The sequence below is a fragment of the Pristimantibacillus sp. Z349TD_6 genome (genome assembly GCF_056173205.1).
In genome coordinates, this window is record NZ_CM149662.1 from 4,556,249 (window position 1) to 4,671,591 (window position 115,343).

General features: G+C 43.5%; 91 protein-coding genes (2 of these 91 running past the window's edge). 6 read left to right on the forward strand and 85 right to left on the reverse strand.

The window, feature by feature from the left end; genetic code table 11:
- Positions 1-24, forward strand: partial view of a hypothetical protein gene (locus AC0VYE_RS19875; RefSeq protein WP_475442679.1) — the 3' portion only. It extends 435 nt beyond the left edge of the window; 24 of the gene's 459 nt are visible here — the last part of the coding sequence; its start codon lies off the left edge, out of view; the stop codon is at positions 22-24.
- Between the two features lie 87 nt (positions 25-111).
- Here AC0VYE_RS19875 and AC0VYE_RS19880 read toward each other — a convergent pair whose 3' ends face one another.
- Genes AC0VYE_RS19880 through AC0VYE_RS19900 form a run of 5 tightly spaced genes read right to left on the reverse strand, consistent with a single transcriptional unit; the run spans position 112 to position 6,238 of the window.
- Complete coding sequence (locus AC0VYE_RS19880) at positions 112-1,347, reverse strand: sialidase family protein (protein ID WP_076265537.1); 1,236 nt, start codon at positions 1,345-1,347, stop codon at positions 112-114.
- A gap of 26 nt (positions 1,348-1,373) precedes the next feature.
- Positions 1,374-2,732, reverse strand: a complete 1,359-nt coding sequence (locus AC0VYE_RS19885) for a glycosyltransferase family 4 protein (protein ID WP_475442680.1) — start codon at positions 2,730-2,732, stop codon at positions 1,374-1,376.
- Positions 2,729-3,949: a glycosyltransferase family 4 protein gene (locus AC0VYE_RS19890; protein ID WP_076265535.1), complete on the reverse strand. Its 1,221-nt coding sequence runs from the start codon at positions 3,947-3,949 to the stop codon at positions 2,729-2,731. The genes AC0VYE_RS19885 and AC0VYE_RS19890 overlap by 4 nt, the downstream gene beginning before the upstream one ends.
- Before the next feature lie 34 nt (positions 3,950-3,983).
- Positions 3,984-4,946: an NAD-dependent epimerase/dehydratase family protein gene (locus tag AC0VYE_RS19895; RefSeq protein WP_076265534.1), complete on the reverse strand. Its 963-nt coding sequence runs from the start codon at positions 4,944-4,946 to the stop codon at positions 3,984-3,986.
- A 14-nt stretch (positions 4,947-4,960) separates the two neighbouring features.
- Positions 4,961-6,238 (reverse strand): nucleotide sugar dehydrogenase, encoded by a 1,278-nt coding sequence (locus AC0VYE_RS19900; RefSeq protein ID WP_076265533.1) that lies wholly within the window; start codon positions 6,236-6,238, stop codon positions 4,961-4,963.
- 266 nt (positions 6,239-6,504) lie between these two features.
- Here AC0VYE_RS19900 and AC0VYE_RS19905 point away from each other — a divergent pair, with 266 nt between their 5' ends.
- Entirely contained in the window at positions 6,505-7,941 is a 1,437-nt protein-coding gene (locus tag AC0VYE_RS19905) for a glycosyltransferase family 4 protein (protein ID WP_475442681.1), read from the forward strand.
- Positions 7,942-8,167: 226 nt separating this feature from the next.
- Here AC0VYE_RS19905 and AC0VYE_RS19910 read toward each other — a convergent pair whose 3' ends face one another.
- From AC0VYE_RS19910 to AC0VYE_RS20125, 44 genes are all read right to left on the reverse strand, one after another.
- Entirely contained in the window at positions 8,168-8,413 is a 246-nt protein-coding gene (locus AC0VYE_RS19910; protein WP_475449657.1) for an IS3 family transposase, read from the reverse strand.
- Between the two features lie 206 nt (positions 8,414-8,619).
- On the reverse strand, positions 8,620-9,921 hold the full coding sequence (locus AC0VYE_RS19915; protein ID WP_475442682.1) for an ABC transporter substrate-binding protein: 1,302 nt from the start codon (positions 9,919-9,921) through the stop codon (positions 8,620-8,622).
- A gap of 179 nt (positions 9,922-10,100) precedes the next feature.
- Entirely contained in the window at positions 10,101-11,891 is a 1,791-nt protein-coding gene (locus AC0VYE_RS19920) for a cache domain-containing sensor histidine kinase (protein ID WP_076265529.1), read from the reverse strand.
- Entirely contained in the window at positions 11,888-13,456 is a 1,569-nt protein-coding gene (locus AC0VYE_RS19925; RefSeq protein WP_475442683.1) for a response regulator transcription factor, read from the reverse strand. Before AC0VYE_RS19925 ends, AC0VYE_RS19920 begins: the two co-directional genes overlap by 4 nt.
- Positions 13,457-14,030: 574 nt before the next feature.
- Positions 14,031-18,707 carry an NPCBM/NEW2 domain-containing protein gene (locus AC0VYE_RS19930; protein WP_475442684.1) on the reverse strand — a complete coding sequence of 1,559 codons (4,677 nt, stop codon included), beginning with the start codon at positions 18,705-18,707 and terminating at the stop codon, positions 14,031-14,033.
- A gap of 341 nt (positions 18,708-19,048) precedes the next feature.
- On the reverse strand, positions 19,049-19,219 hold the full coding sequence (locus AC0VYE_RS19935) for a hypothetical protein (protein WP_475442685.1): 171 nt from the start codon (positions 19,217-19,219) through the stop codon (positions 19,049-19,051).
- 120 nt (positions 19,220-19,339) lie between these two features.
- Complete coding sequence (locus tag AC0VYE_RS19940; protein ID WP_475442686.1) at positions 19,340-25,906, reverse strand: InlB B-repeat-containing protein; 6,567 nt, start codon at positions 25,904-25,906, stop codon at positions 19,340-19,342.
- Between the two features lie 419 nt (positions 25,907-26,325).
- Positions 26,326-27,345 carry a galactose/methyl galactoside ABC transporter permease MglC gene (mglC, locus tag AC0VYE_RS19945; protein ID WP_076265525.1) on the reverse strand — a complete coding sequence of 340 codons (1,020 nt, stop codon included), beginning with the start codon at positions 27,343-27,345 and terminating at the stop codon, positions 26,326-26,328.
- Complete coding sequence (locus AC0VYE_RS19950) at positions 27,323-28,879, reverse strand: sugar ABC transporter ATP-binding protein (protein WP_475442687.1); 1,557 nt, start codon at positions 28,877-28,879, stop codon at positions 27,323-27,325. Before AC0VYE_RS19950 ends, mglC begins: the two co-directional genes overlap by 23 nt.
- Positions 28,880-28,957: 78 nt before the next feature.
- The gene (locus AC0VYE_RS19955) at positions 28,958-29,986 is read right to left on the reverse strand and encodes a galactose ABC transporter substrate-binding protein (protein ID WP_475442688.1); all 1,029 of its coding nucleotides are present in this window, start codon (positions 29,984-29,986) and stop codon (positions 28,958-28,960) included.
- A 144-nt stretch (positions 29,987-30,130) separates the two neighbouring features.
- On the reverse strand, positions 30,131-31,450 hold the full coding sequence (locus tag AC0VYE_RS19960) for a helix-turn-helix domain-containing protein (RefSeq protein ID WP_475449659.1): 1,320 nt from the start codon (positions 31,448-31,450) through the stop codon (positions 30,131-30,133).
- Between the two features lie 361 nt (positions 31,451-31,811).
- Positions 31,812-32,678: a malonyl-ACP O-methyltransferase BioC gene (gene bioC / locus AC0VYE_RS19965; RefSeq protein ID WP_475442689.1), complete on the reverse strand. Its 867-nt coding sequence runs from the start codon at positions 32,676-32,678 to the stop codon at positions 31,812-31,814.
- Positions 32,659-33,420 (reverse strand): alpha/beta fold hydrolase, encoded by a 762-nt coding sequence (locus AC0VYE_RS19970; RefSeq protein WP_475442690.1) that lies wholly within the window; start codon positions 33,418-33,420, stop codon positions 32,659-32,661. Before AC0VYE_RS19970 ends, bioC begins: the two co-directional genes overlap by 20 nt.
- A complete protein-coding gene (gene bioF, locus AC0VYE_RS19975; protein WP_475442691.1) occupies positions 33,417-34,595 on the reverse strand; it encodes an 8-amino-7-oxononanoate synthase in 1,179 nt (392 codons plus the stop codon). The genes AC0VYE_RS19970 and bioF overlap by 4 nt, the downstream gene beginning before the upstream one ends.
- Positions 34,596-34,608: 13 nt before the next feature.
- A complete protein-coding gene (gene bioB, locus AC0VYE_RS19980) occupies positions 34,609-35,607 on the reverse strand; it encodes a biotin synthase BioB (RefSeq protein WP_475442692.1) in 999 nt (332 codons plus the stop codon).
- Between the two features lie 5 nt (positions 35,608-35,612).
- Entirely contained in the window at positions 35,613-36,353 is a 741-nt protein-coding gene (gene bioD, locus AC0VYE_RS19985; protein WP_076266076.1) for a dethiobiotin synthase, read from the reverse strand.
- 11 nt (positions 36,354-36,364) lie between these two features.
- Positions 36,365-37,687, reverse strand: a complete 1,323-nt coding sequence (gene bioA / locus AC0VYE_RS19990; RefSeq protein WP_475449661.1) for an adenosylmethionine--8-amino-7-oxononanoate transaminase — start codon at positions 37,685-37,687, stop codon at positions 36,365-36,367.
- Positions 37,688-38,022: 335 nt separating this feature from the next.
- Positions 38,023-39,198, reverse strand: a complete 1,176-nt coding sequence (cntE, locus tag AC0VYE_RS19995; RefSeq protein WP_475442693.1) for a staphylopine family metallophore export MFS transporter CntE — start codon at positions 39,196-39,198, stop codon at positions 38,023-38,025.
- 58 nt (positions 39,199-39,256) lie between these two features.
- Positions 39,257-39,991, reverse strand: coding sequence for an ABC transporter ATP-binding protein (locus tag AC0VYE_RS20000; protein ID WP_475442694.1), 735 nt, complete (start codon positions 39,989-39,991; stop codon positions 39,257-39,259).
- Positions 39,992-39,994: 3 nt separating this feature from the next.
- A complete protein-coding gene (gene cntD, locus AC0VYE_RS20005) occupies positions 39,995-40,801 on the reverse strand; it encodes a staphylopine uptake ABC transporter ATP-binding protein CntD (RefSeq protein ID WP_475442695.1) in 807 nt (268 codons plus the stop codon).
- 4 nt (positions 40,802-40,805) lie between these two features.
- Complete coding sequence (cntC, locus tag AC0VYE_RS20010) at positions 40,806-41,702, reverse strand: staphylopine uptake ABC transporter permease subunit CntC (protein WP_475442696.1); 897 nt, start codon at positions 41,700-41,702, stop codon at positions 40,806-40,808.
- A complete protein-coding gene (gene opp1B / locus AC0VYE_RS20015) occupies positions 41,703-42,635 on the reverse strand; it encodes a nickel/cobalt ABC transporter permease (protein ID WP_475442697.1) in 933 nt (310 codons plus the stop codon).
- Between the two features lie 93 nt (positions 42,636-42,728).
- A complete protein-coding gene (gene cntA / locus AC0VYE_RS20020) occupies positions 42,729-44,345 on the reverse strand; it encodes a staphylopine-dependent metal ABC transporter substrate-binding lipoprotein (protein ID WP_475442698.1) in 1,617 nt (538 codons plus the stop codon).
- A 44-nt stretch (positions 44,346-44,389) separates the two neighbouring features.
- Positions 44,390-45,694: an opine metallophore biosynthesis dehydrogenase gene (locus tag AC0VYE_RS20025; protein ID WP_475442699.1), complete on the reverse strand. Its 1,305-nt coding sequence runs from the start codon at positions 45,692-45,694 to the stop codon at positions 44,390-44,392.
- Between the two features lie 30 nt (positions 45,695-45,724).
- Entirely contained in the window at positions 45,725-46,519 is a 795-nt protein-coding gene (locus AC0VYE_RS20030; RefSeq protein ID WP_475442700.1) for a class I SAM-dependent methyltransferase, read from the reverse strand.
- A gap of 26 nt (positions 46,520-46,545) precedes the next feature.
- The gene (locus AC0VYE_RS20035; RefSeq protein WP_475442701.1) at positions 46,546-47,379 is read right to left on the reverse strand and encodes a histidine racemase CntK family protein; all 834 of its coding nucleotides are present in this window, start codon (positions 47,377-47,379) and stop codon (positions 46,546-46,548) included.
- 453 nt (positions 47,380-47,832) lie between these two features.
- Positions 47,833-48,732, reverse strand: a complete 900-nt coding sequence (locus tag AC0VYE_RS20040) for an NAD-dependent epimerase/dehydratase family protein (RefSeq protein ID WP_475442702.1) — start codon at positions 48,730-48,732, stop codon at positions 47,833-47,835.
- 35 nt (positions 48,733-48,767) lie between these two features.
- A complete protein-coding gene (locus AC0VYE_RS20045; protein WP_475442703.1) occupies positions 48,768-49,427 on the reverse strand; it encodes a type 1 glutamine amidotransferase domain-containing protein in 660 nt (219 codons plus the stop codon).
- A gap of 109 nt (positions 49,428-49,536) precedes the next feature.
- Positions 49,537-50,424: a LysR family transcriptional regulator gene (locus AC0VYE_RS20050; RefSeq protein WP_475442704.1), complete on the reverse strand. Its 888-nt coding sequence runs from the start codon at positions 50,422-50,424 to the stop codon at positions 49,537-49,539.
- A 273-nt stretch (positions 50,425-50,697) separates the two neighbouring features.
- The gene (locus AC0VYE_RS20055) at positions 50,698-51,237 is read right to left on the reverse strand and encodes a GNAT family N-acetyltransferase (RefSeq protein WP_076265504.1); all 540 of its coding nucleotides are present in this window, start codon (positions 51,235-51,237) and stop codon (positions 50,698-50,700) included.
- Positions 51,238-51,611: 374 nt separating this feature from the next.
- Positions 51,612-52,505 (reverse strand): nicotianamine synthase family protein, encoded by an 894-nt coding sequence (locus AC0VYE_RS20060; protein WP_475442705.1) that lies wholly within the window; start codon positions 52,503-52,505, stop codon positions 51,612-51,614.
- Positions 52,506-52,682: 177 nt separating this feature from the next.
- Positions 52,683-53,732: an NAD(P)/FAD-dependent oxidoreductase gene (locus AC0VYE_RS20065; RefSeq protein WP_475442706.1), complete on the reverse strand. Its 1,050-nt coding sequence runs from the start codon at positions 53,730-53,732 to the stop codon at positions 52,683-52,685.
- A 19-nt stretch (positions 53,733-53,751) separates the two neighbouring features.
- A complete protein-coding gene (locus AC0VYE_RS20070) occupies positions 53,752-54,777 on the reverse strand; it encodes a FecCD family ABC transporter permease (RefSeq protein WP_475442707.1) in 1,026 nt (341 codons plus the stop codon).
- Complete coding sequence (locus AC0VYE_RS20075; protein ID WP_475449663.1) at positions 54,774-55,778, reverse strand: FecCD family ABC transporter permease; 1,005 nt, start codon at positions 55,776-55,778, stop codon at positions 54,774-54,776. The genes AC0VYE_RS20070 and AC0VYE_RS20075 overlap by 4 nt, the downstream gene beginning before the upstream one ends.
- Positions 55,779-55,797: 19 nt before the next feature.
- A complete protein-coding gene (locus AC0VYE_RS20080; protein WP_475442708.1) occupies positions 55,798-56,805 on the reverse strand; it encodes an ABC transporter substrate-binding protein in 1,008 nt (335 codons plus the stop codon).
- A gap of 56 nt (positions 56,806-56,861) precedes the next feature.
- Positions 56,862-58,169, reverse strand: a complete 1,308-nt coding sequence (locus tag AC0VYE_RS20085) for an NtaA/DmoA family FMN-dependent monooxygenase (RefSeq protein WP_475442709.1) — start codon at positions 58,167-58,169, stop codon at positions 56,862-56,864.
- Positions 58,170-58,489: 320 nt separating this feature from the next.
- The gene (locus tag AC0VYE_RS20090) at positions 58,490-59,320 is read right to left on the reverse strand and encodes a helix-turn-helix domain-containing protein (RefSeq protein WP_475442710.1); all 831 of its coding nucleotides are present in this window, start codon (positions 59,318-59,320) and stop codon (positions 58,490-58,492) included.
- A gap of 266 nt (positions 59,321-59,586) precedes the next feature.
- Entirely contained in the window at positions 59,587-60,453 is an 867-nt protein-coding gene (locus AC0VYE_RS20095; RefSeq protein ID WP_475442711.1) for an SDR family oxidoreductase, read from the reverse strand.
- On the reverse strand, positions 60,450-60,959 hold the full coding sequence (locus tag AC0VYE_RS20100; protein ID WP_475442712.1) for a hypothetical protein: 510 nt from the start codon (positions 60,957-60,959) through the stop codon (positions 60,450-60,452). The genes AC0VYE_RS20095 and AC0VYE_RS20100 overlap by 4 nt, the downstream gene beginning before the upstream one ends.
- Positions 60,960-61,064: 105 nt before the next feature.
- Positions 61,065-61,634 (reverse strand): MarR family winged helix-turn-helix transcriptional regulator, encoded by a 570-nt coding sequence (locus AC0VYE_RS20105; RefSeq protein ID WP_475449665.1) that lies wholly within the window; start codon positions 61,632-61,634, stop codon positions 61,065-61,067.
- Positions 61,635-62,062: 428 nt separating this feature from the next.
- Positions 62,063-62,788 carry a glycerophosphodiester phosphodiesterase gene (locus AC0VYE_RS20110; RefSeq protein ID WP_475442713.1) on the reverse strand — a complete coding sequence of 242 codons (726 nt, stop codon included), beginning with the start codon at positions 62,786-62,788 and terminating at the stop codon, positions 62,063-62,065.
- 169 nt (positions 62,789-62,957) lie between these two features.
- Positions 62,958-63,788, reverse strand: a complete 831-nt coding sequence (locus tag AC0VYE_RS20115) for a metallophosphoesterase family protein (RefSeq protein WP_475442714.1) — start codon at positions 63,786-63,788, stop codon at positions 62,958-62,960.
- Between the two features lie 36 nt (positions 63,789-63,824).
- Positions 63,825-64,772 carry a glycoside hydrolase family 43 protein gene (locus AC0VYE_RS20120; protein ID WP_475442715.1) on the reverse strand — a complete coding sequence of 316 codons (948 nt, stop codon included), beginning with the start codon at positions 64,770-64,772 and terminating at the stop codon, positions 63,825-63,827.
- Positions 64,773-64,797: 25 nt separating this feature from the next.
- Positions 64,798-65,022 (reverse strand): hypothetical protein, encoded by a 225-nt coding sequence (locus AC0VYE_RS20125; RefSeq protein ID WP_475442716.1) that lies wholly within the window; start codon positions 65,020-65,022, stop codon positions 64,798-64,800.
- Between the two features lie 567 nt (positions 65,023-65,589).
- Between AC0VYE_RS20125 and AC0VYE_RS20130 the strand changes: the two genes are divergently transcribed.
- The gene (locus tag AC0VYE_RS20130) at positions 65,590-66,039 is read left to right on the forward strand and encodes an N-acetyltransferase family protein (RefSeq protein WP_475442717.1); all 450 of its coding nucleotides are present in this window, start codon (positions 65,590-65,592) and stop codon (positions 66,037-66,039) included.
- 53 nt (positions 66,040-66,092) lie between these two features.
- On the opposite strand, the gene AC0VYE_RS20135 is transcribed toward AC0VYE_RS20130, so the two are convergent.
- A complete protein-coding gene (locus tag AC0VYE_RS20135; protein ID WP_475442718.1) occupies positions 66,093-66,845 on the reverse strand; it encodes a class I SAM-dependent methyltransferase in 753 nt (250 codons plus the stop codon).
- Between the two features lie 324 nt (positions 66,846-67,169).
- Positions 67,170-68,051: a DMT family transporter gene (locus tag AC0VYE_RS20140; protein ID WP_475442719.1), complete on the reverse strand. Its 882-nt coding sequence runs from the start codon at positions 68,049-68,051 to the stop codon at positions 67,170-67,172.
- 129 nt (positions 68,052-68,180) lie between these two features.
- Between AC0VYE_RS20140 and AC0VYE_RS20145 the strand changes: the two genes are divergently transcribed.
- Positions 68,181-69,062, forward strand: a complete 882-nt coding sequence (locus tag AC0VYE_RS20145; protein ID WP_475442720.1) for an AraC family transcriptional regulator — start codon at positions 68,181-68,183, stop codon at positions 69,060-69,062.
- A 636-nt stretch (positions 69,063-69,698) separates the two neighbouring features.
- Here the strand turns inward: AC0VYE_RS20145 and AC0VYE_RS20150 are convergent.
- The 19 genes from AC0VYE_RS20150 to AC0VYE_RS20240 form a co-directional block, all read right to left on the reverse strand.
- The gene (locus tag AC0VYE_RS20150; RefSeq protein ID WP_475442721.1) at positions 69,699-70,580 is read right to left on the reverse strand and encodes a carbohydrate ABC transporter permease; all 882 of its coding nucleotides are present in this window, start codon (positions 70,578-70,580) and stop codon (positions 69,699-69,701) included.
- 24 nt (positions 70,581-70,604) lie between these two features.
- A complete protein-coding gene (locus AC0VYE_RS20155; RefSeq protein WP_475442722.1) occupies positions 70,605-71,537 on the reverse strand; it encodes an ABC transporter permease in 933 nt (310 codons plus the stop codon).
- 1 nt (position 71,538) lies between these two features.
- Positions 71,539-74,226 (reverse strand): glycosylhydrolase-like jelly roll fold domain-containing protein, encoded by a 2,688-nt coding sequence (locus AC0VYE_RS20160; protein ID WP_475442723.1) that lies wholly within the window; start codon positions 74,224-74,226, stop codon positions 71,539-71,541.
- Entirely contained in the window at positions 74,223-75,755 is a 1,533-nt protein-coding gene (locus tag AC0VYE_RS20165) for an ABC transporter substrate-binding protein (protein ID WP_475442724.1), read from the reverse strand. Before AC0VYE_RS20165 ends, AC0VYE_RS20160 begins: the two co-directional genes overlap by 4 nt.
- A 96-nt stretch (positions 75,756-75,851) precedes the next feature.
- Complete coding sequence (locus tag AC0VYE_RS20170; RefSeq protein WP_475442725.1) at positions 75,852-77,459, reverse strand: response regulator transcription factor; 1,608 nt, start codon at positions 77,457-77,459, stop codon at positions 75,852-75,854.
- On the reverse strand, positions 77,453-79,219 hold the full coding sequence (locus tag AC0VYE_RS20175) for a sensor histidine kinase (protein WP_475442726.1): 1,767 nt from the start codon (positions 79,217-79,219) through the stop codon (positions 77,453-77,455). The genes AC0VYE_RS20170 and AC0VYE_RS20175 overlap by 7 nt, the downstream gene beginning before the upstream one ends.
- Complete coding sequence (locus tag AC0VYE_RS20180; RefSeq protein ID WP_339203163.1) at positions 79,216-79,848, reverse strand: TetR/AcrR family transcriptional regulator; 633 nt, start codon at positions 79,846-79,848, stop codon at positions 79,216-79,218. The genes AC0VYE_RS20175 and AC0VYE_RS20180 overlap by 4 nt, the downstream gene beginning before the upstream one ends.
- 8 nt (positions 79,849-79,856) lie before the next feature.
- Complete coding sequence (locus AC0VYE_RS20185) at positions 79,857-81,062, reverse strand: pectin acetylesterase-family hydrolase (RefSeq protein ID WP_475442727.1); 1,206 nt, start codon at positions 81,060-81,062, stop codon at positions 79,857-79,859.
- Positions 81,050-81,985 carry a poly(ethylene terephthalate) hydrolase family protein gene (locus AC0VYE_RS20190; protein ID WP_076265481.1) on the reverse strand — a complete coding sequence of 312 codons (936 nt, stop codon included), beginning with the start codon at positions 81,983-81,985 and terminating at the stop codon, positions 81,050-81,052. Before AC0VYE_RS20190 ends, AC0VYE_RS20185 begins: the two co-directional genes overlap by 13 nt.
- Positions 81,986-83,331: 1,346 nt before the next feature.
- Positions 83,332-84,471 (reverse strand): zinc-dependent alcohol dehydrogenase, encoded by a 1,140-nt coding sequence (locus AC0VYE_RS20195; protein ID WP_076265480.1) that lies wholly within the window; start codon positions 84,469-84,471, stop codon positions 83,332-83,334.
- Between the two features lie 803 nt (positions 84,472-85,274).
- Positions 85,275-86,129, reverse strand: a complete 855-nt coding sequence (locus AC0VYE_RS20200) for a sugar phosphate isomerase/epimerase family protein (protein WP_076265479.1) — start codon at positions 86,127-86,129, stop codon at positions 85,275-85,277.
- 47 nt (positions 86,130-86,176) lie between these two features.
- On the reverse strand, positions 86,177-87,214 hold the full coding sequence (locus tag AC0VYE_RS20205) for a zinc-dependent alcohol dehydrogenase family protein (RefSeq protein ID WP_083681443.1): 1,038 nt from the start codon (positions 87,212-87,214) through the stop codon (positions 86,177-86,179).
- Between the two features lie 14 nt (positions 87,215-87,228).
- The gene (locus tag AC0VYE_RS20210) at positions 87,229-88,395 is read right to left on the reverse strand and encodes a Gfo/Idh/MocA family protein (protein ID WP_076265478.1); all 1,167 of its coding nucleotides are present in this window, start codon (positions 88,393-88,395) and stop codon (positions 87,229-87,231) included.
- Positions 88,392-89,375, reverse strand: coding sequence for an ABC transporter permease (locus AC0VYE_RS20215; RefSeq protein WP_076265477.1), 984 nt, complete (start codon positions 89,373-89,375; stop codon positions 88,392-88,394). The genes AC0VYE_RS20210 and AC0VYE_RS20215 overlap by 4 nt, the downstream gene beginning before the upstream one ends.
- Positions 89,356-90,855, reverse strand: a complete 1,500-nt coding sequence (locus AC0VYE_RS20220; RefSeq protein ID WP_179089711.1) for a sugar ABC transporter ATP-binding protein — start codon at positions 90,853-90,855, stop codon at positions 89,356-89,358. The genes AC0VYE_RS20215 and AC0VYE_RS20220 overlap by 20 nt, the downstream gene beginning before the upstream one ends.
- Positions 90,856-90,913: 58 nt before the next feature.
- On the reverse strand, positions 90,914-92,077 hold the full coding sequence (locus tag AC0VYE_RS20225; RefSeq protein ID WP_076265476.1) for a substrate-binding domain-containing protein: 1,164 nt from the start codon (positions 92,075-92,077) through the stop codon (positions 90,914-90,916).
- Positions 92,078-92,302: 225 nt separating this feature from the next.
- Complete coding sequence (locus AC0VYE_RS20230) at positions 92,303-92,686, reverse strand: hypothetical protein (RefSeq protein WP_475442728.1); 384 nt, start codon at positions 92,684-92,686, stop codon at positions 92,303-92,305.
- The gene (locus AC0VYE_RS20235) at positions 92,628-93,722 is read right to left on the reverse strand and encodes an ABC transporter substrate-binding protein (protein WP_475442729.1); all 1,095 of its coding nucleotides are present in this window, start codon (positions 93,720-93,722) and stop codon (positions 92,628-92,630) included. The genes AC0VYE_RS20230 and AC0VYE_RS20235 overlap by 59 nt, the downstream gene beginning before the upstream one ends.
- A 23-nt stretch (positions 93,723-93,745) precedes the next feature.
- Positions 93,746-95,173 (reverse strand): response regulator, encoded by a 1,428-nt coding sequence (locus tag AC0VYE_RS20240; RefSeq protein WP_076265474.1) that lies wholly within the window; start codon positions 95,171-95,173, stop codon positions 93,746-93,748.
- A gap of 77 nt (positions 95,174-95,250) precedes the next feature.
- Here AC0VYE_RS20240 and AC0VYE_RS20245 point away from each other — a divergent pair, with 77 nt between their 5' ends.
- Complete coding sequence (locus AC0VYE_RS20245; protein WP_475442730.1) at positions 95,251-97,068, forward strand: cache domain-containing sensor histidine kinase; 1,818 nt, start codon at positions 95,251-95,253, stop codon at positions 97,066-97,068.
- A gap of 115 nt (positions 97,069-97,183) precedes the next feature.
- Here the strand turns inward: AC0VYE_RS20245 and AC0VYE_RS20250 are convergent, their stop codons facing one another.
- The 5 genes from AC0VYE_RS20250 to AC0VYE_RS20270 form a co-directional block, all read right to left on the reverse strand.
- On the reverse strand, positions 97,184-98,359 hold the full coding sequence (locus AC0VYE_RS20250; RefSeq protein ID WP_475442731.1) for a levoglucosan dehydrogenase: 1,176 nt from the start codon (positions 98,357-98,359) through the stop codon (positions 97,184-97,186).
- 71 nt (positions 98,360-98,430) lie between these two features.
- Positions 98,431-99,639 (reverse strand): substrate-binding domain-containing protein, encoded by a 1,209-nt coding sequence (locus AC0VYE_RS20255; RefSeq protein WP_475442732.1) that lies wholly within the window; start codon positions 99,637-99,639, stop codon positions 98,431-98,433.
- Between the two features lie 826 nt (positions 99,640-100,465).
- Positions 100,466-101,605 (reverse strand): Ger(x)C family spore germination protein, encoded by a 1,140-nt coding sequence (locus AC0VYE_RS20260; protein WP_475442733.1) that lies wholly within the window; start codon positions 101,603-101,605, stop codon positions 100,466-100,468.
- On the reverse strand, positions 101,602-103,050 hold the full coding sequence (locus AC0VYE_RS20265) for a spore germination protein (RefSeq protein ID WP_475442734.1): 1,449 nt from the start codon (positions 103,048-103,050) through the stop codon (positions 101,602-101,604). The genes AC0VYE_RS20260 and AC0VYE_RS20265 overlap by 4 nt, the downstream gene beginning before the upstream one ends.
- Positions 103,034-104,155, reverse strand: coding sequence for a GerAB/ArcD/ProY family transporter (locus tag AC0VYE_RS20270; protein ID WP_475442735.1), 1,122 nt, complete (start codon positions 104,153-104,155; stop codon positions 103,034-103,036). The genes AC0VYE_RS20265 and AC0VYE_RS20270 overlap by 17 nt, the downstream gene beginning before the upstream one ends.
- Positions 104,156-104,263: 108 nt before the next feature.
- Here AC0VYE_RS20270 and AC0VYE_RS20275 point away from each other — a divergent pair, with 108 nt between their 5' ends.
- Complete coding sequence (locus AC0VYE_RS20275) at positions 104,264-104,473, forward strand: hypothetical protein (protein ID WP_076265468.1); 210 nt, start codon at positions 104,264-104,266, stop codon at positions 104,471-104,473.
- Between the two features lie 254 nt (positions 104,474-104,727).
- Here the strand turns inward: AC0VYE_RS20275 and AC0VYE_RS20280 are convergent, their stop codons facing one another.
- From AC0VYE_RS20280 to AC0VYE_RS20325, 10 genes are all read right to left on the reverse strand, one after another.
- Complete coding sequence (locus AC0VYE_RS20280; RefSeq protein ID WP_475442736.1) at positions 104,728-105,333, reverse strand: DUF1349 domain-containing protein; 606 nt, start codon at positions 105,331-105,333, stop codon at positions 104,728-104,730.
- A 481-nt stretch (positions 105,334-105,814) separates the two neighbouring features.
- Positions 105,815-107,113, reverse strand: a complete 1,299-nt coding sequence (locus AC0VYE_RS20285) for an MFS transporter (RefSeq protein WP_475442737.1) — start codon at positions 107,111-107,113, stop codon at positions 105,815-105,817.
- A 292-nt stretch (positions 107,114-107,405) separates the two neighbouring features.
- Positions 107,406-108,299, reverse strand: coding sequence for a LysR family transcriptional regulator (locus tag AC0VYE_RS20290; protein WP_475442738.1), 894 nt, complete (start codon positions 108,297-108,299; stop codon positions 107,406-107,408).
- A gap of 173 nt (positions 108,300-108,472) precedes the next feature.
- The gene (locus tag AC0VYE_RS20295) at positions 108,473-109,111 is read right to left on the reverse strand and encodes an HD domain-containing protein (RefSeq protein WP_475442739.1); all 639 of its coding nucleotides are present in this window, start codon (positions 109,109-109,111) and stop codon (positions 108,473-108,475) included.
- A 449-nt stretch (positions 109,112-109,560) separates the two neighbouring features.
- A complete protein-coding gene (locus tag AC0VYE_RS20300) occupies positions 109,561-110,559 on the reverse strand; it encodes a phytanoyl-CoA dioxygenase family protein (protein WP_475442740.1) in 999 nt (332 codons plus the stop codon).
- A 93-nt stretch (positions 110,560-110,652) separates the two neighbouring features.
- Positions 110,653-111,561 carry an AraC family transcriptional regulator gene (locus tag AC0VYE_RS20305; RefSeq protein WP_076265462.1) on the reverse strand — a complete coding sequence of 303 codons (909 nt, stop codon included), beginning with the start codon at positions 111,559-111,561 and terminating at the stop codon, positions 110,653-110,655.
- Between the two features lie 329 nt (positions 111,562-111,890).
- Positions 111,891-112,724 carry a carbohydrate ABC transporter permease gene (locus AC0VYE_RS20310; protein ID WP_475442741.1) on the reverse strand — a complete coding sequence of 278 codons (834 nt, stop codon included), beginning with the start codon at positions 112,722-112,724 and terminating at the stop codon, positions 111,891-111,893.
- Between the two features lie 24 nt (positions 112,725-112,748).
- Entirely contained in the window at positions 112,749-113,627 is an 879-nt protein-coding gene (locus AC0VYE_RS20315; protein WP_076266068.1) for a carbohydrate ABC transporter permease, read from the reverse strand.
- Between the two features lie 166 nt (positions 113,628-113,793).
- Positions 113,794-115,134 carry an ABC transporter substrate-binding protein gene (locus tag AC0VYE_RS20320; protein ID WP_076265460.1) on the reverse strand — a complete coding sequence of 447 codons (1,341 nt, stop codon included), beginning with the start codon at positions 115,132-115,134 and terminating at the stop codon, positions 113,794-113,796.
- Positions 115,135-115,272: 138 nt separating this feature from the next.
- Positions 115,273-115,343, reverse strand: partial view of a response regulator transcription factor gene (locus AC0VYE_RS20325; RefSeq protein ID WP_475442742.1) — the end only. It continues 1,486 nt past the right edge of the window; 71 of the gene's 1,557 nt are visible here — the last part of the coding sequence; its start codon lies off the right edge, out of view; its stop codon occupies positions 115,273-115,275.

The following is a 115,343-nucleotide window of genomic DNA, read 5'->3' on the forward strand; positions in this document are numbered from 1 at the left end:
TTGGACGGTACCGTTCTTCTATAACACAATAGTCCGATACCTTTACCGTTTCTATACTAAGCAGTATGGCGAATTGATTTCCGTTAGGCTGGAAATCAATTCGCTCTTTGTTTAGATATCCTCGAAGATGTTCTGTGATCCCGTCCGTGTGTCCATCCAGACAATGAGTGCTGCGCCAGTTGCTTTTACAATTAGGTCGTTATAATCACCAATCGATGGTGTTGGAGTGCCTAATGACGGGTCCGCATTTGGATCGAAGGAGACGCTTGTCACACGAAGATTTGGCGCAAACGACGAACCGGCATTGTTTGATTCAGCTAAAAACACATCGATTAACGAGTTGCTTACACGGTTCGTATAGTACATCACCTTCACCCCGCCATTATCACGCGATACCGTTAAATTGGGCAAAATATTTTGCGATCCTGCCGGGCTATCATCTACTTGAATTGGCGTTGACCATGAAATACCTTTGTCAGTCGACCGTGAGAGAAATATATGTGCAGAACCTGTACGGTTGTCTTGCCAAGCAGCATAGACGATGCCTTCTCCGTTAAATGGCGAGATATCTACGGCTAAATAAGCAATCGTCAAGACGCGAAAACCAAAGGTTGGTACAGGAAGAGGGGTTGGAACTAGTGAGACTGTCGATATGGTAATAATAGGACCATAAGTCACTCCCCCATCATCTGATCTGCGCATAAGAAATTGCGGCGTTCCTGGACCATATTGCATCCATCCGACATAAATTTCACCTGCGGGACCAATTGCGATACTCGATCCAAAATTCGAAACATCTTGAACTTGGTTTGTTAATAGAAAGGGAGTAGACCAGGTTATCCCTTGGTCTAGTGATCGCGAAATCAAAGTTTCCGAGCTTTGAAAATTGTTGAAATAACGTGTAAACGCAATATACGCTTGACCAAGATACGGACTGCCATTCGACGTATCTATGCGGATTGACGGCTTGTCGTTATATACCGCGGTGCCAAACCCCTGGTTTACAATGATTGGGGTTGAAAAGGAGGCGCCATTGTTCGTTGAGCGGTACACGATAATGGACGAGTCCCTTACAGGGTTCACATTCAAAGCTGTCGCTGCAACTAGGAACAGATTAGGATAACCGTACGCAGCTACACCATCACCTGATGCCGCGAACCCCGCTGGAGGGGGATTCAGCATCTCGGTGTATGATGCACCGCCATTGATTGACCGGTAGATCGTCGTCATATTATTCCCCGAACGCAGATCATTCGTTGTTACAATGACAGTAGATTGATCCAGTGAATTTAGAGCGATGGATGGTTCTTGTTGAGGACCTGATGGGGTGATTTGTATGTTGGCCATGAAATCTTTCCTTTCAAGTAGTTTTTTTATTTTCCTTGATACAGAATGGAACCAACAATATGATCATCAACAATTGAATAGGATTGAGGGATGTACATATTGTACATTTCTCTTAGTGAAGAGCTTATCCATCCCCCATGTCTTCCAGCATGTTTCGGAGGATGTGTTACTTTTCGTATACGCTGTTTATTCAAGAGCTGTTCATAAAGATGTGTGGTTAGCTGCTCCATTGTCGTTAGTGACCATCGTTTCACGCCCCATTTGTAACCATTTGCTGCAAGCTTATTGCGAAGCTTATGATCATCCAGCAGTGCATTCAAGCAGTGTGACAATTCGTCACTGTCCCCGGCTTTTGCAACCAATCCCGTATGATTGTGTTTCACCATTTCCGGAATACCGCCAGCATTGGAAACAACGAGTGGCTTATGTGCAATCTGCGCTTCCATGACAGTAAACGGATGATTGTCATTTAAGCTTGCGAGCACGACGATATCAGACTGCTTAATCAATGATGGAACATCATTTCTGCTGCCCGTAAAAATGACGTGACTAGCTAAGCCCAAGCGGTTTGCTTTCGACTCTAACTCTGACCGAAGATTTCCATCACCAACGAGTAGACATATCCAATCATTTCTTATTTGTTTGAGAGTATACAGAGCATCTAGTAAACAGCTGTGCCCTTTTACTTTGTCAAATCGCGCAGGACAGATGATGACATTCGCTGCATCCGGTATCGTAAAGGTAGAGCGTTCATTCATCCGTTGCAAATATAGCTCCACGTTCATCCCATATGGGATAACCTCCATATGCTGGGAAGGCACCATATATCCAACGAGCGTATCATGCAGCCATTTCGTCGGAACAATAGTCAAATCGCTTGAGGTTGCGCCATAATACTCCCGAGCACATGCATACTTCCAAATCGTATCGGACGGCAATTTCCCTTCGAGCGATACCCAGTAGTCGGTTGAGAGACATCCATGGATTGTACTTATTAATGGTATCTCTTCCGGTTTAATTTGCCATAGAGCTCGGGATGAAATGACGTCCTGAGTATGAATCAAATCATATTTTCCAAGTCCAAAATAAGATGCTGCAAGGGCATAAGAGCAGAACTCAATTTCCTGTTCAACAATCCATGGATCAATTAGCGACTGGTATGGAGCGTAGATCGCTCGTATTTCGCCTTCGACGAGCCGTTTAAATCTCTCTTTCTCTACCCGCTCACCAGTATTAGCCATATAATAGCTATTTTCATCCGGATGCCTAGCGTACACATCCACCTCATGACCTAGTCGTTCCAAGCTTGCTTTTAAATCTTGAATATAGACCCAAACCCCTCCAACATGGGGGATCAGCCAGTACGTTGCAAGTAAAATTTTCAATTTACTTCACCTCGCTTGACTTGAAGCGCCTTTTCGTACAGCTGTAAAGTTCGATCGCACATCGTATCCAATGACCATTTTTTGAGTCCATAAGATCTGGCTTTATTGGCCAGACGTTTTCGAAGAGAGTCATCATTGAATAGTTTATGAATTTGGCTGCATAACAAATCTGCTCGACCGGCTGGCACTAATAAACCATTCTCGCCATGAGTTATCATCTCTGGAATACCTCCTACTGCTGAAGCAATGATCGGTTTCCCCATTGCTTGCGATTCCATGACCACGAACGGAAAATTATCATGAATGCTTGGCACTACAACGTAATCCGCTTCCTTTAATAGAGCTGCCATATCGTTTCGATGTCCAAGAAACTTGACATGGCCCTCCAGATTATACTGGTACATCACTTGTTCAAGACTCTCCCGCAGCGGTCCGTCTCCGATTAACCAACATATCCAATCCGAACGGTTCTTTAACAGCAATGAAAGTGCATGGAATAAAACATCATGGCCTTTCACCTGATCTAGACGCGCGGGACAGACCAACAGCTTCACCCCTTCTGGTTTAGTCGTTATTATTCCATTAGTAGATTTATGGAGGAAAGATAACGTATCGAATCCATATGGAATAACATCCATTTGTATATCATTCATGAGCCCAGTTGATTCATATTGTTGTTTAAGCCATTTGGAAGGGTAAATATTCCAATCACCAACCATGCTTCCATAATGATCGAGCGCATTTCCCCATTGTTCAGATAGGGTATCATCAGCAATATAACCTTGAAGCCTCCATTCGGCTTCTAGTTTCCCGTGAAGGGTTACAATAAGAGGTGTAGTTCGCGGCTTAACTTCAGATACTCCAATCGCAGAGATCACATCTTGCGCATGAATCAGGTCATATTCCTTTAAGGAAAATTCGGATAATGCTTGACGGAAAGCGATTCGTTCCCCGTCCATTGCTGCCAACCAAGAATCATAATTCAATGATTTCTCATTGAACCGAAGACCCATATACTGCATGATCGGAGTTAATACAGCTTGCTTATCAATCGACTTACCTTTATCGACAACGTGGTAATGCTGCCCAGTTTCGTTATGAGAGAGGATATCGACCTCATGCCCCCTATCTTCAAGTCCTTTCCTGAGTGCCAATACATAAGTGGATACTCCACCTGTATATGGAACACACCAATATGAAACAAGTGCAATTTTCATCCGTCACCCCTCTTTCAGCCAAAAGGAACAAAAATCATATATGATTTCGATACCAGTCTATTGTTCTCATAAGTCCTTCTTCCAACTTCACGGAAGGTCTATAGCCAAGCAAAGTTTGTGATCTTGTTAAGTCCGGCTCTCGTGCCGGTATATCCTCATAACCCGCGCCATAAGCTTCATCATACGTTTTGGACACGATAGAAGATGTCGAATTGCTAAGAGAAACAATCAAGTTTGCAAGTTCCCTAATCGAGATAGAGCGGTTCGTACCGATATTGAATGCAAGTCCGTTAGCTTCCGGCTTGAGTGCTGCTAAAGTACCAGAGATCGTATCCTCTACATAAGTGAAACAACGTTTTTGAAACCCATCTCCATAAACCTCAAGTAGCTCTCCCTTCAAGGCTGCCTTAATGAATTGTGCTACAACACCGCCATATTGCGAATTTGTTTGCCTAGGTCCGTATGCGTTGAAATAGCGAAGCACGGTAACTGGAAGTCCCTTTTGGGCATAAGCAAAGCACATATGCTCATCCAGCGACTTCGCCGTTGCATAGCACCAACGATGAACAGAGGGGGCACCATAGATACGTCCGGACATTTCGTGAAAAGGCAGCTCCTCATTTTTTCCATATATTTCGGATGTTGAAGCAAAAATGACTTTGACATGGCGCGGATATGCTAATTCAAGTACATTGCGTGTACCGTCAATGTTGCCTTCTATAACTTTAATGGGATCATCTACCGTATTTTTAACGCCTAGAACAGCCGCTAAGTGGTAAACAACATCAGCTTTGGCAATCAATTTCTTCATCACCACTCGATCCATTACTGAGCCTTGGATAAGTGTGTGACGTTTATGGTTTTGGAGATGAGATAAAAATTCCGGCCGCCCATTCGAGAAATCATCTATTGTCCAAACGGTGTGGCCTTCCTCCAGCAAACACTCAACTAAATGTGAGCCGATAAAACCTGCGCCACCAGTTACTACTATTTTCATTGAACTCCCCCCTTTTAAAGTAAGATGACGTTTTTACGGTCTGCGACTTTGCTTGTAGCATTGCGTGTATCTATGACAACAGGTGTGTGTTTCACAAATAGCTCGTAAGGAATATTCGAATGATCCGTTAAAATTAATGTACAATCAATATTTCTCATATTTCGTGCCGTAAGCGGGACTGCATGAAGCACAGTTTCGCCAATTTTCAATTCATTTACATATGGGTCAAAATAATCTACCTTAACTCCGGATTCTAGCAGTTGCTCTATAATGTGCAGCGCGATGGACTCTCGCAGATCATTTATATCTTTCTTATACGTAACCCCGATGACAAGTACATTGCATTCCTTTAGCTCTTTAGGACGCAAAGTCTTTGCAACCCGTTCTACTATTAAACTAGGCATATCCTCATTTACCTGACGGCAAAGCTCAATAAAAGGCAAATCAATATGGTGTTCCCTCGACTTCCACAACAAATATAATGGGTCAACCGGTATACAATGTCCGCCAACACCAGGACCTGGATAATATTTCATAAAACCATATGGCTTTGTACCTGCTGCCTCGATCACTTCCCACAGGCTTATATCCAGCTCCTCGCATATCTTCAACAGACTGTTCATAAAGGAGATATTCAAATAACGCTGACTGTTCTCGAGCAGCTTCGTCATTTCGGCAACGCGCGGTGAAGACACGACGACCATGCGTTTAAACACTGCTTCATATACTTCCTTGGCATAGGATGTGCATGATGGCGTTACGCCTCCGACAACTTTGGGGATATGCTCCAATTCCCATTTCGAACCGGGATCAATTCGTTCTGGTGAATATGCGAGCGAAATTTCTTTGCCTACTAGGAGACCAGTGGACTCCAAAATCGGCTTAAGCAGCTCCTCACAAGTTCCCGGGTACGTAGAACTTTCCAATACAATGAGTTGACCTCTTCGCAAATGTGGAAGCAAATTTTGTGCAGCTCCAATCACATATTTCAAATCAGGTTGATCATGATCATCTAGCGGCGTAGGCACACAAATGATTATGACATCGACTTTCTCGATGACATTGAAGGTAGTCCCAACATGAAAACTATTTTTACTGAAAAGATCTCGAATCTCGTTTTTCTTATAGTCAGATAAATAGGATTGACGCTTGTTTAACATATTGATTTTTCGTTCATCAGTATCAATGCCATAAACCGTATTTCCTTTCTCAAGGAACAACTCAGCCAATGGCAATCCAACGTACCCTAGCCCAATAATACCAATTTTATAATTAGTAGCATGCTCTTTCACTCTCTCAACTCCTTTGACTAATCTTCTAGCATCATACGAAAATTAATCAAACTCGCATTAGATAAAAGTCTATATTTTACAGAAATAGTAGAATGTCACGAAGTTTATAAGATTTTGAGGATATTGAATTATACCGACTGGATGCAATTGTTGTTTGACAATCGCCTGTAATGATACGAGAGAAAAATAGGTGGATGTACGTTAACATTATTGTAATAGACTCATATGATAGTGGAATGACAGACAAATTGACCGGAGGGGAACAAATGCGAATACTAATCGCCTGCAGCTGGTCTCTACCTCATGCAGGTGGCGTAAATACGTATGTCAATCAGTTGTCAAAAGGATTACAGCTCGCAGGGCATCACGTAGATATATTCTCCCCGACGCCGGATGGACAGGGATTCCATGTCCCAGGAAAAAGCTTATTCATTGATAAAAGCAAACTAACATCTCTTATTGCCGATCAGGCTAGTCTCTATATGAATCACTATTTGCCCGGAACTGATCCATGGATAACTAGCACCGAAATTGAGCGGTATTGTATTGAAGCAGCTGCCCTGTACTTCGACTTATCCGATTATGATATTATCCATGCACAGGACATTGTTAGCGCACATGCGTTGTCACGTGTTAAATCTCCTAGAACTCCTTTAGTAACAACAATTCATGGCTGTCTCACCAAAGAGTGGTTTGTTAAGTTGAAAGAAATGGGATTACTGGAACAAGACACAAATACCCCGCTTTGGCACTATTCGGCCATACGTGAAAATTTGGGTGCAACCGTCAGTGATGTAACAATCTCGCCCTCGCAGTGGTTAAAAGATGTTTTAGTAAATGAATTTTCTGTTCCAGAACATAGTATTACAGTCAGCCATTATGGTTTTGACATTGACGAGTTTCTTCAAAACATGAATCGAGAATCAAATGTTACAAGACCTGCTGAGAAGAAAGTATTTATGTGCCCTGCACGCTTTGATGTTGTGAAAGGTCAAATCCATCTCATCTATGCACTAGCCAAACTAAAGGAAGAACGTACGGATTGGATTTGTTGGTTCGTAGGAGATGGTTTTCTTCGTGAAGAAATAACGCAAACTGCCAATAATCTCGGTCTTACTGATCACGTTATCTTTATGGGAAACCGCGAGGATGTTCCTGAATTGCTTCGACAAGCTGATTTTGTCGTCCTGCCCAGCATGCAGGATAACCAGCCATTTGTCATTATCGAAGCACAAATTGCAGGCAAGCCAGTCATCACTTCAGACGCTGGTGGTATTCCAGAAATGGTAACCCACTCATCGACTGGACTTGTATTTCATGCTGGAGATAGAGATCAGCTGTTTCATTGCTTAAGATCAGCCTTAGATGAAGATGATTCAACATCACTGATTGAGCTGGCAAATCATGCAAAGAGATGGGGAGAGGAACATTGGTCATTGCATGCGATGACTGAACGTGTCGTCGATTTGTATAATCTCGCGAAAAGCAAGCATCCAGAAATCGATAACGGAATAAGTTTGCAACCTATACAACCTATACAACCTACACAAATTATACAACCTGTTCAACCTGTTCAACCTGTTCAACGGAAGAAAAAGAAAGGAAGAAGTAAATGGCGCATCTTACGAAGAAGAAGATATCAAATCGCATTAAAAATAAGAAAACGAAAAAACAGAAAAAGAAGACTCGCAAAAAGAAGATAATTAAACGAGTGCTTAAAAAAGCACGTCGAAGATCAATACTTTTTAACCTGAGAAAACCAGAATTGCTAACTGCTCATAATTTACAGCAGATGATCGATTCCAAATTCTCATCAGCCCATGATATTGAACAAAAAAACATCTGGAATCGTATTCTTCAATTAATGCCTATTGGATACACAATTCCCGATATGAGCATTGTGCAACCGCTTATGAATAAGCGTATAAATTAAGATTCTATATATAAGTAATTTCTTATTAGAATTAAGAATAGTTGGTGATAGATCGTTTGAGCAGGCTGCCCTGTATGCTTTCGTTTCTTGACTCTGACTCGACATTGAAGCTGCTCACATTGCATGATTCGTTGTACGCGCTTGTGATTAATCTTGTACTTTTTTCGAAGCAGTGCTGTAATCTTTCGGTATCCGTAACGGAATTTATGCTCTGTGCAGAGTTCTCGAATCTCTTCAACCATGCTGTCCAATGGCCGAGTTTCGTTTTTTGCTCTCCATCGGTAATAGGTAGCACGTGGCACACCCAGTCATGCGCAAGCTTGGTGATCGTAACTTCCCCGTGAATCAACTTTAGACCTGATCATAGAAAAACTGCCCCCTAATTGTTAGATGGTGTCTAACAATTGGGGGGCAGTGGAGAGAAACTATGATATACAGTTGTGTGTATTCAGCTAATTTGAGTATCAGCTTGCATCTGCGCATCCTTCAGAACGGTATCCACATCTTTCCCTCCAAAATAAGCTTGCAGTGCAACAACGATAATATCCTCTATGGCGTAAGTGTTCATGCCATAGTTGACGGTCGGAATCTTAGCAGTCCATTTTGCGAAATCAGATACGATTTTTTGGCCTTGAAAATATTCATCTGCTGCAGAATAAGCTTCTCCACTTGCCGCAGCCTTTAGGGTACCAATGACTCCAATCTTTGTATTTAGAGACTGATAGAGTTCAGCATCGGAAGCAAATGTCTTTATGAGAAACTCGGCAGCAGCTTCTTTTCCCTCCACATTCATTACATACCAAGAGCTGCCGCCAAGACTTGATGCATGGACGGAACCTTTTGTTACTGCAAGCTTAGGAAGCGGAGCTACTGCCCATTTTTGTGACTGGGAAGCTTCAGCTTTAATTGAAGGGGTAATCCAGTTACCGGTAGGTACGCTGGCGACTTCACCATGATTGAATGCACTAACAAATTGGCTCCAGTCCGATATCACCTTCGCAATGCCGGAATCCAGCATTTCTTTATACAATTCAATCGCCTCTTTTAAAGCGGCGTTGTCTGCAATGATCGGAGTCTTGCCATCCTCTGCCGTATACCATTGCCCCGCAGATTGCATCATCATGCGAATAAGTCCAAGATCGTTCGGGTCAAGGGTTAGCATGCTTTTGCCGGTCTTCTCTTTTACAGCTTTACCGATCTCGATATACTGCTTCCAGTCGATTTCCTCCATGTCAGCTAAGCTATAGCCCGCTTGCTCCAAATAATCTGTCCGTACATACATTCCGGTTACACCTGAATCAAATGGTACGCCGTACTGTTTACCATCAACACTGGTTGGATCAATCTTATAATCAGCGAAATTTTCGACTTTTACGGCGTCTGTCAATTCATAAAACGAATTCGGATACGCTTGCAAAAAGCTCTGTGCTCGATAATCCTCGATCAATACGATGTTAGGCAAACCTTTCGTAGAACCTGAATTCAACACGGTGTTCAGCTTTTGAACGATATCAGCCTGCGCGTTTTCCACGATGTTGATCATGACATCCGAATGAACTCGTGAATATGCTTCTTTTGCTACACCCATGGCGGCAATGTTAAACGCCGGGTCCCACGCCCAAACTGTAATCTCTTTCGAATTGGGAGTGCCTTCATCGCCCGAGCTTGTTAGGCTGCCTTTCGTTCCACCAGACGAACATGCCGTCAAGAGAATAACGCCAGCAAGCAAAGCGAAAACTAATTTCTTCAATAAATAATCCCCCTTGTAAAATAAAAAAAGATGAAAGCGTTTTCCAATAACGCATCCATCTTAACACTTTGTGTTCATGTTCTTTTGTATTTTCTTTGTTAGCTTTGGTGCTATTATTGGATCGTTTATTCACTTTTCATGACGTCTCTAGCACATTCTTTAGTTGTTTAGCACATTCTTTATTTATTAATTAATGGAATGTTAATTTTGATATTAGTACCTTCTCCCCGTTTGCTTGTTATGTTAATCCCATAATTCTCCCCGTACATTAATTTAATTCTGTCGTCAACATTACGTATGCCGATGCCGGAGAAAAATTGGCGTTTCCTCTTCGGCGTACGTATCTGCTCCACTTTCAGCTGCTTTTGCTCCATATCCATGCCGTCTCCGTTATCCACGACCTCGCATACTAGTTGGTCCTCCTGCACGGCTATCATGATCAAAATACTTCCCTGTTCTTTAATATTGAATCCGTGAAAGAATGCGTTTTCGATAAAAGGCTGGAGAATGAGCTTCGGTATGTGGTAATCCAAGCTGTCAGGCTCCACAAAATAATTCACGCGTATCTTCTCACTGTACCGTACATGATTGATATAGACATAATGCTTCATTATCTCCAGTTCTTGACAAACAGGAATAGTGGACTCTACATCACTAACTGTATTTTGCAGGAGAGAGATAAGTGCATTAATTGTACCTGCTGCTTTTTCCTTATTACCCTGGAGCACCAAAAACTTTATTGATGCCAGCGTATTGTATAGGAAGTGCGGATTGATTTGCATTTGAAGTGCGGCCAGCTCTGCGTTACGCACTTGCTTTTGGGTCTCCAACAGCCGATCTACATAATCATGCAGTGCATCAAGCATATAATTAAAAGCGTTGCCCAGCTCTTTAACTTCATAACTGCTAGTAGCGATATCTATATGATTATCGAATCCACTTGTTGGAATATTTGACATCTGTTTAACGAGTACACGCAGGGACTTCGTCATTTTTCGGGTAATTAAAAATACGATAATAAGGGAAATCGCTACGATGACCATGATTGTCAACGTCACTGCTTCTGCATTCACCATCTGCCCGGTCACGGCTTTCTTGTCGATTAGATTTACCAGATAAAAATCAAACTCCGGCAAATACTCAGAAAACACGATTCGTTCATTACCCATGACGTAGGCAGATCCTTCATCTTCTTCTCCAAGCTGCTGAGCTGCTACTTCTGTATATAACGGCTTATCCATCATACCAATCCGCTCGCTCCGATTGCTGGACACAATTAATCCATTATCATCTATCAACAGCACGTCATTGCCTTCACTCGTAAAGTTAGCATAAAAAGATCTGAAATTGCGATCACGAATCGCGACGTACAAGGTGCCGTAAAAACTATTTGTCTGTTGATCAAATAAAGCTTTGGAAGCCACAAGCACTTGCTCTTTCGCTATGCCTTTGCTATCACCAGCTGGATAGAGCTGATACAGGGTTTGCGCAGATTGCTCATTTGTTGCTTTCATAACGGTGTGATTTTTCATTTCCTCGGCGAAAGTGGACCAATAATAAGCATCTGTTGAATAACTCCGACCATTTACGCCTATGATCATAATCCCAACGTCATAAGCGCTAAAGTTGGACCGAATCGCCTTCATGCCTTCTGTCATATGGTATGTTTCGGTGGCAAGTGATACTGCATCCGTCTCTTCGCCAGATAAATAGTTTCGGATGGAGGCATTTTGAGCTATCATCGCTGCGCCAGTAGCTACCGTGTAGTTGTAGGACTCAAGGTTGGTCTTCATCTGGTTCAGCAGCTTGCTGTTAGTAATGCTGAACGTTTGAAAAAATAATTTTTCCGACATGCTGATCGTAATTGCTAGAGTTATTAGCGATACGGTAACGATGCTAATGAGCGTGACGAGAAACAACTTGAGGAACAAGCCCTGCTTTTTCAGCTTTAATGCAGCATTTCTTATCATGACTCCTTTATCTCCTCCGAGTATTGTTTCCGATACTGGCTTGGCGAGATGCCGGTATGCTTTTTAAACACCTTCGTGAAATAACTCTGGTCCGAATAGCCTACATTTGCACTGATTTCGGATATCGATTCTCCCGTCGTCAAGAGAACCTCCATCGCTTTTTCCAGCCGCACTTTGTTCAGGTATTCACTGAAACCTTCCTCATTATGAGTAGCGAAAAAACTAGACAGATACGAAGCGTTGAAATGAAACTGCCTCGCCACTCCGGTCAGCGTGATTGGATCAGCGTAATGCTCATGAATATATTCAAGTAGATTAGATATATTTGGATTAAATAGTGAATTCGCCTTGCGAATCACATGTTCTGCCTCATGTATGAATGCTTCAGCAATAGCAATTGCGTCCTTGGCATACCTAGCTTCATCAATTTTCCGGAAGTAGTCGTATTTAGCGTCTTCCCCACCCGGGGTCTCATACTTCATTTTTCCAAGTGTTGTCGTCACATTAAATATGAAGTTACCCAAAAACGATTTGAATTCGAAAATTTCGGTACGATAGTCCTTCGACCACAATTGCACAAATTCCAGAAAGCTCATAAACGCCTTCTGGAATTGCTTACGTCGCAGCTGTTCTGATAATTCGGCCATGTCATATTCTTGATACGCATCCGAGAGCCCCGGTAAATGATCATTTTCAATCAGGCTTCGTGTCGGTAGGTAAAAGCTATATCTTGTAAGCTTCAAATAATTGCTCCGATAAATCTCACCAAGACGGCTAAAATCCTCGAAGCTTTGACTAAGAACGAATTGGGTACCGCTCTTAATTTCTGTCATTTCTGCGACGAGGCACCTGAGCTCCATGACCATTTCGACCCATTGCTCTGGATTCACATTGATTAAGAAAAGAATAGAATCGTTGTCAAACTTCAGCTGCATATAGGCTGCTTTGTCCTTGCTGAGATTACGCAGCCCTCTATCTATTTGGCTTGCAAAAGTCACCTTATCGTCATATTCTTTAATATGGTTCATGTCCGTTCCGAAAAATGCATAGCGTCTATATGGAAATTTCGAATGCACCAACCCAGGCTCTTGCGAAGCCTCGTAACCGCTCATTAGCTTCTCGATTATTCGTGTAAGCTGTTTTTCTTCCATATCAATTCCATGATCACCCATCTGCGTCCCAATCATTTTGGCAGTTGTTTTATTTAAGATCGATAACAGGTATTCGGCTTCTAACTTCGGCTTTAGGATATAGTCCGCTACACCGCTCTGAAATGTGGAGCGAACGTAGCCGTACTCACTGAAGCTGCTTAAGACGATTACCTCAATATGAGGGTACTTCTCCTTCACCCGCTTAACAAATTCCTCACCGTCCATAACTGGCATTACGATGTCTGTTAGAATGACATGAGGGTTGACCTGCTCAACCAAATCCAAAGCTTCAAGACCATTTGAAGCCTCAGCGACAATTCGGTATCCCTCCTGTTCCCAATCTAGAAGGTGCTTGATTCCTTGTCTAACAAGCATCTCGTCATCTACAATCATAATCTTATATATTGGTTTCATTTCTGCCCCCTTGCAGCTTTTCAACCTATAATTAATACGCTACGATTTGATTTCAATCTAAAAAGCCCTGAAAATTGCTAGAGTGTAAAGCGTATATTTGTCTATAAATCTAAAGAAAACAAAATGATTCCTAGAGAAGAGACCATACAATATCGATTCAGCTTTGGCCTTTCAATTAAATACCCTCCTCCACTCTTGGCAATTGTAATAATTGTAGAGGAATTTCACATATTCATCCATGTATGCATGTATTCGCTTCATGTATAATTGTCCAGATCAGACGTGAGATTTAATGAAAATAATGGTAATTTAATGTATATAAGTACAATTGCTAGGAGTGTCTAAAGTTGTAGGCAGACACAATCTTTATCGTTCTGGAGGTTATTTCCAAAATCAGCTTCATTTTCTTGGATGCAACTTTTGATACGGTTTACAATCAGGGTTGTGAGAATAACTACTTGATTAGCAATATATCCTAATCAGTTTGTAAATTGAAATGTCTCATCTAATCCGTTTGGTTAAAAACACATAGTCAGCTCAAATGGTGAGCTGACTATATGTCATGTTTTATTAATTACGGATTAATCAGCTGAAGAAAACTCAATGCCCTCTTCAGCATGACTGCCGTCTGAGCACGGCTTGCTGTATCTTTAGGCGCAATCGCGGTTTCCGATTTGCCATTCATAATACCTGCATTTATTACGGCTTGAACCGCTTCACGGGCAAAGCCCGATAGCTGGTCTTGATCAGCAAATGCAGCTAACGAATTGTTTGATGAATTCGATTCAGCGCTTGTATCACCTTGAACAAGCTGAACAGCTTTCATAATCATAACAGCCATTTGCTCTCTAGTGATGAATGCGTCAGGGTTGAACTTGTTGTTGCCTACTCCTTGTACTAACCCGTGTTGTACCGCTGCGTTTACATCTGCTGCATACCAGCTGCTTGCTGCTACGTCAGTAAATGCTTGATCCGATCCTTTGCTCGACAGACCTAAGCTTCTCACGAGCAAGGACGCAAATTCTGCACGCGTCACTTGACCATTAGGATCAAATGCCGTTTCTGTTTTCCCTTTCACAATCAGCTTAGATGCCAGTGCTTCTACCGCCTGCTGCGCCCAGTGACCCTGCATATCTGCGAAGGTCTTCTTGCCTTCCAAAATTACATACAGGCCGTTTTCGTTATGTTGGATCGTTGCTCTCGTCTTACCATCCTTCACCGTAAATAAGGCTGGAACAAAGCGAAGCTCGCCTGTTGCCGGATCGTATTTCACTACCGTTGCTTCATTCGGATTGCTTACTGCACCATCTGCGATCAGTGTGCGCTCTACATAACCTGTTGGTTTCAGCTCCGTTGTCGCTCCCTTTTCTTTCAGTCCCGCTTCATAGCCAACAACTGCACCTCGTATCCTTGTATCGCTGCCAGCAAGCTTTTCTTCCAAAACTTTCTGCACTGCCGGGTCTGTTTGTCCAATGCGTACAATCACTTGTCCGTTTGGATCAAGGCCTTTCCCTGTCAGCTCAGAAACCTGCCATGCATAGCTTCCTAATGAACTAGTCACTTTAATGACAGCATTAGGCTTGCTTCCCGCCAAACGATTCACTGCTTCTGCTGGAATCGCTACCTCGTAACCTGCGTATGATCCAGAAACCTTAATGCTCAGTACTGAGCCTGCGTTGTCTCCTGCTTGTTCGAATGCTTGAACTTTCTTCATAAAGGCTTCTGCATCTAGCTCCGCCTTCACTGTGTTGTCAGCTATATCAACCGAAACCTCGCTACCTTTGGATTCATATACTGCTGGATCTCCGACACTCGACTCTGTCGTGCTGCCGCCTCCACCATTATTGCCTCCGCCATTGCCGCCATCACTTTTGCTTTGACCGCTAATTGAAATGACCTTGTTTCCGGTTACTGCTGATCCATCTGCTGCAGTCGCTACAATTTTCACCGCACCATCCTTCACAGCTGTTAGCAAACCGCTTGCGCTTATTGTTGCTTTATCTGTTACAGTCGTTCCATCTGCCTCATACACCGCCCATGTGACTACTTTGTTCGTGGCGTCAGCTGGCAATACTGCAGCGCTTAATTGCAGTGTGCCTCCCTTGGTGCCAAGGCTGTCCGATGCACTCGAAACCGTGATCGATTGTGTTAATATTGGCACTGACGCTCCAACAGTCAGTTTCGCATCCGCCCAATCCCCATGATCCTCGCTATTTCCATTGCCGGAATCGGTCACTTCCAGTATCAGCTGCTTATAACCTCTAACATTCACCTTTACAAATTGCGCGTTTTGCGACTCACGCATCACGTCTCCGGAGTAAAGCGATTCGATCGTGTCATCGTTCTTCACTACCGACACTTTAAACTGTATCGAGCCGTTGTTGCTTCCGCCGTTCACTTCCTTATCTACGCCGATAAAGGCGGAGAAGGTCTCATAATCAGCTCCAGTAAGATCATACTTAATCGATGAATTGGCATGAGTCCCAAGGCCTTTGCCAAAGGAGAGATCTTGGTCCCCATTCTTCAATACGATCGCATTGCCCTCGATGCTCTTGTCACGCTTAACCGTACTCCAGCCGGACTCAGCACTTACCCAATCCAAGTCGCTCAAATAGTCCACTTCAGGCAATTCGTCCTTCAGTTCGGATTTGCCTTCCGCAATTCTAAACATCGCATTGGCCCAGCTTGCATGATCCTCGCTATTATCGCTATCGCTCTGAGTAACAACCAGCTCCACGATGCTTGAACCGACTACATTGACATCGACCGGTTTAGCTACATCAGTAAGCTTCATCTGGCCGCTTGCGAATTTTTCTGCACCGTCTACAAGCACCTTGAATTCCACGTCGGCGTAAGACGGCGATTTGGTCATTTCTTGGTCGACCCCGACAAGAGCATTGAAAGACTCATAGTTTTTATCGGAAATATCAAATATAATTCTCGACTCGGCATGCACACCAAAACCTTTCTCGTACGTTATTGCTCCGTTGCTGCCCATTAGTCTAATCGCATTTCCGTCTAGACTCTTGTCCTTCTTCACGGTTGACCAGCCTGAGGATGCATTTAACCACTCCAAGTCGCTCGCATATCGATCCACCAGTTCGAAGTTCAGTGTGTAGACTTCCTGTGTCGCCCCTCCGTCGGCAGTGGCTGTAATGGTCGTCGCGCCTGGCAAGCTGTCGGCTGGGTCAATTACAAGCTGTACATCTTCTGATGCTTTGTCCACTGTAACTGTTGGAACTTCCAGGTTTTTCTCTCTCAAAACGGTCAGTGTCGCCGAACGATTCTCAGCATTAAGGCCTTTGACCAGCATTCCGTTCACTTTCACATTTTTAATCAGAGATGGCAGTCTTTCCACTTTCCATAACTGCCTGTCGCTGCCAGTATACATGTTTTGAAGAACCGGATTTCCCTCAGCGTCAGAACCATTGCTATTTTCCAATGCCAAACCGCTGTTTAAGCTAGTAATTTTGAAGTAGCCATTGCCAACATTAGAGATGGCCCACTGCTGGTTTATGACTGTAGGATCTGCAGCAGTTTCAGAATCTGTCCATTGAATAACTGGATTTCCAGGTGATTTACTGGCGCCTGGGACATCCATAACTTGTCCGCTATGCTTATTGACAATCTTATATTTGCCCAGACCCAAATCATCAATAACCCATTGCTGATCCAGCGCATCTGATTGGGTTCGCCCAGCAACAGCCGCTCCATTCGTCAACGAATTCCCAACTCCTAATACTTTGCCAGTCGCTTTATTGACGAAGCGATACAACGTGTTAACATCAAAGGAGTCAATTCCCGTCCGAGTTGGAACTTCATTGGTGTAGGAGCCGACTGCCAGCTCACCTGCAGCAGCGAAGCCGCCAACGGCCGAGTTCACTTCCAGTTTGAAATAGCGTGCTGTGTGCGATGGGAAGGTCACACGTTTCATCGTATTGTCCCCATCCCATGTGCCGCTTTTAATTGAAGCGAAGTTCGTTCCGTCTTCGCTCACATATAACGTATAGGAAGTAATCATACCTTGTGATACACTTTGCGAAGGCAAGTAATTCAACATATTAATGTTGTTGTACGTGTAGCCCAAATCCAGTGTAATGGATTGAGGCAGAGTTGTGTTTGATTGCCAAACGCTCTCAACGGTAGTGCCTACATAATCCATAAGTCCATCAATAGCACCACTCGCATTCCCGCTTGTAGCCGTTGCTGAATTAGCTGTGATCGTATGCTCCATCACGATTGGCTGTTGCGGCAGTGGAGGACGAGATTCATTCGGCGACCATGCTTGTCCGATCTCTGCCAATCGTTTTACTACGTTATCATCCAGCTCTCCGTCCGGGTTCGGTGAAATATTGAGCAAAAAGTTTGTATAACGCGGTTCCAAATAACCTAGATGATCCTCCACAATATTCTCTACGCTTGCCGGCTCTGTATTAGTCATCCAATCGTGCCAGAACCATTGATTGGAAACTAGCGGCATGCCCTGGTTTGCAGCAATCGTATTGTTGAAAGGTGCCCAAACGCCCTTAGGTTCTTCAAAATAAATGATGTCCTCTTCCCATGGCTGCGTTTGTCCATTGTGATCCACTATAAGAATGTTAGGCTGTAAGCGCTTTACTAATTCGCGAATTTCTTGGTATGGAACTTCGTTATGACCCATTTCCCAAGCCCAGCCGTCGATAATCAAAACCGGAATTTCACCGTAATTAGTCAGCAACTCCGTTAGTTGCCCTTTAATAAATTCGATATCCGCTCTGCTGACAGAACCTTTAGCGATACCTTCTTGACGATCCCAGATAGAGAAATAGATTCCCGGCAAAATTCCTTGAGCGCGCATAGAATCTACATATTGCCTTACGATATCTTTCTTGTAGGAGCTGTTCATTACGTTATAATCGCCATATTTGGTTGGCCACAGGGCAAACCCGTCATGGTGCTTAGTTGTTAGAACGGAATATTTTATGCCTGCAGATTTGGCGGCTTGCGCCCATTGGTCCGTATTCACATGCTCAGGATTAAATGAAAGAGGATTTTGTCCCGGTGTTACCCATTCCTGATCGTGATAGGTTCCCATGTTATAGTGGATAAACATGCCAAATCTGAGATCCACATAATTTTTTTGATTCGTGTAAATATCATTTACAACTGGGGCTCCTGTGTTTCCATCGTTAGTATCTGCAAAAACGGGAGACACCGTTATAAAAAGAAGGACAAAGATGAGTCCTATACACGTTGAAATCTTCTTACTCAATTGATTTCCCTCCAGTAGACTAGTTATTTAAATATTTACTTCTAATCATAATCTTCTCTCGCAATCTACTTACCAATTTTCAGGTCGCATGATCCTCAATATCGATTGGAGAATAACACTAGAAAGCAGAACAATTAATAATTTCTTCAATAAATAATCCCCCTTGAATACTAAAAAAAAGATGAAAGCGTTTTCTATATACGCATCCATCTTATCACTTTGTATTCGTTTCCTTTTGTATTATATTTGCTAGCTTTGGTGCTATTATTGGATCATTTTTTCACTTTTCATGACTTGCCTAGTACAATCTTTGGTTAATTAGCATATTCTTTATTTGTTAATTAATGGAATGTTAATTTTAGTATCTTCTCCCCGTACATTAATTTAATTCTGTCGTCATTGCCGGAGAAAAATGGGCGATTCCTCTTTAGCGCAAGTAGCTGCTCCATATCCATGCCATCTCCGTTATCGACAACCTCGCATACAAATTGGTCCTCCTGCACAGCTATCATGATCACAATACTTCCGTGTTCTATAATGTTGAAAGTGCATACTCGCATTTATAATAATTGCTAACAAAAAACTTATAGCCGGCCCAACTTGTGGGCCGGCTATAAGTCATTCTACATCCTTTAGGAATTAATCAGCTTAAGAAAGCTCAATGCTCGTTTCAGCATAACTGCTGTCTGAGCACGGCTTGCTGTATCTTTAGGCGCAATCGTGCTTTCCGATTTGCCATTCATAATGCCTGCATCTATTACCGATTGAACCGCTTCACGGGCAAAGCCCGATAGCTGGTCTTGATCAGCAAATGCAGCTAACGAAGTGCTTGATGAATTCGATCCAGCACTTGCATCACCTTGAACGAGCTGAACAGCTTTCATAATCATAACAGCCATTTGCTCTCTTGTGATGAATGCATCAGGGTTGAACTTGTTGTTGCCCACTCCTTGCACCAAGCCGTACTGAACCGCAATACTTACATCTGCGGCATACCATTTCGCAGCTGCTACATCGTCAAATGCCTGCTCAGCGCCAATATTATTTAAGCCCAAGCTTCTTACAAGCAGCGATGCAAATTCTGCACGTGTCACTTTCTCTTCCGGATCATAAACATGATTCGTTTTCCCATTTACGATCAGCTTAGAAGCGAGTGCTTCTACATCCTTCTGTGCCCAGTGTCCGCGCATATCTTCGAATGTTTTATTGCCTTCAATGATGACATACATGCCATTCGAGTAATGCTTGATTGTTGCTACAGTTTTGCCATCCATAACGGTAAACACCGCCGGTACAAATCGAATGGCTCCCGTTTCAGGGTCATACGACACGACTGTTGCTTCATTGAAATTGCGAATTACTTTGTCTACGGTTAAAGTACGCTCGGTATAACCGATGGAATGATTATCGTATTCCGCATCTTTCGTTTTAAGCGTTGCTTTATAGTCGATAATGTCGCTTATACGCTTCATTCCATTGCCGGATAGGGCTGCATCCAATTGCTGCAACTTATCCTCGTTCGCTTTTACCATGCTTACAATTAACACAGCTTCGGCATCTACTTTGCCTTTCATATCCTTGCTGTTTAACATAGACACCGGCCATTCGTAGCTTCCAAACTTGCTGCGGATCGATAGGATCGTATTCGGCTTGCTTGCGGCTAATCCACTCAAAACGTCCAATGGAATTCTCACTTCGTAACGCGTGTGATTTCCAGGAACATCAATCGTTAGAATGGAGCCCGCTTGTTCCGCTTTTAAAAACTCCGTTGCCTTTTTGGCAAGTTGATTGCGATCAAGCGAAGCCGTCAAGCTATTTAGTGCGGAATCAATCGTTAGCTCATATTTCTTCGGCTCGTATAAAGCTGGGTTTTCGAGTGCTGGTTCTGTAATACCGCCGCCGCTACCTCCGTTGTTTCCTCCGCTGGAAGTTTGATTAATGATATCAATCGCTTTTTCACCTCGAACCTCTGATCCGTCCGTTGCAGTTGCGACTACTTTTACAGCGCCGTCCTTCACGGCAGTCAACAATCCGTTTTGATCGATCGTCGCTTTGTCCGTTATCGTTACGCCATCTGACTCATAGACAGTCCAAGCTACCTTCTTATTGGAAGCGTTGACTGGGAACAACTCTGCCGTCAACTTCAGGCTGCCGCCCTTCACATCTATTGCCGCTTTGCCACTTGCGCTAGTCAGGTTGATCGATTCTACCCTTACATTTGTAGATTCAGATTCCCACTTCGCATATAAGGTGATATCTTGTTCTGCTGCTTTATCCGTTGCAAAATTCCATTGTTCCTTCAAAGCTTCGTCTTTATACCAGCCAATGAACACGTAGTCTGCTCTTGTTGGTGCTGTTGGCTCCGTAAGTACGGTGCCCGGTTTGGCTTTAGTCGTTTTCACTTCGCTGCCGCCGTTACTATTAAACGTAACTGAAATATCTTCGACATCAGATTGATTCGTGATGACAATCACGATCTCACCTTGAACCTTTGAACCGTCCGCTGCTGTAGCGATTACTTTTACAGCGCCATCCTTCACGGCTGTCAACAACCCGTTTTGATCGATCGTTGCTTTGTCCGTTGCCGTTACGCCATCTGTCTCATAGACAGTCCAAGCTACCTTCTTGTTGGAAGCGTTCGTTGGCAATAGCTCAGCCGTCAACTTCAGGCTTCCGCCTTTCACTTCTATTGCTGCTTTGCCACTTGTGCTAGTCAGATTGATCGATTCTACCAATACATTCGTAGATTCAGATTCCCACTTCGCATATAACGTGATATCTTGTTCTGCTACTTTATCCGTTGCAAAATTCCATTGCTCCTTCAATGTTTCATCCTTGTACCAACCGATGAAAATGTAACCTTCCTTGTTCGGTGCTGCTGGTTCAGAAATCGGTGAATCTGAGTTTGCTTTAATGCTAGCTACACCACTACCACCATTACTATTGAATGTTACTGTGTACTTTTCTATTTGCGCATCTCCAAATTGTGAATAATCCCATTCCGATAGCCAATTCATTGAAATGCGTTTATTCTCACTATCCAAGTGTATTGGGGTCCAAATATATCTGGAGTCACTCAAGTTTCCAGGATTCCAACGATCCGCCATAAAGATAAATTTATCTTTTACAATATTTCCATTTTTGTCTCTGTATGGCAGCACAAAAGTGCTTTGACTCTCATGAGTCGTTCCTTTGTAGTCATCCCAGAATGGATCGCCTTTATCTTCCCACCACCACGTTAATGGATGTCCTGTAATATGATATTTAGCAGGATTTGGGTTCCAGCCTGTTAAACCAGATGTTATCGAATAATACGTATTATCTTGTTTAAATAATGTTGGCGCTTCTCTACCGTTGCTATGAGCTTTCGCCCAAATCGCATTTTCATTTTCATCACGAGCTGGTTGTGTATAAGTATCATCCAGCTTTAGAACGATGGTAGTCCCATTTCCTTCGGATGAATAGACCAAATATGCTGTTTTATCCTTATCATCATCTACATAAAGGGTCATATCACGGAGCATGCCATCTCCTTCACCCTTTTTGTCAGGATCCCATCCATCATTTGGCATTCTTTCGATATCAAGTACTTTAAACGGACCTATAGGAGATTTACTTACAGCTACACCACCTGATGCTGTCCAATATTTACCCGACATTGGACCGTCATGATGCCACCACATTACATAATTATCATATTTCTCGTTGTAAACAACTTTTGGTCGTTCCACAACTTTATCCCAATTGAACAGCCCGTATAATCTTTGTTTTTCTTCGATAGAAGTATCTTTATAAAGTGCATTCAAGTCGGCAATTTGTTCCCGTGTATTATGTTTTTTAAGTGTTTGAACTGGTGATTTCATGTTACCAGCGAAATTATAAAAACGTTTTTCCACTCCATTTTCCGGAACGAAATTCCAATCATCAAGCTTCCCATAATTTTGTTCTTGTCGCCAAGATTCGAATCCTACTCCCGATTCCTTATACAATTCATCATCTTCATGAATATACATTGGAATGTTAGAAGCATCCGTCAATCCATCGTATGTTCTATCACCAAGAGACGGATTATTAAATACTGGCAATACAACACCTTCATTTTTCCAATTATAAAGATCAGTAGATGAGTAAGCATGTACACCTGTCATCGGAACATAACCAGCACCCATGTTCGATTCCGTTTTATCTTCTCCGTACCAATAGTATTTTTTAGTGTTTTCGTCATATATAATACCTCCGCCATGCGCTTGAATCGGCACACCGTCAGTATCTAGCCACACTTCACCATTTTTGATGGAGCTTACATGACCAAGATTAGAATAGAAATTATAATATTCATTAAGCCAATAATTATAATGTTCTAATGATTCTAAAGTTAGATTTTCTGTATCTTCAAGTTCATTTAAATAATTGTCCATAATATTTTTTACATATGGAACCATATCTTCGTAAAGTGTAGCCAACTTTTCTTTTGCAGTTTGAACCGTACTCGTATCGATATCCCCTACATCCTTTTGAAATACAGCCAAATCGCCTATCGATAAAGTAGCGCTGTTGCCGCCTGTTTTGATAACTTGAATAGCTACATAACGTGCGGTTTTTGAGGTGAAAGTAGCGGATTGATCATAATCTTTTCCTGTATCAAGGCCGCCTACTGCTGCCAACTCAAAGTGTTGATCCAACTCATTTTGCGTACCTGTCAATTCAACGTTTGACAGGTCTTTATCGCTTGTATAAATTTTGAATTGTCTAATACGACCGTTTTCTTTATCTTTACCTTGTCTTGGTGTGTAGAGGATTTGACTAATATCTTTTCTACTTTTATTCAGGTCAAGAACGATAAAGTCGCCAGTTTGGTATTTGCGGCCCCAGTCTTCCCAATTCGTTTCATAAAATGTATCTCGATTACCATCTAACATGCTTTCTACAGGTGTGCTCCAGTGTGCTTCTGGGGCGTACTTTACTGTGATTCCTTCAACTTGGAAACTATCTCTCTGCAAATTAATCATTTCATCATTAATTTGATTAGCAGCACGATTCATTTCTTCTTGCGTGGATGAATCCGATTTCAATAATGCATTGCCAGCATCAACATACTGCTTCAATAGCTCTAATAGATTTTCATCTTTATTCGAAGCTGCAATAAATTGTTCAGCATCCGTTATTGCTTTAGCCAGTTGCTCTGAATTTAGTTTGAAATTTGAATCCCTGTACAAATTAATTTCAGCAGCAGATGCAAACTGTTTTCCAACATCACTTTGCGATGCTAATGCCGTGAATTTAATATGAGTCGCATCGACGGGATTAAAGGTTGCTGTTTTTATTGCTTTGTCAGCATCCCATGTTCCTTCTGCAATTTTGTTATAATTCACACCGTCAATACTTGCTTCAATTTCAAACTTAGTAACTGTACCATTCGTACTTTCGTCTTGTCTTGGCGTATACTCCAGTTTGTTTATGCCTTTGTACAGCTTGTCTAATTCATACGTAACGGAGTGCGGCGCTTCTTGGTAATCATCTCCCCATGGCGTATGCCATTTTGTGTTTACATCACCGTCAATGGTAAGCTCCGGGCCTTCTCCAGATTGTGAGCTGGTCGCCGAAGCCCTCATCATTTGTTGTGGTATAACACCTGTAACACCTTCAGACAATAAAGCCTTGAATTTTAGGCTAATTTCAACAATTGCATCAGATATTTGTTCATTGCTGCCAGATTGTAGCGCGTCGTCAGCTTTTGTAATTAGCGCTTCCAACTCTGCAATATCCGGGTCATCTTCATTCAAGGCTGCTTTATGCTGTTCAATACTTACCTTTAAATCATTTAATATCTGTGCAACGTCTGCATCTTGGCCTTCGACGTACTGAGCATTTTTGATTACAAAAGTAGTAATTGATTTTCCTTCTACATTTGCATAAAGCTTAGTTCCTAAAACTTCTAATTTACCTTCCTGTAAATCTTTTTCTGAAGTTGTCACATAAGTGGATACTTCGCTTCCCGGCTTTGCAAACTTGGAAAGATCAAATGACATTTGTCTGCTGCCTTGATCCGGGTTGCGGTAAACGATAACCGTTTCCCCAGTCGCTTCGTTATAAGCCGTTAATGACCTTCCATCACCGTCGCTATTCTCAAAAAATTTCGAGCCTTGCGGAATGAATTTACTAAATTGCGCCATCGCGTAATATTTTTTCGTATACCACCATTGTTCTGTATCAAAATCTGCGTGAATCAGACCCCAGTTCATATTCTCTTTGTCTGATTGCATATTTTGCTCGCTTTCAATAGCTTGCCATATTACCCATGCCTGAGGTTCAAACCATTTAATATCTACCATAATTTGATCAGCCAGCGCTAATGCCGGTTCGATATCATCATGATTATGAGCAATACCGCTTGGTCCTAAATCAACTTCTGACATCCATAGCTTTTTATTTTCCTTTTCAGCAAGCTGACGCACTTCAAATCTTTTTGAACCTCCATAAGCATGAACGTTCATTTGAGAAATGCTGTTTTTTGCATCATCATTATAATGGCTCCAATTTTCCAGGAAAGTATCGATTACGGATTCTTCCATTGCTGAAATGCCAACATTATTCAAACCTTTTTCATTCAGCTTTTGTCGAGCTTCCCAAATAATCCATGACTGTGCCCAAGGATCCCAATGCGAACCTTCCTGACGATTGAATGCCCCCCAGTAATTTGTATTGGGCTCGTTAATTGGTGAAAGAGTATTAAACTCTATTCCAAAATCATCTTTATAGTGCTTAACTACCTCTGCTAAATATTCCGCGAAATCATCATAATAATCTTCTTTTAAGTTATTCTCCCAAGCATTATGATTACCAGCAGTACAACCGCTGTGGGTCATATAGTATGGCGCAGAATTGGAAAATGCCTCCATAATTAATTCAGGTTTACGTTTCAATGCTTCCTGCAACCACCAACGCTGTTTTTCATCGCGGTTAATATCAAAATGACCCTCTTCGGTTGAAAAGCCTTGAACATCGGCCCCTTCGCGCATATGATTATGAGTCGGATCATCGCCACCGCCAATGTTGTAGCGGGCAATATTATAATTAAGTCCCTCTTTGCCATATAATGCATCCACCAAATCATTTTTCGCTTGCTCGTTTTCCCAGCCGCCAGTTGCATTAGCAAACCATACTAATGACGTTCCCCAGCCATCCCATGATTTCTTCATCTTGTCTGGACTTAACTTAATTTCAGTTAGTTGCACTTGGTGCTGCCGAGACAGCATTCGGCAAGCCAGCGAACATCGATCCTACTAGCGAAAATGCCAAGCAGGACACCATCATTTTTTTTGCGTGTTTTTTAATACCCAATTTCAACCCTCCCAAAAATAGTAACATCCTCAAGTAACACATTTTTTTATAAATCCTCTATTACCTTGCCCCACACGATTCACAAAGCTGGTTACCTCAAAATGATTGCGCTGTCAATTTTTACGAAACGCAATCACCAATCAATTAAGGAATGTATGCCTTTAATAGCCATGGCAATCGCCAAGGCTGTGAGTGATAAACATTCCTTTGATTCATCGTGTACTTGCTATTAAGCAATACATTCATCACCCCCTTTTTAATACGCTGAATATATAAATTATTTTTTCGCCATATATTTTCGAATATCAAAAGCTACGGCTGCAACTATAATGAGTCCTTTAATAATTAACTGATAATAGGGACTAACACCGATATACGTTAATCCGTAGTTGATTACACCAAAGATTAATACTCCTGCCGCTACGCCTTGGATTTTGCCCACCCCGCCGGCAGTTGACACCCCGCCAACTACGCATGCCGCAATGGCATCTAATTCATACATGTTTCCGTAGTTATTCGTAGCTCCGCCTGTTCGAGCTGCTTCAAGTACACCAGCAAGACCATACAACGCTCCCGAAATAGCATAAATATAAATGAGATTTCGAGCGACATTAATGCCGGAAACATGTGCCGCATGGACGTTTCCTCCAATTGCATACATGTTTTTGCCGAGTCGAGTCTTATTAAATACAACCCAACAGATAAGTGCTACAGCGAGGGCAATAAGCACAATATACGGGATCGTATAGCCGCCTCCAAGATCGATATATCCCGAACCCCACGCTTTAAAATCATCTCTAAGACCGCCAATCGGCTGCGATTGATTCGGCTTCATATCAAAGTAAAGGCTATTGATACCGTAGATTCCTACCATTGTTCCTAGCGTTGCAATAAAGGGTGGAACATGAAGTTTTGCTACGATAAAACCGTTTATTAATCCAACAAGCAAACCAACTGCAATGCCTATTAAAATCGGAGCTACCACCCAAAGCTGCGGCAAGTCCGGGTAAAATCGGTTGGCGTACGTATCAATCTGCAGCATCGATGCCGAAATAACTGCCGTCAGTCCAACAACTCGACCAGATGACAAATCTGTGCCGCCAGTTATTAGAATAAATGCCGCGCCAATTGCAATAATTAGCTTAGTCGAAGACTGCTGCAATATATCTCTAAGCGTAGAAAAGGCTAAAAAGTTAGGATCTGCCACTGCGATGCCAATAACAATCATAATCAACACCACAAAAATCGCTCGTTGCATTAAATAGTCTTTCACTTTAAACAGTAATTGCGTGTTCATTACGTTTACCCCCTGATACGACCGAACGTTGCTGCGCAGCTAGGCGCATAATTTCTTGCTCTGTTACTGACTTACCCTCTACAATGCCTGTCAATTTGCCTTCGCTCATGACCATAATTCTGTCAGACATCCCAAGCAGCTCGGGCATTTCCGAGGAGATCATAATAATGCTTTTCCCTTGCTTTGCAAGCTCGGTAATAATCGTATAAATTTCAAATTTAGCGCCAACATCAATACCACGAGTAGGCTCATCCAGCAGCAATATATCTGGTTCTGTAAGCAGCCATCTTGCCAAGAGTACTTTTTGCTGATTTCCTCCTGATAAATAACGAATTTGTTGATGAACAGACGGTGTTTTTGTTCCAAACTTTTCAACATTATACGCTGCATCAACTCGTCCTTTTCTTTCATTCAACAGCCCAAACCTATTTTGGTAACGAGATAAATTCGCGATAATCGTGTTCTCATAAACCGATAACACAGGAAAAATCCCCGTTACTCGCCTTTCTTCGGTCAGAAGGGCAATTTTATTCTTTTTCGCTTCAGATGGTGTTTTTAAATTCACTGGCTTCCCGTTTATGGAGATTTTGCCGGAGACAACGCTCCGAAGTCCAAACAAGGCTTCAATCAGCTCTGTTCGTTGAGCGCCAACCAAGCCACCTAAGCCGAGAATTTCCCCTTTCCTAAGCTCAAAGCTAATATTCTGAAACGACTTGGAATTAGAGGACGATAGACCTTCTACCTTCATCATTGTGCCGCCAGGCACATTCGTTCGTTCAGGAAAGCGTTCTTTCAAATCACGACCGACCATTCTCGTAATAATGAGGTCTGTCGTTAGCTCACTTGAAGGCCATGTACCAATATAATGACCATCACGCATGATCGTCACTTCATCAGAGATGCGCAAGATTTCTTCCATTTTGTGAGAAATATAAATAATAGATACACCGCGTTTCCGCAAACTATTGATAATGTTGAATAGCTGTTCAACCTCATTGCCAGTCAAAGAGGAAGTCGGCTCATCCATTACAATAAGCTTCGAATGAAAAGAAACCGCTTTCGCAATTTCCAGCGTTTGAATTTTTGAAACAGACAGCGTCCCCGTGCGCACTCGAGGATCTATATCGACCTCAAGATCTTTGAATAAATGCAATGTGTCTTCGTACATTTTCTTTTCATGAATAAACTTAATTGGACCAAAACCTATTTCCGGAAACCGGCCAAGCCAAATATTTTCCATTACATTACGATGCGGTACAGGATGAAGCTCCTGATGAATCATGGAAATACCGCTTTTTAGAGCCTCATTCGAGTTATGAATCGTTGTTTTACGACCGTTTATAAAAATCTCACCTTCATCCGGCCTATAAATGCCGAATAAGCACTTCATTAGCGTTGATTTACCTGCCCCGTTTTCACCCATAAGGGCATGTACAGTTCCAGGCTTCACTTTTAGCGTAACATTGCTGAGCGCTTGTACCCCTGGAAAGCCTTTTGAAATTCCTCGCATATCCAGAACATATTGCTGCTCCATTTCATATCCTCCTGTCAAGAACCAACGAATAAGTTAAGAGGAAACAGCGGGATACCGCTGTCCCTCATCTTTATTTCATTATTCCGCGTCTGCTATGTTCGCATTTGTAATTTTCTTATAAGCAATCCATACATATTTATTATCTGTAATTTCAAAACCAATATTTTCTTTTGTTGGCGTCTCGCCTTTGGAAAGCGCTGTAGCAATCGCAACAGATGCTGCTCCTTGGTTTTTCGCGTCATTCAGTACCGTACCCAGCATCGTTCCGTCCTTCAAGGCTTGAATAGCCGGAGCTGTTGCATCTACACCAACAACCGGAATGTACTTATCACCTTTGAAGTAACCCGATGCTTTCAACGCTTCAATCGCGCCAAGCGCCATATCATCATTATTAGAAAGAACTGCTTCGATTTTATCTCCATTTGATGCTAGAAATGCTTGCATTTTTTCTTGTCCTTTGACTCGGTCCCACATCGCTGTATCTTTAGCAAGCTCTTCAACCTCTACGCCTGCGTCCACAATAGCCTCAACAGAATACTTTGTACGAAGCTCCGCGTCTTGATGCCCAGGCTCACCAGTTAACATCACGTATTGCAGCTTGCCGTCACCGTTCTTATCCGCGCTTGGGTTTGCTTTCCAATAATCGCTAATTAATTGCCCCGAAATCGTTCCTGAATCCTCTGCTTTAGCACCGACGTAGTACACCTTATCCCATTTTTCCATGTCTTCTGCAATCGGCTCGCGATTCAAGAATACGACTGGCATATTGGCGTCTTTCGCTTTATCGATTATGACGCCCGCAGCTGTACGATCAACTGGATTAATAATAAGCGCATCGTACTTTTTCGAAATAAATAAATCCACCTTCTCATTTTGCGTCGGTTGCGAGTTTTGGCTGTCCACAACATCTAATTTCGCTTCATTCTTCGCTGACTCCAGCATTGCATTGCGCACACCCGTCATAAAGGTATCATCAAATTTGTAAATAGCTGCTCCGATCTGTATGCTTTCCTTTTTTTCTCCATCAGTATTTCCTCCATCGTTGCTGCATGCTGCAGCCGTCAACATCATACCTGTCAGTAACGCAAGAACCCATTTCTTTTTCATCCAAAATTCCCCCAAATTCATTTTTTAACTTCTCGACCTATTATGTAGAAGAATGATTGTTATTCGAACCCACAATTCTCACGTCTTGTCTGGAAATTCTAATCTATTGTTATAAAACGGATATGGTGTGCAACGATGAATCACTCATGTTTCACTAGGGATTTCCGTAATTCTACTTCGATACTCCGTTAGCGAAATTCCGACATGCTTCTTGAAGCAAAAACCTAAATATTTGGGATCGGTTATCCCGACGCGATCTGCAATCTCAGAAGCTTTAAGCTCTGTTAAACGAAGCATTTGCTTAACAGCCTCTATCCGGATGTGCATGACATATTGTCCATAGGTTAGTTTTACTTCTTTTTTAAATACACGACTGAAATAGCCTGTACTAATGTGCAGGAATGAGCAAACCTCTTGAATGGATAAAGCTGGATTCATAAAATGATCTTTCGTGTACTGAATGGCTTCTTCGACAATATCTTTATATACATGCTTCCGCTGGCTGGAAATCTTCATCTTCATTTCAATGCATATATCATAAATCCACCGTTTTGCCTCTCTTAAACCCGGCAATCTATACATTTCCGCATGCAGTTGAATACTTGTACCTAACAGACCGTCAAGATCAATATCAGCCTCTTTCGCTGTACGCAATATTACCGTCAATACCTCAAATAAATAGATTTGAACATCCTGCAAAGCAAATTTACTTTCAAACAGTTCATCGAATATCGTATCAACTGCTTCAGATAGCTCTTCGGCCGTCCCCACTTTCAAACTGTTCCTTAAAGCTTGCCCCTTCAGATCGTCGAATCGAAGTTGTTCGCTGTCATAATCTTCAATATTGTGAATATAGATAACCTTCCTGGACCCCATAACAAGACGATAGTCTAGTGCAATAAGCGTCTCCCGGTAAGAATGATGTACATCGGCAATATCTGTAACACGCGAGCCAACGCCAATCGTGATATTCAGCTTCAACTCTTGCACAATCCGCTCAAGAATTTCCGCAAGCGCTGCTTGCATAATCGAAAACCAATGCTCCTTGTGCTGCCCATTATCGATGGCCAGCAAAGCAATGCTTTCTTGATAAATGAACACTTTCCCAAGCGAATTCATTTCCCATACTTCTCGCGTTCTATTCAAAACAGCTTGAATCAAATAATCCACACCACGTGAGTGTCTTAACAAGGAAGAGGAGTATCCTTTTGCTTCTTCTGTAGGATAAAGAGCGATGATAGCTACAACATACTGAGAGCCGCGCAGCTGAATATCATAATTCATTGATTTTTCTTCAATTTGCTGGCTTGTCAGTTTTCGGGTAAGCAGCGATGCTAGAAATGATTCCTGAAGCACAGGCATACTTGTTCGATAATGCTCTAGCAAAATTCGAACGTATTCATAATGCTCTACATTCATCTTCATTTCTTTTGCTATGTCTGACTCTTCATCCACAAGAAGCATATTATTCAAACGAATCCCCTCCAATTTAAACAAGATGCGCCATGAATTTTTTACAATTTCATCATATCACCCTATAAAATCAGGCCTTATGACAAACTTTATACATTTTTGTCCTTTTCATTGCCTATCCGAAAATGCTTACATTTTGTGTTGGTATTATTTTTAGATTTTGTTTTTTCATTGGTTATCAGCTATGTTCAGCTATCCAATGAGCAGTGTTTTGCTCGGATGGCTTTATTGAAAAATAAATAATAAATATGGTTTTAAACCTAAAGCTCATAAAAAAGCAGCCCCGTCTATAACATGGAATACCATGCTCTAAACGGGGCTGCTTTTACTGAGCTAATGTGATTTTACTTATTTACTCATTTGCTAATGCTTGAATCAATAGAAGTTCATAACTGGCAGCAACGCCTCCCTGTATGCTGAACTTCTCCTCGTATTCCTTATACATGTTGGCAAACAACCGCCTCGAACTGAGACCTCGCATCGTATTAGCCTCTGAAGTGCTAGCTCCCATCGCTTTTACCGAATGAAGAAAATCCCTTGCTGAAGCATACTTTTCCGTCTGGATGGAGGTTTCGGATTGGATACTAGAAAAACCTAATTGCTTGAGCAAGCTGCTCCATTCATTTGTCGATAGAAACCAAAGTCCGTGCCGCTGCGGCTCGACTGCACTCGCCCGATAAGCTTCGTTAAAAGCATGATGCATCTCGCAAAATGTAGCAGGCCCGAATGTCGTGAATATGAGCAAACCTCCAGGCCGAAGCATACGCCGAAGGTGAGTAAGTGTTTGCCTTGGTTTGCTCAGCCACTGAAAACAGGCGTTGGAGACGATGAGATCATAAGAGGATGCCTGAGCGTCAGCTGCCCATAATTCAACATCCGCCTGTATAAAGCTTATACGATCTGAAGTATTTTTTAGGATGCCATCACGGTTCGCTTCATTTGATAAGACACGTTGTTCAGCCAGCTTGATCATGGCGGGAGCTATATCAAGTGCTTTAATACTTGCACTAGGCCATTCATTAACTAGAATCTTAGTCAATGTCCCCGTACCGCAGCCGATTTCAAGAATGTTGGGCGCGGCTATGCTGCGCTTGTTCTTCCACCCTATGAATGCTTTCGCAAGCTGATCTGACATCATGCGCTGAACATGAGCATGAGCGTCATACGAATTTGCACTACGGTTAAATTGACGCTGGATATCATTTATCCTGCTGCTCATGCCACCATCTCCTCAGTTCATTAGCTATTAGGTCTTCCCTTCCCAAGAAAGAGGCATGCCCGCAGGCTGACATTGTGAATAACTTTGCTTTCGGCAACTGTGTCATAAGCTCCACTGCAGCGCCGTAAGGACAAATACGATCATCCGTTCCGTGCACAATAAATACCGGGCAAGTGATGCTCTTCAGTTGAGACAAACAATCCTCGCTTCGTAAAATTTGAAGTCCTGCGATTAACGCTGGGGTTGTCCAGCTGCCAATCGGGGGGAGGCTTTCGTCTAGCTTGTCTTCCCTTTCTGCATCCGAAAACATGAGCTCTCGGAATCTTGATTCAATCCCTTGCCGGTCCTGTTTGAGCCCAGTAATCATCTTCCTAACATATATATCTGCAAAGCCGAGCTCAGACTCACCTTTTGTTCGAGTAAATCGAGCAGTTGCTCCAAATAACACAAGACCATCAGCGAATCCTTTGGCCGCGAGTCTCAGTGCGAGTAAACCGCCAAGAGACCAACCTCCGATTAATAACGGGCTATGGGAAGCCATCGCGTTGTCTACTGCCATTTCAGTCAGGAGCAGCATTTTATCTGAAGAACCGGCATCACTGTAATCAACAGAAACATGATGAAAATCCGGAAGAAACTCACGAATCCGGTCGAAAACCGCATCTGGCATACTCCATCCGCATAACCATAAAATAGTGCCGCTTGTCTGTCGCTTAAGTTTCACTGGATCGTTACTTATCATAGACTCAACACCCCTAGTCGAAGCCCGATCGAGTGAATGCGTGCGGCTGCTTTTAACAACTCCTTATCTGAATGAACAGCTGACAAGGAAAAGCGAATACGTGCTGTTCCATCAGGTACAGTAGGTGGACGGATGGCAACTGCTGTGATTCCCTCTTCTTCAAGAGCTCCGCTGAAGCGTAAAGCCATATCGTTAGAGCCTACGATTAAGGGTACAATTTGGGAATTTCCGGAACCGATGTTAAACCCCGCATCACTAAGCGAGGAACGAAATAATCTGCTTGCTGCATAAAGCCTTTCTCGACGCCAGTGTTCCTCTTTTACCAAAACTAACGTCTTTGAAATACCAGCAACGATAGAAGGAGGCAGCGCAGTGGAATATAGGAGCTGTCTAGCCTTGTTCACCAGCCATCGTATTAGCAAACGGCTGCCACAAATATAAGCGCCATAAATACCGAACGATTTACTGAATGTTCCCATATGAACATCAATGTCATGCTGCAATCCAAGTTCATGGCACAATCCTTCGCCTTTCCCCCCGTAAATCCCCCCACTATGTGCCTCATCCACCATAAGCATTGCTCCGTACTCCTGTTTGAGCGCAACAAGTTCACGCAATGGGGCCTTGTCGCCATCCATAGAGAAAATAGCGTCTGTAACGATCAGCTTACGCCGTTTATCACGATACTTATTTAATAGCGTTCGTAAATGTTCCATGTCGTTATGGCGATACCGGGCGTGCTCCGCACGGCTGAGTACAATGCCGTCCACAATACTCGCGTGGTTCAACCGATCGCTAAAAACAACATCTCCTCGCCCTACAAGTGCGCTAATCACACCAGAATTAGCCATATAACCATTTGCAAAAACTAAAGCTGCTTCACAGTTTTGCCAATCTGCTAGTTCTTCTTCTAGACAACCATAAGGTAATCGGTTGCCTGTCACATGGCGTGAAGCACCTGAACCAGCTCCTTCAGTAAGCAGGGTCTCACGCATCACTTCAAGTATGGCAGGATGCTGGGCGAGTCCGAGGTAGTCATTAGAGGACAAATTGAGCAGCGTTTGTTCTCCGCGCATCGTATAACCAGGTGATCCGAGGACGGAGCCGCTTGCACGCAAAGATCGCTCCAACGAAGCATTAGCCAATAATTCTAGTTCATTTTCCATCCAATTCATTGTCGGCACCGCCTTATAGGGCATTTAATTCAATCTCAAAGCCCAAATCCTCAATAATTTGATGATCAGCCGATATGTCTTGGCCTGCTGTCGTTAAATAATCCCCTACAAAAAGTGAATTCGCGGCGTACAGAGATAAAGGCTGCAGCGTACGAAGGTTGACCTCTCGGCCGCCTGCCACACGGATTTCTTTAGAAGGACATATAAAACGAAACAGCGCTAGTACCTTCAACGCTTTCATCGATGTCGTGCGGCCTGCGTGTTCTAGTGGTGTTCCCGGTATAGCATTCAGAAAATTGATCGGAATTGAATCCGCATCTAGTTCGCGCAGAGCATATGCCATTTCGACAATTTCCTGATTTGTCTCACCCATGCCGATAATGACGCCAGAGCAGGGGGACATTCCGTATGTCTTTACCTTCTCCACCGTTTCAACGCGTTGATCGTAAGTATGGGTCGTCGTAATGGAGGGGTAGTTGGCTTTACTGGTGTTCAAGTTGTGGTTGTATCGATGTACGCCAGCTTCTGCAAGTCGCCTAGCTTGATCATCCCCAAGAATACCCAAACATGCGCAAATTTTTAGAGGCATCGTTTGACGAATTTCTTTTACTGCAGCCACCACTTGGTCTAACTCCCTGTTTGTTGGGCCTTTCCCGGACGCAACAATACAATAGGTTCCAGCTTTACGTGCCATCGCTTCACGTGCACCTGAAAGCAATGTGTCTTTATCAAGCAGGGAGTATTTTTTAACTGGGGCCGTCGAAACAATCGATTGCGAGCAATAGCCGCAATCCTCGGGGCAAAGGCCGCTTTTGGCGTTAATGATCATATTCAGCTTCACTTTTTTGCCGTAAAAATGTTTTCTCACCGTAAACGCTGCTTGCATGAGCAGTAGCAGCTCATCATCAGCAGCTTCAAGCACAGCGAGCCCCTCATCTATTGTTAAACATTCTCCATGCAATGCTTTTTGGGCAAGCGATTGCCAATCCATCTCTACTTTAATTGTTTTCATCTCTATCATCCTCCCATAGGTTTAACTGCAAGTGCCTCTCTAATAGGCGCGAATTGTATCGATTTTTGTAAGGTATGTATCAGCATCTGTGTAGTCTCTTCGGTATGCAAACGAGGAAACCGACCGAGAACCTTAAGGCCGCTGTATTGTTCAATTAGTTGTGCATTCGTAGCAACACTCGGATCGTCATCTGTTTCCACTAATTCACCATCGTTCAGTATGACGCCAACAATAGGCACTCCCCGATGTTGAAGGAATGAAGCGGTCAGAAGGGTATGGTTAATTGTCCCGAGGCTGGAACGGGCTACTATTAGAGCAGGAATTCGGAGTTCCGCAATGAGATCCACCATGAGGTTGCCATCGGTCAGTGGCACGGCAACGCCGCCAGCACCTTCAATGAGCAGTGCTTCGTATTGTTTTGTGAGCGGTAAACCAGCGGCAATTAGCTCCTTCATCGTAAGTATCTTACCTGCCTGCTTAGCTGCGAGCATTGGCGTAAGTGGAGCTTCAAATGTAAATGGCGCAACTGCTTCAGGTCGTTCATTGATTCCCGTGCTTCTAATCAGCCGCTCAGCATCGGTAAGTCCGCTGCCAAGACGCGCACCGGTTTGAATCGGCTTCCAGACCCCAACATTCATTCCTTCAGCACGAAGCATAGCGGTAATGGCTGCCGTTATTACCGTCTTCCCGACGGCTGTATCTGTACCTGTCACAAATAATCCGCGTATCGTATCCTCGTTAAACATGTTCAAAGTACTCACACCCCTTCCGTGATGTGAAGTATCGATTCCATCAAAATATTTGTCATGGCATCCAGTTCAGCAACATTACTCGAGAGGGGAGGAATAAAGACGATCACATTGCCAAGCGGCCTTGTTAGCATTCCGAGCTCTCTTGCCCGCAAGGTTGTGCGAACTCCAATTCGATCTGCCCAGTCATACGGCTCTCGTGAAACCTTGTCGCGAACGAGCTCTATTCCAATCATTAGACCCTTTTGCCGGATTTCACCGACATGCTGGCAATCCTTTAGCGCTGCAAGCTTTTGCTGGACAAATGACGCCTTTGCTCTAACTCCTTCGATCATATTACGCTCTTCAAACAGCTTTAAGCTTGCTAAAGCAACGGCACAGCCAAGCGGGTTGCCAGTATAGGAATGACCGTGGAAAAATGTTTTCTGCTCTTCGTAATCAGCATAAAACGCTTCATACACCTCGTCAGTTGCAAGTGTCGCTGCTACAGGCAAATACCCACCGGTCAGCCCTTTGCCAATCACCATCAAATCAGGCGAAACATCTTCAAGATCACAAGCGAACATCGCGCCTGTCCGACCGAAACCAGTCGCCACCTCGTCAGCGATGAGCAGTACGCCATACTCACGGCACAGCGCAGCCATCTGGCGTAAACAGCCTGTAGGCATAACGATGATCCCCCCAGCCCCTTGCACAATCGGCTCCACAATAAGTGCCGCAATCTCATCCGACTTGGTCTCAAGCAAATGACGCAATGCCGCTAACGTATCTTCCAGTGCCTGCATCTCACCGCCTGCATGACGATAAGTATAGGGATATGGGATAGTGTAAGAAGAAAACAACATGGGGCGAAAAGTATCATGATACAGAGGAATGGCACCGACGCTCACCGCGCCAATTGTATCGCCGTGGTACGCTTGGTTCATCGTTACAAACTTCGTTTTACCTCGTATCCCCTTGTTATGCCAGTATTGAAACGCCATTTTGATCGCGATCTCGACACCGGTTGCTCCTGAATCGGAGTAAAACACTTTGTTTAGTCCTTCCGGAGTAATTTCCACCAATTTTTCTGCAAGCTCAATTGCCGGAACATTAGCCATACCGAGAAGGGTGGAATGGGCCACTTGCCCTAACTGTTCTGTAATCGCCTGATTTAGCTCCGGCACATTGTGTCCATGTACATTGAGCCAAACGGATGAGAAACCATCATAATAAGCGCGTCCTTGGACGTCATATAGCATGATGCCTTCTCCGCGTTCAATGATGAGTGGATCAGCGTTATTGTAATCTTTCATTTGAGTAAAAGGATGCCATAGGTGGTTCTTATTCATGGCAGCAAGCCGTTCGAAATCTGTTATCACAAATGATCACCATCCATTATTTTTAATTGTTAACCTTAAATTTATAAATTAGGTTAACAATCGGATTTTGCTATTCTAGCAGACCTGCACTCCCCTGTAAAGAGAATACAAAATGAAAGATTGAAGATTAACACCGCGAGGAAGCAACCGAAAGCCTCATGAATAATAACAAAATATAGAATTTTACTATTGTTCAGATACCAGTAAGAAACGAAAAAAAAACGCGGAATCGACGCGAAAAAATACTAAAATAAAACACAACAAAAACCCTTCTGCTTGGATCACAAAAGGGTCAATCTTTTAATTTATGACACTTTCCCTCGATCATATGCAAGGATGATCATCGTCGCACCTAAGCCAGAACAAATCATATACATCATAGAATATGAGGTGAAATCAGCTATTGGCCCCATAATAACGCCGCCCAGCGAAATTCCTAAATCAGCCATAGCAATAAAAATTCCGATTAACACATTGCGGCTCTTCTGCGGCAAAACAAATGTTAAATAGGTTGTTAATGTAGGATAGATGAGCGCCTGAGCCGTTCCCATTAAAATCGAACCCAAATAGAAAAAAATTGCTCCTCCCGTTATAGAAAAGCTCACGCAATGCGCCGCCAATGTCAAAAGGAGCATATTCCCCATCATAAACGATGAATGCCATTTACCGCCTGACGGAATCTTTTTTCTTAAAGCAAAACGAGCCAAAACAACGGTACCTGCTTGAAGCATTAGATAGATTCCAGCATTGCCGTTTTTTAATTCCGAAGCGTATAAAGGAATAAAGGTGGTAACTGCTCCAAATACCATTGAAGCTACTAACATCAACATGCTGCACTTAAACAAGATTGGGTTAGTTACTAACTGACCGAAGGATTTAAACATACTTTCTGACTGCTCGGTCTGATTTGCAGCAGTCTGGTCGCTTCCTTGATCCATTTTGGTACCATAGCCGAACACCCCGGTAAAGATCGCAATCGCAATCATGACCATCGTAAAATAATTCATATCCCCTGTTTGCCAAATGCCCAAAGCCAGAACAGGACCAAGGATACCCGGCATATACGTAAATAAAGAATAAAGTGAAATGCCTTGGGAGCGATCCTTCTCTGGCAGTGAATCAATGATGCCAATCTGCAATGCCATTGAGAAAAAAGCGGTTGAAACACCTTGTAAAATACGGGCAATTAAATAACCCTCTAAACCCGTAATCGTATAGAGGATTAAAGCAAAACCATTGACGATAAGAATAATGCGCAGCACTTTTATCGGACCGTGCATTTGAATAATTCGGCCTGCCCACGGTCGAAAGAACATGGTTGTGAACAAATACGCACCCATAATTAAACCGATTGTTGTGTTGCTGGCTCCGAGCGACTCTCCGCGCAAAGGTATCATGACATTTAATATGGAATTTCCGCTGAAATAAAGAAGAGCCAACATATACAATCGTATAAATGGCCAAGATAATGCTCCACTCACAACTTCCCTTCCTCCTAACTTCTGTATGCAAATATCCTATTCTCCAAAACTCATTCAGCTAAAAAGTGATATGCATCTGTAACAATTTTTTCGCATAATCCGACTTGGCGTCTTTTAATTGTTCGATTCTCACTATTTCTTCAACTTGACCATTTCTAAAAATAAGGACTCTATCGCAAATATAGGCCGCAGCCTGTATATCATGTGTGATAAATACATAACTCATGTTGTACATTTTTTTTAAATCTTTTAATAAATCAAGCACTTGGGTTTGAACTGATACGTCCAATGAGCTGATTGCTTCATCTAACACAATGCATTTTGGTTCTGTGGAGATGGCTCTTGCAATACATACCCTCTGTACCTCTCCACCTGATAGTTCATGTGGATACTTTTTTTTATAGGATGGATGTAATCCAACTTGATTTAACAGCGCATCAACCATACTATGTTTTTTTTTATAACTTTTTATTGGCTCCATAATGGCTTCTTCAACCGTAAAAAAAGGGTTAATGGACGACTTATAATCTTGAAATACCGCGCTAATGTTGCCAAAGCGCACTTTTCTATCTGCTACACTCTTGCCATCAAATAAAACGCTGCCTCGATCAGGCTTTTCAATGCCTAATAACAAACGCCCTAATGTTGATTTTCCGCTGCCGCTTTCTCCAATAATACCGAGACATTCACCCGCTCCACATTCAAAACTAATATCATTCAACACTTTTTGTTTCTTTTTCGAAAAAAAACCGCCTTTTACATATGATTTATCCACATGATCAATTTTTAGCATGGTTCAACCCTCCCCCATAATCAGCTTAAAATGTTTACTCAGCGCCAATCTAGTAGACAACAAATGTCTAGTATATTCATGCGCTGGTTCTGAAAAAACAGCTCGGATGCTCCCTTGTTCGACGATCTCTCCATCCTTCATGACCAAAACGTCATCAGCCATTTTTTTTACAACAGCGAGGTCATGAGAAATAAAGATCATCGAGCAGCCCATTCGCTCACGCAATTGCATAAATTGTTCAATCACTTCAAATTGTGAAATGGTATCCAGACCCGTTGTTGGCTCATCTGCAATAATAATGTCGGGCTCCAGTACTAATGCGAGCGCAATCATAACTCGCTGCAGCATGCCCCCCGATAGCTGATGTGGATACTTATTCATCATTTCAATCGGATTGTTTAACATCACACTTGCCATAGCTTTTTTCATTTGTTCAACGATTTCGTTCGTACTCCATCCAAAATGTTCATAGAGGGTTTCCTTCAAATGAACGCCAATTACACACGATGGATCGAATGCGCTCATCCCATTTTGCATAATCATACCTAGTTGCTTTCCCCTTTTTTTTCTCATTTCATGTTCAGAAAGATGATTTAGATGTTCACCTTTAAATACGATATCTCCAGATTGGCGCAGCCAGGCTTTATTCAACCCCATAATCGACCTGCAGGTGACAGACTTTCCGCTCCCGCTTTCCCCTACAATAGCGAGGCAGCTGCCTTGCTTTAACTGGAATGAGCTGTTATGAATGATGACTTTATCCGTTTTCATATCCCATACTTTTAAGTTTTTCACCTCTAATACAATCATGGCGTTAATCTGTCACCTCTTTTTCGCGAAATCTGTTTTTAGTCACGATTCGTTTCTCTTGAAGCTTAGCATTAGAGGTCATTAACTGAGGATTGAGTGCAACCTGAAGGGCATCCGACAAGAAATTAAATGCCGAAACGATAATAATAATAGCTATGCCTGGGGCTAACATGAGCTCAGGTCTTGTAAACATAACTTCCCTTGCTTCATTCAGCATCATTCCCCATTCCGCGTTGGGCGCTTGAATGCCTAATCCTAGAAACGAAAACCCTGATATTTGCAAAATCATCGAACCAATCGCGCTGCTCGAAATGACTGTTATGTCCGCAAATGTAACCGGAATCATGTGCTTATAAATAATTTTCGCATTGCTGATGCCAGATGCTTTGGAAAATTTGACATAATTAAGTTCGGAATACTGCATCACAGACGTTCTGATTACCCGAGCAAACCATGCCCATTTCATGACTACAAACGCTATCAAAATGTTTTCAAGACCTACGCCTAGAATGCCGACTATCGCCAATGTCATAACGTATAGCGGGAAAGAAAGCATGATATCACAAATTCGCATAATAAAGGCATCTACTTTTCCTCTAAAGTAGCCCGCGATAAAACCTAATAAAGCGCCTATCCCTATCGATATCGCTAATGCAGCCAATACCCACAAGACACTGGGACGAATCCCATAAATTAATCGGGATAGAATACATCTCCCCAAGTGATCGTTCCCGAGCAGGTATTCCCAGGACGAGGTCGCATATCTTACGCTCATCTTGACTTCGTTAGGATCGTGCGGGGCAAAAAAAGAAGGAAATAATCCGACAATAAGCGTTGCTGCAATAACGATTAAGGATAAGCTGCCTATTTTATCTTTGCTTATGTTTTTTAATCGTTTCATCTAGATCTCCTTCCTCATTTTAGGATTCAAAGCGGCATTTACGATGTCTGAAACGGTATTAAACAATACAAATGCGACTGCCAATATGAGAACATAGGCTTGAATCACAGGGAAATCTCTGCTTAGAATCGATCGTATACTTAAACTTCCTAATCCTGGCCATGCAAAAACATTTTCAATAACGACGGTGCCTCCTAATATAATCGGGATAGCCATACCGAATATCGAAATGGCAACCTGCAAGGAATTTCTTAATATATGCATCGTAATTTTTTTCTCCGACAAGCCGGATGCCCTGCCATATAGAACATAGTCTTCATTTAGATTGCTTATCATCGAGCTTCTGACGTTTCGAAAATAAATCCCCGCATAACTTATCGCAATCACAGTGACCGGCAAAATATAGCTTTTATACGAATCCATTCCGCTCGTAGGCAGCAAATCCAATTTAACGGATATATACCAAATTAAAATAGCTGCAAGCCAGTATGACGGCATGGATGTTAATAAAAATGAGATGCCCCTTACTGATTTATCTATCATTTTCCCTTCATTTATTGCACTAACCACCCCCAATAGGATCGACAAAACAATAACAACAATAGATGAAACTAGCGTTAGCTTTAACGTATTCAGTAAAGCTGGACCTACCAATGACCAAATCGGTTTTCCTGTGACATACGAATCTCCAAAGTCTAGTTGCATGCAGGCAACGACCCAATGCATATAGCGAATGATAAATGGCTGGTTCAAGCCAAGTTCTTCTTTCGTTTGAGCAATTAAATCATCTGTTATATTAGGTATGCCTTGCGCTTGCAATACCAATTCTGCCGGGTCTTGTGGGGATAGATTAATTAATACAAACGTTATAAACGAAATAATTAAAAGAAGAGGGATTGTTAATAATAGCCTTCTAATGATGTATCTTGCCATATAAAAATCTCCTTTCCATAGAAAATATCAAGTTAATTTCCTTCTTTACTCAAAATAAAAAAGGGAGAAATCCCCCCTTTTCATTTTTGAGTTCTACTCAAAGCTCATTCGCTCGAATGGCAGTTCAAATTGTGTTTGTTTAAACGAGATATCTTTTAGCTCTTTTGGCGCCACGATAGTAACACTGCCATTCGAGATTGGAATAAAGACAGCTTCGTCATGAACGACTTTCATAATATCAGCATATAACGATTGCCGTGCAGCCTCATCCGTGGATACCAAGACCTCATCAATTTTCTTGTAAAGCTCACTTGCTTTCGCAATTCCGCTTGTTGTATGCAAATAAGCATTTTCAGAAGTAAAAGCAGAGATAGTGCTTTGCGGATCATATGCTAGTCCCCATGTTTGATTGAATAATAAATCATAATCACCGGTTGATCTTCTCTTGGCGATTGAGGTTGATTCCTCACCGATAATCTCCAATTGAACACCTATCTCCTTCAAAGAGCTTTGAATAAATTCAGCCTGCGTTTTTTGGGAAGAAGAATTGCTGTCATAATATAATTGGATTGCTAATGTTTTGTTTTCCTTCACTCTAGCAGCAGCGCCTTTCTCCAGTTTCCATCCTGCACCTTCCAATAGCTGCTTCGCTGCTTCCAAATCATAGTCTCGTTTCTTCAAATCGACATTCGCATAATTGACGTTAGCTGAAAATAGGGAATGGGCTGCTGATTCAGTCCCGTTAAAAATATCCTTACTAATCGTATCTCTATCAATAGAGTGCCAGATGGCTTCACGAACAGCTTTTTCACTTACGGGATGATCGGATTTGCTGCTATTGGCCACGATCATTTTTGTGTTCATCGCTTCACTTCTAATAAGCTGATAGTTGCCTGTTTCGATTAGTTGTTCCATCGCTTCAACATCGATACTGTCTGCACCACGATCGTCAGTGAATACAAAATTCACTTCACCCTTTTGCAAAGCTAGGAATGTCGTCTCTCCAGCTGGGAGAACTTTAGAAGTAATTTTTTTAATTTCAGGTACGCCGTCCCAGTATGCGTCATTTGCTTCAAACGAAGCATACTCATCGGTTTTATGGTCCGTAAGCTTATATGGTCCTGTACCGTTGTAGCCGTTAACGCCATTTTTCGTTTCTCCATCAATAAAGTTTTTAGGGGAGATGAATACGTACGGCCTAGTCATGGATAATTCAACTAAGGTTGGATAATAGGAGTCAGAAAGTGTGAGTTCAACTGTATATTCATCTAGCGCTTTAACGCTTACTATTTTTGTCGACAGCTTGATCCAAGTATGCTTTTCTTTATTATGTTGTACCGCTTCAATATTTTGCTTTACAGCCTCTGCGTTAAAAGGTTCACCATCATGAAACTTCACATCTTTCCTCAAATGAAAGGTATATATTTTGCCATCTTTAGAAATTTCCCATGATTCAGCCAGTAAAGGCATGATTCCCTCCTTTGTGTTTTCGACTAAAGATTCGTACACCAATCCTTGTGCTGGCATTGAACCTGCATACAGATGCGGATTCATATCATTAATGTCTTTGGCAGATGCATACACGAGTTCTGTTTTCTTTTCTTTATTCGTTGAATCCGATTTCGCATCTTTGGCGCCGCTGCAGCCTGCCACCACAATTAAAAGCATCAGCATGGCTAAAACTACAACAAGAAAATATCCTTTTTTCACAATATTGCCTCCTAAAATATATAAGTTCATTATGCTATCAACATTTACGCTTTTAAATATTTCCCAATTTCATTGCAAATTCTGTTCAAGTCCTCTTCAAAGCTTTGAACAGCAAATGCAGCAGATAACCTAATTTCCTTATGGGACTCGGCAACTTCTTCCAATTTATTCTCATAGGTATGTATGAATTTATCGATGGTAGGGCAGCTCGAATCTATAAATTTTGCAATTCCCTGAATGATTTTCAGACGATAATAATCCTCATTCGGCATTCTTGGAATATCCAAATCACCTTCCCTATTGATGAACATCTTTCTGATAGGGACTGCAGAAAAGTCGAAATATTTCCCATCCTTATCTGGTTCAGAAAAAGGATCAATCAATAGCGAGGTATAACGGATATACAACAAATACTCTTGATGAATCGTTTCGAACGTGGGGAAATTATCTATATCGTGACGTGATAAACTTTCGAGTCTTACCGGATAATTGTCATCCGTCATAAATTTAAGTAAATTAATACCTTTTAGATGTAACTTATTAATAATATTCATAATTTCTTTCCAATGGGCCAACATCTCACGAATGAGTAATGGTGTAATTGGCCCTTCAGGATAAATTTTATAAACATACTTTACGGTTTCTTGATCCCCGAATATAGTGCTTAAAGAAACGTCATTCATAAAGAGCGGCGGATGAACGTATAACGAAATATTTCTTGTTTCTGCTTCAATCGGCGATTCCATGATGTCTATCGCAATACCTAATTGTTTGTATGCTTTACAAAGTTCTTCAACATTAGTAGATGGGTACTTTGTAGAGCCTATAAAAACTTTTTTCTTGACCGCTGTCGTTAGAACATGATTTGTGGGTCTACCGTCCATCCATCTTGTGTCACCAAAGTAGGTGGAAAAACTAATAACTTCCGTACTCGGATTATAATCATTCATATAATGACGAATTAAACTATTCGAGCCTAACGTCGGTGAAATTAATAGCATACACTTTACTTTCCTTAGAAGCTTAGGATCAATTTGTTTCAACACTTCGATATAGGCATCCGTTGTGACAGCAAATATAAGGGTATCCCATTCACCTGTAATCGTTTCGTATCCTTTAAATACGTGATCAACAAAACATTCACCCTCCATAGCACGATGCTTCTCATTCTGAATGCTTACACGTATAAGTTGCTTGCTCTGTTTAAGCGAATCAAAAAATGACTCAGAACGTACGGATTCTCTCCCTACAATCGCTATACGGCAATCCCAACATTTTTTTAGATTCACAGCGAGTTGAATCGTAGCTGGTCCCGTGCCTAACAGCAAAACATGTTTGAAATCACTCATAAAGGTCATCCTTCCCGTCAAAAATGCACACTATGCTTTTTGGTACAATGCAATATCAAACAAATGATCTAGACGCCTTACCTGTTCAACCAACTTCCATTTTTGAGCATTCACCTCTTTCAATGGAAAATTGAATAATGATTTTATTTGTTCTCCATATCTCATTGCCACAACGACATGCTTATTGGTCAATGAATATAGTTGATCCAATATGTCATATTTATTTTCAACGGTTGAGCTAAAAATGATATGGGTCGCCTCTTTCGTAAAGTCAAGATTTTCCACCAGCCTATTCTCTAATCGAATATTCAAGCCACTGCTAAGTTTCTCCACAACGCTCCTTCCAAGTTCAATAGCTTCATCATCAATATCTAAGCCAACGACCTCCGCTCCAGTGCGCTTCGCAATCAAAATAGGTGTCATCGGAAATGCACCTGAGCCTATTAATAACACTTTTGAATTCGTGGATAGTTGGAAGCTCCCAAATTCTTCTTCAATGCACGATTCTATGTTTTTGAAATAATCGGTTATCTCAGCACTTCCTTCTTGAAGCTTTAATGCACGATATTTTTCCATAATCGCAACGCAAAATGCTGATTTTCTTCTCAAATCCACCACAAGTTGAAGATTATCATTGGATTCATGATGTCCAAGTAGATCCCAAGCTTCATGGTTTCTGCTGTTTGTTACGAATTTCGAATATTCATCTATTAAAATTTCCATCTCCAAGCTATTGTTAATCGTATGGTCATATCGACCTGCTAAACGATCGAATTCATCTGAAAATTCAATCAATTTATTTTGAAAACTCTCCACCTTATTCATTCTTTTCCCCCTGCTAAAAAGATTCACTACACTCCTATAAAAGCTTTGCCTTGCGCAACAATTCCAACAGATCCTTCAATTTTAAGACTAACAAGTACTTCTTTATAACAATCTGCCATTACTTTAATCGTGCCACCGGGTTGTTTTATTTGTGCAACAACTCCTCTCTTATTTTTCCATGCTAGATAAGCGCCCAATGAAGCAGTACCTGAACCGCATCCCCTTTCCCAGATCATACTGTCTAGATGCGGAACATAAATCAGCGGAGCTAATTCAGCAGATTGTGATTTATACAATAAAATACCAACCAAGTTTGCTTCTAAAGTTGATCCAAATAATTTAGCTAATTTTTGCGCTTTATCTCTATTCCATTTATCAAATTGCTCTACTTCTATCACAATATGAGTAAACTTCTGGTAACTCACTAGAATAACATTTAGATCGCAACCGTCATGTTTAATCGTTCTCTGTTCTATCATGTTAGGAACAGGCATAGCAACTTGACATAAATATTCATCTGCCATTTCTCTTACCTGGCACATGATTAATTTATCTGTTCCTGATACCTCTAATCGTATTTCCGCCAAGGCATGCTGATCCAACCCTTTTTCTGATGCAATAAAAGCTGCCAATGACATGCAAGCATTCCCGCAAAACTCACCTCCAGCCATAATCAAATGTGCATCCGCTTCTTTTTTATTTGATTTTTCGATAAAACCTACTTGCTCTGCATTCACGTTGTCATAGGACATCATTTTAGTCGCAATATGCTTATACTCCTCAATAGGATGATTCGATTTAACTAAAATCGTCATATTTTGTGTTGGATTAAACTTAATAAAATCTATTTCCTGTTTCATCACAACTACCCTCAACCCTCCGATTTTTTATTGGTATTCCTTTTAATATGTAGAGTTTCCCAAAGCATAAAATGTAATGATTACGATATACGATCAATTTAAATGTAATGATTACGATTATCACTCACAGGATTGATTATAGCATGATGTTGAACCGTGTCAATATTGATTTTGGTTTTTTTTGGTTTTTCAATACTATTTGACGCTACTAAACAGCGGTTGCGCAGAATTTTATGTTTTTCAAAAAGAAAAAGCCACCTAAAAAGGTGGCTTACCATCAAAAGAGTGCAAAAGAATATTTTCCATTCCCGCTTCCAGCTTTAAATCCAACAACAATGGAACAATTCCCTCCCATTAACCTTTTTCTTCTGTCCTCGAATGGATGGAAGTGTAGTGTTCTGATTAACGGGAGCTCTTCTCTTGTTCCTGCTCTTAAAACTCTCTACTGAGTTACTATTGTAAATTGTTTTTTATCCAGCTAAGCAGTGACTCTTCCTTGGGGACCCATCCAAGTAAATTTCTTGCGTGAGCCGCACGTACACGGCTGTTCGAAGCGATGGCAAAACGCGCCCAATCCCCAAGCTCTGCAATTGCCTCGTCTGCGGACCAGCTTATCGTCTTGCCGCCATAGCCTAGCGCCTCACTGACCGATTTGGCAATGTCCCCGTACGATTCCTCCCCATTTTCGGCAAAGAAATACGATGCGGAAGGTGCTTTTTCAAGTGCCAACACATACAGCTGAACCAAATCCTTGATGTGTACATTGGACCAGCGGTTTACGCCTTTACCAACGTGAACGCCACCTTTCAGCTCACGCGACTTGCGAATTATTTGCGGCAATTGATCGCTTTCCACAGGCAATGCTAATGCATCACCATAGATCATCGACGGGACAATCACGATGCCTCTCACCCAATCCTCAATCCCAGACCTGCGCACAAGGTTGTTGATCGCTACGCGATTTTCCCTAATATCCATAGGAACAAACGGCGTTTCCTCGTCAAAAATATGTTCGCTCGCTGTATCGCCGCGGGCATCATCCCCAACCACACTTGAACCCGAAGTATGCAAAAATGGTTTCCCACTTCCGCGCAGCGCAGAAATAAAAGTCTCAACTGCCACTAAATGATCAGAATCGGCTGTATGAATAACCGCGTCGCTGAGTTTGGCATACTTCGTTAAAGTATCTGTATCATCCAACGTTCCGAGTATAGGCTCTATACCGATTTCCCTTAATGCTTCTACCTTATCGGGATTACGAACCAGACCGTAGACGGTATGCCCCGTTTCAAGCAAAGCTTTGGCCACCGATCCACCAATATAGCCTGAAGCTCCTGTAACAAACACTTTCATAACTATCCCTCCTCAATCACGTTGTATCACTTAAATTAAGATAACTTTTCAATAACGGCTTTCGTTACAGCAAGCGTAGATTGCGGGTTTTGGCCTGTAATTAGGTTGCCGTCCACTTCGTAATGAGTAGACCAGTTCGGTGCTGCTACGAATATTGCTCCCAGATCACGAAGCTTGCTCTCCAGCAAAAAAGGCAGATGTTTGTCCAGCGTCGTTTGGGCTTCCTCCCGATCTGTAAATGCGTTGACTCTTTTACCCGCTACAAGCGGTTGTCCATTCGTCAAAGTTACACCAACCAGCCCCGCAGGACCGTGACATACAGCAGCCACAATTTTATTTAGTTCATAAAAATCACGTACCAGCCTCTTCAGGTTTTCGTCATGCGGTAGATCGTACATCGTTCCATGACCGCCAGGCAAAAATATAGCATCGAACCCTTCAGTGGATACTTCATCCAGTTTTATAGTGTTCTCCAAATATTTCTTTGCATCCAAAATTTCTTGCGGTGTGTTAGCATCAACACTACCAGGATCAATTGGGCCTTTTCCTCCAAGCGGGCTTGCGACCGTTACTTTATATCCTTGAGCCGTAAACTCCATATATGCTTCGGCAAACTCTGAAAGCCATATGCCGGTCTTTTTTCCTTCATGAATATCGGAATGGTTCGTGACAACGATCAGCACTTCTTTTGACATGATTTTTAGCCTCCGTTATTTTTTATTTTGCTGCTTCTTTATTTTAAGGCTCAGTTCATATATAAAACAAATTACGAAATAACTGTTCATTAATAATTATTTTTATAAATTAAACGGGCTGATCTTTCATATTTTCCTTAAGGGCTGACATGATTTCATTAATCAGAGGCAAATGCTTATTCTTTAACTGATAAGCGAAATATAGCTCGTTTTTTACTTTTAAATGTTTAAAAATAACTTTTGTTTTATCTGCTGTTAACGAATCTTGCAAGAGGTATGTAGGGATGACACTTAAGCCCATTCCAAGCTCAACCGCATTCAGGATCATATGTAAATTAGGAATGACATGAATAGGTCTAATTTGAGGACGCATCTTAAAATGCTCTCTCCAAATTCTTCTTATGATTGGCAGTTCCAAGCCATAACTGATCCATTTCTGTTCTGAGAGCCATTGCTCTTCAAACTTCAAATTATCGAATGCAACAATTTCATAATCGCTTGGAGCGACGATAACAAACTCCTCATCCATCAATTTCAAATACTCGATACCAGGCGTTTGAAACCTTTTGGACATAATGAGGATATCTAGCTTATCTTCCTTCAGCAGCTCCAGCAATTGCTCAGCAGTTCCAAAATGCGAAATGGTACAAACATTGTAGTTAGGAAGCTGGGGCAGTATTTTTTCACTAAAAAACTCATGCGCCGCTCCGATTTTAATTACGCTCAGCGTAGGCAAAGAAGTTGATTTAAAGTTCATCGTCGTATTCTCTAACGATTCAATGAGCGGAGCGAGCTGGGAATACAGCTCCTTCCCCCGCTCTGTCGGGGTGATTTTTCTAGTCGATCGAACAAATAAAGTTTCTCCAACCTCCGCTTCCAAAGCAGCTAAGTGCTGACTCATGGCCGGCTGCGTCATCATTCGAGTTTTTGCTGCTTCGGAAACGGATTGATGCTTATAAATCGTGCAAAAGCTTCTATACCATTCAAAATCAACCATGCAGAATCCACCTTTGTACTAACATAAATAACACTATATTATCACACCTTGCCAGTGGGAACATGCATTTAAAACACATGGGAATGCAGTTCTTTAAAATATTGTTAATATCAATAAAAGTAGTACAGAGCCGGTTTAGTCAAATAAAACAATTACACAGAAGAAAAACCTTCCAGCAATCGCTTAGAAGGTTCTTTTTGTTGCTTTTAGTGAAACTTTTCGTCGTACAAAATACGGTCCAAAATCATTCTTGAATACATTTTTCAATATTTGTTACGTAGCAATATCATGTTGCATGACTTTATTGCAATCTAAAAAGTCTAACCGCTCCACTTTATATAAATCATAGATCTGTTGCGCTTTATTTATCGATTTATATATTTGATGGTTTATATCATTTGCTAATTTGGCATACGGTAGTTTTTCTATCGCCTTCCTTGATCGAATATTTTGTTTACGGACTTTCAAAAATACCGTTTCGATATTATGCTCAAGAAATAGTTCAGTAAAAAAAGATTCCTTCGCTCGTTGGTTATAACCTTTTCCAAAATAAGGAGTTCCAATCCATGTGGCTAAGAAGCCTGTTTTATTAACAATATCATATAAATCAATGATACCAATGGGATGTCCATTCTCATTTATTATTGTTCTAGAAATACATGTCTCCTGTTCTTCTTCAACGATCAACTGTTTGGTTATGAATAAAAATTGTTCATAAAATTGGCAATTATAACGAACGTAAGGAAAAACCGCAGGATCCATCATTAAGTCATACAGTGAATGGCATTCCTGCAAATCACGTTTTTTTAACATTAAATCTACCACCTAGTCCTTTTATTTCGCTATTTCTAACCATTAAAGTATATAAAAGAACTTCGATGTTTTAATTAATTCTATATGGTCTTTATGTAAATTCAGCGAATAAATTACTTACGCTTTAACTGCGGCAGAGAATAATGTGAGCTGATCGTATCAGCTTGTCCACCATCCCTCATCTATAGCGTAGCCTTTAGCCGATAGGTCACTAAATGAGCAATAAAAATAGCCACCTCGAAGGGTGGCTCACACTCAAAAAGTCTGTAAAAGTATAGACTGCTCGACTTATCCCAAACTCCTCATGCAAATCAGATCCTCAAAATCTTCGCCAATAATGTCAATTGCTTTGACGTTATGTACACGATACGATGTCAACCAGGTATGGCAGGAGTAGTCATTCTTTCAAGAAACAAGGTCGAATTAATGACTAGCGTTTCTTCAGGCCAAGTTCGCGTCAGAATCCGCCACCCTTGCTTTTTCAACTGCGATTCATCAACCGCTTCATACATGATTCGCTTCATTCCCTCAGCTGTTCGAACAGCTACTAGAGAATCTGGGGATGTACGTTTAATTTGATTCAGCACGCCAAGCTTATCTCTAACGAGACTAGCCACGAATACTCTACTATAAGAGCTATAATCAAAATCTGATCCATTCTCTAATACAACAGTCACTTTATTCCCTATTCCCATTCGCTCGAGCAAAAAACATGATGCATCATAGGCCACAGGATCAATTTCTAGGCAGAGAACCTCAACATCCCCGATTAGATGCAAAATAATAGGACTTAGCGGCATCGGCCCACTTCCAACAAAGACAATACGCGACTTTTCTTTCTGATCATCCGCTCGAGTAATCCTGCGAAGAGTGGACAGCTCCTCACTAACTAAGGCCATATAAATGTTCCAGTAAGACAGCCTACGAACGTTATCCAAGACAGAATCCTCTGATTTGCTGATGTGAAGAGAATCGCCTAACTCTACTAAAAATTCGGCTTCTGACAACTTATCCTGCAAATTTCGTTGGTTCATTCGAATATATTCGTTGCTAAGAACGGCCTGTACCTCCTCCGGTAAGTAGTGGGAACGTAATTGAAGTGAAAGGCGTCTAATCATGTTCGTAACTAATTGATTATCAGGAGACAGATCAACTTCTTTTTGTAGAAGTTCATTTACTTCACGGATGAAAGCGATAAAGCCGTCAACCATTTGTATTCTTGTTGTGTTGCCTGTAAGTAAAATAGAACCAGATGAATAAACCTCCATTTACCCATTTCCTCCTTCATTCTCGATCCAATTTCTTACTACAAAATATATTCATATGGTCAAGTTTGTATACGAATATAGGAATGTGGATGGAATAAAGTAAGGGGACGCGAATGTTCGCGTCCCCTACTCACTCAAATACTTACTATGAACCAAATACACTTCACAAAATGACTTTTATTTCGTATATAAGCTCTTCATCAGTTCACGGTTTTTTTTCCTAAACAGGTCATTGTGCGAGGATACCATTCCATTCGCGTTTGCATCCGGAGTCACGTATTGCTTCGCTTTATTAACTGCGTTCGCAGCGTCCTGGAACGCCCCCGCAATGAGATGCAGCTTTCCATCATGGTGTAAAATATCGCCTGCTGCATAGATGCCTGGCATCGATGTTTCGCTCATCGGAGATCCAGAAATCCAATGTTCATGGAGCTCAATTTTAACATCGCTGTTCGCAAGCAATTCCTTATCTCGCTCATAACCGTAGTTGATGATTACCTCATCTACTTCCAGTTCAAGCAACTCACCATGCTCATTCCAATTCAGCACGACGGTCTCGATCCTTTCATGATCTGCGGCGGCGATTAGCTTTTCAATCGATGTGTTTAGCAAACACTCGACGGAGCTGTTCTCAAGACGCGATATTTCGGCTTCATGCCCTTTTAGCGTATCTTTCCGATAGATCAAATACACCTGCTTGGCAATCGGCGCCAACTCGTTCGCCCAGTCAATGGCAGCATTACCTCCGCCTGATATAAGAACCGTCTTTCCTTTAAAACGCTCTAGCGATTTGACAGTATAATGCAGATTCGTGACCTCGAATCGTTCTGCACCCTCGATTTCCAATTTGATCGGCTTCAGAATTCCTCCACCAATAGCCAAAATCACTGTCTTAGAGCAATGCGTCTGGTTAGAGGCCGTGTGGATAACGAAATGACCCCCTTCATCTTTGGCAATCGACGTGACCTTTTCCCCAAGAACTACCTCCGGCTGAAAAGTCAGTCCTTGAGCGATCATTTGATCAATCAGCTGCGAGCCAGGAACAGGCGTTAATCCTCCAACGTCCCAGATCATTTTTTCCGGATAGACATGCACCTTCCCGCCAAGAAAGGGCTGAAATTCAATGATTTTCGTTTTCAATTCTCGCAAGCCGCTATAAAATGCTGCAAACAAACCAGCTGGACCGCCGCCAATAATCGTTACATCAAACAATTCCTCTTCATGCATCGTTCAATCGCCTCACATATTAATGTCTTTTTTTATATAGCAGATAAACGAAATAAGGTACACCGATAATAGAGATCACAATTCCTGCAGGCAGTTCAGCTGGCGAAAAAATCGTCTTCCCGATAAAATCTCCAACTAATACCATCAACATGCCAATTACCCCGCAGATAGGTACAACATATTTATAGCGAAGGCCAACCAACCTTCTAGCGATATGAGGAGCAATTAAGCCAACAAAGCCAATACTCCCTGATACAGATACAGATGCGCTCACCAACCCGACACAGCATAGAAGAAATATCATTCTTTCCCGATTTTTATTCAAACCTATTCCAGAGACGGTATTCTCATCCAGATGCAATAAGTTAAGTGTGTGCGATCTCCACCAAACGATTGGAATTAGAATAATGATCCAAGGCAATAACGCTACAATTTGCATCCAAGTTGCATTATAAATGCTGCCAGCTAACCAAACCGTGGCCATTTCAAAATCTTTAGGATCCATCTTTAACGAAATATACAGCGTGACGGCTCCAAATCCAGAACTTAACGCAATTCCCACTAAAATTAATCTTTGCGGATCAAGCACACCTCGATGCCGAGCAAAAAGCAATAATAGCAGTGCCGCAGCCATACCGCCAAACCAACCAATAAGCGGCATCGACATAACGGAAAGCCAGCCAGCGCCCCTCACCGTTCCTTGGATAAAAAACATAAACAGAACAATCGCCATTCCAGCAGCTGAATGAATACCAAGAATGCCCGGGTCTGCCAGATGGTTTCTTGTAATCCCTTGAAGGACAGCTCCAGCAACTCCTAACGCAAATCCAACTAATGCTCCAATCACAATCCGCGGCAGGCGAAAATCAAAAATGACTAGGTCGTAATCTCTGTCAGTCTGAACGCGAAGTATTGTCTTAAAAATATCCATTACTGAGATATCAAACGTTCCATTCGTTAAGTTTATGTACATCACCGCGATGGAAAGTGCCAAAGCCGATAACAACACAAACAAAAATCGAGCTTGCTGACCGTGCTTACTCAAGTGCTCCTTCCCCCTCTCGTCTTAACTAAGTACAGAAAGTAAGGAACACCAAACAAGGCGGTGACTACACCAATTGGCGTCTCAAAGGGATGATTTAGAAAGCGGCTGATGATATCAGACCAGGCTAAAAAGAAAGCACCCAACACGGCTGTCAAAGGAATTATTTTTCTATAATCCTGCCCGACAATAATTCTCGTAATATGAGGGATAATTAATCCGATAAAAGCGATTGACCCAGCCATAGCAACCGAGATTCCTGTTAAAATCACTACGCTTAACATCGTCAAAGCTTTCATAACAATGAGATTAATGCCCAATCCTTGTGCAACATCATCCCCAAGAGAAATCGCCGTAATGGAACGAGTGACGACAAAAGCAAGCACCAGCCCAACAATCGCAAATGGTATCGACCATTTTATAATCGTCGGATCCATTTGGTGCAATCTTGCGTTATACCAAAAGCTAATGTTTTGCGAGACTTGATAATACGTTGATAACGCTTGTGATATTCCACTCAAGAAAGTACCTATAATTGTTCCTAAAATAGCCAAAGATAAAGGCGACATCCCGCTGGGCATCAATCTAGCTATTGAAAAAACTAGAGTGGCACCAAGCGCTGAGCCGATCAACGAGAACATAATCAGGGTCATAGAAGAAGCCCCCGGTAAAAAAATCATACATAATGTTATGAGAAATACCGAGCCATCAGCCACCCCCATAATGGAAGGAGAGGCAAGATAGTTTCTAGTCATTCCCTGCATTAAAGCCCCTGAAACCGCCATGAATGCGCCAATCAACAGTGCACCAACCACACGCGGGAAACGCGAGGTTTGAACGATTAGGTGATCCATATTTCCGGAATCGAAATGAAAGAGCGCGTTCCACACTGTTCCATAACTAATAGATTTCGAACCATAAGTAATAGATACTTCGATGGTCACACTTATAAATATGAAAAATAGGACAATCTGAACAATTCTTCGGCTTAATAACGAGCGCATTCCGTTCTGCTCCATTCCATTACTTATCCAGATGCTCCTGCACACTTTCTAGGAATTTAATGCGGCTGTAAGCAGGTCCTCCTTCCATAAGCGGGTCCACCACATTGACATATACATGATTGTTTTTAAAGGCATTAATATTTTGAATAATAGGATTCTTTTTCAAGTCTTCAAAAGCCTTTTGCGCATCTTCATTTTCACTCATAGAAAATTGCATGAACAAATAATCCGGATTCATTTCTGCAAGCTGCTCGACAGAGATCGTTTCCTGCGTTTTCGCTAAGCTCACTTGCTCCGGAACCTCTAGACCAATTTCTGTGTACAAGACAGGATTAAGGAATACATCTTTGGGATAAACGTAAACTTGTGCCCCGCGAATACGTAGAGCAGCTACTTTTTTACCTTGAAGCTTTTCCTTCAACGATGCTTTGATGGCTTCCGTATCTGTTTGGTATTTAGACAATACCGCTTCTGCCTCTGCTTGCTTGCCAGTCAGTTCTGCCATTAACTTAAGATTGGACTCCCAATTGGTTGAAATGTGCGAGACTAAAATAGTAGGAGCAATTTTTTGCAGTTTTACCAGCACATCATCCTGAAACTTGGTTGAACCTAAAATAACGTCTGGCTTCAATTGTAATATCTTCTCAAAATTCGGCTGTATCTTTTCACCTATGGATTCCGATTGGCCTGTTACCGAAGCAAACATCTCCGGGAACTTTCCTCCGATCGAGATTGCCCCTACAGGATGCACGTCAAGTACTACCGCATCTTCCATTGCTTCCATCGCGCCGGTAATCACAATTCGTTCTACATGTTGTGGGACAACATATTTTTCACCGAGATACTCAATCGTTCTTGTATCGCTTTCGCCCGTATTTTCCACCTTATTTTCCTTACTAGGTTGTGCCGTTTTTTCGATATTCGCAGGTGGAGGTGATTCCTGTTCATTCTTTTTATCTCCTCCACATGCATTCAAAACAAGAAGCAATAATGCAAATAAACCAATTAACATAAACTTTTTATTCATTTTTCTCCTGAACCCCTTCCGAAAATGGTATTCCTGTATTAATGATTGATAATGCCTTATGAAATCCCTAAATGTTCACGCAAAGTGAACCCCATATATTCACTTTTAAACAAACCTCTTTCAACCAACTCCGGCATCAGCTTTTCAAAAAATATGTTCATAGATTTTTCTGAACCGCCTGGAAGGGCGATAAATCCATCAATAGCTCCACCCTCAAACCTCTCAATAATATCGTTCAGCACATCCTCCACCGTACCAACAGATACCCAATGGGCAGATCCTACAACCTCCGGTCTTGCCAATACCTCTTTCACTGTAGGCTGATACTTTGTAATAAACCGGCGCAGCAGCTCGGCATGTGTCCGACTGCGGACGGGCTGATTAGGATTAGGAAGCATAGCTGCAGTTACGCATGAATCCAATGGAAGACCGCTTACATCTAAACCCAGCACCGATTTGAGAGAGGCATGTCTGCGCTCCATACTTAAATGTGCATGCGCAGCCTTATGCAATTCAAGCGCTTCTTCGCGAGAGTCTGCCAGAAAAAAATATAACCCAGGCAAAACTTTGATGGCGTTCGGATCACGCCCATGTTCAGTGGCTCTTCTTCTCAGATCATTGCGCAGTTCTATTCCCGATTCAATATCCGGCATTGCCGCAAAAATAGCATCGGCTACGGAAGAGGCAAAATTTCTTCCAATATCTGAAGCGCCCGCTTGGAACAAAGGAATGGAACCAGATTCATGAGAAGGTAGAGTAAGCGGTCCTTTTACACTGAAAAAATCACCATTATGATGAATAGCGGTCACTTTATCCTTATCCGAAAATACGCCTGATTCGCGGTCAATAACAATGGCTTCACTCGGGAAACTGTCCCAGAGCTTCCTTACGACATCTGTAAATTCCCCTGCCTTCGCATATCTTTCTTGCGGTGACGGCATTGGAGAATCGCCGAAGTTTTCAGCACCTTCAATAGAAGTGACAATATTCCAGCCGGCTCGTCCATTGCTCAGCCAGTGCAACGACTGAAGCTGCCTTGCAACAACATAAGGCGGATTAAAAGTCGTTGAAATCGTTGTAACCAGTCCGATCCTCTCCGTCTCATGGGCAATTGCAGCAAACATCATAGTAGGGTCAGGACTTCCGTAATTAGCAGAATCGCCGATCATCTGCGGGCTAACATAAAGATAATCCGCCTTAAACAGAAAATCGAGCTTTGACTTCTCCGCCATCTTTGCCAAGTCAATGTAATAGTCAATTGAATTCATTTTTTCTATTCCACTATCTGCACGCCGCCAACTGTCCCCTTTCATCCAAGTTGCAGACAAGGACAATCCAATCAATAATTGTTTATTTGCAGTCATTTCTACCAACCTTTCTTATGGAATTAGATTTGCTTCGAGACAACACTTCGATCAAATGTAGTCTCTTCAGAACAAATAATTAATAATGATTCTCATTGTCAAAACATAGTTTAGCAAGGACTGAACCAATTTCAAATACACAAATCACAAATTCCATATGCATAATTGTCTAAACCAAACTGATGCTGGATGAATAATGATGAAGTGATAGCAAAAAAGGGCTGCAGTGGGAACTATAAGGAAAGAATGAGGAAAAATGACAAAAAGCCTGCACTTCAGGCTCATCACCATCCGTTGCAGGCTTAATCTATATCCGAAAATCAATATATATGATTATCTAATTTATGTGTGTATGCTGATGGAGACACACCAAATTTCTTTTTAAATAATCGGCTGAAATATAAAGGATTCGTATAACCTACGCTAACGGCAATATCGTGGATGGAGAAATTGCCTGCTTTGAGTAGGTCACTCGCTCTTTCCATACGATAATTAATAACATAGTCGATTGGACGGAACCCGGTATATTTGTGAAAGAAGTATGAGAAGCTTTTTGCACTCATTGCATGCAGTTCAGCTAACTCGTCGAGTGCAAGTGGATTCATATAATGTCCGTTAATGTATGCAATGGCTTCCTCTACTACCCTTTTACTAGGAGAACTGGCATTCTCTCGATTCCTGCAACCAATTAGAATTTGATGTAAGATGCTTAAGAATAACTCCTTGACACGAAGTTTTTCAATCCCTCCAGATGCATGGACATTCTGATGAAGCATGATTAGTAATTCCATCACTCTTGGATTTGCACCCGGTTCCAGCCTGAAATGAGAGTCGCATTCATGAGTCCAATTTACATCATCTAACTTATCTATTTTATAAAAAAGCGAATAATACACGAACTCTGATTGTCCTATAACTTTGGAGGTCATTTGCATACCTGGAGCCGCATGAAAAACTGATCCGGGAAGTAATTGATATTCCTTTCCGTTCACACATAATCTACCTTCTCCACGGATGATAAAAAGAAACCCATGCCTAACGGTAGTAAATTCACGCAATATACTTTTCGGCTGGATGACTAAACGATAGACATCTTCTATTTCATAGGTACCAGCAGCAAAGATCTCTGCTAATTTATCTAGATTTATCATTGTTCTCTACCTGCTCCCTAGCATCAAGTCGTTTTTAATGTAAACTTCGAGAATGTTGTATTTATAATTCTCTCATATATTTCTTCGACAATAAATGATGCCCTTATAATATTATCAGCATCGATTACATCAATAGAGCGGCGTAAGAGGTTTTTCTATTTCAAGCAGAACCTTTCCCTGGAATAACTTTAATCACAAAAACCGCCTGAAGGCTGTGACAGCCGGTTCAGACGGTTTGGTTTGGAGAACGCTCTATTTACAGATGTCTACCGAAATATTTCCACATTCTCTTGCAGAAACCCGTCCAGCGTTCGGGGCTGTCTGCCGAGCAAACGCGTGACATCGTCCGTTGGCCTTTCCGGCACCAACGTAGACATCGTCTGAATTTCTACAACGTGGTTTGCGAGCCAAGGGGGCATGCGCCCTTGCTCAGTCAGATTGCGATGCATCGCTTGAGGCTCCACATTTATGTAGCGAATCGTCTTGCCTAGCAAATCGGATAGCTTATCCGCGATCTGCGGATAGCTGTAGATCTCGGGTCCGGTAAGCGTATAAATACGTCCGGCGGCTTCCTGGTTGGTCAGAACTTCTGCTGCAACGTCCGCTATATCCCGGCAATCGATGAAATTGCAAGGCGCATCGCCCATGACGCCGAAGAAAGCACCTTGAGCTGTAATCGTCGGAACATGGCGCAGCAAATTTTGCATGAACGCATAGGGACGCAATACCGTGCGAGTCATACCGGATTCGTCCAAAAACGACTCGATATCGCGATGCCAGCCGGCGACTGCCACGGGCGAGAGCTCTTCGAAGGCTGGACTGGATATTTTAACGATATGCTCGATTCCGGCTTCGGCAGCGAGGCGAATGATCGACATTTCCAACTCGACCTGTCTCGGGCTGTTGGATATGGTCAAGAAGAGCTGCTTCACTCCGGCAAACGCGCGGCGAAGCGATTCGGGATCGGCGGCATCTGCCCCTGCCACCTCGATTGTGGATTTACCTGCATCTCCGAGCCGGTTGCGCAGCTTCTCCGGTTCCCTGCTAAGCGCCCGAGCGGGCACTCCAAGATCAGCCAAACGTTTCAAAAGTTCGCTCCCTATCGTACCTGTTGCTCCAATAATCGCTATCATCTTCTATCTCCTCCGTTTAACGTATCATTTTTTTCCAACGCCTTGCGCCAACGCCATGTTATGATCGTACTTGCAATCGTGCCGGATAACGGAAAATCGATCCATATGCGATCAAACCAAATCGAATAGTCGATCAAACGAACTGTATCCGGCATTTTGTTCGTCAACCATGCGGCGTAAAAGGCGAGCGAAGCGCAGATTATCGCGAACATGACAACGACTAGCAAACGAGGCGGTCTAACAACCCATCGTATACTTCTCCCCCATTTGCGCAGCCAAAGCCCCAATAGCCATGCAATCAGCGCAGACGTTCCTCCAATTGTGGTTAACGCAGCAATCTGAAGGCTCTTGTCGCCTGTGATCAGTCCCCCGATGCCTGCCATGACGGCGGGCGAAACATAGGCCATCAGTACTTCGCGCCATAGCACAAAACCTTTCAATTCGGAGCCCTTCGATGCAAGGCTATAAGCAGGATCAGTTTTGTGCGAATGCTTCACATTGCTCATGTTGTCACACCTTTCTTCCATGATTTGCTCCAACTGTTTATATCGCCATATAATTAGGCGCCTAACTATATGGCGGTAAATAAGGGCTAGCATGACTAGCCCGTTTTACCCTTTCTGTATGCTACCATTTTCCTTAGATGCTCCCGGCTCGTCGGTCAATGCCGACATGCCTTGCGTCACCCGACCTAACAAATCGAGAAAGACACTGCGCTCCTCGACCGTAAGCAAGCGGACCATCGCTTCCAGTCTCTCGAAGTGCTCTGAAGCCATGTCGCGAAGCTTACTTGCTCCATACTCAGTTAAAACAACTGATTTCTGACGCCCATCCGCCGAACTGGTTCGGCGGGATATGTACCCGTCCCGTTCGAGATTGTCTATAAGCCCCGTGACGGTAGCACGCGTTACGCCAAGATGCTCTGCTAATTGCGAGGGCAGCTCTTCACCCTGGTGATCTTCAAGATCCGCCAATAAACGATACCGGCCTGTGGACAAACCGAATCTGGAAAAATGAAATTCCGCGGCATGTTCAAGCTTGGCACCAGCGGCCATCAGCCTAGACGCGACGAGTACAGCTTGCGCATCGACGTTCAACCCGTAGCGCTCAATCTGACGTTTCGTTTGGACAAGCGAAGGAACAGCGTTACTATCCATCAATACTTTTTTATCGTTCGTCATATATATAGTATGGCACCTAATCACTTTTGGGTCAACAATTTTTTTCGCTGTCATCTCCGCTCCTCTCCCCTTCGTGATTGTCCAGTAACACAAATGGGCTAATGCGCATAGACTAGCGTTGATTATCATGATTCTTTGGCATTGGAGATGTGAGAATTGAGCAATACAAAAACAACTAAGGATAGAGGTCTTTGCAAATTGGGCTGCAGAGGTTAGAGGCAACTATTTACTTAGAACGGAACCCTTGTTCAATAATCAACATTAATTAAGATTCCACAGCCTTAATGGCTGTGAATTTTTAAGAATGAAAGTGAACCAGTGAATAGAGCGTGTGCAAGTTATTAATCCTAAAAAAAAAGACAACCTTCATCAAAAAGGTTATCCTTTACACAGTTAAAGTTGTTATTCATGTACTTCTAAATGACTTATTAAGAAATATGTAATTCGGGATGTTTGCGGTAAAAATCCGCCCAAAGCTCCAGATTGTCAGTTGTGATCAGAGATGTCGGATAATTTTTTGCGATTAACTCCATATCCTCAATCGAATCAATCGGCCAAGGGCCGGATTCAATGCCGTGCTCCGCAATCATCTCCGCATATTTTGGCGTCATAAATTGTTTATGCACCCCGAGATACGTACAGCGGATCTCCTTCATAAACGGGAAAACGTAAGGCATACTGCCACCGCAAATCATTCCTAATTCAATATTAGGATCAAGTTCTCTAGTACGTGCTATGGAAAAATGGTCGAAGCTGATAATCCGCGATTGGTCCAATGTATCCGTACGGCGAATAACATCCAGCACCGCTTCTTCCAGCCCCGGATACCGGTCTCCGGTTTGCTTTAATTCGATAAGCACAGAAATGTTGCCCTTAAGCAACTTCATCGCTTCCTCCAGCGTCGGGATCGTTTCTATTTCCTTCACACGGAACCTTTTCAATTCCTCCAACGTATAATCGCGGATCAAACCTTGCCCGTCCGTCATACGGTCAATGGCAAAATCATGCATCAGCACGGGCACACCGTCCTTAGACAAATGGACGTCCAGCTCCAAGTGGGTAAAGGACAAGTTAATAGCCGCCTGAAACGAAGATAATGTGTTTTCCGGCAATTTCACCGGATAACCCCTATGCGCTACACCTCTGATTTTCAAAGTCTTTTCCTCCGTTATTATGAATTTATGAATAGGCGTCCGGTTGATAAAATAAACAGCAGAATCTGCAAGCAAATTCTAGTATTTCTTAACTGGCAGATTCGAATCCGCGCCTGCCAGAGCATCATTCATTGCCTCCACTACAGAGCGATCTTTTTAGTTTGTGCCACTAAAACAACATGATTTGATCCCGATCTGCGTTTTGCCCATATGCATTTAATGGCCGATGATACAGAGGTAATTTTTCATATAAAACCTGCGCAGCTCTTACTAATTCTTCATCCTCGATGGCTACGATTCGGGTGCGAACTTCAGACTTATCGATTTCCACGATGCGTATGGAAGGATGACACAAGCCTGCAGCAGTTTGAATAAAGTTCCATTGTCCTTCCTTTACAATGGAGTGTACGTGATTATGGCCGTTGAAGTAAAAACAGTTTCCTTGTCTTTTTTGTAATACGGCTCGCATATCAATCGTAGGATCAATATGCATCTTCTCATCCAGTGACCCAGTTGTCGTGTTATATAGGGGATGATGGGCAAATACCAAGATTGGCTTAGATGGAGAAACGAGCATTTGTGCCTCCAACCATTCCAATTGTTCCGGATTAAGATGACCGCTATAATCCTGCGGGTCCATTTCTCTAGTCGAATCAACAAACACGAACAAGGCATCACTTGTTTCAAATACATCGTTTAATGGTTGATCAATCAAAGATTGAAGTTTAGTTTTAGGTAATTCATATGCATCGTGATTCCCTAGTACTTGTCGAAACGACACACCGGAGCTACGAATATACTGATATACGCTTTCAAATTCTTCCTCCGTTCCCAAGTGAGTCAAATCGCCAAGGGAGATGTGTAAATCTGCCTCGATTTCGAATAGCTTTTGCAAATATTTTTCATAGAAACATTCTTTAGCCCTTAACAGTTCTTCATTTCCTTGCACAAATTTGTTTTCAAAAAAATGCAAATCTCCAAATAGCGCCAAACGCATCATTTTATCTCTCCCCTATCTAAATTTGAGTCGATTTCATTATTCGCCAGAAGGCACATTAATTCGCTGATCGATAGGGACCGGAATTCCGAAATCGGGATTACCCTGTTCATCCCATCCGAATTTTTGTGCTCTAGTACTTCGATGCGCACTTCCTGCGCCTGATACTGAAATAGCGTGGTAGATTATCCAATCCTCCTTGCCATCAGGTGACTTAACAAAACTATTATGCCCTGGCCCGAACACTTCGTTTTCCAAGCTCTTTTGGAATACTGGACTTTCGGTTTTTATCCAAGATTTTGGATTCATCAAATCATCCTGTTCAGAGCACGTCAGCAAACCTAGTGAATAGTCATCAGACCAACAAGTGCTAGCCGAGAACACAAGAAAAATCTTCCCGTTATTTTTCAAAATGACAGGGCCCTCATTAATCGCCATACCACCTTGCATTTCCCAAGCGTCCGTTGGTGCACTTAGCAGGACGTTTTCTCCTTCTATTGACCAAGGATTGATCATTTTTGCCATATAAATCGCAGACCCATACTCCGGAAAATGGCCATATCCCGCATATAGGAAAAAAAGACGGCCCATATGTTCGAATACCGTACCGTCCAAGCCTGCATATTCTGTATTAATAAATCCTTTATCCGTCCAGGTTCCTTCAAAAGGGTCATCTTCCTCATTCTCAAGGACGAATATTTTACGAGTACTGTCCCCGCCCCCATCATTCGCCGTATAATATACATACCACTTTTTATTAATATAATGAATTTCAGGAGCCCAAAGATTATTACTGTTAATTCCGGTCTCTTCCGGGATCCAGATTGTTTTTTTGTCACCGTTGGCGATATTCGTAATATTGTCTGATCTCCATAGATCTAGACGATTCCTTCTTGTAACCATGAAATAATAGGTTCCATCTACGTGTTTATACATCCAAGGATCCGCGCCATGTACTAGTAATGGATTCACAAAAGTTTTGCTCATACGATTCCCCACTCTTCTGTATTATTTAAAGTTTGACTACACTTTTTCCATTGATTTGAGAAATTAAAGAATGCACAACATGTCTGCCCATTTCTTTATAATTTTGTTTAATGAAATGAACATCTGGTAGACCGATTTCGTCAAAGGTTATCATTTCTACTTTGCTTAATAAAGATAACTGGTTCAAAGCATTGTAGGTTATTTTTTCCATTCCAACATCCGCAGTAATCAAAGCATTTTTTGCCATCATACTGCTCACATGATACTGATTCATTATGCTTAGGATAGAAAACGCTTTCTCAAAAGTCCAAAGAAACTCTCATCCTTTTTGTTTTACTGCGGAATTGAACCTCTGCTCCACATGCCCTAAAATCCGAATATCAATATGCAGTTCTATTTGTAATACCTCCTTTTTCTATTTTTTTAATACCAAGACTTTATATTTGTGTTTATTATACTTAGGATATTTTTAAAGTTATATATTAAATTTAGTACATAATATATAAGTTATAATAAAGAATATGAGCTGTTAGCTTAAAAGAAGGAATCCTCGCAAATTTTCCATTTTCAGTGAATACCTCTTACTAGCCTCCCTGTATTCCGAGAATGCAAAAAAGACACCTGACAAGGTGTCTCCTCTTATTTTTTAGCATCAGCCATTCTAGAACCTCAAACAAAATAACCTTATTATTATTGAAATAATAATGTACAACCATTTAGCTCAATTTTGGTCACTCTCAACATCCATTATTAAGTTTGTATAAATATACTTTTCACTGTATTATTATTAAATGCATTTAAAAAAGGAGCTTATCTAATGTCATTTCTAATTCGAAACGCTGAACCTAATGATTTACACAATTTGACCGTGTTAATGTATGAATACATCGTCGGTTTTTATCAAAATCCTAAACCACCTGTCGAAAAAATTCATAATCTTATACAAACTCTTTTTGACCAGCAAAATGGCGTGCAGTTTGTAGCCGAGCAAAATGGAGAGTTAGTGGGTTTTGCTACATTATTCTTTACTTTCAGCACGATGAAAGCTGATAAAATCACCGTTATGAACGACCTCTTTGTGATTGAACAATTTAGAGATACTGATCTAGAATCACAGCTTTTTTCAGCATGTCAAAACTACTCACATAATCATGGTTATGCTTCCATGACTTGGATAACTTCTTCTGAAAATAAACGCGCTCAGATCTTTTTTGAAAAAATGAATGCTGTTAAAGGAAAAGATTGGGTTCACTATTCCATAAGCTAAGTGGTTGTAACCCTTTCATAATAAAAACCCTACCGGTCATTGAGCTTGAACTCTTATAGTTTTCTTGCCTTGATTACAAAAGTTAAAGGAAGCATCTTTGCTTTTTTTGTAAATTCACTGCTTTTATCGTTCCGCGATTGCATTATTTCATCATCAGTTTGCTCAATCATTTGCTCAATGACAAATCCTGCTTTTGCCAACGCATTCACATAGGTTGATAGTTTACGGTCCGACAATGTTAACATACCTTCTCCGGCTAAATTAAGAGGTACCGAGTACCAGGATTCATCGAAATAACACTTATTAAAAGCAAGTGTGTTATTTTCTGCAACAACACATTTATGTATAGGATGAGACCAACTGAAAATAAATACGCCGTCTTTTTTTAAGTAAGATGCGATCCGGCAAAAAGTACCCTCAAGGTCGGTGGTCCAGCCTATGGCATAAATCGAATAAACATAGTCAAAATAATCCTCTGGTATGCCACATTCTTCTTCCATGGGAGAACAGATCAATTTTGCTGAAAGACCGCATGACGTCAAATGCTGCATTGCCTTTTCAATTTGTTTTTCTGATATATCCATACCCCACAGTTCAGATGCTTTGCGTTCCCCCTGATACTGCAAGGATTGTCCATTTCCACAGCCTATTTCCAAAATCTTTTTTCCAGAGACATCACCAAAAAGTTGGCATTTTTCTTCCGACACAAATGCTCCATAAAGGGGAAGCACGATTGCCCCTAAAAAGTCATTTCCTTTGGTATCCCAATAGAAGCTGTTTGTTTTATAAACTGCATTCTTGTCCATTCGGGCGCCCTCCCCCAATATACATTTACCGTACTTGTGCACTCTCCGATTACAGTTTATTATATCATAATTCATTCATGATAAAGGCATATATGAACCATTAGCATATAGGATGTCGACGTCCTGAATCGGCTTCACAGCCGTTTAAAGTTACTGATTTCATAAGCAACGCAGCTCGCAATCAAAAACACTCAAGAGATGTTTAGTTTACAAATCGATAATGAACGACCACTTCTTTTATCCAACGGTCAGATTAATGTGGTGATAGAATCAGAAGGTAGCCAATTACCTTGTTACCTTCTGTTTATTAAAATATATAGGTGATCATTTATACTTAGCCCAAAAATAAAATCCCATTCCCGCTATTGTAAATAATCCTCCGAGGATTTGAAAAAAACTTACAGCTTCTCCTAAGATAATGTATGCAAGTATTATGGCAAGCACAGGTTCACCGATAACACCGACAGAAACAGTAGTCGCACCGATTGATTTTAGTAACAGATTAAATATAAAATGGCCGAAAATAGTTGGAATTAAGGCAAGTAAAAAGAAATACATCCAGTCAGAGGAACTATAAGCTATTAAAGAAAAATGGTTCATCAGGCTGTAAATCAACAAGACGCTACCACCAATAAAAAAAACAATAATGCTATATAGATTAGCGGGTATTTTATGGCTAACTTTTTGTCCTGCTAGCATATAAGCAGAAATGGCGATAGTCCCGAATAATGAAAGCGCATCTCCGAATAGTGCTTCTCTTGAGGCGCCAATATCTCCCCACGCAATAATAATAGAACCCAAAACTGCAGTTATCATGCATAAAACCATTAGTTTATTTACTCGTTCTTTAAACATGAAGTAAGATCCAATCATTACAAATAGAGGTTGTAAAGTTAAAATAACCATCGAGCTTGCTACTGAAGTATAAGATAAAGACTCCATCCAAAAAAGAAAGTGTAATCCGAGAAAAAAACCCGCACTTAAAACAAGAAGCCAATCATATTTCGTTAATCGTAGTAATTTAAGCTTTTTCCAAGACACGAAAGGAAGCATGATCAATACAGATACAAATAACCTGTACATTCCTGCAACGGACGGGGGAGTATTTGAGGATTTAATCATAATTGATGATATGGCAATAGCAAGAATACTGATACATAGCAAAAAATACGGATTGAATGCAGCATTTGATTTATTTCGTTTCATCGGTACCTCCACTTGTAGAATTGAAAAGATCTAACGGTATATAATAATATCATCATAATTAAAGGTAATCTGTAACTATATCGCTAAAAAATATAGATATATCGTCATTTTCGAAAGGGAGAACTATAGTTGGATAACAAATTACATGAGATCAATCAATATCCCGATACTTCTTTTCCGTATGCTATGTATACCGTAACTTCTTTAAGCTGTATTCCTAAGGGACGAGGCTTTAATGAACTACACTGGCATGAAGAACTTCAGTTTACATTGGTAACTGAAGGAAAGATTTTAATGCAAGTCAATGGCGAAACTCATGAGCTGAAAGCTGGACATGGAATTTTTATAAATAAGGGAGTATTACACGTATCTACTCAAGTTGATAAAAATAGTGAGTACGTAAGCTTCAATTTCCCAGAGAAATTACTTGCTTTTTATTCTGATAGCCAAATGGAACAAAAATATGTACTCCCTTATACAAACTCATTATTTTTATCGCTAGTAATAAGACCTGAAACAGATTGGCGAAGCACTATGTTGGAGATACTCTGGAGATTAAAAGATAAATTTAACGAAAAAGGATGCTGGGGCTGGGAATACGAGGCTTCTATTATGACTGTACAGTTATGGTTAACCATGATAACAAATATTTCTATGGCTAGCGTTGAATCAAATAAACACGTAAAACAGCAGCAAGAACGAATTCAATTGATGATTAGTTATATCCATCAGAACTATGTTAATAGCCCATCTCTACAAGAAATAGCTGATTCTGCACACCTTAGTGTTTCAGAGTGCACTCGAAGTTTTAAGAAAACACTTCATACGACTCCTTATGATTATTTAATTAAGTATCGAATCAAAAAAAGTGCTGAGTTATTAATCTCCACAGAATACACAATAACCGAAGTAGCTAGTAAAGTGGGTTTCAATCATGTTAATCACTACATTCAGTCTTTTAAAAAACAATATAATAAGACACCAAAAAAGTATCGGAGTTTAAAGGAATGATCGAAAAAAATAGCAATAAAAACATAGAAGCAGCTAACCATAATGATCTGCTGCTTTATTATCCTAATAAATTTAGACTAAACCTTTCTTAATACCCCAATTTAATAACTGCCTCCCTTCACTTGCACAATGCATAATTGATTAGCCAAAAAAACAGATCAACCAAAAGGATGATCTGTTTTGAGAGGCATTACCTTTTGAGCATAACACCAACTTTCCTATTTATCTCAAAAAGCATGTTATCTCTCGCTTGACAGGCGTTGCGGGAGCATATGCCTACTTCTTGAAACTTATGGGTAACATCGGAATTTCTAAAGCAGTAAGAGAATATTAGATTTGTACTAGAAAAACACACCGATGATTAACGTGTCTCATTGCTCCACCTTATTTCTAACATAATTACTGGAGAGAGCATAGCTATTGTTACAGCTCCACTATTTTTCTCAAAAAAAACCACCCTGAAGGGTGGTCCGTAATGATGTGCGCACTATAAGATTTGAATAAGAGTGGAGTATCCTGTGCTGAACTTGTAGGTTTTGCTCTTATAAAAATTATCAAATTCCACCATAATGAGAGGAAACCATTCCTTTATTTTCACTTGTTCCATTCATTCATCCACCTTAACCCTACTTACCCTTACCCCTTCACTGCACCAATCGTAATCCCCTTGATAAGATACTTTTGGAAAAAGGGATACATCACCATAATCGGCAGAACACCGATCACAGCAATCGCCATCTTCACCGTCGTACTCGGCAAGTTAGCTCCAGCCTCACCTAGCTGAGCACTAAACTTGCTCTCCGTCAGAAACTGGATGTCGGTTAGCATTCGATTCAATATGTTCTGTACGCTGAACAGCCTGGAATCGGTCACGTAGATCATCCCATTAAACCAATCGTTCCAGTAAATAATCGTCTGAATCAAACCTACTGTAGCTACGATCGGCATTGATAGCGGCACAATGATTTTCCAGAATATTTTGAATTCTCCTGATCCGTCGATTTGCGCAGCCTCGATTAGTGCCGGGGGGATCGTCGTCATGAAGAATGTCCGCATTAGGAGAACATTAAAGCCATTCATGAGCAAGCCTGGTACGATCAAGGCCAAAATGGTGTTTTTAATATCAAAGTATTGGACATAGACCAAGTAGGTTGGTGTAAGTCCGCCGTTGAATAGCAGCGTGAAAAATACAAAAAATGCAATTCCGTTACGTAAAGGCACTCCCTGTCTGGACATCGGGTAAGCAAGCATCGAGGTCATCAGCAGACTTGCTGCCGTGCCGAAGATTGTAATAAACACCGTGACCCCATAAGCACGAGCGAGCTGCTCCGAGTGATTCCACAGATAGTTATAAGCGCCTAATCCCAATTGATCCGGAAAGAAGGTATATCCCTGCCGCAGAATTGAGCTCTCATCGGAGATCGATGAGATAACAAGCAGCAGGAACGGCAGCACGCAGGCCACCGCCAGGGCCATCATCGGAAGATGAAGCCATATTCCCTTGTTGATCGTTTTCATGCTTCTACACTCCAGTCCCAAGCCTTAGAACAGTGCGCTGTCCTTGTTGAATTTGCGCACCGCGTAATTCGATAACAGTACAAGTATAAAGCCGACTACGGACTGATATAGCCCCGCTGCCGAAGACATTCCAATATCGCCTAAATTCATTAGTGCCCTGTACACATAGGTATCGATAACCTGTGTCGTATCATTCAGAGCGCCAGAGCCGAGTGGAACTTGATAAAATAGACCGAAATCAGAATAGAAAATTTTGCCGATGGCAAGCAAGGTCATCATGATGATAATCGGATACAATAATGGGAGAGTAATATAGAGAATTTGCTGCCATTTGGAAGCCCCGTCTAGTTTTGCTGCCTCATAGTATTCCGGATCAATCCCGATGATCGCAGCCAGATAGATGACGCATAAGAAACCGGCGCCTTTCCATAAGCTGATAATCGTCAATATGAAAGGCCAATATTGCGATTCGCTATACCATGAAATACCCTCTATCCCCAGACTGGAAAGAACGGTTTTGTTAATAAAACCAGTCTCCATGCTGAGTAGGGAATAAGCCAAATAACTTACGATAACCATCGAAATCAAATGGGGCAACAGTAACACACTCTGGTAAAACCGCGACATAAAGCGGCTGTGAATTTCATTCAGTGCGATTGCAATTCCCAGTGCAAAAGCAGTATTTAAGATAATGAAACAAAAATTGTACAATATCGTGTTGCGTGTAATGATATAGGCATCCTGCGTTTTGAATAAATACTCAAAATTTCTCAGGCCAACCCAGTCACTGCCGAGTAGTCCCTTTGCAAAATTGTAATCCTTGAAGGCGATAATTAGCCCGAACATCGGCAAATAATTGTTGATGAGCAAGTAGACAAGCCCCGGTATCATCATAAGCAGCAATACGTAGTACTTTCGCACACTGCTCTTCCGGCGGGGCCGATAGGTTTGTTCCATATTACTCCCTGCTTCCCTGGCTGATCACGGATGAACCAATAATGCTAACTGGACCCAGCAAGCCAGAGGGCTCCTGCTGGACGAACTTGGAGAACCAGTCCTGCTGATTCTTCGCTAGTGTATTGGTCACCTCGATAGTCACTTCATTCTCTCCTTGCTTCCAATAGCGAGCGATATTCCATACATAAGGCGCACACAGCTTCACACCCACATCCTGACCATTGACCCACACCTGTGCAGTCTCATAAACCTGCCCCAGATCCAGCCATATCGGGTCAGTTAATTCACCAGTTACGACACACTCATACTTCAGCGTACCAGAAAATCTCGGCAACAGGTCGCGTGAGCTCATATTACGCAGCTCCTTTATGGTCCCCCAAGGTGTGAACGTTGGATATTCTTTGGCTGTAGCGAGGGAAATGTTCCACTGGACATGCTCAATCAAACGTCTGGATAAAGCACGATCCGCACTGGCATGCAGGCTCAGATCTGTCCCTAGTGGAGCACGCTGCCACTCTCCTATTGGAGCCGGTAGAGTCCCCTCTTCTCCAAACGGTACACGAAGCAAGATTAGTGATTCATAAGCGCTCAATCGCAAATCAAGCTGATAGTTTTCTCCTGCCCCTACGCGATCCACCTTGTTAGTGAATGCGTCATAACGAAGCCATACACCAGAGCCTGGGAGCGTAATGCCAGTCTCAATCGGCTGATCTGGATTCTCATTGAACAGCATGAGAACTTCTAATTGATCATGACGGTATTGGTAGGCTCGTAGATAAGGCTGTTTGTCCCTGAGTACTAGCTCATTCATCCCTCGGTCGATAAGCGTCTCTGCCAGAAGCTTCAATGGTGTTATCGTAACCTGCGGGTAAGCCGCCAGCTTCTTAAGCACTTCCTCGCATGGTACAGATTGACTCGCTCTTACTGGCAATGCGTCAATGAAGATAATAGACAAACCGGATGATGCGAGCTCAGTAAGCTTACCCAGCCATTCTATTGGCAGCGCTTCGGCATAAGGTACAACTAGACAGCGGTAGCGTTCTTTGTGCACCGCTAGCTCCCCATCGATAACTTCCGAAGAAACCAGGATATCGATCGGCAGCACATCGCAGTCGATTTGGCTCTGCATCAACTGCTTCACCGGCTCTTGGAACAGCATGTATTCCCCGGACCATTCAGCCTCAGCATGATATAGCACAGCAGCACTCGCAATATGCTCCCCGTCATTCAACAAGTGGCATACCCGGTTCGTATAGTCATTAAGCAGTCGGTAATACCTGAACTGCGGATTATACCCTCTGGCATAGAAGTGCGGCGGGCAATCCCAGTCAGGAAACTCCTTCTGAGAAAAAGCATGCGGCACAAAATGATTGACGCCTCTAACCAGCATATGGTCGGTCAGCCACTTCATCAGCTTCAGCCCTTCCGCCCAGCCGTAAGCGCCGAAGATTTCACAAAAAGTTCTGCCTTGCTTCCTAGGGTCGATATGTCCCAGTGAAGCAGCTAGTTTAGTCATCCCGTAATGGAAAAAGACACTGTCTGTCTTCCCGCCCATCCATGAGAATGACATTTCATCAAAACCGGGTACAATTTGCCATAGCACGACATCCAGACCAGACATGTCCTGCCCCTCCAGCGCACGGAAGAAATGCCCTGCTCCGCAGCCCAGTCTGGCGTGTACATTATTGTCCTCCATTAGATGGCCGATATAGGCTACGCCCCGTTCTCGGCACCAATCTCCAATCCGCCTGCTGAAGTGCTCTGCGTACAGCTTGCTCACTACGTTCATGTAGGCGTAGCGCACAGCAAACGTCTGAGGTCCTCCCTCATGCCAGAGCAGAGGCAGATGCTGCCGCAGGTTCGGACCGTATTCTGCCTCCAGCAGCTCCAGCAAATCTGAACGCCACGGCAAAGCCATCTTGGCATCGCCAAGACCCGAAGCATAATCGTACGATGCTTTGCTGTTATAGAAGCCAGGCTCATCCGAGAAGAAACCTGCGAATGCGACGCCAAAATCATCCTTGTATCGTGCGTAATAGGCTTCGTAAATTGTATCGATCAGAATCTGCGTCGATTCCGGAACGATCGGGTTCAAATAATCTTTGCGGCGATCATCCCCGCCTTCCCGGGTGACAACGAACAAGCAGATCGTCCAGTAGCCTTCCGGCACGGGCCAATAAAGAACCCCGTCTTGCACAGAAGCTTCGAGATCTATTGCAATAAAATCCCCATCCAGCTCGCCCGTAACTGGATCACGCCTAGCTGCAGCAGCACCGACAGGTCTTGCACCATCTAGTACCGACCAGGGTCGCAGCAAGAATGAAGCTTCAGGATCGGGACCGCGTGCATCCATTCGACGCTCTGAGAGGAACTGCCGCTGGTGTTCCAGCGGCGCCTCCTTCACCTTTCCTGCTGCGTGTCCTGTCGGAAAGTGATCATCGTCGAAGACCCAAATTTGCATGCCATGCTTCCGGGCTTCATCCATAATGGTATCCATATCCTTCCACCACTGTGGACCAAGCATATCAGGGTGGGGACGGGACTCCACACATACGGCATGGATGCCCGCTTCCCGTATACGAGCCAGCTCCTCACGAATGACCGCCTCTTCTTCTCCGCGCTGCCAGAAGAACGGAAGAATATAATTCCGTTCCTCACCACTTATCAATTCATGAAGTTTACGACTCATTGTACACCCTCTGCTTTCGCCCATTCATCCAGCTGGCGCTGCTTATCCGCAATAACCTTATCGATTCCTGCAGCCTTCAGCTTCTCAATAAATTGCGGCAAAACCTTATCCGGGTCCACAGAGCCTGTTTCAAGAACAAGATAATATTGCGCGATGACGTTGGATACTGCCGCTATTTCTGTTTTTACGGACTCTGGATTCATCGTAAAGCCCATCGCCTTGGATTTAACCGCCTGCTCATTGAAATCCTTCATCTTCTGCCAAATATCCGGGTCTTCACCCTCAAATACATAAGAGAGGAACTGGTTGCCAAACAGCCAGCTCATATTTAAATTGTAGCCGTTCGTCAGCATCGTGACGCCTTCTGGGTATTTGATGACATTATCGGACACTTTGACATAATGCTTGCCTTCAATACCCCAATCCAGCAGATTAACAAGCTCAGCATCCCCATACATCAGATCCAGAAACTTCATAGATGCCACCGGATTCTTAGCTTGACGCGGAATCCCCCACATAATGTTCAGCACATGATCTGTCATGGATACAGGATTAGACAAGGTTGCACTAATCATTTCCTTGCCAATGGATCTGGACTCCTGCGCATCAAATCCCGGTTTCAGCTTAGAGAGATAACCAAAAGCTCTATCAGCCTTCATTAATTCGATTTGACTCGACTTGTTGGTTGCTGAATCTTTCAACGTATATCCTGCTTCATACCAGTTCCTCATCCGTTTCAGGAGCGCAGCATATTCAGGAGATTCGATGCTATTAACAAGCTTCAGACCATTATCGTAGCCTGGTAGCACGCCCATCCCGTTGCTAAGACCATCATGCCAGCTGTAGCTGGTCAGAAAGGAGAAGCCTGCTCCGCTAGGAATTAGTGGCGTAATGTCTGGTTCATTATCTTTAATGATTTTGAGCGCTGCTTCTACATCATCCAGTGTTTTAATCGCACTCGCGTCGATTCCATGCTTATCTGCAAGATCCTTGCGCATTGTAAATCCGTTGGCTGTTGCCAAGTCTCTCACAGGCGTGACGCCGTAAACCTTTCCATCTACCTTACTGGCGTTCAAGTAGTCCGGGTCAAGCACCTTGCGAATATTTTCCCCATTCTTCTCCAGCAGCTCATCGAGCGGCAACAACTGTCCTCTGGACACTTGGGAGCTAAATCCAAACGGTGATCCGACGACAATCAGATCTAACTTCTCATTGCTCGTCAGCATTAAGTTAACCTGCTGGGCATAAGCGCCGTAATTGATTGGCATTAGATTAACCGCTACATTGATTTTTTCCTTTGTAATCTTGTTAATCTCATCTTCTACTGCCTTCATATCCGGTGGCGTGCCGGTTACACTGAGAAATGCGACATTCAATTCATCGATCTTTTGCGATGCTTCCTCGCCTGTTGTTCCGGGGCTGTTAACCGGATCTTTCGCCAATCCGCCTGAATTTCCGTTCGAACCACATGCGGATATGAGCAGCGATAGACTCACTAGACTTGCGAATAACCATGTCTTCTTGCGCATTTTGTTTTCCCCCTGGCTTGATCATTTGGCTTTCTCTTGCCATTATAGCGGGAAGAGGACCGCATCCTCTGCTTCAGATTCGACCTTTAACTGACGTCATTTCGACTTTGCAAGGGAGGCACCTCGTCCGTGCTGGCGAAACTCGATTGGGCTTAAGCCTGACTGATTCTTGAACAACTTTGCAAAATGAGAAAAGTTTGAATAGCCCGTAGCCATCGCCACGGCGCTTACAGGAAGCTCAGAATGAATAAGCAGCTGACTAGCCAACTTAATTCTCTCCTGCAAAATATACTCTGGAATCGTACAGCACAGCTCTTTTTTAAATAAGCGGGTCAAATAGTCCGGGTGCAAGTATACGTGGTTCGCTGTCGTTTCTCTGGACAGATTCTGATCCAGATTGGATACAATATAGCGTGTCGCCCGTTCAATCACATCGCTAATCGAGGACGGATGTGTGGTATTCATAGCCTTCATAATGACATGGGCAAGCCAGCGCTCCAGATCGGTAAGCGAGCGGGATGCTGCTTCTGCCAGACGCAAGCTTTCCCCATCACAGAACATGAGATGTGCCTGAACCCCTTGCTGCTGCAGGACTGCATGGGCCATTTGCAAAAAATTCTCCTTCAGCGCACGCAAATAATCGCCATCTATTCCCGTATGATCCCGCAGTCCATGGATGCAAGCTCTCGCTTCTTCCAGCAGTCTCTCCTTCACGCCTTGCCTCATCATCGCTGCCCAGCCACTCATATCTGGCAGAGCTGGAGGCGCTGCTGCAAGACACTTTGCCTCATTCAGAGCTACATATTGGATTCCGGTCACATTGTCTCTGTCTAAATTGTGTAATTGAGCCAGCAGAGCAGGGAGTTCATGTCCTTGTACTGGCCGCCCCCCATAGCAATACAATTCACAGTATAAATGGACACGACAAAACTCAACCAAGCGGCTACACATGATGGCAAGTCCGTTCTCTAGCTGTTCCTGTTCCACAGGCATAATAAGCAACCAAGCGTCATTCCCGGCAGGTACAACGACACTGCCTAACGTAAGCCTTCCCAGCATCTCTTTGCCTGCGTTCTTGAGTCCATATTCCAGCAGCTTCCGATCTCTGACCAAGAAGTCCTGCTGCCAACCACGTATGATCATTAACACTGGCAGAACCAATGAGTCCGCAGGGAGAGATACTTGCCTTGTCGCCGCTTCCTCTGCAAAAATCTCACTCACTGCCGGAATGGTTTCATTCAGAACATCCAGCCAGAAGCGCTCGCGATTTATATCCTGCTGCCGCGACCACCAGTTCTTTACCCGCTGCGCATCCGCCAGTTCTTGCTCGCGCTTCACAGCGTCTGCCGCCTTGCAAAGTGCTGCTTCCAGCTCCTCCTTGGTCAGCGGCTTCAACAAATAATTGGAGCAGCCCAGACGCACGGCTTCTTGGGCGTAATGAAAATCCGCATGGCAGGTCATCAGCACAGGAACGGTGCGAATTCCCTTCTCCCGCATCCACTTCAGCAGCTCTAGTCCGCTCCGCTGCGGCATTTCAATATCGCATAGCAGAATATGAATCTCCTGTACCTCAAAAATCCGCTCCGCCGCAGTCGGGTTGTAAGCGACATAAACGTTGGAAATACCAAGCTGCAGCCAGTCCACCATTTTTTTAACCGCTTTCACAAAATGAATCTCATCATCTACGATTAGCACGTTCAGCATGGCGTGCCCTCCTCTCCTTCCGGGAATGACTTCATGGGTAAACGAACTTCGACTCGAGCCCCGCCTGAATGAAGATTATGAAAGGTAAGGTCGGCTTTTCCGCCATACAATAGCTCCAGTCTGCGCCATGCATTCCAGATGCCATGCCTGCTCCCGTCCTCCCGCTCCAAGTTCCTCTTCTCATTTAAGAGCTGCAGCAGCTCTGGGGTAAATCCTTCTCCGGTATCTTCAATAACTAGTAGAATGCGAGGCAGCTGACCATCTGATTCCAGCTTTCCATGAATCGAGAGCCGGAATGGCGCTTCCAGCGTAAAGGCGTGCTTGATGGCATTCTCCACAAAGGTTTGAATCACAAGCGGGGGTATAGCGAAGTTCAGCAGATAAGATGGCACCTCAATTTCACTGCTCAGCTGATCTGGAAACCGCAGCTCCTGAATACGTATATAATTGCGCATATGCATCAGTTCATCCCCGAGTGAGACGAGTGAGACATGACTACGGAAAATGTAACGGAAATAGTCCGAGAGACAACGCGACATCTCCTGGATTAATTCATAATTGCGTACAGCAGCCAAACTGTGCAGCATGTTGAGGGAGTTCAAATAAAAATGTGGATTAATCGTTGTCTGCAGCTGCCTAAGCTCCGCCTGCTGTTTGCTTAATTGTTCCTCATAGACATGGATTTTCAGCTCTCTAATGTGGGAAAGCATTTGGTTAAAATGATCGTTAACGACGCGAAATTCTTCGGTTGAGGCTTTAGCTTCTGGAATCCCTTGCATATGCCCTTCACCGATTCGATTCATGGCAGATAGCAGTCTTCTGATCGGGAGCAAAATCATCTTGCGAAGCAGCACCAAACTCAAGGGAATAAGCAATATAGAACCCACAGAGACAAATCTATTCCAGCTCCAGAGATTGAAAAAACCTTTCAAAATATCTTGCTCCGGTATAAGCGCAACCAGTCGGAAACCACCATGCCGAGATCGTTCACCTACCGTGAGATAACGTTCCGGACCACCTGATAAGCTATATCCACCAGAGGCAAAGCTTAAATCAATTTGTTTTTCGCGAACCACTTCAGCATGCAGCATAGGCTCTCCAGCTTCAGTAGAAAATAGCGAAAAACCGCTCTCGCCTAAATTAATCAGGTTAAACGGAATGAGAAGTGTGTCCGCCTTGACCCAGGCACCAACATAAGTATTGGGAGCTGCCTGAAGCAAGCGGAGAATATAGTAGCTGCCATCGATCTGTTGTACAAGCCAGTCACGCCCCCCAAGCTCAGACTGTGTGGGGGACGCATTCAGCTTACGGGTAACCTCATCGGATACGGCTACTCTTTCCATATAGGATGGGCGTGGACTGAATGCTTCTATGAAGCTTGCATCTAGTGTGCTATAAATAAAAAAACCGTCCACTGCTCCATTACGGGAGTTTTCGTTCCATAGCTGCTTGGACAGTTGTACCTTTAGCAGTGCCGTCTCTGCTTCTGGCTGCCTTCGGTCGAGCAGCAGCAGGTTTGGATCAGAAGCCACCATGTTAATTAAGAAGCTGTCGATTTCATCGAGCAGCCCATCAATTTGATTCATATAGAGGGTGATAAAGCTCTGATTGCTCTCAGCGACTTGCTTACGTACTACTTGAGCGGCATAATATTGGTTGAAATTGAGCAGCACAATGAGCGGAACCAAAATAGCGGCTACGCCCACAATGAGTTTGAATCGCATCGTATTTCGAAGCTTGCTTCTGCGCTGTGTATTCATTGCTTTTCCCATAGGCTAAGCAGAAAATCCTTATAACGCGCATTCTGCTCCAGCTCTTCTGCCTTGGTTGCGTCACCGTTCTGCCGGCAAATCAAGACAGACTTTTGTAAATAAATGAAGTACAAATGTGTAATCATTCGCGTCCGTTCGATCCAAGCCAACTTCTCATCATTAGGAATTTCGGCTGCGCGCTCAGTGGCAAAAGCACTCATCGACAAGCGTGTCTCCTCGCTGATCAGCTCCTTGAATGCCTCCAGTTCCGCCGGATTCTTGCCCATACTCGCGTAATACACACTAAAGAGCGAATCATAATAGAGAAGATCTGGCTGGTGCTCTCTTAACCACAAATACTTGTCGAGAATAGCTTCAATTGAAGCACGCGGTGATTTAAAATCGAACTCCACCAGCAAGCGTCCGAACATGCGCTTCAGATTATCTACATACACTTCTGTGGCCAGTTCCTCCTTATCCTTAAAATGATGGTACAAGGTACGTCTGGACGCGCCTGAGCGGGTAGCAACGAGTACCAAATCCGCACCCTCAATCCCCTTCTCGCAAAAGGCGGCCAGCGCCGCCTCTTTAATCATTTCTCTGGTAAGCTGCAGTTGTTTCTCTCTAAGCTTCATCATGTGCTCCCCTATCCTGTAGTGCTAAGCTCTTCGGCAGCACTCGGGCTCGCTTCTGCATCGTTATGCAGGAAGCGTGTGCCTCGAGAGCTGCGTTCTTGCTTGTGAATAATGCTATCCATCCATGCCACTAATTTCTGCCCTTCCTCCTCTGCCTCATAGAAAGCTTGCATCGGCAGCAGCGTATGCGGAGTCGTGTGATTCTCCTTATCATAGCCGTATTCTGTAAGAAAATAATAAAAATTAGGCAGTTGTTCGTCAAGCTGGCGGGTAGCCGCTCGAAACTGCTGGCTCCATGCCTCCAAACTTTGCGGGTCAATATCGTCTCCTTTGCCATTAAGACGGTTCTGGAATGAGGTGAGCACCTTGTCATTAATCGTACAAGCATGCATGAGCACAGCATGAGCAGGCATGGCCTTCGCATTGTGGCGGAACGCCGCCCCAATCATATCTGTCTCCATCGGAAATGCGAACTGGCGTGTGAAATCAGTATTCCACTGCTTGTTTACAATACTCGGCCATTGCTCGGTAGCAAGAAAGGAGCTGTCAGAGAGATGATAGATTTCTGCATCCGCATAATGGCTCGCAATGTCACTGGCATAGAAGGCTGAACCAAACCCACCAGCACTGGAGCCTGTAATCAGAAGCTTTTCCGGTGTGTCGAAATTAGCATACACCCATTGCAGCGCTTCCTCCACATTATTCCTGCCATTATGACGGATATGCCGCACCTTCTTTCCCTTCTCATCGCTGTAAGTAACTGCAGCGTTGCCGGTATGAAAGTCAGCTGAGACATAAGGAATGAAGACGACATTCCACTCGGAGAACGGGTTGTCTGGACGTTGATCGAAGATCCCACGGTGCATATTAAAGATATAGAACGGAATTCTGGCAAAATAATAGCCAAATTGCCCGTGTTTGAGATAAGAACGCAGGGACAACGGGATCTTCGCTGTCTCTGCATCCCAGCAGGCCCCGCCCCCGCAGAAATAGACCATCAAATTTCGGCTGCTGCCTTTGCGGGTATACAAGCAAAACGTTGAACCATCCGCGGCCATTGTCTGCTTGCTAAGCTTTACCTTGTTCCACTTGCCCGGTTTCGTATCACGGAAGCTATTCTTTTGGCTTGGTCTTTTGAAAACCTTACGGCTGACAAAGACAATGGAAAGGACTGCCACTGCAACAATAAAAAAGAATGTTCGCTTCAGCCTTTGCATGCTAATTCCCCTCTTCTCTCATAATTAACAGCCTTCAGTCCTTGTGAATGGACACCGCTCCAGCCTTTATTGCGGTACAGCTCCGGATGCTCTCCAGAAAAAGCTGCCGCTGCATCTGAATCATCAGCCAACCGATAACGCAGCCATGCGGTCAAATAACCTCTATGCATGCCGCCCTGCCCCATGCTCTCTAGATGATGTGCCGCCCTCGTCATCGCCATAACAGCTGCTTGGCCTGATCGAACCGCAGCGTAGGCACTCCGATTGGAGGATTTTGGCGAGATCATAAAGTCATGCGTTCCCGCCATGAAAAATAATGCAGCAGTTTGCGTTTCGATCTCATAAATATCCTTGGGTTCACACCACATCTGAGCAGGCAGCGCAATCGTAACCACCGTCTGAAGCGGCTCATCCAGATAATTCCCTGCATTCAGAACCCCTGTGGCGCCTTGGGAATGACCCACTGCACCAATGCGATCGATCAGCAGCTTGCGATAAAAAGGGCTTGCAGGATTAGCATTCTCCTGCAGGGTATAACGCACCGTATCTGCAACTTCCCGGCCTGTACCCGTATGACGGCAATAGCTGTCGATTACAACAAAGCCCCACGTCGCCAAATGAAGCAGCAGCGCATCATAATTCTCAGGCTGAGCATCCGAGCCATTGCCCCAAACAATAACAGGACAAGCTTCGTCCATCTCCTCCGGGCAATAGATTTTGTATTGCGGATTCCCATCCTCTGCCTTAATTACCACACTTCTGCTACGATGCAGCCCTGGTTCGCCATAACGCTGCTCCACAGGTTCTGGCTGATAGCGGTAAAGCCACCTTCGTAATTTAAGCGGATATATCATTAGCAGATAGACCGGAATTAAAATCCACTTTACCCAGGGGCGGGAAGCTGGCTTCTGTGATGTTATCATCCGTGCTTGCCATCCTCTCATTTTCATTTCGCATTACACCAAGATCACTTACTGCACACCGTGTGTAATGAAAGTATAATAAAGGACCCCATCACTGTCAATGCTGGATTTGTGAATTTGTGTATTGTAGTGGCTAGGGACGAAAATAAGGGCAGAAAAGTGCAGCACATTAAGGCTTTTGTGTGGGTAAGAATCGTGTAGGAGGCTACCCATTAGTTGAGTAGCCGACCTTTTTTACAAAGGCGGTTTTTATCTGGTCGGATTCAACATTTGGATTTAACATAGCTTTTTTATAAGGAGTAAAACATAGTCATCACCGTAATGTACTGTTTTGTCGACGATTCCAGTTCGATAGAATGTTTCTCCATTTATTTTAAAATTCCAATAGTGTGGCTAGTAAATAGCATCTGTTTTAGCTTCTGTTTTTCCCAGTTTGAAATCGGCTGCATTAAGAGTAAATATTAATGAACTTTCGATATGCCTTCATAATAACAAGGCTGTTATGAGTTCTTTATCACAAAAAAACCACCCCGAAGGGTGGTCCGCATTACAATCATCATTCTATTAACATTTTCAGACTCTAACATTGGAGATGGGAGACAGCTTGTTGAAATGCATGTTTAGAGTCTGTGTATTTCTTCAAAGACTGTTTGAGGAAATATCGATACATCTATATGGATTGAGTAAAAACTTTTATAAAAAAATAAGCCACATAGAGTTGTTATACTCACATGCGCACAAAATGATTTAATTGCACTAAAAAATATAGATTATATCTCTTGGTAGGTAAAAAACAAATGGCCGTCATCAAAAGGATTTTCATTTTGGCTCCAGTGCCTATTTAACCTTCCAATAGCTTCCTCTTCAGATAAAGATAACACTTTAATCATTTCTCCAGCTTATAACACCCATCCTGTTTAGAATTACTTTACATTTACGAAAGTAAGCAATATTAGACCCTCAATTATTGTATCGATAAGAGTTTGATTATGCACCGATAATTGAAATCCTGTCCCCTTGTAATAGTCTCTAGACATAGCTTGTCCATTATTGTTGAAATAAGGATTCGCCCAAATTGGTCCATTAACAAAATCATACTAGTAATGTTGTCCACCGTTACGTTGATTATAAATAAACGTTTTTCTCAATCTAATTTTTCATTTTTCTTGAACATTATCTTATCAGCTTTGATGGACAAGTACATATATCCTTAAAATAAAAAATTCATACAGCACGCGGATCTTATTATTCATGTTAAATCAAGATTAACGATTTAAAAAAATCACCGATCAATTACATCGATCGGTGATTTTTTAAACAATCGAAATACTAATTACACACAATAATTATGGTTTTAGTACCACCTTGATGCACTCATCCTCACGGTCATTGAATATTTTATATGCATCGCTTGCCTTATCTAGAGGAATACGATGTGAAATGATCTCCGTGGGATCAAATTCTCCTGCTGTAATCTTTTCAAAAAGAAGCGGCATATAGTGGATAACTGGTGCTTGCCCCATTTTCAACGTAATGTTTCGTTCAAAAATATTGCCGAGTGGGAACATGTTATATAATGAACCGTAAACCCCAGTAAGCTGGATCGTACCGAATTTCCTGACTGCCTTGAGAGCGATTTGAATTGCGCTGAGTGTGCCGCCTTGCAGCTTCAACTTCTGTTCAATGGCTTCTATAACGGACTTTTTGCCGTCCATGCCAACAGCATCAATGACAACTTCCGCTCCGCCTTGTGTGATTTCTTTGATATAATCACCTATATCATCATGCTCTTCAAAGTTATACGTTTCAACATTGTTCATTTGTTTGGCACGATTTAAACGATAAGTAAGATTATCTATCGCAATTACTCTTTTAGCACCCTTCATCCATGCAAATTTCTGCGTCATTAAGCCGATTGGACCGCAACCGAGAACGACAACGGTATCCCCTTTCTTTACGCCAGAATTTTCCACGCTCCAATAAGCCGTCGGCAGAACATCTGACATGAAGAGCAAAGCTTCATCTTCAAGCTCACAGGACTCAGGAATTACGAACGGCATGAAATTCCCGTAAGGTACATGAAGGTACTCTGCTTGTCCACCAGGATAATTTCCGTATCGTTCGGTAAAACCAAAATAACCACCTGTGTCTATAGCAGGATTTAAATTAGAGTTATCACACTGGCTTTCTTGATCATGTAAACAATATTGACAAGTCCCACATGAAATGTTAAACGGCAAGACGACGCGGTCGCCCTTTTTCACTTTAGTCACTTCCGAACCAACTTCTTCTACTATACCCATAGGCTCATGACCGATTACATAATCTTTGTGAGTGGGTAACGCACCCTGATATATATGTAGATCAGACCCACAAATAGCAGTGGAAGTGATACGGACAATAATATCATCCTTCTTCTTGATTGTCGGATCCTCAACCTGCTTCACCTGGATATCTTTTACTCCCTGAAATGTAACTGCCTTCATAAATCACTCTCCTAGTTATGACTGTATTGGACATACTCCATTTTTACCCATTCGTAAGAAAGTTACTCTTGTTTTCATAATTTCAGGAAAGAAATCTCGCTGTGTAACTATGCTCCCTGTTTTACTCTTGAATAATCTAATCATTAAAAAAAGAACCCGCAATAAATGCGGATTCTATAAGGTGGTACTGAAGTATCGTTACCCATCCCTAAATTTTATGGGTATATCTCACATATACTCACTCATTCGCAGGATTTCGTTACCTTGGATCAAATCCATCTCAGGTAGCGACGCTGTTGATGCCGGTTAAAGTGGTATGCTGGGCATGCGGAAATAGAGGAACACTCAGGAAATATTTCCAAGACTGTCTCTACTGCACGCATACTCCACATGATCCATGAAGGTTCACCCTCCCACAACTTAACGGGTCAATGCCCATACATTCCTTCGTTTTACACTTCCAAGGTGTATTCTGTTTTCCCGGTGGTTACGAAGATATCGAATTCCGTTAGCTTATAGCTATTATAAATATGTCGTGTTTGGGGACTCCATATATGGTAACTTTTTAGATACAATATTTTTTTAAATAATTGATTTTATCCATCTTAACTAATCTACAATTGGGAACAAGAGGGCTTATTTTAATCTGCATGTCCAGTTTATTCAATAGTGGCGCTAAACGATCTCGTTCCTTTTCATAGATAGTAAACTCTAAACCATATTGATAGATTTCATTTTCTATTTCTTGTTGCCAAACATTACATCCAATTACAAGTGGTATTTCGGCAACTGGCTGGCATGGCTTATTGCTCTTTCTTCCAATCCAGTTCGACCAGTTTGGACTGCAAGAAGGCAATGTTCTGCTTCGCGTACCAGTCTGGATCGGATTGACGCGAATGGAACCCGATTTCCGACGTAAGATAGCCTTTGTAGCCGACGTCCTTCAATGCGCGGAGTACGCCATCGAAGTCGCAGCGTCCATGACCTGGCGGAAGCCGGTCGCTATCGGAGAGATGAATATGATGAAGCTTATCGGCCATCCGGTACACATAATCGCTCGCAACTTCATTGCGGTACAATGCATGGAACGTATCAAACATGAGCTTAACGTTATCCTGACCAGACTGCTCGCTAAGGAGAAGTGCGTCATCCGCAGATTCGATGAGGTTGCTGTCAGTCGGCGTCGGTTCAACGACTATAGTAATGCCAAGCTCCTTCGCGTATTGCGCCACATCGACGAGCGCTTCTAGACTGTAGTCCCATGCCTGCTTCTTCGAGGTTCCGTATACGGCCCAACCCGCCAAGTAAATGACGGTCGGACATTCCCAATCATGAGCCAAACGCAGCACTTCTTTGTAGTGATTAACCGTATACGCTCTTTCTTCAGCAATCGGCGAGCTTGGATTATGGCCAGGACCGCCTCCCGGAGCTGGCAGCAGCGATGAAACACTCAGCTTTTCCTTCTTCAGCAGCTGGAGAATCTCTTTGCGGCGCTGTACGGACACATGATCGGGCCATGCATGCGGGCTAGCGCAGCCGATTTCGATGCCGTCGTAGCCAAATGAAGCAAGACGATGAATGACTTCTTCTAACGGGTAAGAAGGTACCCAAACCGGAAAGCTGCTGTACACCCATGTATTAAACGAAATCCCTTTCACACTGAACACAACCTCTCGATTTTATATCATACATGGACGGATTAGTATTAGTCCCAGATAAACACGGCCTTCTCCGTTAATCTCTCATCGAACATCCGGAATGCGGTCGCAGCTTCATCCAGCTTAAACGTATGCGAAACGAGTTTCTCGACAGGCAGATTACGCTCGATAATGAAGCGTGTAATTTCGTCGTACTCGAAAATCGGGAAGTACCAAGAGCCCATTACCGTGATTTGCTTGCGGATCAGCTGATTGCTTGGATTGATCGTCAGCTCCCGGCCTTCGCCGATAAAAGCTGCACGTCCGTGCGCACGCAGACAGTTCAATGCTGTGTTTTGAGCAAGCGGACTGCCGGAGCAATCTATCGCCGCATCCGCCCCGCGGCCTTTCGTAATTTCCATAATGCGTTCGAGCACATTTTCTTTGCTATTAATGACGTGATCCGCCCCCAGCTCCTTGGCCAATTCAAGACGTTCATCCAGCATGTCGATCGCTATGACAGTTGCGCCTAAGCCCTTAGCAATCATGACACCCGCTCCACCCATCGGCCCTAGACCGAAAATAACGAGTGTGTCTCTGCCGTTAATGTTCATTCGCTTCTGTGCGTGGTAAAGCGTACCGACCGCATCGGTGGAAACCGCCGCGACGAGGTAGCTCATCTCATCCGGAATACGCATGCAGTTCTCTTCTGGAACTACGACGTAATCCGCATCACCGCCATGTGTATCGAAGCCGATGCATTTCCATTCCGGACAAAACATCTTATAGCCGCTCTTGCAATGCTCGCACTCGCCGCAGCCGATCGCCAAGTAAACGGCAACGCGATCGCCGATCTTGAAGCGTGTAACCCCGTCTCCCGTCTGTGTAATTTCTCCGGCTGGCTCGTGACCAGGATGGATGCAGCCAGATTTCGTTGATTCTCCGCCTACGACGGGGTTGCTGCCGTAGTAGAGGCTCATGTCGCTGCGGCAAATTGCCGATGCCTTCATCTTAATGAGAACCTCGCCGCTGCCCGGAATTGGAATTGGCACTTCTTTCACTTCCACTTGCTTATCACCTGGAAAAACAACCGCTTTCATCGTCATCTCTGTTCCCTCCGTTATTGTTGAACTTGAACCCAGCACTCGTCTTTATGGCTCTTAAGAATCGCTTCCATAATACACATTGATAGATGTCCGTCTTCGAAGGTCGCGAAGTTCGCCTTGTCCTTTAGCGGGTCTTTGCCTTCCCGAATAAATGTGTAATATTGCAGCATCATGTTCTTCACCGAATCGGGCCAGCCTTCCGTATGCCCGCCAGGGTGATGAATGGAAGGTCTGGCTTCTTCGAGGAACAAAGCCGGATCTGCCATCAGCACCTCGTTGAAGCGATCACGATGGCCTATCCATAAACTAGCCGGCTCCTCCTGCTTCCAATAGGCGGATTTGCGGCTGCCATTCAATTCAAAGCTAAGCGCATTCTTCCGACCGGCGCTAACCTGGGATACTGTAAAGGCTCCCTTGCTTCCATCATCAAAGCGAATAAGGACCGATGCATAATCCTCCGTATGGACAGAAATATCTTCGTATTTCGAAATCTGCTCTCCCTTGTTTACGCCGAAAGTGATCGCTTGGGATACGGGCTTCTTACGTATTGGATGCACCGTCCATAGATCGGCGAATACTTGCTTGATTTTCTTGCCTGTCACATATTGAACGGTGTCGCACCAATGGGAACCGATATCCGCGATAGCCCGCGACCTGCCGCCAGTTTTGTCATCTAACCGCCAATTGTAATCCGTTTCATATAGCAGCCAGTCCTGCAGATAGCTGCCGTGTACCGCATTGATCCTGCCGAATTCCTCCTGCTTCACCATTTCGGCCAGCTGCTTCATCATTGGATATTGCCGGTAGTTAAAATTAACGCCGTGAACGACCCCATGCTTACGTGCCAGTGCCAGCAGTTCCGCAGATTCGGAGCTCGACATGGCTAGTGGCTTCTCGGACAGTACATGCTTGCCTGCCTCTATGATTTCCCGATTGATCTGATTATGCAGATGATTTGGCGTACAGTTGTGTACGACTTCAATGTCAGGATTGCGGAGCAAATCCTTGTAATCACCGTAGGCAAGCGGCACGCCAAGCTGCTCCGCTTTGATCCTGGCGCTCTCTTCACCGTTCTGGGCCAAAGCTATAACTTCTACGAATTCCAGCCTGCGTACGGCTTCGATGTGGGCCGGTCCAATAAAACCGGTACCGATAATACCTGCTTTGATTTTAATTTTCATTTTTTGACCGCTTTCTTGCCGAATACGACGGCCAAGATGATAATGAGACCCTTGATCATCATTTGTTGACTGACATCCAGGCCCATGATAATGAGACCGTTGTTAATTGTACCGATCATAAGCGCACCTACTACGGTCCCGATAATCGTTCCGACACCTCCGAACAAGCTGGTGCCGCCGAGAATGACGGCTGCGATGACGGACAGCTCATCGCCTTCGCCGAAAGAGAAGCGGCCAGCATTCATACGTCCGGCATAGAGAAGTCCTGCCAAACCAGCCATCACACCCGTGCCAAGGAACACCAGAAGCTTGATGCGCGCAGTCTTCACGCCGGAGAACTTAGCCGCATTCTCATTACCGCCGGTTGCGAGCGTCTGTCTGCCGAACGAAGTTTTGCGCAAGAGTACATGCGAGAAGATGGTGAACACAACGACCCATAATAGCAGCACTGGAATTGGGCCGATATCGCCTGAGCCGAATATGAAATTAAAATGATTATTAATGATCGGAATCGGCGCCGTGTCCGTGATCCACATCGCCATGCCCTTTACGGCACCCATCGAACCTAACGTTACTAAAAAGGAAGGAATAGCCGCCTTTGTTATGAGCATGCCGTTTATAAGACCGATCGCAAGCCCCGTGCCGACGCCGGCAACAAGTGCGCCGATAATTCCGAAGCCTGATTGAAGGGCAAGCGCGCCCGTTAGTGAGGATAAAGCGGCGATCGAGCCCACCGACAGATCGATTTCACCCGTACTAATAACAAAAGTCATCGCAAGGCCCATCAATGAAATAGTCGCCGTTTGCCGCACGATATTGAGCAAATTACCCGATGTCAGAAATCCGTCATCGAACAACGTAGCTGAGAAATAAATAAAGACACCGATGAAGGCCAGATAAACGATGTAGTTCCGCCATTGAAAGCCTTTTATCGATCCGGTCAGGGTCGGTTTGGTTACATTAATATCCCTGGATTGCATATTGCAGCTCCTCCTCTGATTGAATATCCTTGCGCTTCATCTCCCGTTTGATCCTGCCATCGTGCATGACGAGCACGCGATCGCTTAGTGCGAGAAGCTCCGGGAGCTCTGAAGATACAACGAGTATCGCTTTGCCGTTTGCGGCCATTTCGCGGACAATATCGATAATTTCAATTTTGGCGCCAATATCGACGCCGATCGTCGGTTCGTCCAGCAGCAGAACGTCCGGTTCCGCGGCAAGCCACTTGGCCAGTACGATCTTCTGCTGATTACCGCCGGATAACAGGCCGCTTTGCTTAAAAATGTTGTCGGTCTTGATGTTTAGCCTTTCAACGAGACGCTTGCTGATCTCATTGGATTTCTTGTTGTCGACCAGCATCCCTTTTTTCACTTTGGAGAGAATCGGGAGGATCATGTTATCACGGATACTGTGCTGCAAAACTAGTCCCTGCATCCGGCGGTCTTCCGGAATTAAGGCAATCCCCGCATCGATCGCTTGCCTTGCGCTTCGAATCTTCTGCTTCTTCCCGTTTACATAAACTTCGCCGCTGTCCATCGGATCAATGCCGAAGATCGTACGCAGCAGCTCTGTTCGTCCGCTCCCCATGAGTCCAGCCACACCGATGATTTCACCGGGCTGGATTTTCAGGCTGACATTGTCAACCTTCGTTCCCGCTGTGACGTTCCGAATCTCGAATACGGGCGGCACATCGGTAGCATAGTCGCGTTCGACCCACTCAAACGCTTTGTCGAACTCCGCGCCAACGATATGCTGAATGACCGAATCAAGCGTCGTTTCCTTGATAATTTCTGTCGTGATTTTACGGCCATCCCGCAAAATAGTAATGCGGTCACAGATCTGAAAAATTTCATCCATGCGGTGGGAAATATAAATGATCGCGTAACCCTTTGCCTTAAGCTGATTAATGAATTTAAACAGCACTTCCGTCTCCGTCTTCGTAAGTGATGAGGTCGGCTCGTCCATGATGAGAACCTTCGCTTCCTGCGACAAGGCCTTTGCGATTTCGGTCATTTGCCAATATCCGACTCCGAGCTCCTGTACAACATCTGACGGTTTTATATCAACACCTAGTTCTTTGAGCAGCTTTTCGGTCTTGCGCGCATTGTCTTTGTCATCGAGCAGCCCCAAAGAGGTTTTGGCTTCACGGGTTAGATAAATATTCTGGGAAACGGTTAGTGTCGGAATTAAACTAAACTCCTGAAAAATCATCGATATTTTATTCGCTCTTGCATCTTCGTAGCTTTTAATGCTAACCGGCTTTCCTTCGATCACGATGTCTCCTTTGTCGGCCGTGTAGACGCCTGTAAGAATCTTCATGAGCGTCGACTTGCCGGCTCCGTTCCCGCCCATTAGCGCATGAACCTCGCCTTGTTTCACCGAAAAGCTAACATCATTCAGAACTTTAATGCCATTAAATGCTTTAGAGATATTTTTCATTTCGAGAATGGGTTGTTCCACTGCACTCACCTTCTTTATTTGGAGGCCGCCAATGAGCAGCCTCCGTAAATTGGGATGTTTATTTCTTCATTGCATCCTGTACACTTGTCGGTGCGTCTGAGCCATAGATCAGCTTCCAGTTTTCCAGCACATTTTCTTTGGTTACTTTGATAGCTGGCGATGCGACATAGGCAGGGGCTTCCTTACCAAGCAGAGCATATCCGGACAGAATGGCTTGCGCTACGCCTTGGTCATACGGAAGCTGTGCGCCAAGACCACGAACGATGCCGTCGGAAGCGATCGATAATGCTACGTTAGTACCAAGGTCGACTGTAGTAACAATCAGATCGCTCCGCCCCGCCGTTCTTGCAGCCGCCATAACGCCCTCTGCCGGAACGTCCCAAGGGGCGAATATACCGTTAATATCCGGGTTTCTTGTCAGCATAGCCGATGCGACTTCCTCGCCTTTGTTCGGATCAGTAATACCGCCTTTTGCAACAATTTCAATATCTGGATACTTTTCTTTAATACGTGCTTCGAAAGCATCGGAACGGTTCTTTGTCACGAAAAAGTTCACATCATGAAACACGATGCCGACCTTGCCCTTCCCGCCTAGCTTCTCCGCCATAATATCTGCGGCTAACGCACCGTTACCGTAGTTGTCGCCGGATACTATACTGATATAATCCTTGCCAGGGATAAGCCCTTGCGCCGCACCATCCATGAACACCAGCTTCACACCTTGATCGACGGCTTTCTTGTATGCGCTTGCGGTGGATACAGCATCGACAGGTACAGAGATCATAATATCTGGTTTTTTCGCCAAAACCGTTTCAATGTCGTTTACCTGCTTTTCAGCCTTAAACTGGGCATCTGTTACCGCGACAACTTCAATACCCATTTTCTCGAACGTATTTTCCATTGCGCCTACAGCAGCTGTCATATAGTCGGTACCGGAATAATGCATGACGATCGCAGCCTTAAACTTCCCGTCCTTGATCTTCTTCAACTCATCTTCAGAGAGCTGCAGGCTCTTTGCCGATACCGCTTTCTCGCCGTTTGGCCCAATGTCTTGAACCGGCAGATCGGGGATATTCGGATTGATCGTCAGCGGTCCGAATGCCGTGTAGCCCTCATGAATCTTCGGCGCTGCCGCCATGTTCTTTCCGGTGTTTCCGCAGCCGACAAGCGTCATGCCGCATACAAGCAGCAAAGCGAGCGATGATGTTAATCTTCTCTTCATATTCAGACCCCTTACTCTTTATAAGTTGTTGATCGATTCATTCGCATCAGACGAACAATCGATTAACTTGAGTATAGGGCAAACCTGATTAGCGAAGAAGATGATGAATTTAACCTGCAGGGGGGAATTTTTTAGTGGTGTTATCTCCCGAATATAAAGAAGAGCCGTGCGATGTTTAAATCGCACAGCCCTCCGATTGGTCAAGACAAAACATCTTTCCCGTCATTAATAGCCACTTTCTTTCATTAATTTACCAACCTTAGCAGCTGCGTCATCAAGTGCCGTCCTTGCATTTTTCTTTCCAGTCAAATACTGCTGCACAGCCGTTTGGACGGTCTCCGATATTTGGTCGTAATTCTTGATCCGCGGCCTTCCTACACCAATGTTCAAGGATCGGCCGAGCACCTCGTAATACTCGCGTACAGACTCTTCAGGTACAGTCTTGGCAGCCGCATAAGCCGACTTCCGGGTCACGTGCTGCCGAAACCGCAAGTAATCGCGCTGTACGTCTGCGCTAGTCAAATAATTTGCCAATTGATAGGCTTCTTCCTTATGCTCCGAATATTTGTTGATAGCTAATCCCCACGAGCCGAAATGGGGTCCGCGCACTAGTGTACCGCCGTGCTCCACGCCGGGAAGCATGAAATAACCGACCTGCCCTCCGTGCACATTCGGATGGAGCTTCATCATGGACGTTCATTCCCATGGCAGCTTGTCCAAAACCAAAAGCGATCTCGACCTCATCCCACGTATAGGAAAGAACGTCTGGCGAGGTCACTTTGTCCTTGAGTATCCAGCTTCCGTAAGTCTCCAGCGCCTTTACTCCACTTTCGGAATTGAATACGGGATCGAGGTTCTCATTGAACAGCTTCCCACCGAAAATGTGTAGAAACGATTTGAAATCGACAAAATTGGCTTCATGCTTACCGGCCATCAAAGTCGTGCCGTACATATCAATCAACCCATCTTGATTGTTATCGCGGGTAAAGAACTTGGCAATGTCCTCATATTCGTCCAGAGTGGAAGGGATGTTGAGTTCACGATGAAACCTTTTCTTGAATGCGACCCGATTGGCCTCATTCTCGAATAAATCTTTTCGGTAGCTGACGGTGAGCACGTTCGACTGGATCGGCAAGCTCCAAACATCGAAACCTGCTGCCGTTATGCGATCCAGATTGACTGTATCCATTGCAAGTGGCGCCCTTTGCGGCATGTCCTTGTCATAGACCGACGTGTCCAAAAATAATTTCGCGATGAAATCGTCAATTCCCGTGGTCGATGCCGTTTGTTGGATGTAAGGAGTTATCGGTTCCAGATATTGAATGATTTTCGGCATCCACGGGGTATCTACGGCTATGAGGTCATATTCGCTACTCTTCCGGGACAATTCCGTAAACACCTTCTCCTGCAGACTGTTATACGGAAACGTACTTACTTCGACGTCGATCCCCGTCTGCTGCTCGTAATTCTCGGCAGCGTTAATGACCGCCTCGGAGCCCGCTTCTACCGTTGCATATAAAACCTTCAGCATAGTGGCGGAAGATTCGACCGGCTGCTCTGAACGATAAGAGCTCTCTCTCGAACATCCAGTGCAGCCAATCGCGAACATGAATAGGATAAACATATAAATCCTTGGTCTAACCATCGCGGCTCTCCTCTCTTCCTTTCTTACTCACTTTCGTCCGGTATGGTTAAGATACCATTCTTCTTCCTAAACTCCGACGGCGAATAACCGAACTCCTTCTTGAACAGACTTCTAAAGTACGCGTAGTCGGCATACCCGATATCTTCCGATATTTCATTTACTTTTTTGCTGGTGTTTAGCAAGAGTGCGCTTGCTTGCTGCATTTTTCTGCGAGTCAGAAACCGCACGAAGGTGATGCCCATTTGCTGTTTGAACATGCGGCTTAGCGTAACCGGATGGACATTTACCGCTTCCGACACGACCTCTAGGTTTATGTTCATGACGCTCGAGCTCTCGATTATCTGCAACGCCTGCTTAAACCAGTCACTTGCTTGCGGTATATCGCGTCCTTGCCGCTCGAGGTTTTTAAGCGCCCTGACGCCGTTTAGAAGCATATGACGAACCCTGTCCTTCAAATCGTTCCACGTATGATATCGCCCGACCCATTCGCGCCAATAATAAAGCGTGTCTTCATCCACCAGGATCACATCACTCCTGCCAAGACCTTCATCCAGCACGGCCATCAGATGTGCACATTCCTTCTGAAGATTATCGTAAGTTACATTCGTCAAACATTCAAACCATGCATCCAAAGCGACCTCCAGCTCCGAAATCTCGCCGGTTAGCGCTTGATGGACGATTTGCTGACTATGCTTCGCGGCTTGTTTCGCCCACTCCTTCTGATTGGCACGAATGCCGGAAAGAGGAGAATCGTTCATCTGAAAAAATCGGAGCTCCTTCATATTACGGATTTGCGAATGCAGTACGGGTAAAAAGAGTTTCCGCTCTCTGAAGCCGCTCTTCGTATGCTCCCAATCCACTCTCACGACGATGCCTACCAGGTCGGAATCCAGTGTCACTATTAGAAGAATATCTTGAGGAGAGTTATAATGATCCAATAGCACTGAGCGATCCCCGAGCTCGATATGCTTCCATTCCCGCTCGTCAAACCACAGGCTGACATTAAAAGGCTGCACCTGCTCCAAGGAAACATGCGGAATCGGCGAGACGTTCAGAAGCTGGCCTAGTTCCTTCATAAAGGCCTGCTCCATCTTTCCTTTCACCTTGAGGACGATATCCGACAGTTCTCCGCGATCCGCCGGCTTGAGCAAAAAGCCGCTGGCTCCGAGCGTGAGCGATCTCCTTGCATATTCAAAATCGTCATACCCTGATATAATGACCACAGAAATAGCGGGGTATTTCTCACGTAATCGCTGAAGAATCTGCAGTCCGTCAAGCTCCGGCATTCGAATGTCGAGAAAAACTAGATCGGGTTGTATAAGCTCAATTCGCTTCAGGGCTTCGTATCCAAACTCCGTATTAAACACTTTATCATGGGGAAAAAGCGCCGTCAGCTTTTGAATAATGCTGACCCGCACCTCACTTTCATCGTCAACGACACAGATTTTCATAATAAATCCAGCTCCTTCATGCAATCCTAAATCGAAGCTTATACAGGTAATGAAGCGAACGAGGGGGGAACTCGTATATGTCCTTATATATATTTTTGAAGAGTATCGTACAACGCTTATCACTGAAGTTCAAGTTATTCGTGCTGCTTATTCTGATTTCGATTATCCCCATATCCTTGGTTAGTTATAGTTCAGAGTTCTTTATGTTTCGCTCTAGCACGGAGTATTCGGCTTCGATTTCATCGCAGTATGTTGAATTCGTCTCCAAAGAGCTGTCTGATTATTTGCAAACCTTGAACGAGTCTTTCGATGGTCTCTTTATTAATGCAAGCTTCCATAACTTCCTTGATACCCCTGCCGACCAATTAACCGAGCAGGCCAATGAGATGATGCGTTTTCGGCCATTAGTCCGGAACTCACTGCAATTTCACCCCGAGGTGCTCGGTGTTCTATACGTCGACCTTATTGGGAAAGTATATTTCGATTCGTACCAGAAACAGTTGAACCCCGCATATTCGTTCGCAGCCGACCATCCCTACAAAGCTTCATTTGCAAGCAGCAAGCCGGAGCTCACTGCGCCGCATTTATTGCCTTATATTTTGTATAGCAAAGCGAATGTATTCTCTTACATCAGACCGATTCTGGATACGGACACAGGCCGAACAGAGGCCTTGTTCATCATAGAAATTCATGAAGAGAAAATCAAGAGCATGCTGAGCAGCAATCAGAAGGACAAGGAAGGGCAAGTCATTCTGTACCGCGAGCAAGACGATACGACTGTGTCCGAAACGCCATTAACAACTGGTCTGATGCAAGATTTTCAACAAGCTAGTCTCGAAGGATCCGGGGCGAGCAAGCAGCTTCTTTTCACATCCGGCGGGCGGGAATACCAGGCGATCTATGACGATCTGCCCGGCAGCAAGTGGAAGATCGTATGGATGGCTCCGCTTAGCAGCATTAACAAAGGGGTTCGGCAAACCTATCAGCTGACGCTTCTGATCGCTGCCCTTAGCCTGGTAATCGCCTTGATTATCGCCTTTCCTGTAATGAGCGGGATACTTAGGCCCTTGTACAGGCTGAAGAAAGGGATGCAAAGCTTAGGGCGCGGCGTCTACGTCCCGGTACCGATGAAGCACCACTATGATGAAATCGGATTCTTAATCCATAGCTACAATCAAACGCTCGACAAGCTTCAGTTCATGGAGCGCGAAGTGTATCAGGCCAACATGAAGGAGAAGGAACGCGAGCTGCTGCAGCTGCAGGCCCAGATCAATCCTCACTTTCTGTTCAATACGCTTGAGACAATCGAATCCTACGCGGTCAGGAACAATGGCGAGGCCGTCGGTGATATGGTGCAGTCCGTCTCCCGCATGATGCGATACACCATTCGCAGCGACGATGGATGGGCCACGCTGAAAGAGGAAATGGCGTACATCCGCAATTTCCTGAAGATCCATTACTATCGTAACGGCAAAGACGTTCACGCCCATTTCGAGATCGCTCCCGAGCTTCTCGATTTTCCGGTCATGAAGCTCAGCATTCAGCCCTATATCGAGAATGCGATCAAATATGGTTGGAGTCCGTATATGGGCACCGATGAGTTTCAGCTCACCGTCAAGGTTCGTGCCCAAGCGGACGCAATGACGATTGTGATATGCGATACGGGAACCGGGATATCCGCGGACGTGCTGGACAGGCTTAGGCAGTTGATTCAAGAAAAAGGGGCAACCAAAGATCCTTATTTCCGTAAGCATACCGGCATTTTCAACACGTTCCGCAGATTCATTCTGGTCTATGGGGAACAGGTTCGATTTCATGTCGAGAGCACGCCGGAGCGAGGCACCAAGTTTGAATTTCAAATTCCCTATGAACACCAAAACCGTGGTCCGGCTTAGGCGTTCCGCGTTCGCGGTACGGTTTGTTCTGGTTCAAGCGGAGATTCAGGGAGCGTAACAAGGCAACACGAGGTAGCCATAGGCTACCTCGTGTTTGATTACGCGTCCTGAACTGTCACTGCTGCGGCTCGACCGTTTTTACCCATCTGCCGCTGCTTGCGGATTCCAGGATCGCATCGGAAATTATATGGATGCGATAACCGTCTTGGAAGCTCGGAGAGACGACCGTATCGTTGACAATGGCGGATATGAAATCATGTGTTTCGATGATTTTCGTCTCACCATAACCAATTCCGAGAGCCGGAATCGGCCACAGCTCTGCACCGTTTGGATGGGCAGGACCGGTATAAATCGTACGGAATCCGCGTCTGTCGTCCGGGTCATCCGAGAAGCAGACCTGAAGCTCGTCACGCCGTTCGTAATTGAAAGCGATGGAACCTTTGTCGCCATGGATTTCGAAGGTCAGGAAGTTGTTTCGTCCCCAGGCATTGCGGGTCGCTTCGATGCTCCCGACAGCGCCGTTCTCGAATCGAAGCAGGGTGCTTATCTCATCGTCCACGTCGACGACCGCTTTTTGCACGTTACCGGATGACTTCACCGTACCCAGCTTATCCGCAGAGCCGGAGGATACCGGACGCTCTTTGATCCACGTGTTGGCCGTTCCCATCACTTCGGTAATTTCCCCGACCAAATAACGGGCGAAATCTATCACATGTGTGCCGATATCCCCAAGTGTGCCCGAACCGGCTACGTCCTTGCGGAAACGCCAGGACAGCGGCGAATCCGGATGCGCCGACCAGTCCTGCAAATAGGTGCCCCGGAAGTTCAAAATCTTGCCAATCGCACCTTCCTCAATATATTTCTTCGCAAGCGTGACGGCAGGCGTCCGTCGATAGTTAAACGCCACCATATGCTTCACGCCGGCTTCGTTTACGGCATCCAGCATCTGCTTTGCTTCTTCCGTCGTCCGGGCAAGCGGCTTTTCGGAGATAATATGCTTCCCTGCTTTGGCCGCGGCGATGGCGATTTCGGCATGCGTATGATTCGGCGTGACGATATCGATGATATCGATGCTTGGATCTTCGATCACCCTTCTCCAATCGGAGGAGTACGAATCGAAGCCGTAGCGGGCAGCCGCCTCTCTAGCCAGCTCCTCATTGATATCGACTACCGTTTTGCGGAACGGAATGGCAGGCGCGGGCCAGAAAAACATCGGCATTCCCGCATAAGCCAGCGAATGCGCCTTCCCCATGAAACCTCCGCCAATCATCCCTACGTTTAATGTGCGCATTGTATTCTCTCCTTCACTGATACGATTAATGGATCAATACCGAGACTAGTTCTTTTACAACAGTTGACGAATTACTTTGCCATATCTTGAATCGCTGCAGGTGCATCCGAATGGTAAACGGTTTTCCAGGATGCCAGAACGTTCTCCTTATTTACCTGCAACGACGGCACCGCTACGTACGCCGGCGCTTCTTTTCCCAACAAGGAATACGCCGCTAGAATCGCTTCCGCAACACCTTGATCGTATGGCAGCTGGGCGCCAAGTCCTTTGATCATGCCGCCCTTGGCAATGTCCAATGCCACGTTCGTGCCAAGGTCGATCGTCGAAATCGCCAGATCGTTTCGGCCAGCGGATCGTGCGGCAGCGAGCGCGCCTTCGGCCGGTACATCCCACACAACGAACATGCCATTCATCTTCGGATGCTTCGTCAGCAGTGCCGCAGCGACTTTCTCGCCGTCGTTGGGACCCACGATTCCGCCTCTGTCTACGATTTTGATGTTGGGATACTCGTCTTTGATCGTTTTCTCGAACGCCTCGGTTCTTTGCTTCGTGACGAAGAAGTCCGCATCATGGTAGATCACGCCGACCTCACCTTCCTCGCCGATCGCTTTCGCCAGAATGTGTGCGGCTTCTACGCCATTGCCGTAGTTATCGGCAGAGACCACGCTGATGTAATCTTTGCCGGCTTGAAGTCCACTTGCCTTGTTGTCCATGAACACGAGCTTTACGCCTTCATCGGCGGCTTTCTTGAAAACGCTTGCCGTCGAGACCGCATCGACCGGAATACTGACCAGGATGTGCGGCTTTTTGGCGAGTATCGTTTCAATGTTGGCCACCTGCGTTTCTGCTTTGAAGTTCGCATCTGTCGTGGCAACGATTTCGATATTCATCTTGGCGAACGTATCCCTTAGACCATTCAACTGCGCCTTGGACCAGTCGTTACCAGCATAATGCATCGAGATAGCTGCCGTGTAGTTACCGGACTTTATCTTTTTCAGCTCTTCTTCCGTCAATTGCAGCGTTTTGGCGGAAACGGCACTCTCACCGTCCGGCCCTTTGCTTAGAATTTCTTTATCCGGCAGGGCTTGATTAATTGTGAGCGGTCCGCTGGCTTCCGCAGATGATGCCCCGTCAGTTGCTGTCGTGTTACTTGCCGCACCGTTAGCTTCGGAAGCTGCATTCGAAGCGCCGCTGGTGCTTCCGTTGTTCGTACCGCAGCCTGCCAGAGCCAAGCTGCAAACAAGCATAAATGCTACCATTACAGAATTACATTTTCTCATGGCCAATTCCCCCACTTTGATGATGAATGCCAAATCAATTCAAGCCTTCGGTCTTCGATACTCCGCCGCATTCATAGATCGGACGCCGTTAAAGTGACTCAACCCTCCTCTGCAAGTTCAAATAATTTCGGACCCCTGCTTGTCTTTGCTGACAACTGAAACTGTAAGCGTGTCCATTAAAAGTATAGAAGGTTCAAGCCGGGAAAACTGCAGAATAATTTAACATAAAGTGAGAATTTTTTAGCCTTCACGACTTTGGGTTTTAAACGTGTATACATTTAATTATCCATCTCATCTTTATTATCATCACCGAAGGAAAGCTCCTTTGGTTTTAATAAAAAACAAGGAGCAGCTGATGCCGCCCCTTGTTCATTAGATTGAATTTACCTATTAGTTTAGTGAACGTTATTTTTAAAAACGAAATTTAGCTCTCCATATTATTATTAAAATTGCTGCTGCGAATGCAAAAAAAAGTAATATCAATATATGCTTATCTATGTATTAGGATTTAAATATTCGTTGATGGTGAGTACATGAATAAATTTCCGAATCATCTACATGACCTTTTCCGAATCCAGATCGTCTATATCATTAGCAAAGCCTTCAAAATCTTTATTTACTTTAGCTGATATGACATTCTTATTCAAACCGAATCATTTTTGAATAAGAAACTCGATCCTCTAGGGCAGTTCGTAAAGATGATCTGTACAACCTAATTCAACAGCCCCAAGAACCAAATTAGAAACAGCTTTTAACGAAAAACTAACATTGCTTTTAACGCATAAAAGGCCGGAATCACCTTAATGTGACTACCAGCCTTTATGACTCAAGAAGTAAAATTCGTATGATCTATTCTCGTATGCACCTGTATGTCAAATTTCACTAACGGATAGTACTCCTTCCAATTATCCTTCATTTTACGCCAATATTTTGGCTGCTTACGATGAATCATTTCTCCTATCCCAAGCATATCAACCTTATTTTTCTTGGAAAATAGGATAAACCGATCGATCTCTTTGGTAATGCTTTCATTTAGCGCTCTCTCCCAAACGGCTACCTCTTCCGAATCGATCTTCGTATCTGTGCATTGTTGACTAGTTAAATTCAGATCCGCATAAATTTCTATTTTGACAATTGCTTTGAGCTGCTGATCCACATTAGGATGTATGGCGCTGCGGTTATTAATGTTTTCAAATGTCAGCATCTCCCTTTTTCGCCCGCACCCTATCGTTTCGGAAGAACCGTTCATCTGGCCTGAAGCACGAAGGAAACCTTTTGTTTCCTGTACATGCAAGAAACCGACGAGATGATCGCCTTTAAAAGCAAAAAGTCCCTTCGTTTGTAACAATTGAAGTTTTTTATCAACCTGGTCACTAACAATCTCTATCGACGGAATGCTTATGTCTTTGTACTGGTTAATTAATTCTTGATAGACATCAATGAAAGTAGTTTTATGGGTTAAGGCCGTCGTGTTCCCTCCCTCGGATAAACCCTTTAGTGCTTGAGAAGAAATGGATACGTTCGGCATAGATACTTTTAACGCTTCAAAAGCAGTACCTTCCTTTACGTATACTAAAGTTGAATTCCGAAATTGTCTTAACCGTCGGATATCCTCTAACATCTTATCAATTCCGCTTCTGGCAAGGTCCGCACTAAATATAATGGCCGACGTGTGGCCCCAAAGCAGCGTTCGGTCCGATTTCGATCTCATGAGACGGGCAGCCTCGAATAAGCTTCTACCCTCCGTGGATAGAAAGAACGTTCGCTCCTGCATCCCCTTCGGCTGTTGTCCGCCAGTCGTCAGCCTCGCAATTTCAGCCGTTAATCTAACCGCTCCGTTCTCCCCTTTGTCAATGGCAATGGAATGTACGATATGGAGCTCGTTAAGCTCCATACTGCCCTTGCAGCCCGTATTAATAAAACAAACAACAATTACCGCGACAGCTAACCATTTTCTTGCTTTCATCTTTGCTTACCCGAGAATCGCCTGTTTTGAATCGAACGAAACAATCCGGGCCGTTTATTGTTCATTGAATGCGGCCTACGAACGATAATGTCCGTTAATTCTTCGAACTTAAATGGTGAAGCAGGTCCCAAATAAGGAATGCCGAAAGAGCGAAGCGAAGCGAGGTACGTCAAGAGCATAATAATCCCAACCATCACTCCGACATATCCTAGCAAAGAAGCAAGCAGCGTCATTCCGAACTGAAGCATACGAATGACATAGTTAATAGCGGTAGGAGGCAGCGTAAACGTGCAAATTCCGGTTAGAGCAGCGACGATAACCATAATGGGGGATACGATTCCAGCTGCTACGGCAGCTTGCCCCAATATGAGGGCGCCTACGATGCTGACAGCTTGTCCGACCTGTTTCGGCATGCGGATGCCCGCTTCGCGCATAATTTCGAAAGCAATCATCATCATGAAGCTTTCCACCACCGCCGGAAAAGGAACAGGCTCTTTCGCCGATGCTATGCTCTGCAGTAACGTCGTCGGTACCAGCTCATGGTGAAACGTAACCGTAGCTACGTAAAAAGCAGGAAGCAGCATGCCGATCATTGCGCTGAAAAATCGAATTAGGCGCATCACAGAGCCGATATAGTAGTTCCAGGCGTAGTCCTCGCTCACTTGGAATGCTTGCAAAAAAACAAACGGCAGAAGCATTACAAAAGGCGTTCCTTGCACAATGACCGCAATTCTGCCATCAAGCAATGCGCCGATAACTCGATCAGGCCTCTCTGTCGATTCAATTAACGGAAATAAGGTCCCGCGGTTATCGGTGATCCACTCCTCCACGTAATTGCCTTCCAGTATCGTATCCGCTGGAATTTCACTGATTCTTAAGTGGACTTCCTTTAAAATTTCCGGATTCGTTATTCCTCCAACTGACAGAATGATGAGGTTTGTTTTACTCAAGTGACCTACCTTGCGGTATTCAACCTTTAAGATGGGTGACGGAAAATGATAACGGACCAAAGCTAGATTATTGGTCAAGGACTCCGTAAATCCGCTTCTTGGACCTTTCACTACCGCTTCAGTTACCGGTTCATCCACGCTTCGCAGTTGGATTCCGAGCGTATTGATGGATATCGCATATTCTTTTTCATCAAAAAGTAGTACCGATAGGCCAGCCGCAAGAGAGTCTGCGGCATCCTCGATGGTGTAGACCTTCTCGTCCATTCGGAAAGAAGTCAGCAGGTTTTCATCTTCTTTATATCGAATCAACATAAGATCAAGCTTCCTCGTATCAGTCATTTCATTTAGATAACATACCGTAGCAGACTGACCCTGGCTAAAGGTGGAATGAACCATAACCAGATCATCCGTCGCTTGCATGTATTCCTTTAGCAATCGTTTGTTATCGCAAACGTTGCTCGTGAGCTTTGTTTTGTTATTACTGTTGTTGCCCACAGCATTCACCTGCTTTTTTTTTCATATTCTCTTTGATCAAAGCAATAAACAGCAGCAAGGCTGGAATGAATAGCTGAAACATAACAAAATACCAAGACTGGCTGTCATAAAAGGCAGATAGCTCGATTAATCCCCATACTTTGAACTTGGAGACGATAACAAAACCAATGGCCAACGGAATAATGAACATGTGAGGCTTGCGGAGCCGCAGCAATTGTGAAAGACCTTGGTGCGCGGACCAGAAGTATACCGTTATTTTGATAAACGAGCTCATCACCCAAACAACAACGAGCGCGGCATCAAACCGTTCTATGTTGTTGAACAGCTTTATATTTTGAATGAGACTAATGCTCGGGTAAGTAAAGGTTGCCATCGTCTTGCCGCCAAACAGCATCGTGCACGATAAGATCGACATCAAAAGCAGCAGCAATGTAATGCCCACGGCACTCATGGCATAAGCAGTCGTGTGCTTCGTCTTACGAACATGCTGCAGGACCATTGATATAAACATCAAATCACCAAACCAGGACATGGAAAGCAAAAGCCCCCTGAGCGGCTGAGCCAGACCGTTTTCCAGTATTGGAAGCAAATATTCGGGGTGATATTGGTTGATCAGCAGCAAGTAGATCAACAAGAAGGTGGTTACCGTAACAAAGAATATTATTTCCGAAACACGCGCAAACACTTCAAGGCCATGATAAGCCGCATACGCACACATGATAGCACCGGCAGACAAATACCAGATCTGCGGAATGAGCGGATTTAATACGATAATAAAAAACTGGGAAAACTCGCGTAAAACCCAAGACGTTACGTCAATAAAATAGCAGATAAATAAAAAGGCCATAACGCTTCCGATCCAAGAACCGAGCAGATGCGTACAAATAGAAATGATATTTTTATTCGGGTAAAGTTGATTGAGCTTCAAAAAAACGAACAAATTTATGAGACCCATTATTCCTCCAGCCACTGCCAAGTACCAAGAGTTTCGTTCCGCATATTCGGCAAATGTTGCAGGGGCGTAAAGACTCGAGGTTCCGATCGTTGAAATGACGATTAGGGTCATCATTTGAAAGTTGCTTATTGTCGTGATACGACGTTCCATATTGAACCTCCCTTACCGATTGATTCATTATGCGCTGTAATTGGTAATTTATTCGTGGCATAATTGGGATGCGCATAAGGAATAATAGCTCAGAGGTGAGATATTATTATGAAAGCTTATATCATCGTATCTACTTTTTCAGCCGTCTGGATTGTTATGGTGTATATGTTTTTATCTGACTACTATTGGTACCAAAGGATTGCTGCTGGAACATGGGGATTTATACTTGTGAATGCCATTACGCTGATTCCCGTACTGCTATGTTTTTTTATTGCTGATCGGCTTCAGCCTGTCGAGAAATCGGTAGATTCGCAATAAATTGACTTTATGCGTTCTTCGTTATCAAGTAAATTTATCTGCACCTCTCTCTTTATTTGAATGCTTTCAGTAAATGCCAATGAAGATATTAAGAAGTATTCGGGTTCGGGCAGTTCTCCATAGGAATTCTGGTGTATTAAAATAAAAAAAGCTGTGATAATCCCACACTTATTTGGGGTTATCGCAGCTTAATCAGTTTCTTATACCTTGGAAAAAACCTCTTTATATCTGTTAACAAAGACATTCGAATCAAGTTATACACCATACCGAATATTGTTAACCCTTGTATTTGTCAATGAAAAGTTTTGAAAGACTCGTTCTCCACCTTTTCCTATTGGCGCTTGCGCTACAAGTCCCACCTTGATTGTCTTATCGACTGGCAAGCTAAAGAATCGCATCATATCAAACTTAACCCCATCCAACGAATAATGGAATGAAAATGAGTTATCAACTCTTGCAACCTGTAACCATACATGATTTCCGTTAATGTTACACCCGTTAGCGTCATCCGAATTATGATTTGTGACAACACTTACTACAGCGTGTGTACCAAAATCTGTCTGTTCGAAGCATGCTTTAGCCCACACCTGAAGATCTTGCATAACCATAATGGTCGCCGCATCGTAAGTATCCCTGAAATCATGAGAAACCTGAACACGCATCACAAAATCGCCAGTAACTTCTGTGTAATAAAATGGTGCATTACAAAGATTTTCCGGTGTAATTCCTGTTTCGGAAACGGCTCCATTATTGCAGAAGAAATCACTTTCTGCAGGGGCTTCAATAATCAGTTTGTCATTTTCATAGGTTGCCTTGCTTTCATTAATCCACTTAAAATTGTTAAATATTGAATTTCCCATTTGAGATTCTCCTTTGTTTAGATAAAGTATGATGCAAATTACTAGTTTAAAGTAACTGATTGCTTAAATACATAGTACCATTTTAAGCTGAAACAACGATATATTAACCTAGATTCATCGAGGCAGGAAGTCCCAACTGATATCTGTGTTGATTGTAAGAGATTGTAATAATGAAAATAGCGGTCTATCTCTCTTTTTAATTATTTCAAACTTTTACATTTTTATCAATAAAAATGATCATTTATATGGCCGATAATAGACTCCTAAGGGGCATTATAGTCATACATATTAAATTCAATCTTGAGCACCGTTTCCTTCATAATTGTTATCTCCCTAATCCGTTACCCACTTTTGGTTAATCTTATCTACTTTAAACTCACGTTGAAGCAGGTATTCCGCAACGTGTGCACCTACAGTGCTTCATAACAATAATTTTGATATGTTTTTATAATATTCAGATTTTAAGGAGGAAATTGGCTTATTAATTGCTCTTCTCAAGCAGAGTGGTTACTTCCGCTTCACGATTAAGTTCAATTTTCTGCCTCCGATGATGGAAAAAGTAATAAATGATAAGTGTAAATAACATGATTAGTCCACCGATCAGGTACATCATGTGATAGCTTGTCATTGCTGCAAGAATACCGAGCAAATAGGATCCTATTCCATATCCTGAGTCAAAAAACACTAAAAACGTACTCATAGCAACTCCCCTGCGATGACTAGGTGATGCTTTAACCGCAATGGTCATAAAGGTAGGAAAAATAGCACCATATCCGATTCCAATAATTCCTGCTGCAATAAGAAATACAGATGCCGAATAAGCTTGGCTTAACCAGATCATCCCGAAAATGAATAAGAGCATTCCTGAATAAGCAAGGATATGCTCTCCTTTTCGATCGAATAATCGCCCGGTAAAAGGTCGAGTTAGGAGGATCATTAATGCCAAAACCACAAAGAAATAGCTTGCAATACTCTCCAGCCCAAGCGTTTTGGCATAAACTGAGATAAATGTAGATAAGGCACCATAAGAAAACGCAAGTAAAAAACCAACTATGGAAATAGGCATCGCCAGCGTCTCAAAGTAACGGCGAAACCCTTTAACAAATACCATTGAGGTTGCATTCACGTGACTTGGGAACCTTGTAATAACCCCGCATAATAAGGAAAGCAGTGAAAAAACAGCAACCGCAATAAACATAACACTATAGTTAATTTGCGTTGTTATCCATAAGCCTATAAATGGCCCAATTACCATTGCGAGACTCATAAACAAACTAAAATACCCAACTCCTTCTCCTTTCCGATGTTCAGGGATAATGTCCAAAACAATGGTTGAAGTGGATGTAGTCACCATCCCAAAAGCAAAACCATGAATAACACGCAATACGAGCAGGGTCGAATAGTTGTCAATCCATGTGTACGACAAACTACATATCGTAGAAATAATTAAAGTAATAATTAAAATTTTTCGCTTACTTATCTCGTTTAGCCATTTTCCGGTTAAAGGTCTTGAAATGACCGCAGAAATAACAAAAAAAGTGATAACAAGTCCGATACCTTCCTTACTCCCATTCAGCTCATCGAGTACAAATTGCGGTAAGGTAACGGCTAACATATAAAAGGTCAAGAAGATAAAAAAATGACTTAAACAAATCGTTACAAAATCCCGACTCCATAATCTGCCCACTCTGACCCCTTCTTTCTTTAAAATAAAACAATTCACCTCCCACACTTTGCAGTGTTTCATAATACAATGATAATCAAGCAACTGCCAAGGCAAAAGCTAGGTCCAGTTTGTGTTTATTTTGTTCTTGTATATTTGAATAATAAAACAACAGTTTTATATGCACTGAGCGATCCCATTCGATTGTTAATCGTTTCGAACTTCTACAAAGGATGTGTACTGGCATGTGAGGACTTCGATCCCCCTTTGTGATATCCACGATGTCCAACACTCAATGCATTCCTTTGGATACTCAAAATGTGATAGTACTGTTTGCACTTTTAAAGAATGGCTTACGGTTGATTCAGCACGCTATCTTTTCATGCCAGGTCAAAATTTTTGGACAGATTTAATTAAATAGTCCAAGTTTTCTTATTTGTTCTTGAAGAAGCTCGGTAAATTTTAGAACTGTTTGCCCCCTATATTTTTCCTTGTGATAAATTAGTCCAACTTGCCGACTAAATGGGGCTTCCTCAATACTCAATGTTCTTATTCCATGCCTATTCCACTGCTTAATCAAGGTTTCTGAAAGGATGGAGCCCCCTACTCCTGCTTCAATAAGGCTGATAATTGATTCAATAGAATCGGTTTCGATGGCAGGTCGTAAATGAATATTCCTGAGGCTGCAGATGGCATCAATCTGCTGCCGACACTGATAATTCTCCGGAAACAAAACAAGAGAGATGTCCTTAAGATCCTCTAAGCTTACTTGGGTTCTCTCCGCTAGGGGATGTTCAGCATTGACTACTAAATAAAGCATATCGTTGTATAGGGGCTGAGAATCGATTCGTTCATCATGGACAGGAGTAATAGTAAGCGCAAGGTCGATCTCGTTATGAAGCAAGCGTTCCGCAACATTATCCGCGGTAATGATTCTAACCTGCACTTCTGAATAGGCATCATGAAAATCCGGCAGTAGCCGGCAAACAAGCGAATTTAATTCGCCTGGCAAAACCCCCACGGATAAACGCCCTCGTTTGATTTCTTGCAGTTCCTGAATTTCTTCCCGTACGCTTTCAAGGCTGTGAAATACGGTTTGGCAATGTTTTAGCAAAATAAATCCTGCCTCAGTAATGGCTATCTTCTTTCCTATCCGATCGAATAAAGGTAAACCCAATTCGTCCTCAAGTGCTTTTATCTGGTGGCTAAGTGTAGGCTGCGTGACACCTAACTTCTCGGATGCTCTTGTAAAATGCAGCTCGTGACAAATTTCCATGAAATATTCCAATTGCCGGATTTCCATCCTGTACCCCCAATTTCCTGAACTCTTTATAGAATCATATTTTAATCAACGATTTAGAGTCATAGTCAGATTGCATTATAGATAATTTTAGATAAACAAAACAATCCCCGACTGCTGTCCGACGGGGATTATTAAGAGAGCAGCCTTTAAAGAATCACTTTCGCTAAAAAAAATTACTCATGCCATGGCGAATGAAGTACACAATCGCAAAAGTCGATTCGTTTGAATCCGGGGAGCAACCGGGCACATACATCTGCCTTGATATTGCCAAAGGTCGTTTCCGGTTTATGAGCAAACCCCTCAAGAAATGCCGGTAAAATTTTGTTCTTAAATCCATCACGCGGATAAGCCGATGTTACTTGGTTTCGCATCTCTTCGGTAAGTGCATCAAAGTTTTCTCCCATCACATCATAGCCAACGCCAGAGTAAATCAAGGCGACTTCCGATTCTTTATACTGGGCCACTCCAATGGTTGTATGCAAGGCGATGGCATCCCATACAAGCCGTGCAGATTCTTCCGGTACCCCATAACTTCGTAAAAAGTTACGTGCTGCATTAGCTCCGTCCACCTCAAAACGTTTATCTGGACTGCTGTAGCGCTTGGTAAGTCCTAGGTCGTGGAACAAAGCGCTGATATACAGCAGCTCTGAATCATACTTAACATTATTTCTTTTTCCCATCAGTGCACCAAATAGATACACCCGGTGGGAATGATTCCATAATAAGTCGTTTCCATACTCTCGAAGTATCTCTGCGGCTGCATTAGCCAGCGAGCTGTCTGGTATTTGAATATCTGCAACAAAATTTGACATGAACAGATCCTCCTTATAAGTTTGTTTAATTAGGGGTGTTTATGAAGTTAATTGTATGTTTTCAATAATCATTGATCAATATTATTGTTTCTATCATTATCATAGATTTAACGCATGATTTTATCCATAAATAGTTGGGAATCGTCATACTTTCAACCCAGACGAGACAACAGGAAGATGGCGGCTATCAGTAGACTATAATGATTTCTTTGAGATAAAAAAAGATCCACATCCACTTGAAGTGCACTTGATATGTATAGATGTTTACACAAAGCAGTCGCCCCAAGCTATGAACCCGCTTGAGGCGACTGGATTTTATTTGTTTGAATATGGTTGGAACCGTCAAGCTAACAAAATCGGTCAATTCACGGTCAACCTGATCCAGAACAAACACTTTCACTGTATAGGGCGAATTATTTAGCAGTATACAATCCATATATCCATACTGCTTATTCGCCTTTTTCCATTCCAATTGGCATCATCATACCATTATCCATCCCCATCATTGTAACGCTGCTCGATTCTTCTTCTCCGTCTGCCAAATAAACCTCAGTTCCAAATGCTGGCTCAGAATAAGGGAGGTTTGTGTTTCCGCGGACGAGAATTTGACGATAATTCCCTGAATGACCTTCGAATCCGTCATGGTCCCATGGAACCCAAGAACGTGCATTGCAATAATGGCAAACGAATGAGCGTCGGTAGCGATCCTGAGTACGATTCGGATAGGAGCGATGAAGTAGATGCGAATGGAAAAATAAAACATCTCCAGGACTTAGCCGAACGGGTATGGCTGGAGGATAGTTTGCGACAACCTTAGAAAGCGTATTCACATTATCGTCCAAATGGCTCACATTCTGCACACCATTCAAATCCTCGAATGCATCCACCGCGTGCACATTTCCTCCTCCAACACCATCGGGAGGATATATGGGTTCGTGGTTCGAACCGGGTACAACCCATAAGCAGCCATTTTCTTCATCTGCTTCCTCTAAAGCGATCCACGCTCCGATTAACGTATCCGGATGCGTCTTAATATAGCATGCATCCTGATGCCAGCCTTGACCGCCTTTTCCAGGAGGATTTAAGAAAAGCATGGACTGAAGAGCGTATACATCCGGCCCGACCAACGCCTCTGTAACATCGACTATTCGAGGGTTAAGCATGCCCCTCTCCGCAGCTCCGCTGAAACGAGACATCATGTGAATTCGTGTCGCCTTTGCAAATTCCTCTTTGAGAGGGTCCTTGCTATCACGATCTGCCTGATTATCCAGCTGAAGGCTATTAAGCCTTGATTGCTCTGCTAATTCATATAGCTCGTCGATGTCTTCTTTTGACAATAAGTTTCTGACAATTAAGTAGCCTTCTCTGTGATAGTGGGAATAATCCTTCACGCTTACTAAATAGCGGTTATCCCTCGCACGTGATTTAGGTATATAAAACTTCCCCATAACCAGTTCACTCCCTCGATTTATATGCCTACCCCCTAATTTTAGCGTGATGAGGCAGCACTCTCCATAGTCTAAAACCGGCAAATGATGTGTTTATTTGACCAAGGAATTCACCAAAATATTTCGATTTAATGGATAAGGCGTGTACGGGTCCAATACGGAAACCGTATGGCGAAATAAGGGATCCTGGCACCTTTTTATGTAATCCGATGCCGTTATTCCACGAACTTTTTTATACATTTTTGAGAAATGGTGTTCATCACCGAAGCCTACCGAATAGGCAATCTGTTTCACTGTGCCGGTGCCCCTCATCATCAATATCTCAGCACGCCGAAACCGTAATTCGAGCAGCATCCGTTTGGGGGACATGCCCGTGGTAGCGACAAACATTCGTGTGAAGTATTCATGTGACCAGCCCGATATCGCTGCGATTTCTTCAATCTTTACGGAATCGGTCAAATGCTCTTCCATATAGTTAATCGCGTGTTGAATAGGAACAGGCAAGGGAATCGCTTCCCCTTCCGCAACTTGTGAGGAAAAGGACGATAGTTCTTCTAGAGAGGCGGAAATCAAAACGGCAAGCCTTCTCCGCCAATACGCAGGCTGGTGATTCGCAATCCAAAGTATTTTCTCCATTAAGCCAGTTACGAGCATATGGCGCCCTGCCAGGAACATATGCCCCTCTCGGAGCAAGGACACGAATCGTTCGTCCGCTTTCCGCAGTGAGGCATAATCAAAATGCACAAACAAATGCCGTACGTTTTTTTCCGGCGCGAACCGGTAGGTATGCCATTCACCTGGGCGTGTGAATATGAAGCATGGCTCATTAAGAACAAATAGGCTTCCGCCTATCTCATATTCCGTTTGGGTACCATCGGGAAAGTAGACTAATTCGAAATCATCAATTTGCCTGGGCCCCAGCACAAACCCAGCTTGGATGACAAAGTCTCCTGCGTTATGGACTAAGGGCAAGTGAAAGGTCTCTTGCTCATGTTCACTCATATTCATCAACTCCCTCTATATCCAATATGTGCAGTCAAAGGAATTATTTTATTTGTCCCTTCGCTTGAAGATATCATATTTCCCCTCCGAACAGTATGTATGAAAAAACGAAACCATATTTTTCCCTCTATTCAACTTCATCTTCATAAAAAAATGGACATCTTCGTTCCTAAGAAACGGATGCCCACATGTATTATGTAACAATATATAAAAATACTAAGAATTATAGGTTCGACAACGTAGGAGAAATACGGGGCTCGCTGGCATCGCTATACGATAAGGAAACGGATGGAGGTCTCTTAGGTCTCAACCCGTTTTTTATGTTCGGTTTATCCTTTTATGCCGGACAGTGTTACCCCTTCAATAATATAACGCTGTCCGATCATGTAAACGACCAATACCGGGAGCAGAGCGATTGAAGCACCAGCCATCATCAGAGTCCAGTCCGTCGCATACATGCCGCGGTATAGATTCAGCATCATAGGTACCGTAAATTGCTCCGGGCTGTTGAGAAAGATAAGCGGATAAAAGAAATTGTTCCACATGCCCAGAAACGTAAATATTCCGAGTGCTGAAAGCGCAGGCTTGACAAGCGGAAGCATGATGCGCGTATAGATCGTAAAGCGATTGGCACCATCCACAATGGCTGCTTCTTCCATTTCCTTCGGGATGCCTCTGAAAAATTGGCGGAGCAGAAAAACGCCAAAGGCATTTAATAAGGCAGCAGGCACGATGATCGACTGATGCGTATCGAGCCAACCGAAATTTTTCATCATCAAGTACAGCGGGATGATTGTCACTTGTCCGGGCACCATCATCGTTGCTAGAAACAATATGAACAGCGGTTCCCGGAATGGGAACCGGATTTTGGCGAAAGCGTATGCAGCCATTGAGCATGTTATCAGCTGCGCGAATACGACGATGACATTAATATAAAAGCTGTTAAAGTAAGCTCGCCCGAAAGGCAAGGCCGTCAACGAAGTTTTGAAATTGGACCATACGAACGGTTCTGGAATCCATTTAGGCGGAACGACGAATACTTGGGACAAATCTTTTAGTGCACTGAGTATCATCCATAGGAAAGGCAGCCCCATGACGCAGGCCCCAATGATCAGCACGACATGAAGCAACATCGTTGAGGGTTGAAGCTTTTTCGAATTCATGAGTTTTCTCCTTCCCGGTCATCCTTATTCTTCGTAATGAACCCAACGTTTGGATATTTTCATCTGCAGCAAGGTCAGCGTCAATATCATCGCAAATAGCGTGACAGCGGCCGATGTGCTTGTTCCGAAGGTAAAATCAACAAATGCCGAGTCATATATATGGTATACAAGTGTATAACTGGCTTTTGCCGGTCCACCCGAGGTCATGACAAAGGATTGATCAAACACCTGAAAGGATCCGATCACTGACATGATGGTGACAAAAAATGTAGTCGATGACAACAAAGGAACCGTAATATGCCGCAGCTGCTGCCATTTGCTGGCGCCGTCAATTTGTGCAGCCTCGTAATATGTCGCGGATATTCCCTGTAATCCCGCAAGGAAAAGCACCATACTGCCTCCAAGTCCCATCCATATGCTAAGCAGCGCAATGGAAGGCATTACGAACCGCGTGTCTGTCAGCCAACGGGGACCTTCAATGCCGAACCAATCTTTTAAGTATAAATTAATCAGCCCGAAATCCGCGTTAAAGAGCCACATGAAAACGACTGCTACCGCTACGGACATCGTAATGTTAGGCATAAAATAAATAAGCCGGTAAAGGATCTTTCCTTTTACTTTATTTAAGCCAATAGCAACAAGCATCGCCAGAATAATGCCGGTCGGTACGGTGAGAACGGTATAATACAGCGTGTTAACTAGCGCGATTCTGAAATCGGGATCTTTAAACTGCCCCACGAAATTGTCCAGTCCGACAAAGGTCCGTTCACCGAAGCCGTCCCAGCTCATTAGACTGATGGCGAAAGCCAATATTAGCGGAATCAACGAAAAGATAACTAAACCGACCATTTGCGGAAAGATGAAAAAATATCCCCAGAGGCTGTCCACCGTCTTCGTCCTCATGAAGTGACGTTTCGAATCTGTTTGGTCTATTGACGGAGAGGGCCCATTATTAACGGCCGTTTTCATATCGATGTAAGCCACCTTTCTTCTATTATAGTAAGAAGGAAGGGATTTCCGAATGTTCGAAAGGCCCCTTCCATTTCCTTGTGAAAGGACTGCTGGCTGCTTATTTTTTTCCTTTGTATTCCTCAATCTTCTTGTTTGCCAATGCCTCGATTTCCTTCATTGCTGTATCCAAATCCTCGTTTTTCAGCCATAGCGCCTCAAAACGGGAATTAATATCATTACTTAGACCGGGAATACCCGCTTCAAACGGAGTTAATGCATAACCGATTTCACGAGCATCCAGGAAAAACTGCGCATGCTCGGGAAGGTTCCCTTCAAGCACCACTTCGTCTGCTCCCGATACCGAAGGAACGGCATTGCCGCCTCCTTGTAGACGATAGGTTTGACCTTCCTTATTGACGAATTCCGACAAGAAGGTGTACGCCGCCTCTTTATGTTTGGTAGTCTTATTCAGTACCATATAGGCTGTCGGGATACCTGCGGGCTCGATTTTGTTGCCGGTATTTGTCGGCCAAGTGACGATATCGTACTCGAGGCTATCGTTTTTCTTGAACAGCGGCAGGTACCAGCGCCCTGCGCCGACAAAGCCAACCTGATTGGACATAAACATCGCATCGCCGCCTTGTCCTTTTGGAAGCGTGCCGGCAAATGTAATGTTTTTACTCTTGACGTTATCATATAAGAATCGGAATGCTTCGACCGCTTTTGGATCCGTGTAGCCGATATATTTGCCATTGTCGTCATAAACCTTTCCGCCGTTAGAGGTTACCCAACTGTGTGTGCTGTTCCATGCATTATCAAGTACGTAACCATATTTGCCGCTTTCACGGATTTTGTCGGTCATTTCCTTAAAAGCGTCCCAGTTCCACTGACCATTTATCTGCAAATCGGCGGGCATTTCAGTAATGCCTGCGTCCTTTAAAACCTTCTTGTTATACCAAAGCACCATCGGGTTATTGTCTACCGTTGCCCCGTATATTTTACCGTCGCGCTCAGCAGCTCCCCATAGGCCAGGAAAGAAATCCTCCTTCTTAACCGCGCTTCTTGCATCATCCATTAACGGCGTGAGTTCCTCGATGCTGCCGTTTTCAATCAGTTTAACAATAAAAGCATCACCGGCATAAAAAATGTCTGGGGCCGTTCCGCCACTCAATTGCGTTAAGATTTTTTGATCGTACTCCCCTGGGATCGGGATTAACTCCGCTTCAATTTCAGGATGTTTCTTATTAAAATCGTTTGTGAAATCTTGAAACCTTGTTAATTCTCCCGGATTCCCCCATGTAGCCCACTTGATTTTTACTTTCCCCTCTTTTGGACTGTTTGTTCCGGCTTCTTCTCCATTAGACACTCCGTTGTTGCCACCACCGCTCGTACCGCAGGCTTGAATCAAAGCAGACACAGCAATAATCATGATGAGTAGAGACCATTTGAGCTTTTTCATTCTCTTTTTCCTCCCTCAAGATATCTAATTTTCATTCAAAAATATTTTGTAAGCGCTTTAATTATAGTTCATTGTCAAAGTGGGTTTGAACGGTTTATGTTCCGAAAGAGTGTCTTGTTTTCCGCAATTAGCGTTATTTTATTTTCGCAATAAACCTTGAAATTCAGCTGGAGATACACCTACGATCTTTTTAAATTGCTTGCTAAAAT

What these genes read in the sequence shown, in the direction of transcription:
- AC0VYE_RS19880 (WP_076265537.1), bottom strand. Translation starts at nt 1,347, where the DNA reads ATGGCCAACATACAAATCACCCCATCAGGTCCTCAACAAGAACCATCC.
- AC0VYE_RS19890 (WP_076265535.1), bottom strand. Translation starts at nt 3,949, where the DNA reads ATGAAAATTGCACTTGTTTCATATTGGTGTGTTCCATATACAGGTGGA.
- AC0VYE_RS19895 (WP_076265534.1), bottom strand. Translation starts at nt 4,946, where the DNA reads ATGAAAATAGTAGTAACTGGTGGCGCAGGTTTTATCGGCTCACATTTA.
- AC0VYE_RS19905 (WP_475442681.1), top strand. Translation starts at nt 6,505, where the DNA reads ATGCGAATACTAATCGCCTGCAGCTGGTCTCTACCTCATGCAGGTGGC.
- AC0VYE_RS19910 (WP_475449657.1), bottom strand. Translation starts at nt 8,413, where the DNA reads ATGGTTGAAGAGATTCGAGAACTCTGCACAGAGCATAAATTCCGTTAC.
- AC0VYE_RS19920 (WP_076265529.1), bottom strand. Translation starts at nt 11,891, where the DNA reads ATGATAAGAAATGCTGCATTAAAGCTGAAAAAGCAGGGCTTGTTCCTC.
- AC0VYE_RS19925 (WP_475442683.1), bottom strand. Translation starts at nt 13,456, where the DNA reads ATGAAACCAATATATAAGATTATGATTGTAGATGACGAGATGCTTGTT.
- AC0VYE_RS19935 (WP_475442685.1), bottom strand. Translation starts at nt 19,219, where the DNA reads ATGATAGCTGTGCAGGAGGACCAATTTGTATGCGAGGTTGTCGATAAC.
- AC0VYE_RS19940 (WP_475442686.1), bottom strand. Translation starts at nt 25,906, where the DNA reads ATGAAGAAATCATGGGATGGCTGGGGAACGTCATTAGTATGGTTTGCT.
- mglC (WP_076265525.1), bottom strand. Translation starts at nt 27,345, where the DNA reads ATGAACACGCAATTACTGTTTAAAGTGAAAGACTATTTAATGCAACGA.
- AC0VYE_RS19950 (WP_475442687.1), bottom strand. Translation starts at nt 28,879, where the DNA reads ATGGAGCAGCAATATGTTCTGGATATGCGAGGAATTTCAAAAGGCTTT.
- AC0VYE_RS19955 (WP_475442688.1), bottom strand. Translation starts at nt 29,986, where the DNA reads ATGAAAAAGAAATGGGTTCTTGCGTTACTGACAGGTATGATGTTGACG.
- AC0VYE_RS19960 (WP_475449659.1), bottom strand. Translation starts at nt 31,450, where the DNA reads ATGCTTCTTGTGGATGAAGAGTCAGACATAGCAAAAGAAATGAAGATG.
- bioC (WP_475442689.1), bottom strand. Translation starts at nt 32,678, where the DNA reads ATGAGCAGCAGGATAAATGATATCCAGCGTCAATTTAACCGTAGTGCA.
- AC0VYE_RS19970 (WP_475442690.1), bottom strand. Translation starts at nt 33,420, where the DNA reads ATGATAAGTAACGATCCAGTGAAACTTAAGCGACAGACAAGCGGCACT.
- bioF (WP_475442691.1), bottom strand. Translation starts at nt 34,595, where the DNA reads ATGAATTGGATGGAAAATGAACTAGAATTATTGGCTAATGCTTCGTTG.
- bioB (WP_475442692.1), bottom strand. Translation starts at nt 35,607, where the DNA reads ATGAAAACAATTAAAGTAGAGATGGATTGGCAATCGCTTGCCCAAAAA.
- bioD (WP_076266076.1), bottom strand. Translation starts at nt 36,353, where the DNA reads ATGTTTAACGAGGATACGATACGCGGATTATTTGTGACAGGTACAGAT.
- bioA (WP_475449661.1), bottom strand. Translation starts at nt 37,687, where the DNA reads ATGAATAAGAACCACCTATGGCATCCTTTTACTCAAATGAAAGATTAC.
- AC0VYE_RS20000 (WP_475442694.1), bottom strand. Translation starts at nt 39,991, where the DNA reads ATGCTAAAAATTGATCATGTGGATAAATCATATGTAAAAGGCGGTTTT.
- cntD (WP_475442695.1), bottom strand. Translation starts at nt 40,801, where the DNA reads ATGATTGTATTAGAGGTGAAAAACTTAAAAGTATGGGATATGAAAACG.
- cntC (WP_475442696.1), bottom strand. Translation starts at nt 41,702, where the DNA reads ATGAAACGATTAAAAAACATAAGCAAAGATAAAATAGGCAGCTTATCC.
- opp1B (WP_475442697.1), bottom strand. Translation starts at nt 42,635, where the DNA reads ATGGCAAGATACATCATTAGAAGGCTATTATTAACAATCCCTCTTCTT.
- AC0VYE_RS20025 (WP_475442699.1), bottom strand. Translation starts at nt 45,694, where the DNA reads ATGAGTGATTTCAAACATGTTTTGCTGTTAGGCACGGGACCAGCTACG.
- AC0VYE_RS20030 (WP_475442700.1), bottom strand. Translation starts at nt 46,519, where the DNA reads ATGAATAAGGTGGAGAGTTTTCAAAATAAATTGATTGAATTTTCAGAT.
- AC0VYE_RS20035 (WP_475442701.1), bottom strand. Translation starts at nt 47,379, where the DNA reads ATGAAACAGGAAATAGATTTTATTAAGTTTAATCCAACACAAAATATG.
- AC0VYE_RS20040 (WP_475442702.1), bottom strand. Translation starts at nt 48,732, where the DNA reads ATGAAAGTGTTTGTTACAGGAGCTTCAGGCTATATTGGTGGATCGGTG.
- AC0VYE_RS20045 (WP_475442703.1), bottom strand. Translation starts at nt 49,427, where the DNA reads ATGTCAAAAGAAGTGCTGATCGTTGTCACGAACCATTCCGATATTCAT.
- AC0VYE_RS20050 (WP_475442704.1), bottom strand. Translation starts at nt 50,424, where the DNA reads ATGGTTGATTTTGAATGGTATAGAAGCTTTTGCACGATTTATAAGCAT.
- AC0VYE_RS20055 (WP_076265504.1), bottom strand. Translation starts at nt 51,237, where the DNA reads ATGTTAAAAAAACGTGATTTGCAGGAATGCCATTCACTGTATGACTTA.
- AC0VYE_RS20060 (WP_475442705.1), bottom strand. Translation starts at nt 52,505, where the DNA reads ATGGAGGTTTATTCATCTGGTTCTATTTTACTTACAGGCAACACAACA.
- AC0VYE_RS20065 (WP_475442706.1), bottom strand. Translation starts at nt 53,732, where the DNA reads ATGCATGAAGAGGAATTGTTTGATGTAACGATTATTGGCGGCGGTCCA.
- AC0VYE_RS20075 (WP_475449663.1), bottom strand. Translation starts at nt 55,778, where the DNA reads ATGCGCTCGTTATTAAGCCGAAGAATTGTTCAGATTGTCCTATTTTTC.
- AC0VYE_RS20080 (WP_475442708.1), bottom strand. Translation starts at nt 56,805, where the DNA reads ATGAATAAAAAGTTTATGTTAATTGGTTTATTTGCATTATTGCTTCTT.
- AC0VYE_RS20085 (WP_475442709.1), bottom strand. Translation starts at nt 58,169, where the DNA reads ATGACTGCAAATAAACAATTATTGATTGGATTGTCCTTGTCTGCAACT.
- AC0VYE_RS20090 (WP_475442710.1), bottom strand. Translation starts at nt 59,320, where the DNA reads ATGATAAATCTAGATAAATTAGCAGAGATCTTTGCTGCTGGTACCTAT.
- AC0VYE_RS20095 (WP_475442711.1), bottom strand. Translation starts at nt 60,453, where the DNA reads ATGATAGCGATTATTGGAGCAACAGGTACGATAGGGAGCGAACTTTTG.
- AC0VYE_RS20100 (WP_475442712.1), bottom strand. Translation starts at nt 60,959, where the DNA reads ATGAGCAATGTGAAGCATTCGCACAAAACTGATCCTGCTTATAGCCTT.
- AC0VYE_RS20105 (WP_475449665.1), bottom strand. Translation starts at nt 61,634, where the DNA reads ATGACGAACGATAAAAAAGTATTGATGGATAGTAACGCTGTTCCTTCG.
- AC0VYE_RS20115 (WP_475442714.1), bottom strand. Translation starts at nt 63,788, where the DNA reads ATGATGCGTTTGGCGCTATTTGGAGATTTGCATTTTTTTGAAAACAAA.
- AC0VYE_RS20120 (WP_475442715.1), bottom strand. Translation starts at nt 64,772, where the DNA reads ATGAGCAAAACTTTTGTGAATCCATTACTAGTACATGGCGCGGATCCT.
- AC0VYE_RS20125 (WP_475442716.1), bottom strand. Translation starts at nt 65,022, where the DNA reads ATGATGGCAAAAAATGCTTTGATTACTGCGGATGTTGGAATGGAAAAA.
- AC0VYE_RS20130 (WP_475442717.1), top strand. Translation starts at nt 65,590, where the DNA reads ATGTCATTTCTAATTCGAAACGCTGAACCTAATGATTTACACAATTTG.
- AC0VYE_RS20135 (WP_475442718.1), bottom strand. Translation starts at nt 66,845, where the DNA reads ATGGACAAGAATGCAGTTTATAAAACAAACAGCTTCTATTGGGATACC.
- AC0VYE_RS20140 (WP_475442719.1), bottom strand. Translation starts at nt 68,051, where the DNA reads ATGAAACGAAATAAATCAAATGCTGCATTCAATCCGTATTTTTTGCTA.
- AC0VYE_RS20150 (WP_475442721.1), bottom strand. Translation starts at nt 70,580, where the DNA reads ATGAAAACGATCAACAAGGGAATATGGCTTCATCTTCCGATGATGGCC.
- AC0VYE_RS20155 (WP_475442722.1), bottom strand. Translation starts at nt 71,537, where the DNA reads ATGGAACAAACCTATCGGCCCCGCCGGAAGAGCAGTGTGCGAAAGTAC.
- AC0VYE_RS20160 (WP_475442723.1), bottom strand. Translation starts at nt 74,226, where the DNA reads ATGAGTCGTAAACTTCATGAATTGATAAGTGGTGAGGAACGGAATTAT.
- AC0VYE_RS20165 (WP_475442724.1), bottom strand. Translation starts at nt 75,755, where the DNA reads ATGCGCAAGAAGACATGGTTATTCGCAAGTCTAGTGAGTCTATCGCTG.
- AC0VYE_RS20170 (WP_475442725.1), bottom strand. Translation starts at nt 77,459, where the DNA reads ATGCTGAACGTGCTAATCGTAGATGATGAGATTCATTTTGTGAAAGCG.
- AC0VYE_RS20175 (WP_475442726.1), bottom strand. Translation starts at nt 79,219, where the DNA reads ATGAATACACAGCGCAGAAGCAAGCTTCGAAATACGATGCGATTCAAA.
- AC0VYE_RS20180 (WP_339203163.1), bottom strand. Translation starts at nt 79,848, where the DNA reads ATGATGAAGCTTAGAGAGAAACAACTGCAGCTTACCAGAGAAATGATT.
- AC0VYE_RS20185 (WP_475442727.1), bottom strand. Translation starts at nt 81,062, where the DNA reads ATGCAAAGGCTGAAGCGAACATTCTTTTTTATTGTTGCAGTGGCAGTC.
- AC0VYE_RS20190 (WP_076265481.1), bottom strand. Translation starts at nt 81,985, where the DNA reads ATGATAACATCACAGAAGCCAGCTTCCCGCCCCTGGGTAAAGTGGATT.
- AC0VYE_RS20195 (WP_076265480.1), bottom strand. Translation starts at nt 84,471, where the DNA reads ATGAAGGCAGTTACATTTCAGGGAGTAAAAGATATCCAGGTGAAGCAG.
- AC0VYE_RS20205 (WP_083681443.1), bottom strand. Translation starts at nt 87,214, where the DNA reads ATGACGATGAAAGCGGTTGTTTTTCCAGGTGATAAGCAAGTGGAAGTG.
- AC0VYE_RS20210 (WP_076265478.1), bottom strand. Translation starts at nt 88,395, where the DNA reads ATGAAAATTAAAATCAAAGCAGGTATTATCGGTACCGGTTTTATTGGA.
- AC0VYE_RS20215 (WP_076265477.1), bottom strand. Translation starts at nt 89,375, where the DNA reads ATGCAATCCAGGGATATTAATGTAACCAAACCGACCCTGACCGGATCG.
- AC0VYE_RS20225 (WP_076265476.1), bottom strand. Translation starts at nt 92,077, where the DNA reads ATGAAGAGAAGATTAACATCATCGCTCGCTTTGCTGCTTGTATGCGGC.
- AC0VYE_RS20235 (WP_475442729.1), bottom strand. Translation starts at nt 93,722, where the DNA reads ATGGTTAGACCAAGGATTTATATGTTTATCCTATTCATGTTCGCGATT.
- AC0VYE_RS20240 (WP_076265474.1), bottom strand. Translation starts at nt 95,173, where the DNA reads ATGAAAATCTGTGTCGTTGACGATGAAAGTGAGGTGCGGGTCAGCATT.
- AC0VYE_RS20245 (WP_475442730.1), top strand. Translation starts at nt 95,251, where the DNA reads ATGTCCTTATATATATTTTTGAAGAGTATCGTACAACGCTTATCACTG.
- AC0VYE_RS20250 (WP_475442731.1), bottom strand. Translation starts at nt 98,359, where the DNA reads ATGCGCACATTAAACGTAGGGATGATTGGCGGAGGTTTCATGGGGAAG.
- AC0VYE_RS20255 (WP_475442732.1), bottom strand. Translation starts at nt 99,639, where the DNA reads ATGAGAAAATGTAATTCTGTAATGGTAGCATTTATGCTTGTTTGCAGC.
- AC0VYE_RS20260 (WP_475442733.1), bottom strand. Translation starts at nt 101,605, where the DNA reads ATGAAAGCAAGAAAATGGTTAGCTGTCGCGGTAATTGTTGTTTGTTTT.
- AC0VYE_RS20270 (WP_475442735.1), bottom strand. Translation starts at nt 104,155, where the DNA reads ATGGAACGTCGTATCACGACAATAAGCAACTTTCAAATGATGACCCTA.
- AC0VYE_RS20275 (WP_076265468.1), top strand. Translation starts at nt 104,264, where the DNA reads ATGAAAGCTTATATCATCGTATCTACTTTTTCAGCCGTCTGGATTGTT.
- AC0VYE_RS20280 (WP_475442736.1), bottom strand. Translation starts at nt 105,333, where the DNA reads ATGGGAAATTCAATATTTAACAATTTTAAGTGGATTAATGAAAGCAAG.
- AC0VYE_RS20290 (WP_475442738.1), bottom strand. Translation starts at nt 108,299, where the DNA reads ATGGAAATCCGGCAATTGGAATATTTCATGGAAATTTGTCACGAGCTG.
- AC0VYE_RS20295 (WP_475442739.1), bottom strand. Translation starts at nt 109,111, where the DNA reads ATGTCAAATTTTGTTGCAGATATTCAAATACCAGACAGCTCGCTGGCT.
- AC0VYE_RS20300 (WP_475442740.1), bottom strand. Translation starts at nt 110,559, where the DNA reads ATGGGGAAGTTTTATATACCTAAATCACGTGCGAGGGATAACCGCTAT.
- AC0VYE_RS20305 (WP_076265462.1), bottom strand. Translation starts at nt 111,561, where the DNA reads ATGAGTGAACATGAGCAAGAGACCTTTCACTTGCCCTTAGTCCATAAC.
- AC0VYE_RS20310 (WP_475442741.1), bottom strand. Translation starts at nt 112,724, where the DNA reads ATGAATTCGAAAAAGCTTCAACCCTCAACGATGTTGCTTCATGTCGTG.
- AC0VYE_RS20315 (WP_076266068.1), bottom strand. Translation starts at nt 113,627, where the DNA reads ATGAGGACGAAGACGGTGGACAGCCTCTGGGGATATTTTTTCATCTTT.
- AC0VYE_RS20320 (WP_076265460.1), bottom strand. Translation starts at nt 115,134, where the DNA reads ATGAAAAAGCTCAAATGGTCTCTACTCATCATGATTATTGCTGTGTCT.